The organism is Mycoplasmopsis verecunda, from assembly GCF_033546915.1.
In the GTDB taxonomy this organism is placed as follows: Bacteria; Bacillota_I; Bacilli_A; order Mycoplasmatales; family Metamycoplasmataceae; genus Mycoplasmopsis; species Mycoplasmopsis verecunda.
The window spans coordinates 57,672-173,014 of the sequence record NZ_CP137850.1 but is presented as its reverse complement, the minus strand read 5'-3'; the positions used below and the strand labels follow the sequence as shown (position 1 = coordinate 173,014).

General features: G+C 28.8%; 118 protein-coding genes, 4 tRNA genes, 3 rRNA genes and 2 pseudogenes (2 of these 127 cut by a window edge). 48 read left to right on the top strand and 79 right to left on the bottom strand.

The window, feature by feature from the left end; all coding sequences use genetic code 4:
- The 10 genes from scpB to SAM46_RS00800 form a co-directional block, all read left to right on the top strand.
- A protein-coding gene (scpB, locus tag SAM46_RS00845; protein WP_078746887.1) for an SMC-Scp complex subunit ScpB crosses the window boundary here: on the top strand, positions 1 to 546 show its 3' portion. It extends 27 nt beyond the left edge of the window; the window shows 546 of its 573 coding nt (coding positions 28-573); its start codon lies off the left edge, out of view; its stop codon occupies positions 544 to 546.
- 56 nt (positions 547 to 602) lie between these two features.
- A complete protein-coding gene (locus SAM46_RS00840) occupies positions 603 to 1,478 on the top strand; it encodes an RluA family pseudouridine synthase (RefSeq protein ID WP_078746888.1) in 876 nt (291 codons plus the stop codon).
- An 8-nt stretch (positions 1,479 to 1,486) separates the two neighbouring features.
- A complete protein-coding gene (locus SAM46_RS00835) occupies positions 1,487 to 1,789 on the top strand; it encodes an Asp-tRNA(Asn)/Glu-tRNA(Gln) amidotransferase subunit GatC (protein WP_078746889.1) in 303 nt (100 codons plus the stop codon).
- A complete protein-coding gene (locus SAM46_RS00830; RefSeq protein WP_078746890.1) occupies positions 1,789 to 3,114 on the top strand; it encodes an amidase family protein in 1,326 nt (441 codons plus the stop codon). The genes SAM46_RS00835 and SAM46_RS00830 overlap by 1 nt, the downstream gene beginning before the upstream one ends.
- Entirely contained in the window at positions 3,107 to 4,528 is a 1,422-nt protein-coding gene (gatB, locus tag SAM46_RS00825; RefSeq protein ID WP_078746891.1) for an Asp-tRNA(Asn)/Glu-tRNA(Gln) amidotransferase subunit GatB, read from the top strand. Before SAM46_RS00830 ends, gatB begins: the two co-directional genes overlap by 8 nt.
- The gene (locus SAM46_RS00820; RefSeq protein WP_078746892.1) at positions 4,512 to 5,585 is read left to right on the top strand and encodes a YhjD/YihY/BrkB family envelope integrity protein; all 1,074 of its coding nucleotides are present in this window, start codon (positions 4,512 to 4,514) and stop codon (positions 5,583 to 5,585) included. The genes gatB and SAM46_RS00820 overlap by 17 nt, the downstream gene beginning before the upstream one ends.
- Positions 5,586 to 6,028: 443 nt before the next feature.
- Positions 6,029 to 6,532, top strand: a complete 504-nt coding sequence (locus SAM46_RS00815) for an MAG0490 family ComEA-like DNA-binding protein (protein WP_404824649.1) — start codon at positions 6,029 to 6,031, stop codon at positions 6,530 to 6,532.
- Positions 6,533 to 6,714: 182 nt separating this feature from the next.
- A complete protein-coding gene (locus SAM46_RS00810; protein ID WP_159442401.1) occupies positions 6,715 to 7,851 on the top strand; it encodes a ComEC/Rec2 family competence protein in 1,137 nt (378 codons plus the stop codon).
- Positions 7,852 to 7,858: 7 nt separating this feature from the next.
- A complete protein-coding gene (gene holA, locus SAM46_RS00805; RefSeq protein WP_078746895.1) occupies positions 7,859 to 8,797 on the top strand; it encodes a DNA polymerase III subunit delta in 939 nt (312 codons plus the stop codon).
- 52 nt (positions 8,798 to 8,849) lie between these two features.
- Positions 8,850 to 9,998, top strand: coding sequence for a hypothetical protein (locus SAM46_RS00800; protein WP_078746896.1), 1,149 nt, complete (start codon positions 8,850 to 8,852; stop codon positions 9,996 to 9,998).
- A 16-nt stretch (positions 9,999 to 10,014) separates the two neighbouring features.
- Here the strand turns inward: SAM46_RS00800 and SAM46_RS00795 are convergent, their stop codons facing one another.
- Positions 10,015 to 10,944: a nucleotidyltransferase gene (locus SAM46_RS00795; protein ID WP_404824653.1), complete on the bottom strand. Its 930-nt coding sequence runs from the start codon at positions 10,942 to 10,944 to the stop codon at positions 10,015 to 10,017.
- A gap of 146 nt (positions 10,945 to 11,090) precedes the next feature.
- Between SAM46_RS00795 and rpmF the strand changes: the two genes are divergently transcribed.
- The 4 genes from rpmF to SAM46_RS00775 all read left to right on the top strand — a co-directional run bounded on the left by rpmF (position 11,091) and on the right by SAM46_RS00775 (position 13,757).
- Positions 11,091 to 11,291, top strand: a complete 201-nt coding sequence (gene rpmF, locus SAM46_RS00790; RefSeq protein ID WP_078746898.1) for a 50S ribosomal protein L32 — start codon at positions 11,091 to 11,093, stop codon at positions 11,289 to 11,291.
- A 120-nt stretch (positions 11,292 to 11,411) separates the two neighbouring features.
- Positions 11,412 to 12,011 (top strand): Holliday junction branch migration protein RuvA, encoded by a 600-nt coding sequence (ruvA, locus tag SAM46_RS00785; protein WP_078746899.1) that lies wholly within the window; start codon positions 11,412 to 11,414, stop codon positions 12,009 to 12,011.
- Positions 11,986 to 12,939 carry a Holliday junction branch migration DNA helicase RuvB gene (ruvB, locus tag SAM46_RS00780; protein ID WP_078746900.1) on the top strand — a complete coding sequence of 318 codons (954 nt, stop codon included), beginning with the start codon at positions 11,986 to 11,988 and terminating at the stop codon, positions 12,937 to 12,939. The genes ruvA and ruvB overlap by 26 nt, the downstream gene beginning before the upstream one ends.
- Before the next feature lie 410 nt (positions 12,940 to 13,349).
- Entirely contained in the window at positions 13,350 to 13,757 is a 408-nt protein-coding gene (locus SAM46_RS00775) for a hypothetical protein (RefSeq protein WP_078746902.1), read from the top strand.
- 25 nt (positions 13,758 to 13,782) lie between these two features.
- On the opposite strand, the gene SAM46_RS00770 is transcribed toward SAM46_RS00775, so the two are convergent.
- Positions 13,783 to 14,217: a hypothetical protein gene (locus SAM46_RS00770; RefSeq protein ID WP_078746903.1), complete on the bottom strand. Its 435-nt coding sequence runs from the start codon at positions 14,215 to 14,217 to the stop codon at positions 13,783 to 13,785.
- Positions 14,218 to 14,253: 36 nt separating this feature from the next.
- Between SAM46_RS00770 and SAM46_RS00765 the strand changes: the two genes are divergently transcribed.
- The 8 genes from SAM46_RS00765 to rsmG all read left to right on the top strand — a co-directional run bounded on the left by SAM46_RS00765 (position 14,254) and on the right by rsmG (position 25,331).
- The gene (locus tag SAM46_RS00765) at positions 14,254 to 15,396 is read left to right on the top strand and encodes a hypothetical protein (protein WP_078746904.1); all 1,143 of its coding nucleotides are present in this window, start codon (positions 14,254 to 14,256) and stop codon (positions 15,394 to 15,396) included.
- Between the two features lie 121 nt (positions 15,397 to 15,517).
- A complete protein-coding gene (gene uvrB / locus SAM46_RS00760) occupies positions 15,518 to 17,548 on the top strand; it encodes an excinuclease ABC subunit UvrB (protein WP_078746905.1) in 2,031 nt (676 codons plus the stop codon).
- Complete coding sequence (gene uvrA / locus SAM46_RS00755) at positions 17,541 to 20,384, top strand: excinuclease ABC subunit UvrA (protein ID WP_078746906.1); 2,844 nt, start codon at positions 17,541 to 17,543, stop codon at positions 20,382 to 20,384. Before uvrB ends, uvrA begins: the two co-directional genes overlap by 8 nt.
- A gap of 121 nt (positions 20,385 to 20,505) precedes the next feature.
- Positions 20,506 to 21,447 carry an HPr(Ser) kinase/phosphatase gene (gene hprK / locus SAM46_RS00750; protein WP_078746907.1) on the top strand — a complete coding sequence of 314 codons (942 nt, stop codon included), beginning with the start codon at positions 20,506 to 20,508 and terminating at the stop codon, positions 21,445 to 21,447.
- Complete coding sequence (gene lgt, locus SAM46_RS00745) at positions 21,437 to 22,420, top strand: prolipoprotein diacylglyceryl transferase (protein WP_318635603.1); 984 nt, start codon at positions 21,437 to 21,439, stop codon at positions 22,418 to 22,420. Before hprK ends, lgt begins: the two co-directional genes overlap by 11 nt.
- Positions 22,421 to 22,629: 209 nt before the next feature.
- The gene (locus tag SAM46_RS00740) at positions 22,630 to 23,571 is read left to right on the top strand and encodes an NAD(P)/FAD-dependent oxidoreductase (RefSeq protein WP_078746909.1); all 942 of its coding nucleotides are present in this window, start codon (positions 22,630 to 22,632) and stop codon (positions 23,569 to 23,571) included.
- A gap of 94 nt (positions 23,572 to 23,665) precedes the next feature.
- Positions 23,666 to 24,652 (top strand): ribose-phosphate pyrophosphokinase, encoded by a 987-nt coding sequence (locus SAM46_RS00735; RefSeq protein ID WP_078746910.1) that lies wholly within the window; start codon positions 23,666 to 23,668, stop codon positions 24,650 to 24,652.
- On the top strand, positions 24,642 to 25,331 hold the full coding sequence (rsmG, locus tag SAM46_RS00730) for a 16S rRNA (guanine(527)-N(7))-methyltransferase RsmG (RefSeq protein WP_078746971.1): 690 nt from the start codon (positions 24,642 to 24,644) through the stop codon (positions 25,329 to 25,331). Before SAM46_RS00735 ends, rsmG begins: the two co-directional genes overlap by 11 nt.
- Positions 25,332 to 25,390: 59 nt before the next feature.
- Here rsmG and SAM46_RS00725 read toward each other — a convergent pair whose 3' ends face one another.
- The gene (locus SAM46_RS00725; protein ID WP_235645889.1) at positions 25,391 to 26,536 is read right to left on the bottom strand and encodes a DnaJ C-terminal domain-containing protein; all 1,146 of its coding nucleotides are present in this window, start codon (positions 26,534 to 26,536) and stop codon (positions 25,391 to 25,393) included.
- A gap of 116 nt (positions 26,537 to 26,652) precedes the next feature.
- On the opposite strand from SAM46_RS00725, the gene SAM46_RS00720 reads away from it, so the two are divergent.
- Positions 26,653 to 27,585, top strand: a complete 933-nt coding sequence (locus SAM46_RS00720) for an ABC transporter ATP-binding protein (RefSeq protein ID WP_078746912.1) — start codon at positions 26,653 to 26,655, stop codon at positions 27,583 to 27,585.
- 1 nt (position 27,586) lies between these two features.
- A complete protein-coding gene (locus tag SAM46_RS00715; protein ID WP_078746913.1) occupies positions 27,587 to 28,432 on the top strand; it encodes an ABC transporter permease in 846 nt (281 codons plus the stop codon).
- Positions 28,433 to 28,548: 116 nt separating this feature from the next.
- Here SAM46_RS00715 and SAM46_RS00710 read toward each other — a convergent pair whose 3' ends face one another.
- From SAM46_RS00710 to truB, 6 genes are all read right to left on the bottom strand, one after another.
- On the bottom strand, positions 28,549 to 29,115 hold the full coding sequence (locus SAM46_RS00710) for a hypothetical protein (protein WP_078746914.1): 567 nt from the start codon (positions 29,113 to 29,115) through the stop codon (positions 28,549 to 28,551).
- Positions 29,087 to 30,526, bottom strand: a complete 1,440-nt coding sequence (locus SAM46_RS00705) for a putative cysteine peptidase (RefSeq protein ID WP_318635602.1) — start codon at positions 30,524 to 30,526, stop codon at positions 29,087 to 29,089. Before SAM46_RS00705 ends, SAM46_RS00710 begins: the two co-directional genes overlap by 29 nt.
- Positions 30,527 to 30,797: 271 nt before the next feature.
- Positions 30,798 to 31,064, bottom strand: coding sequence for a 30S ribosomal protein S15 (gene rpsO / locus SAM46_RS00700; protein WP_078746916.1), 267 nt, complete (start codon positions 31,062 to 31,064; stop codon positions 30,798 to 30,800).
- Positions 31,065 to 31,233: 169 nt separating this feature from the next.
- Positions 31,234 to 32,094: an FAD synthase gene (locus tag SAM46_RS00695; RefSeq protein ID WP_078746917.1), complete on the bottom strand. Its 861-nt coding sequence runs from the start codon at positions 32,092 to 32,094 to the stop codon at positions 31,234 to 31,236.
- Positions 32,094 to 32,912: a YcsE-related riboflavin metabolism phosphatase gene (locus SAM46_RS00690; RefSeq protein WP_078746918.1), complete on the bottom strand. Its 819-nt coding sequence runs from the start codon at positions 32,910 to 32,912 to the stop codon at positions 32,094 to 32,096. Before SAM46_RS00690 ends, SAM46_RS00695 begins: the two co-directional genes overlap by 1 nt.
- Positions 32,912 to 33,748 (bottom strand): tRNA pseudouridine(55) synthase TruB, encoded by an 837-nt coding sequence (truB, locus tag SAM46_RS00685; RefSeq protein ID WP_078746919.1) that lies wholly within the window; start codon positions 33,746 to 33,748, stop codon positions 32,912 to 32,914. The genes SAM46_RS00690 and truB overlap by 1 nt, the downstream gene beginning before the upstream one ends.
- Positions 33,749 to 33,825: 77 nt before the next feature.
- Between truB and gmk the strand changes: the two genes are divergently transcribed.
- The 5 genes from gmk to SAM46_RS00660 are packed head-to-tail and all read left to right on the top strand — an operon-like array spanning position 33,826 to position 37,685.
- A complete protein-coding gene (gene gmk / locus SAM46_RS00680) occupies positions 33,826 to 34,431 on the top strand; it encodes a guanylate kinase (RefSeq protein WP_078746920.1) in 606 nt (201 codons plus the stop codon).
- Positions 34,421 to 35,182 (top strand): PP2C family protein-serine/threonine phosphatase, encoded by a 762-nt coding sequence (locus tag SAM46_RS00675; protein ID WP_078746921.1) that lies wholly within the window; start codon positions 34,421 to 34,423, stop codon positions 35,180 to 35,182. Before gmk ends, SAM46_RS00675 begins: the two co-directional genes overlap by 11 nt.
- Positions 35,172 to 36,167, top strand: coding sequence for a serine/threonine protein kinase (locus tag SAM46_RS00670; RefSeq protein WP_318024787.1), 996 nt, complete (start codon positions 35,172 to 35,174; stop codon positions 36,165 to 36,167). Before SAM46_RS00675 ends, SAM46_RS00670 begins: the two co-directional genes overlap by 11 nt.
- Positions 36,167 to 37,015 carry a ribosome small subunit-dependent GTPase A gene (gene rsgA, locus SAM46_RS00665; RefSeq protein WP_078746923.1) on the top strand — a complete coding sequence of 283 codons (849 nt, stop codon included), beginning with the start codon at positions 36,167 to 36,169 and terminating at the stop codon, positions 37,013 to 37,015. The genes SAM46_RS00670 and rsgA overlap by 1 nt, the downstream gene beginning before the upstream one ends.
- Before the next feature lies 1 nt (position 37,016).
- Positions 37,017 to 37,685, top strand: a complete 669-nt coding sequence (locus SAM46_RS00660) for a ribulose-phosphate 3-epimerase (protein ID WP_078746924.1) — start codon at positions 37,017 to 37,019, stop codon at positions 37,683 to 37,685.
- Positions 37,686 to 37,694: 9 nt separating this feature from the next.
- Here SAM46_RS00660 and SAM46_RS00655 read toward each other — a convergent pair whose 3' ends face one another.
- The 55 genes from SAM46_RS00655 to SAM46_RS00385 all read right to left on the bottom strand — a co-directional run bounded on the left by SAM46_RS00655 (position 37,695) and on the right by SAM46_RS00385 (position 81,842).
- Complete coding sequence (locus SAM46_RS00655) at positions 37,695 to 38,855, bottom strand: SLAC1 family transporter (protein WP_078746925.1); 1,161 nt, start codon at positions 38,853 to 38,855, stop codon at positions 37,695 to 37,697.
- 104 nt (positions 38,856 to 38,959) lie between these two features.
- Complete coding sequence (gene tig, locus SAM46_RS00650; protein WP_078746926.1) at positions 38,960 to 40,261, bottom strand: trigger factor; 1,302 nt, start codon at positions 40,259 to 40,261, stop codon at positions 38,960 to 38,962.
- A gap of 71 nt (positions 40,262 to 40,332) precedes the next feature.
- Entirely contained in the window at positions 40,333 to 41,343 is a 1,011-nt protein-coding gene (locus SAM46_RS00645) for an NAD(P)H-dependent glycerol-3-phosphate dehydrogenase (RefSeq protein WP_078746927.1), read from the bottom strand.
- 47 nt (positions 41,344 to 41,390) lie between these two features.
- Positions 41,391 to 41,465, bottom strand: a tRNA-Trp gene (locus SAM46_RS00640).
- 26 nt (positions 41,466 to 41,491) lie between these two features.
- Positions 41,492 to 41,710 (bottom strand): acyl carrier protein, encoded by a 219-nt coding sequence (locus SAM46_RS00635; RefSeq protein WP_078746928.1) that lies wholly within the window; start codon positions 41,708 to 41,710, stop codon positions 41,492 to 41,494.
- Between the two features lie 13 nt (positions 41,711 to 41,723).
- Complete coding sequence (locus SAM46_RS00630; RefSeq protein WP_078746929.1) at positions 41,724 to 42,161, bottom strand: MHO_1590 family protein; 438 nt, start codon at positions 42,159 to 42,161, stop codon at positions 41,724 to 41,726.
- On the bottom strand, positions 42,133 to 43,386 hold the full coding sequence (locus tag SAM46_RS00625; RefSeq protein ID WP_078746930.1) for an MHO_1580 family protein: 1,254 nt from the start codon (positions 43,384 to 43,386) through the stop codon (positions 42,133 to 42,135). Before SAM46_RS00625 ends, SAM46_RS00630 begins: the two co-directional genes overlap by 29 nt.
- Positions 43,379 to 43,897 (bottom strand): MG284/MPN403 family protein, encoded by a 519-nt coding sequence (locus tag SAM46_RS00620; protein ID WP_078746931.1) that lies wholly within the window; start codon positions 43,895 to 43,897, stop codon positions 43,379 to 43,381. Before SAM46_RS00620 ends, SAM46_RS00625 begins: the two co-directional genes overlap by 8 nt.
- Before the next feature lie 207 nt (positions 43,898 to 44,104).
- Complete coding sequence (proS, locus tag SAM46_RS00615) at positions 44,105 to 45,553, bottom strand: proline--tRNA ligase (protein WP_078746932.1); 1,449 nt, start codon at positions 45,551 to 45,553, stop codon at positions 44,105 to 44,107.
- Positions 45,554 to 45,632: 79 nt separating this feature from the next.
- A tRNA-Gln gene (locus tag SAM46_RS00610) sits at positions 45,633 to 45,707 on the bottom strand.
- A gap of 5 nt (positions 45,708 to 45,712) precedes the next feature.
- Positions 45,713 to 45,796, bottom strand: a tRNA-Tyr gene (locus SAM46_RS00605).
- A gap of 61 nt (positions 45,797 to 45,857) precedes the next feature.
- On the bottom strand, positions 45,858 to 46,481 hold the full coding sequence (gene upp, locus SAM46_RS00600) for a uracil phosphoribosyltransferase (RefSeq protein WP_078746933.1): 624 nt from the start codon (positions 46,479 to 46,481) through the stop codon (positions 45,858 to 45,860).
- Positions 46,482 to 46,569: 88 nt separating this feature from the next.
- Positions 46,570 to 47,010, bottom strand: coding sequence for a 50S ribosomal protein L15 (gene rplO / locus SAM46_RS00595; protein WP_078746934.1), 441 nt, complete (start codon positions 47,008 to 47,010; stop codon positions 46,570 to 46,572).
- A 3-nt stretch (positions 47,011 to 47,013) separates the two neighbouring features.
- Positions 47,014 to 47,652: a 30S ribosomal protein S5 gene (rpsE, locus tag SAM46_RS00590; RefSeq protein ID WP_078746935.1), complete on the bottom strand. Its 639-nt coding sequence runs from the start codon at positions 47,650 to 47,652 to the stop codon at positions 47,014 to 47,016.
- Positions 47,652 to 48,002 carry a 50S ribosomal protein L18 gene (gene rplR / locus SAM46_RS00585; protein ID WP_078746936.1) on the bottom strand — a complete coding sequence of 117 codons (351 nt, stop codon included), beginning with the start codon at positions 48,000 to 48,002 and terminating at the stop codon, positions 47,652 to 47,654. The genes rpsE and rplR overlap by 1 nt, the downstream gene beginning before the upstream one ends.
- 24 nt (positions 48,003 to 48,026) lie before the next feature.
- The gene (gene rplF, locus SAM46_RS00580; RefSeq protein WP_078746937.1) at positions 48,027 to 48,566 is read right to left on the bottom strand and encodes a 50S ribosomal protein L6; all 540 of its coding nucleotides are present in this window, start codon (positions 48,564 to 48,566) and stop codon (positions 48,027 to 48,029) included.
- A gap of 12 nt (positions 48,567 to 48,578) precedes the next feature.
- On the bottom strand, positions 48,579 to 48,974 hold the full coding sequence (rpsH, locus tag SAM46_RS00575; protein ID WP_078746938.1) for a 30S ribosomal protein S8: 396 nt from the start codon (positions 48,972 to 48,974) through the stop codon (positions 48,579 to 48,581).
- A 2-nt stretch (positions 48,975 to 48,976) separates the two neighbouring features.
- Positions 48,977 to 49,162: a type Z 30S ribosomal protein S14 gene (locus tag SAM46_RS00570; RefSeq protein WP_078746939.1), complete on the bottom strand. Its 186-nt coding sequence runs from the start codon at positions 49,160 to 49,162 to the stop codon at positions 48,977 to 48,979.
- A complete protein-coding gene (gene rplE, locus SAM46_RS00565; RefSeq protein ID WP_078746940.1) occupies positions 49,162 to 49,707 on the bottom strand; it encodes a 50S ribosomal protein L5 in 546 nt (181 codons plus the stop codon). The genes SAM46_RS00570 and rplE overlap by 1 nt, the downstream gene beginning before the upstream one ends.
- A 1-nt stretch (position 49,708) precedes the next feature.
- On the bottom strand, positions 49,709 to 50,041 hold the full coding sequence (gene rplX / locus SAM46_RS00560; protein ID WP_078746941.1) for a 50S ribosomal protein L24: 333 nt from the start codon (positions 50,039 to 50,041) through the stop codon (positions 49,709 to 49,711).
- A 17-nt stretch (positions 50,042 to 50,058) separates the two neighbouring features.
- Entirely contained in the window at positions 50,059 to 50,424 is a 366-nt protein-coding gene (gene rplN / locus SAM46_RS00555; RefSeq protein WP_078746942.1) for a 50S ribosomal protein L14, read from the bottom strand.
- A 1-nt stretch (position 50,425) separates the two neighbouring features.
- A complete protein-coding gene (gene rpsQ, locus SAM46_RS00550) occupies positions 50,426 to 50,701 on the bottom strand; it encodes a 30S ribosomal protein S17 (RefSeq protein ID WP_078746943.1) in 276 nt (91 codons plus the stop codon).
- Positions 50,702 to 50,703: 2 nt separating this feature from the next.
- Positions 50,704 to 50,895, bottom strand: a complete 192-nt coding sequence (gene rpmC, locus SAM46_RS00545) for a 50S ribosomal protein L29 (protein WP_078746944.1) — start codon at positions 50,893 to 50,895, stop codon at positions 50,704 to 50,706.
- Positions 50,895 to 51,317, bottom strand: a complete 423-nt coding sequence (rplP, locus tag SAM46_RS00540; protein ID WP_078746945.1) for a 50S ribosomal protein L16 — start codon at positions 51,315 to 51,317, stop codon at positions 50,895 to 50,897. The genes rpmC and rplP overlap by 1 nt, the downstream gene beginning before the upstream one ends.
- Positions 51,317 to 51,967 carry a 30S ribosomal protein S3 gene (rpsC, locus tag SAM46_RS00535; protein WP_078746946.1) on the bottom strand — a complete coding sequence of 217 codons (651 nt, stop codon included), beginning with the start codon at positions 51,965 to 51,967 and terminating at the stop codon, positions 51,317 to 51,319. Before rpsC ends, rplP begins: the two co-directional genes overlap by 1 nt.
- Position 51,968: 1 nt before the next feature.
- On the bottom strand, positions 51,969 to 52,310 hold the full coding sequence (gene rplV, locus SAM46_RS00530) for a 50S ribosomal protein L22 (protein WP_078746947.1): 342 nt from the start codon (positions 52,308 to 52,310) through the stop codon (positions 51,969 to 51,971).
- Entirely contained in the window at positions 52,310 to 52,588 is a 279-nt protein-coding gene (gene rpsS, locus SAM46_RS00525; protein ID WP_078746948.1) for a 30S ribosomal protein S19, read from the bottom strand. Before rpsS ends, rplV begins: the two co-directional genes overlap by 1 nt.
- Complete coding sequence (rplB, locus tag SAM46_RS00520) at positions 52,588 to 53,433, bottom strand: 50S ribosomal protein L2 (protein WP_078746949.1); 846 nt, start codon at positions 53,431 to 53,433, stop codon at positions 52,588 to 52,590. Before rplB ends, rpsS begins: the two co-directional genes overlap by 1 nt.
- Before the next feature lie 117 nt (positions 53,434 to 53,550).
- Entirely contained in the window at positions 53,551 to 54,024 is a 474-nt protein-coding gene (gene rplW / locus SAM46_RS00515; RefSeq protein ID WP_078746950.1) for a 50S ribosomal protein L23, read from the bottom strand.
- Positions 54,024 to 54,731 carry a 50S ribosomal protein L4 gene (gene rplD / locus SAM46_RS00510; protein ID WP_078746951.1) on the bottom strand — a complete coding sequence of 236 codons (708 nt, stop codon included), beginning with the start codon at positions 54,729 to 54,731 and terminating at the stop codon, positions 54,024 to 54,026. Before rplD ends, rplW begins: the two co-directional genes overlap by 1 nt.
- A 2-nt stretch (positions 54,732 to 54,733) precedes the next feature.
- Positions 54,734 to 55,525 carry a 50S ribosomal protein L3 gene (gene rplC, locus SAM46_RS00505; RefSeq protein WP_078746952.1) on the bottom strand — a complete coding sequence of 264 codons (792 nt, stop codon included), beginning with the start codon at positions 55,523 to 55,525 and terminating at the stop codon, positions 54,734 to 54,736.
- 25 nt (positions 55,526 to 55,550) lie between these two features.
- Entirely contained in the window at positions 55,551 to 55,859 is a 309-nt protein-coding gene (rpsJ, locus tag SAM46_RS00500; protein WP_078746953.1) for a 30S ribosomal protein S10, read from the bottom strand.
- Between the two features lie 204 nt (positions 55,860 to 56,063).
- Entirely contained in the window at positions 56,064 to 56,405 is a 342-nt protein-coding gene (locus tag SAM46_RS00495; protein WP_078746954.1) for a thioredoxin family protein, read from the bottom strand.
- A 26-nt stretch (positions 56,406 to 56,431) separates the two neighbouring features.
- Positions 56,432 to 58,084, bottom strand: a complete 1,653-nt coding sequence (locus SAM46_RS00490; RefSeq protein WP_078746955.1) for a ribonuclease J — start codon at positions 58,082 to 58,084, stop codon at positions 56,432 to 56,434.
- An 8-nt stretch (positions 58,085 to 58,092) separates the two neighbouring features.
- Complete coding sequence (locus SAM46_RS00485) at positions 58,093 to 58,416, bottom strand: hypothetical protein (protein ID WP_318635601.1); 324 nt, start codon at positions 58,414 to 58,416, stop codon at positions 58,093 to 58,095.
- Between the two features lie 236 nt (positions 58,417 to 58,652).
- Positions 58,653 to 60,086, bottom strand: a complete 1,434-nt coding sequence (pyk, locus tag SAM46_RS00480; protein WP_078746957.1) for a pyruvate kinase — start codon at positions 60,084 to 60,086, stop codon at positions 58,653 to 58,655.
- A gap of 171 nt (positions 60,087 to 60,257) precedes the next feature.
- On the bottom strand, positions 60,258 to 61,169 hold the full coding sequence (locus SAM46_RS00475) for an MAG1430 family protein (protein WP_078746958.1): 912 nt from the start codon (positions 61,167 to 61,169) through the stop codon (positions 60,258 to 60,260).
- A complete protein-coding gene (yihA, locus tag SAM46_RS00470; RefSeq protein ID WP_078746959.1) occupies positions 61,162 to 61,749 on the bottom strand; it encodes a ribosome biogenesis GTP-binding protein YihA/YsxC in 588 nt (195 codons plus the stop codon). Before yihA ends, SAM46_RS00475 begins: the two co-directional genes overlap by 8 nt.
- Complete coding sequence (gene coaD / locus SAM46_RS00465; protein ID WP_078746960.1) at positions 61,742 to 62,176, bottom strand: pantetheine-phosphate adenylyltransferase; 435 nt, start codon at positions 62,174 to 62,176, stop codon at positions 61,742 to 61,744. Before coaD ends, yihA begins: the two co-directional genes overlap by 8 nt.
- Complete coding sequence (locus tag SAM46_RS00460; RefSeq protein WP_078746961.1) at positions 62,166 to 63,359, bottom strand: acetate/propionate family kinase; 1,194 nt, start codon at positions 63,357 to 63,359, stop codon at positions 62,166 to 62,168. Before SAM46_RS00460 ends, coaD begins: the two co-directional genes overlap by 11 nt.
- A gap of 179 nt (positions 63,360 to 63,538) precedes the next feature.
- Complete coding sequence (rplQ, locus tag SAM46_RS00455; protein WP_078746962.1) at positions 63,539 to 63,901, bottom strand: 50S ribosomal protein L17; 363 nt, start codon at positions 63,899 to 63,901, stop codon at positions 63,539 to 63,541.
- Position 63,902: 1 nt separating this feature from the next.
- Entirely contained in the window at positions 63,903 to 64,913 is a 1,011-nt protein-coding gene (locus SAM46_RS00450; RefSeq protein WP_078746963.1) for a DNA-directed RNA polymerase subunit alpha, read from the bottom strand.
- A 24-nt stretch (positions 64,914 to 64,937) separates the two neighbouring features.
- On the bottom strand, positions 64,938 to 65,327 hold the full coding sequence (rpsK, locus tag SAM46_RS00445) for a 30S ribosomal protein S11 (protein ID WP_078746964.1): 390 nt from the start codon (positions 65,325 to 65,327) through the stop codon (positions 64,938 to 64,940).
- Positions 65,328 to 65,329: 2 nt separating this feature from the next.
- Positions 65,330 to 65,698 (bottom strand): 30S ribosomal protein S13, encoded by a 369-nt coding sequence (gene rpsM / locus SAM46_RS00440; RefSeq protein WP_078746965.1) that lies wholly within the window; start codon positions 65,696 to 65,698, stop codon positions 65,330 to 65,332.
- Positions 65,699 to 65,711: 13 nt separating this feature from the next.
- Positions 65,712 to 65,825, bottom strand: a complete 114-nt coding sequence (gene rpmJ, locus SAM46_RS00435; protein ID WP_078746966.1) for a 50S ribosomal protein L36 — start codon at positions 65,823 to 65,825, stop codon at positions 65,712 to 65,714.
- A 12-nt stretch (positions 65,826 to 65,837) separates the two neighbouring features.
- Positions 65,838 to 66,053, bottom strand: coding sequence for a translation initiation factor IF-1 (gene infA / locus SAM46_RS00430; protein ID WP_078746967.1), 216 nt, complete (start codon positions 66,051 to 66,053; stop codon positions 65,838 to 65,840).
- Complete coding sequence (gene map, locus SAM46_RS00425) at positions 66,054 to 66,800, bottom strand: type I methionyl aminopeptidase (RefSeq protein WP_078746968.1); 747 nt, start codon at positions 66,798 to 66,800, stop codon at positions 66,054 to 66,056.
- 28 nt (positions 66,801 to 66,828) lie between these two features.
- Positions 66,829 to 67,494 carry an adenylate kinase family protein gene (locus SAM46_RS00420; protein WP_078746969.1) on the bottom strand — a complete coding sequence of 222 codons (666 nt, stop codon included), beginning with the start codon at positions 67,492 to 67,494 and terminating at the stop codon, positions 66,829 to 66,831.
- On the bottom strand, positions 67,488 to 68,915 hold the full coding sequence (secY, locus tag SAM46_RS00415) for a preprotein translocase subunit SecY (protein ID WP_404824652.1): 1,428 nt from the start codon (positions 68,913 to 68,915) through the stop codon (positions 67,488 to 67,490). The genes SAM46_RS00420 and secY overlap by 7 nt, the downstream gene beginning before the upstream one ends.
- Positions 68,916 to 69,022: 107 nt before the next feature.
- A 23S ribosomal RNA gene (locus SAM46_RS00410) occupies positions 69,023 to 71,901 on the bottom strand.
- Between the two features lie 261 nt (positions 71,902 to 72,162).
- A 16S ribosomal RNA gene (locus tag SAM46_RS00405) occupies positions 72,163 to 73,667 on the bottom strand.
- A gap of 205 nt (positions 73,668 to 73,872) precedes the next feature.
- Positions 73,873 to 74,856 carry a recombinase RecA gene (recA, locus tag SAM46_RS00400; protein ID WP_078747170.1) on the bottom strand — a complete coding sequence of 328 codons (984 nt, stop codon included), beginning with the start codon at positions 74,854 to 74,856 and terminating at the stop codon, positions 73,873 to 73,875.
- Positions 74,857 to 74,967: 111 nt separating this feature from the next.
- On the bottom strand, positions 74,968 to 76,155 hold the full coding sequence (tuf, locus tag SAM46_RS00395) for an elongation factor Tu (protein WP_078747171.1): 1,188 nt from the start codon (positions 76,153 to 76,155) through the stop codon (positions 74,968 to 74,970).
- Positions 76,156 to 76,346: 191 nt separating this feature from the next.
- On the bottom strand, positions 76,347 to 80,744 hold the full coding sequence (locus tag SAM46_RS00390) for a PolC-type DNA polymerase III (RefSeq protein WP_078747172.1): 4,398 nt from the start codon (positions 80,742 to 80,744) through the stop codon (positions 76,347 to 76,349).
- 21 nt (positions 80,745 to 80,765) lie between these two features.
- Complete coding sequence (locus SAM46_RS00385; protein WP_078747173.1) at positions 80,766 to 81,842, bottom strand: phosphatidate cytidylyltransferase; 1,077 nt, start codon at positions 81,840 to 81,842, stop codon at positions 80,766 to 80,768.
- Positions 81,843 to 82,032: 190 nt separating this feature from the next.
- On the opposite strand from SAM46_RS00385, the gene SAM46_RS00380 reads away from it, so the two are divergent.
- The gene (locus SAM46_RS00380) at positions 82,033 to 82,779 is read left to right on the top strand and encodes a phosphotransferase family protein (protein WP_078747174.1); all 747 of its coding nucleotides are present in this window, start codon (positions 82,033 to 82,035) and stop codon (positions 82,777 to 82,779) included.
- Between the two features lie 117 nt (positions 82,780 to 82,896).
- Here SAM46_RS00380 and tyrS read toward each other — a convergent pair whose 3' ends face one another.
- Complete coding sequence (gene tyrS / locus SAM46_RS00375) at positions 82,897 to 84,135, bottom strand: tyrosine--tRNA ligase (protein ID WP_078747186.1); 1,239 nt, start codon at positions 84,133 to 84,135, stop codon at positions 82,897 to 82,899.
- A 1-nt stretch (position 84,136) separates the two neighbouring features.
- Entirely contained in the window at positions 84,137 to 84,715 is a 579-nt protein-coding gene (tapR, locus tag SAM46_RS00370; protein WP_078747175.1) for a TyrS-associated PheT N-terminal domain-related protein TapR, read from the bottom strand.
- Between the two features lie 47 nt (positions 84,716 to 84,762).
- Between tapR and SAM46_RS00365 the strand changes: the two genes are divergently transcribed.
- From SAM46_RS00365 to tsaD, 4 genes are read left to right on the top strand one after another with little or no spacing between them, the layout of a single operon-like run.
- Positions 84,763 to 85,617, top strand: coding sequence for a DegV family protein (locus tag SAM46_RS00365; RefSeq protein WP_078747176.1), 855 nt, complete (start codon positions 84,763 to 84,765; stop codon positions 85,615 to 85,617).
- On the top strand, positions 85,617 to 86,012 hold the full coding sequence (gene tsaE, locus SAM46_RS00360; protein WP_078747177.1) for a tRNA (adenosine(37)-N6)-threonylcarbamoyltransferase complex ATPase subunit type 1 TsaE: 396 nt from the start codon (positions 85,617 to 85,619) through the stop codon (positions 86,010 to 86,012). The genes SAM46_RS00365 and tsaE overlap by 1 nt, the downstream gene beginning before the upstream one ends.
- Positions 86,013 to 86,570 (top strand): tRNA (adenosine(37)-N6)-threonylcarbamoyltransferase complex dimerization subunit type 1 TsaB, encoded by a 558-nt coding sequence (tsaB, locus tag SAM46_RS00355; protein ID WP_078747178.1) that lies wholly within the window; start codon positions 86,013 to 86,015, stop codon positions 86,568 to 86,570.
- Positions 86,570 to 87,514, top strand: a complete 945-nt coding sequence (tsaD, locus tag SAM46_RS00350) for a tRNA (adenosine(37)-N6)-threonylcarbamoyltransferase complex transferase subunit TsaD (protein ID WP_078747179.1) — start codon at positions 86,570 to 86,572, stop codon at positions 87,512 to 87,514. The genes tsaB and tsaD overlap by 1 nt, the downstream gene beginning before the upstream one ends.
- 11 nt (positions 87,515 to 87,525) lie before the next feature.
- On the opposite strand, the gene SAM46_RS00345 is transcribed toward tsaD, so the two are convergent.
- Both SAM46_RS00345 and SAM46_RS00340 read right to left on the bottom strand, forming a co-directional pair.
- A complete protein-coding gene (locus SAM46_RS00345) occupies positions 87,526 to 88,035 on the bottom strand; it encodes a hypothetical protein (RefSeq protein WP_078747180.1) in 510 nt (169 codons plus the stop codon).
- An 84-nt stretch (positions 88,036 to 88,119) separates the two neighbouring features.
- Positions 88,120 to 88,647, bottom strand: coding sequence for a hypothetical protein (locus SAM46_RS00340; protein WP_078747181.1), 528 nt, complete (start codon positions 88,645 to 88,647; stop codon positions 88,120 to 88,122).
- A 39-nt stretch (positions 88,648 to 88,686) separates the two neighbouring features.
- Here SAM46_RS00340 and SAM46_RS00335 point away from each other — a divergent pair, with 39 nt between their 5' ends.
- The 5 genes and pseudogenes from SAM46_RS00335 to SAM46_RS00320 all read left to right on the top strand — a co-directional run bounded on the left by SAM46_RS00335 (position 88,687) and on the right by SAM46_RS00320 (position 92,405).
- Positions 88,687 to 89,301 (top strand): ribonuclease HII, encoded by a 615-nt coding sequence (locus tag SAM46_RS00335; RefSeq protein ID WP_078747182.1) that lies wholly within the window; start codon positions 88,687 to 88,689, stop codon positions 89,299 to 89,301.
- Between the two features lie 67 nt (positions 89,302 to 89,368).
- Positions 89,369 to 90,169 carry an energy-coupling factor transporter ATPase gene (locus tag SAM46_RS00330; RefSeq protein ID WP_078747183.1) on the top strand — a complete coding sequence of 267 codons (801 nt, stop codon included), beginning with the start codon at positions 89,369 to 89,371 and terminating at the stop codon, positions 90,167 to 90,169.
- Positions 90,160 to 90,564 (top strand): annotated as a pseudogene (locus SAM46_RS03665) (ATP-binding cassette domain-containing protein); the annotation flags it as partial. The gene SAM46_RS00330 and the pseudogene SAM46_RS03665, both read left to right, overlap by 10 nt.
- Positions 90,565 to 90,771: 207 nt before the next feature.
- Positions 90,772 to 91,392, top strand: a pseudogene (locus SAM46_RS03660) (ATP-binding cassette domain-containing protein); the annotation flags it as partial.
- Positions 91,392 to 92,405: an energy-coupling factor transporter transmembrane component T family protein gene (locus tag SAM46_RS00320; RefSeq protein ID WP_078747184.1), complete on the top strand. Its 1,014-nt coding sequence runs from the start codon at positions 91,392 to 91,394 to the stop codon at positions 92,403 to 92,405. The pseudogene SAM46_RS03660 and the gene SAM46_RS00320, both read left to right, overlap by 1 nt.
- Positions 92,406 to 92,444: 39 nt before the next feature.
- Here the strand turns inward: SAM46_RS00320 and SAM46_RS00315 are convergent, their stop codons facing one another.
- Positions 92,445 to 93,713 (bottom strand): endonuclease, encoded by a 1,269-nt coding sequence (locus SAM46_RS00315; RefSeq protein WP_318635600.1) that lies wholly within the window; start codon positions 93,711 to 93,713, stop codon positions 92,445 to 92,447.
- Positions 93,714 to 94,027: 314 nt separating this feature from the next.
- Between SAM46_RS00315 and rpsP the strand changes: the two genes are divergently transcribed.
- Genes rpsP through rplS form a run of 3 tightly spaced genes read left to right on the top strand, consistent with a single transcriptional unit; the run spans position 94,028 to position 95,308 of the window.
- On the top strand, positions 94,028 to 94,276 hold the full coding sequence (gene rpsP / locus SAM46_RS00310) for a 30S ribosomal protein S16 (protein WP_078747295.1): 249 nt from the start codon (positions 94,028 to 94,030) through the stop codon (positions 94,274 to 94,276).
- Positions 94,276 to 94,959: a tRNA (guanosine(37)-N1)-methyltransferase TrmD gene (gene trmD / locus SAM46_RS00305; RefSeq protein WP_078747296.1), complete on the top strand. Its 684-nt coding sequence runs from the start codon at positions 94,276 to 94,278 to the stop codon at positions 94,957 to 94,959. Before rpsP ends, trmD begins: the two co-directional genes overlap by 1 nt.
- Positions 94,949 to 95,308, top strand: a complete 360-nt coding sequence (gene rplS / locus SAM46_RS00300; protein ID WP_078747297.1) for a 50S ribosomal protein L19 — start codon at positions 94,949 to 94,951, stop codon at positions 95,306 to 95,308. Before trmD ends, rplS begins: the two co-directional genes overlap by 11 nt.
- A 63-nt stretch (positions 95,309 to 95,371) precedes the next feature.
- Here rplS and SAM46_RS00295 read toward each other — a convergent pair whose 3' ends face one another.
- On the bottom strand, positions 95,372 to 97,450 hold the full coding sequence (locus SAM46_RS00295; protein ID WP_078747299.1) for an MIP family Ig-specific serine endopeptidase: 2,079 nt from the start codon (positions 97,448 to 97,450) through the stop codon (positions 95,372 to 95,374).
- A 361-nt stretch (positions 97,451 to 97,811) separates the two neighbouring features.
- Between SAM46_RS00295 and SAM46_RS03655 the strand changes: the two genes are divergently transcribed.
- Positions 97,812 to 98,027, top strand: a complete 216-nt coding sequence (locus SAM46_RS03655; protein WP_078747300.1) for an IS3 family transposase — start codon at positions 97,812 to 97,814, stop codon at positions 98,025 to 98,027.
- Between the two features lie 189 nt (positions 98,028 to 98,216).
- Here the strand turns inward: SAM46_RS03655 and ligA are convergent, their stop codons facing one another.
- The gene (gene ligA / locus SAM46_RS00285) at positions 98,217 to 100,403 is read right to left on the bottom strand and encodes an NAD-dependent DNA ligase LigA (protein WP_078747302.1); all 2,187 of its coding nucleotides are present in this window, start codon (positions 100,401 to 100,403) and stop codon (positions 98,217 to 98,219) included.
- A gap of 137 nt (positions 100,404 to 100,540) precedes the next feature.
- Here ligA and SAM46_RS00280 point away from each other — a divergent pair, with 137 nt between their 5' ends.
- The 5 genes from SAM46_RS00280 (at position 100,541) to SAM46_RS00260 (ending at position 104,763) form a co-directional block, all read left to right on the top strand.
- Entirely contained in the window at positions 100,541 to 101,818 is a 1,278-nt protein-coding gene (locus SAM46_RS00280; protein ID WP_078747303.1) for a DNA cytosine methyltransferase, read from the top strand.
- The gene (locus tag SAM46_RS00275; protein ID WP_143826138.1) at positions 101,805 to 102,584 is read left to right on the top strand and encodes a PDDEXK family nuclease; all 780 of its coding nucleotides are present in this window, start codon (positions 101,805 to 101,807) and stop codon (positions 102,582 to 102,584) included. The genes SAM46_RS00280 and SAM46_RS00275 overlap by 14 nt, the downstream gene beginning before the upstream one ends.
- 113 nt (positions 102,585 to 102,697) lie before the next feature.
- Positions 102,698 to 103,846, top strand: coding sequence for a trigger factor-related chaperone (locus SAM46_RS00270; protein WP_078747306.1), 1,149 nt, complete (start codon positions 102,698 to 102,700; stop codon positions 103,844 to 103,846).
- Positions 103,847 to 104,220: 374 nt separating this feature from the next.
- Positions 104,221 to 104,326 (top strand): 5S ribosomal RNA (gene rrf / locus SAM46_RS00265).
- 131 nt (positions 104,327 to 104,457) lie between these two features.
- On the top strand, positions 104,458 to 104,763 hold the full coding sequence (locus tag SAM46_RS00260; RefSeq protein ID WP_078747308.1) for a thioredoxin family protein: 306 nt from the start codon (positions 104,458 to 104,460) through the stop codon (positions 104,761 to 104,763).
- Between the two features lie 34 nt (positions 104,764 to 104,797).
- Here SAM46_RS00260 and SAM46_RS00255 read toward each other — a convergent pair whose 3' ends face one another.
- From SAM46_RS00255 to SAM46_RS00220, 8 genes are all read right to left on the bottom strand, one after another.
- On the bottom strand, positions 104,798 to 106,303 hold the full coding sequence (locus tag SAM46_RS00255; RefSeq protein ID WP_318635599.1) for a restriction endonuclease subunit S: 1,506 nt from the start codon (positions 106,301 to 106,303) through the stop codon (positions 104,798 to 104,800).
- Positions 106,303 to 107,772, bottom strand: a complete 1,470-nt coding sequence (locus tag SAM46_RS00250) for a class I SAM-dependent DNA methyltransferase (protein ID WP_078747243.1) — start codon at positions 107,770 to 107,772, stop codon at positions 106,303 to 106,305. The genes SAM46_RS00255 and SAM46_RS00250 overlap by 1 nt, the downstream gene beginning before the upstream one ends.
- Before the next feature lie 14 nt (positions 107,773 to 107,786).
- On the bottom strand, positions 107,787 to 110,126 hold the full coding sequence (gene hsdR, locus SAM46_RS00245; protein ID WP_078747242.1) for an EcoAI/FtnUII family type I restriction enzme subunit R: 2,340 nt from the start codon (positions 110,124 to 110,126) through the stop codon (positions 107,787 to 107,789).
- 235 nt (positions 110,127 to 110,361) lie between these two features.
- A tRNA-Thr gene (locus SAM46_RS00240) sits at positions 110,362 to 110,437 on the bottom strand.
- Positions 110,438 to 110,486: 49 nt separating this feature from the next.
- On the bottom strand, positions 110,487 to 111,347 hold the full coding sequence (locus tag SAM46_RS00235) for a 3'-5' exonuclease (RefSeq protein ID WP_078747241.1): 861 nt from the start codon (positions 111,345 to 111,347) through the stop codon (positions 110,487 to 110,489).
- The gene (gene ffh, locus SAM46_RS00230; RefSeq protein WP_078747240.1) at positions 111,348 to 112,706 is read right to left on the bottom strand and encodes a signal recognition particle protein; all 1,359 of its coding nucleotides are present in this window, start codon (positions 112,704 to 112,706) and stop codon (positions 111,348 to 111,350) included.
- Positions 112,707 to 112,763: 57 nt separating this feature from the next.
- Positions 112,764 to 114,842 carry a variable surface lipoprotein gene (locus tag SAM46_RS00225; RefSeq protein ID WP_078747239.1) on the bottom strand — a complete coding sequence of 693 codons (2,079 nt, stop codon included), beginning with the start codon at positions 114,840 to 114,842 and terminating at the stop codon, positions 112,764 to 112,766.
- A gap of 182 nt (positions 114,843 to 115,024) precedes the next feature.
- Positions 115,025 to 115,343, bottom strand: the end of a protein-coding gene (locus SAM46_RS00220; RefSeq protein WP_318635598.1) for a hypothetical protein. The gene runs 1,640 nt beyond the window's last position; 319 of the gene's 1,959 nt are visible here — the last part of the coding sequence; its start codon lies off the right edge, out of view — the gene reads right to left on this strand; the stop codon is at positions 115,025 to 115,027.

The window sequence follows — 115,343 nt, the reverse complement described above, 5'->3', positions numbered from 1 at the left end:
TTATACATTCAAGGAGATGATGGTTTAACACTTGAGCAAGTAAAAGATATATTCTCGCTAGCAACAATGGCTGAAGCGAAAAAAGTTATGGCTGATTTTCACAAAGAATTCAATGACCAAGAGCGTGGTTTAAAAGTCGTTAATTTTAACGAAGTATATAAACTAGCAACTAGAGAAACTTTTAAAGATTATATTTCTAAAATGGTTTCTATTGTTAAAAAGCAACGTTTATCAAATGCAGCCATAGAAGTAGCAGGAATTATAGCTTATAAACAACCTATAACACGTAGTCAAATTGCTCAAATTCGAGGAGTAGCCTCTGATCAAGTTGTTAACACCCTACTTGTAAAAGGTGTAATTGAAGAAGTAGGAATTTCTCCAACACCTGGTAATCCTGTTTTATACGGAGTAACAAATAAGTTTTATGATCACTTTAAACTTACAAGTATGCGTGATTTACCTAAATTAAACGAATTCAACTATGTAGAGGGTGTCGAAAACGAAAATAGCGATTTTGATTTATTTTCATCACAACGTGAAGAATAAATTGGCTGAGCCAATTTTTCTTTATAAATAATTTATAATATAAAAATAGGAGTTATATGCTAGAAATTAAAGCAACCAAAAACGATAGTGGTCGTACATTATTTAAATTAGTAACTAAATATTGTTCATCACTGCCATTAAGCAGAATAGAAAAAATCTTTCGAAAAAATGATATTAAGGTAAATAACATTAGAAAAGTACCTAAAAATTATTTAGTTAAAGAAAATGATAATATTCAAATTTATGGAATTTTAGAAAGTGAAGCAAATTTCAAGATTGATTCAGTTCAAAAAATTGCTCAGCAATTTAAAATTCTATATGAAGATGATAATTTACTAATTATTGATAAACCAATCGGTATAGAAGTACATGGTGCAGATAATAGTATTGATAATCAAGTTCTTTCATATTTGAATTTTCAAGCTCAAGATAGTTTTAAACCATCACATATAGGTAGATTAGATAAAGATACAAGTGGGATTATGTTATATGGAAAAAATCATTTCACTGTTTCACAATTAAATGAAAAATCAGATAGCTTAATAAAAAAATATATATTTTGAAGCAATATTAACTTAGATAAATATTCTGAAAAATCACCTTTAAAAGTATCTGTATACATGCTTAAAGATGAAGTAAATAAACGTATGAAAGTTTCACCTAAACAATTACCTAACAGCAAGAATTCTATTACATTATTCTATATGGAAGATGGTAAAAAAATAGCCCAATTATTAACAGGTAGAAAACATCAAATACGTGCAACATTAAAATATTTAGGTTATCCAATTGCGGGTGATAAAAAATACCATGGAACCAATAGCAAAAGACTATACTTGCATTCATATAGTATTAAATTTAAAAATTTAATGGGTGAATTGAAATATTTAAACAATTTAGAAATTATTTCATTACCTAATTTTAAGAAATAGGAGTTTAGATGAAAACAATAGAGAAAGATAAGCTTATTGATATAGTTCAATCGTTAATGCTTCGTCCCGATGAAGATGTACTGGATAAAATACTTAATTCATGACAAGAAATTCAAGATGAACTACAAAAACTAAATAAATTTGATTTAAGTAATATATCTCCAATGGAAAGAATTAATGAACAACTTCATATTGATTTATTAAGAGAAGATGTAGAAGATAATTCATATTCTATAACTCAGTCAGATATATTAAAAAATGCTCCAGCAACCGATGGTGATTTTGTAGCTATAACAAAGGTGGTAGATTAATGCGAACATTTAAACAAAAAGGTAATTATGAATTTGCTTACAACGAAATCGCTAACGATAACAATAATGCAGTAGCTTATTTATATCCTAAATCATTTTATGAAACTAAAAATAAAACCCTAGATAATGTTGTTATTACTATTAAAGACGTTTTCGCTACAAAAGATGCACCCACAAGAGCTTCAAGTTTAATTTTAGAAGGATTTTTGCCTTCATATAATGCAACATCAGTCCAAAAGTTACTCGATGCAAATGTTAGAGTTGTTGCTAAAGTAAATAATGACGAACTTGCTCTTGGCGGAACAGGAACTTTTAGCTCATATGGATTGATTACTAACCCAAAGGACTCATCACGTTATGTTGGAGGTTCTTCTTCTGGGTCTGCCGCTACTATGAGTGCAAATATTGGCTTTGCATTAGGTAGTGATACAGGTGATAGTGTAAGATTGCCGGCTTCTTTTAATGGATTAGTTGGATTTAAGCCTTCTTACGGAGCTATTAGTAGATATGGTATGTTTGCTTATTCTTCTTCATTGGACACAGTTGCTTTCTTCACGCATAATGTTAATGATGCAATTATAGCTGCACAAGTTATGTATGGTGTGGATAATAAAGACATGACATCAGTTCCAGTTGATATTCATCAACCTGAAAAACAAAAACCTAAAAAAGTAGGATATTTGGATTTTTCTCAATTTCTAAAACCATATATGCAGGATTCAATGAATCAATTTATTAAAAAAATGCTACTTGAAGGTATTGAAGTTGAAACAATAACTCCTGATTTAGATATTTTAAACACAATTAATATTGTTTATCGTGTTATTAGTTTCTCGGAAGCTAGCTCAAATTTAGCTAATTTAACGGGTGTGGGATTTGGCAATCGTGTTGAAGCTAATTCATGAGAAGAAATTATGCTAAATACCAGATCGCAAAAGTTTGGTAAAATGGTGCAAGAACGCCTTGCATTAGGAAGTTATTTCTTATATACTGAAAATCAAGAAGAGATATTTGTTAAGGCACAAAAAATGCGTAGAGTTATTAAAGAATATATGCAATCACTACATGATAAATATGATTGCTTAATACTGCCTGCATATTCTGGAATAGCTCCTAAATTTAGTGATGATACAACATCAAATGGGATTATGAATTTTATACTTACTGGAGCTAATTTAACGGGTAATCCTTCTATAACAATTCCATTAGATACATATGAAAATATGCCTTATAGTTTTGCTTTAGAAACTTCATTATATAATGATGAAAAATTATTAGGATATGCGGAATATTTAGAAGAGTTAAGAGGTAAAATCAATGGATAATTTTGAAGTAATTATTGGTATTGAAATCCATGTTGAGTTAAAAACAAAAACCAAAATGTTTTCTCCTGCAGGAATTGATTTTAATGCTCAGCCAAATACAAAAGCTAACCAAATTGATTTGGCATATCCTGGAACTTTACCGCAAGTTAATAAACAAGCTGTTAAATTTGGTGTTGCTTTAGCTAAAGCATTTAATATGAAAATTGATGATGAATTACATTTTGATAGAAAAAATTATTTTTACCCTGACTTACCAAAGGGATATCAAATTACACAATTCTATAGACCAATTGGTAAAAACGGAAAGTTAGAAATTCCGACAAGTTCTGGAGATAAAATTATTGACATTGAGCGGATTCACTTAGAAGAAGATACCGCAAGACAGCATCATGATGATACGGGTACAAAACTAGACTATAATAGAGCAGGAATTCCATTAATTGAAATTGTTACATATCCAGTTATCCGCACAGCTGAACAGGCTGCAAATTATGTGGATATGGTTAAGAAAACTGTTTTAGCTTTAGAAATTTCTGAAGGTAAATTAGAACAAGGTTCTTTAAGAGCCGATATTAATATTTCACTTAGACCTGTTGGAGTTGATACATTTGGTACAAAAGTAGAAATAAAGAATATGAACTCAACTTCTAACATTAAAAAAGCTATAGAATATGAGATAAAATTACAAAGAGAAAAATTATTTAAAGGTGAAGAAATATTACAACAAACTAAAAGATTTGATGATAGCACAAATCAGACTGTTGTAATGCGTACTAAAACCGGGACAACCGATTATAAATATTTTGCTGACCCTAATATCCCTATTATTAAGCTATCTAAAGAATTTATCGATAGTGTTACTATAAATGAATTACCAAAAGAAAAATTATTAAGATATCAAAGTTATGGTATACAAAATATTTATGTTCAAAGTTTAATTGATGATTATGAATTAAGTAAATACTTTGATTCAATTTCTTATCCTGATAAAGATAAATTATCAAAAGTTTTCTTTGCCGAAATTGTTTCTTTATCAAATTCAAAAGGTATACATCCTACAGAATTAAATATTAAACCAGAACATATTTCTCAAGCATTAAATTTACTTGAAAAAGAAATTATTTCAGGTAAATCACTTAAAAAACTTATTCCTTTATTATCAAATTACAATGGTGAATTAGAACCATTATTAGAACAACATAATTTAAAACAAATTACTGATGTTAATCTAATTAAAAATTACATTAATGCAATTATCGAGAAAAATAAAGATATGCTATTAGAATACCCTTCTCGTCCTGAAAGAGTAATTAAATTTATTTTAGGTGCATTAATGAAAGAAACTGGTGGTCAAGTTAGTCCAGTATTATCTAATCAAATAGTGGTTGATACATTAAATGAAATGACAAAATAAAAATGTTAATTTTTACACAAAATTAACTAAAAGCAGATATAAAAATCGTGATATTAAGAAATTCGCACACCAAAACTTAATTCTTCCTGATCGATTCGCTATCTTTTTAGTTATTTATGAATTTCTGATAAAAAGAGTTTTAATAACATTTTTTGCAAAACTTTTACTCAGAGCTAAGAACGAAAGTGAAAATCGCAAAAGAATTAAGGTTGTTGATAATGTATATAACAATTTCACGAGTAAAGAATATAACTTCATTTGACTTTCCAGTGCGTTCTATTTACTTATTTCCTTTGTACCAGTTATTTATATAGTTTATATATTAAATTTATTCGCAAGTAATATTCCTTGATTTTATGATTTTGTTGGTAAGGATTTTGGTGCTGAATTTTCATCCAGAACTCTTGGTAGATTTTTACCTGGTTCACAATCATATTTATTAAATATAATTAATGATCCAACAGCTACATTTAGCATTAAAGCCATACTTCCTAACTTACTTTTATTCTTGTCTTCATTATATATTTCGAGTACAGGATACGGTAAATTAGTTGCATCATCTAATTATATTTATGAACATTATAAAATGGGTACATATTGAGGAAATAAAATAAAAGGACTATTTCTAGTCCTTATGGTTTCAGTGCTATTTTGAGCATTTGCTACTGCCGATATAATTATCGAGAAAAAAATTAATCATTCAGCCGATTATTGATTAAACATTGTGATTTATTTCATTATTACAACTTTATTTATTTTAAGCTTGTTATTAATGTTATTTAAATTAATCCCATCATTTAAATTAAATTTTAAAAGTATTTATAAAGGAGCAATTTTATCCTCAACGCCGATTATTTTATTAGTATTGCTATTCAACACTTTAAATCAATATTTTAATTATGATAAGTTTGGCGGTGTGGTTGGTTTCTTCTTTACAATTGCTTTCTTTATCAACTGATTTGTTTATTTTATGTTTCTTGGCATTACATTTAATAATGCTTATTATAAAAACTATATTAGTACTAGAACCATTAACAAAAAGCAATGAATATTTTAAAAAATTATTAATACTGTTTACAATTTTAGAAACAGTATTTTTTTATTTTTTTATCCAATAATAATAAAAATACCTTAAAAATAGGCATAAATAATAATCGCCAAAATTTTTAAATAAGTAAAAATAGTGTAATATATATGTGGGACATGAGAATGTCCTGTATACTGCTTAAATAGTAAACTATTTATTATTTTGTACTAAGTTATTGTGCTTAAATTTTATTTTAAGCAAATCATTTATATATACATATTTATTTTTTATTTTACAACTTGTTTTTTATTTCTTATATATCTTAATATATTTTATAAATTCTTACACATCCAGTATTTTATTTTTATACATATAATATACAAAAGGCTCTAGAAATAGAGTCTTTTTTAATACTCCTTTGTAGGTTTTTCCTTTTGAAGTTCATTATTATGCTTTTTATATATATGTAATGTATGTTGAAAAATAAGATCATTTTTTATATATTAGGTGGGTGTATTTCTTGTTCCATAGCTGGGTTTATTTTTTCTCAAAAACTTTTGAATGATACTGTTGATAAAAATTCATCTAATGACGAAAATAGAATCTATACATACAAGCTATATGGTAATGTGTTACATAATAAAATCGAATCAACAACACCACTTTCATACAGAGAATTATTTTATTTGGCACAAGTTAGAAGTGGCTCAAACTTAGAAAACTTTAAACTAGATGAATATGCAGATGACCAGAATTCAATTTATATACCAAGATATGAAGTCGCGCTTTATTGAAATGAAATTAAATCAGCACAGGATTTTGTATCCTTTGGAATTGATAAAAAATATGCCAAAATTCTATATTCTTACTACTTAAAAAATAAGGGTAATCATGTGACATGAAATGATATTGAATCTATAAAAGGTATTGGGCAGAAAACATTCCTAAAGTTAAAAAACTTTTTAATTTTAGAATAATGTGGCTAAATTGTTTCTTAGTTATCTCTTTATTTAGTTTAATGATATACAGCAATGATGTACTATACTTAATCCCCATAATGCTATTAAGTGTCTATATTTGTTTAATTAACATAAAGTTTCTATGATTGTTATGATTAATATTGTTTATTTATTTTTTATTTACATACTTACACCATTTTATGTCAACAGATATATGATATGAAGGAAAAGAAATTAATGGAAAATTCACAGTCATAGATATAAAACCTAAAAGTATATATTTACAAGATATTTTTCAAAGAAGAATTGTTTTATGAAAAAGCGAAATTAATGAGGAACTTACTTTATATCAAAAAATAGATGTCCAAGGACATTTAAGAGCTTTGAAATACTTAAATAATAAATATTATTTATCTCATAATATTCATTATGCTATAACACCTATTAATTTAAATGTGTTAAATAGCAGTTGAAATTTTAGAAATATCTTTTTTACATTTTATACAAGTAATTATAATGGTGAATATAATAATATGATTATTCCATTAATTTTTGGTTTTTCTAATGGTACAAATTCAGAATTATTTGATAGTTTAAAAGAAATGGGGACGGTTCATTTAATTATTGTAAGTGGATTACACTTTACAACTGTATATGGATTAATAAGAGCTATAACATATAAGTTTGATAAAAAATATATATTGTGTACTATTTTGATAACAATCTATTTCTTCTTTGTAAAAAGTTCAATTTCCGTTTTTAGAGCTTATTTCTTTTTGTTAGGAAAACAGATTATTTCGCATCGAAAGTTAAAAAATAAAATTTCAATGTATCAAATATTATTTTGAATCTCAACACTATATTTATTAATATATCCAGCCGCAACTTTATCACTAGGTTATTGGTTATCATACATATTAACATATTCAATTGTTATATACAACAATAAAGTAGATCAAAGTGATTACGGTAAGAAATTATCAGTCTGGCAAAAACTGTGAAAGATATTATCATTATTTACTTTTGCATGACTTATATCATCAGGAATAATAATTCTTAATTATCAAAAAGTTAGTTTACTGAGTTTCGCTTATATTCTTGTGCTTACCCCAATATTTGAATTTCTTATTATTTTCTTTATATTATTTTTTCCTTTTTACTTCATTGTATTACCTGTTTCGAACACAATATATAAACTAATATTTTTATTACACAGTATTAATCTAACTTATGATATTATCTACAATAAATGATGAAACTTAATTTATGTAATTGACTACTTGATAGTTGTAAAATATTCTCTAAATTATAAGTTTTTACCATTAAGAAAAGTATAATTAAACTATGATATTAATTACAGGTAATAACGAATATGCCGTTAAAAAGCAAGTAGATATATATAAAGCTAAATACGATGATGATTTTGTATATCAATTAGATCAAAACACAAGCGATTTCATTGAAACGTTAGAAAATATTTTAAATTCACAATCTTTATTTCAAGCAAATAAATTAATTGTAATCGATAATAATAAATTTTATAAAGATAAAGCAATACTAAAAAAATACAAAATCGATATTGAAACAATATGTCAATGATTAAATGAGTCAAAATATGAAATTATTTTGATCTTAAATGAGATGCAAACTGCTGAAAAAAACTTCTTAAAATTATTAAAAATTACTCAAAAATTTGATTTCAATACATACTCAGAGAAAGACTTAGATAATTGAGTATTGCACCAAGCGAAATCATATGGTTTGAACATAAAATATAATGATATGTTGCATTTATCATCAAAACTTCCTAAGAATCAAAATATTATTGATAATGAATTACAAAAGCTTTCCTTACTAGGTGAACCAATTAATTCAGAATTAATTGATTCATTTATACCTCAATATCCAATTGATGATCCATTTTATTTCTCGAATTCATTATCTAATAATAATCTTTATGATATTTATAAAAAATATAAGTTATTACTTGAGCAAGGCGAAGATATCAATAAATTAATTTATATGATTACAAACACAATTATTTTGATTAATAGATACTATAAATATCGTAAGGTAATTTTAAATAGAAGTGATTTAGCAAATAAACTAAATATTACCGAAAAGCGTCTATATGTAGTTGAAAAAATAGCAAGAAATTATCAAGAGCAAAACATTAATATCATGATTAATGAATTAGCTGCATTAGATGAACAAATTAAATTCATGGGGGTAAGTTCAAATGATTTATTCGAAACGTTCTTGGCTAAAAACTTCGGAAAATAACCCTAATTCTTTTATATTTCTTGACAGCAAAATCTTGCGAAATAACGATTTAATGATTTCTGTAAAATATTACGAAAGCATCTTAAAAAAATTAGAAGAAGTTAAAGCATTTAATTATAAAATAACAATTATTATTCCAGATTTATATTATTTCTATAACTATCATTTAATGTTGCTTGATGAAGAAAATGAGAATCTTGCTAAGAAAAGAATTAAAAATCTTCATCTTTTTCTTCAAAGGGCTTCAAAACTAAATGCAAATTTTCATTTTACACTTGATTTTCATAATATTGCTTCTTTTTCAGATGTTTTATCAAGAATTGATATAGAAAATTTAGAAGAAAAAACTGATCTTAATAATAACACTTCTATTAAGTATAACGACTTATTATATACACAAGTAATCAAAATCAAAAAAGATGCCGATAACGAACTATATCAACATATTGAAAAAATTTATCGTAAATTAAATTCATATATTCCGGTTGATGGATTTATGATTAAAAATCTAGCAGACTTTTGTTTGAATAAACAAAATCAGGTTCAAAAAGATGATTATGTGTTTTTAAATGAAACTTTTTATTTAATACAAAAAAACTTGAATATTAATATTAGTTTATACGAAAAGCTGAATGCTAATGCTTTATTTTTGAAAAAACATCTATCTAAAATTAATATATTTACTAAAGTACTAATTAACCCAGAATTTAGCAAAATTATTAAAAATATTGAGAAGTTATTATCAAAAAAACTTTGCCTGGTTTTTGATCCTAATAAATTCCTTGCTAATGAAACCGGTTCATTTTCGTATAAAGACATTCAAATGAGAATAATTCTAGAAATATTAGCTATTTCATCTCCTAATTTTGCTTATTATTATGCTTATAAAATAGATATTGAACAATGAAAAACTACATTCTTTGATTACTTATTATTACAAGAAAATATTAATAACTATTTTATATCTACTTTATACAAACGAAATGATATATTAAAATATAGTACTAATAGTCAAGAATCAGTAAATATACACACTATAGGTATTTTTAATGTCTTATATAATAAGATAACTATAGGACAAAATCAATTCAAATTTACTTTTAGATATCAAACTATTCACAATCAATTAAGTTTATTTAATAAATTTAAAAAACATGCTAAACCTTATGAAATAAAATGAATTAAAGTAAACGAAAAGTAGAGAATAATGATCTCTACTATTTTTTAATTCTTAATAAAACATTTAAATAACAACGTTGTATACGACTTCGGGTATATCTTTTTGATACACAAGCTTCAATAAAATCAACATAATTATTATTCAATAAAACTTGTTTTTTGAATAAGTTTTCTATTCCTTCATCAATCAACTTAAATTGAGCTATTTTCTTTGCTGTTGTTCTTTTTACATATGAAGCAAATTTAGCATATGTATAAGCTATATCTCTTTTTTTATTGTATTTTATCTTCATTGGGCTGTATTGAGATATATCTTGATTTTGTTTTAACATTTCTCTGAGTTTTGTTGCACTAGCGAATTCATCTAAAACATCATTACTATGGAATGCAATCGTTCTTTGAATTGATATCGGTGTAATATTAAAATCATTATCAATAATTGTTTTGATATATTCCAATCCCAGAATATCATTAGGCATTTGAATATCTTCATTAAGTAGTTCTTTAATAGCTAAATTACTTGCTTTTGGAAAGCTATTTGCACCTTTTTTCATATATTGACGAATTAATTTATGATATAGCTCATTATTTTCTTTTATTGTTCTAGCTATTTTTACAAATAATTCAACATTATTTGTCTCTGAGCCAAATACTAAATAATCAATTTTATGTTTGTTTAATAAATTAACTCCTGCTTGAGCGAAAATGTGAGCAGCTTGAATTACATCCTTATCATTTAATTTAATTACTTTATTTACACCATAGGCTTTTGCTATCTTTTTACGTTGATAATAACTTGCACAAGTTATTTCACCTCTTTGAGTGTATTTATTTGACATAGCAACAATAATATAAGCATTAGGTATATGCTTTTTGATTCAATTAATTTGATAAATATGTCCATTATGAAAAGGATTATATTCAGCAATAATTCCAACTACTTTTTTCTTATATTTTTTCACAAATAAATTATAATTAAGTTAAATTTTTAAAGTATGATATTTTTGAAAAAAATAACTAGTTTTTTATTTATTAAAATATTTTTATTTTTTAATTTTTATATTATAATAAATTAGCTTATTAATTAAACACATATACTTCAAAGGGGGTAAAAATGGCTATTGTTCCAAAACGTAAAACATCTAAACAACGTAAACACAAAAGAAACAGTCACTCAGCTTTAGATACACCTAACCTTGTTTCATGCACTAACTGCAGCAAGAAAATTGAGCAACATGTTTTATGTAAATTTTGTGGATTTTACAAGGGTAAAAAAATTGAAGGCTATGTTGCACTTAATGATAGAAACAACTAATAATTGTTTTTATGTTCACAAATAATAATCACAAGCACTGGAAAAAGTGCTTTTTTTTATTTTTTAAGTTCTTTTTATCACTTTTACAATATATAAATTGAGGGATTGTTGAAAGGTAATATGAAATTATATATTATAGGTGAAATAGTTTATAAAAACAAAAACAATGTGATATTAGAATCTCATGGGGAGGGCTACTTATTAAATGTTGCTGAAGAATCACGATATGAAGTTGGGCAAAAAATAAAAATGTATCTATATGAACATCGTACTGAATATAGTGAATGTACATATGGATTCAAAGATTTTAAAGAAAGACTTTTATTCATTGATTTATTATCAATTGAAAAAATTGGTCCAAAAATTGCAATGACAATTCTTGATAAAGGATGAGAATATATAGCTAGATTAATAGCTGATGATAAATATCAAGAATTATCTACAATTCAATTTGTAACAGAAAAAATGGCTAATATTATTTGTGTTCAATTATCAGATAAATGAGCCAAAATAATTAATAATGCTGATAATAAGCGAGCCGAGAAATCACAAATGCGTGATGAGTTAAATCGAACATTACAACAATTAGGATTTCAAAAATCTCAAATAGATCTCGCTATGAAAAAAGTTCGCCCAAAAGATAAATTAGATGACATGATTGAAGAAAGCATTAAAATCATAGCAAACGAGACTCATGAATTATCTAGACTTGAGGCCTAATAAATTTAATGAATTTATAGGTCAACATAAATTAGTTAAAACACTTCAAGCTATGATGCGAAGTGCTAAAATACAAAATAAAGTTCTTGATCATATATTATTATATGGTGCACCCGGAATGGGAAAAACTACATTAGCTTCTTTAATCGCAAAAGAAAATCAATCCCGTATTCATTATATACAAGGAGCTAATATAGAAAAGAAATCTGATTTAATCAGCGTTTTATCTATAATTAATGAAAATGATGTTATTTTTATAGATGAAATACATAGCATTAACAAAAATGTTGTAGAACTGCTTTATAGTGCAATGGAAGATTTTGTTTTTGATTTAATTATTGGTGTAGATGGTAATTCTAGAGCAATCAGAATGCATATTAAACCATTTACTTTAATAGCTGCTACTACTAAATTAAATGAATTAACTCAACCATTAAAAGACCGTTTTGGTTTTATTGGAAGAATCGTTAATTACACTAATGAAGATATTTTCAAAATATTAAATATTTCTAGAAATAAATTAAACATAGATGTTAATGATGAAATATTAAATATAATTGCTTCTTACTCAAGAAGTACTCCTAGATTAGCTAATCACTTACTTGAAAGAGTTAATGATTTCTCTCTAGCTCATAATGATGGAAAAATTACCCAACGAATAGTAAAGAAAACCTTTAAATATCTAGATTTGTATGAATACGGATTAACTAAAGATCATATTGAATATCTAGAAATTTTAAAAGATGGCTTCGAAGAAAAATACGTGTCTCTAGATACCATTTCTGGCTTAGTGATGCATAATAAGGAAACTATTGTTAATGAAATAGAACCATCTTTATTACTATATCGATTAGTGGAAAAAACATCAAAAGGAAGGAGAATAACTTCAGAAGGAATAGATTATTTAATTAGACAAAATTTAGCTTAAAAGGATTCTGCTATCAGAGTTCTTTTTTTATTTTGATTTTATAATAGCTTTCAGAAAAGGACCTTATTATAATATTTTAACGACCACATTTATCGATTAAAACTTCCTAACAAAATGAATGAAACTATTGGAGACGAGTTTATTAAAGCACATAAAATTACAGTTGAAAAATAACAACACCCTATTTAAGAGTGTTGAGAGTGGTAAGAAGTTCCTTCCGTGTGTTTTCTAAGTCATTGATTTTGGTTTTATTTTTCTTAAATTGTTTTAGTATGAAATATATAGCAACTGAGTAGGAAGAGCAAACAAGTAGTGTGATTAGTAGCCAGAATGCTAACGCACCCAGATTTTCAACTGTATATTCCTTCATCAAACACCTGATCTACCCGCTAGAGTATGGGGATGCTAGTGTGGATGGTTTCTACTTGTGTAATTCATTTAGTGGAACATATAATGGAGCTAGTGATATACTCAAGATTACTTATAATCTCTCAAGTTCGCTACAAGCTGATACTATTCTCAATTATTATGACAGTCAAGCATTTAGAGATAGCCCGCTTTATAAGAGAGAGCAATTACAGTCAAAATATCAAGATTTAACAACTTCGACAAATTTTGATGCAATAGACACAAAAACAACATTTATAGAATGTTCTTATGACTTTTATATAAAAAATAACAATTTAAAACTTCCATATGCTTTAGCACACCAAACACAAAACAACTTCACACTAAACAAAGACTTATTACTTAATAAAAACAATGTAAAGATAAGAGAAACATTTAAAACAGCATTTAAAATTAATCTCAATGATTAGTGCAACATATAAAAAAAACACCCCTTTAAAGAGTGTTTAGCAATTGAAATAATTCAGCTCGTGATTTATTAAGTTCATAAATTTTGTTTTGATTACTTTTAAATTGTTTATAAGCAAAGTAAATAACTCCGCAATAGCTTCCATTAACGATTAAAGTGATAAGAAGTCAAAAAGCAAGATTACCAGGGATAACTATTAAATCTTTAGCAACTTTAAAAGTAGCAGGGATGTTAAATTTATCACTAACTCAAACATAGATTTCAGTGTCAAATGCTAACTTGTTATGCTCTGTAGGTATCAACATAGAAATAAAGCACAGTAGCATTATAAGAATAGAAACACCACTAAAAGCAATTAAAGGAAGTCAAATAAAGTTATTTTTCTTTTCTATGGTTTCTCGTTGAATTCTTAATTGTTTAATTTTGTTATTAATTGTATTTTTATCTAATAATTGTTCCATATAAAAATTATACAGTATATAAAAAGGTAGGTATATATGAAAAAATATGCTTCTTTAAAAAATTACGAAGACTTTAAAGCAATTACACCAGAGCAAGACAAAACTCATCCATGAGTGAGAGAACTTTTTAACTGAATGTTTTCTAAAGATTATAATATTCCAAGACGTAGCACAGCACAAATACCACAGGATGCGAAATTAGAGTTTTTCAAGGAAGAGAATTACAAAAAAATCAAGTTTTACAATAACACACTTGAAAGTGGTTTTTGAGACTTTATCACTTACTACACCACAGATTTTAAAACACTTTACAATGGAGAAAAAGCTAAAAGTACAAAAAGCAAGGTGTTTTTCAAATTATCAAGCATTCTGCTTAATTCACTTATTACACCAAGTTCAACACTGCTAAAAGCAATAACAGAAAAATCACTAGAACAACTCAAGCAACAAAAAGAAGTATTTAAGTTATATATTGAGTATAAAAAAGCAGAAAATATCAAGCTCTCACACTACGATCATATTAAAGATGTTTTCATTCAGTGGAGAACTCTACCTTTAGATAATAAAAAAATTAATGAGTTAAGAGTGGTATATAACAATTTTATCTCCACTACTGAGAACCATATCTTACCAGTTTCTCGTTCTGTGCTTTTAACTGGAGGTGATGATAATTTAGACATATTACCTACACCACTTAAAGTTATTTTAACTAAACAAAATTATATTGTGATACTGGATGATAAAGGAAACATTTCAAAACTTAATGATTTTATTGATGACAAAGATTTTAAGCAAGTTCATAAAATTTTTAGCTTTAATCTATGAGATTTAGATTTTGACAACAAGTACATAAAGATATCAAAAGACTTAAAAACTAAATTGGAACTTTTACAGAAAGAAAAGCAGTACAAAATTAAGGAACAAAAACGACTTAAGGAACAAGAAGCTAACATATTACAATTAAGTAATTCAGTCAAATATTTTGAATATTTTGACACCACAACAAGACAAACTATAAAACTTAATAAAAATGAAGCAAAAGAAAAAGTTCAACAAGACATAAATCAGATAACTACAGATATACAAAACATAGAGCAAAGAATAGAAGAAATTAGAAACAGTCAAACAGATGATGATAACACCGATACCAGAGTCAAACCACCACATTATAGAATATAAATGTTCTTAATCGCTATTAATATTAAACTGATAAAAATATTCATTTCAAGGTTTATTTGTGCTAAATTCTATATTTTTGCCATTTTGATAAACAAGCAAAAAGATTATAATTTAAAAACTTATGGGAATATTTAAATTACATGCAAATTATCAACCAGCTGGTGACCAACCGAAAGCAATTGAACAGCTAGTTAATGGAATAAAAAATAATGTTAGAGAACAAGTTCTTCAAGGTGTAACTGGTTCAGGAAAAACCTTTACGATTGCTAATGTTATAAAGGAATTTGATCGTCCAGTAATTGTATTGTCTCACACAAAAACTCTAGCTTCTCAACTTTATAGTGAGCTAAAAAGTTTCTTTCCAGAGAATGCTGTGGAATACTTTATTTCTTATTTTGACTATTATCGTCCAGAAGCTTACAAACCAGATACAGATGTTTATATTGATAAGGATTCAAAAACAAATGAACAAATAGAAATCCTTCGTTTAAGTTCTATTAATTCGCTACTTACAAGAAAAGATGTAATAGTGGTAGCTAGTGTTAGTGCTATTTATGGTGCTTTAAATCCTGAAGTTTATAAAGATTCATTTTTTAGATTTTATATCCATCAACCAATTTCGGTTAAAGAATTTATTAATAAATTAATTCAAATTAAATATGACAGAAATGATACTGTGCAAGAAGTTGGTGAATTCACTGCAAAAGGTGATGTAATTTTCGTTCGCCCTGCTGACGATGAAGAAAAAACAGTTAGAATCAGTTTCTTTGGAGACGAAATCGAAGAAATAGCTGTTGTTGACCCATTAACAAAAGAAATAATTAGAAAAGATAATATTTATGTTTTATCACCTGGAAATGCATATGCTACAGAAAACTCAATATATGATGTAATTATTCCTAAAATTAAAGATGAATTAGATAAAAGAATCGCTTATTTTAAAAAAGAACATAAGATAGTTCTAGCTGATAGAATAAACCAAAGAGTTAAGAATGATATTGATGAAATGCAAGAATTTGGTATTTGCAAAGGAATTGAAAACTATTCAATGTATCTTGATGGACGTGATTTTGGGCAAAGACCTTACACAATACTAGATTATTTCCCTAAAGATTCTTTAATGTTTCTTGATGAATCTCATAAATTAATTCCACAAGTTGACGGTATGTATAAAGGAGATAGAAAAAGAAAAGAAAATTTAGTTAATTATGGATATAGATTACCTTCTGCACTCGAAAATCGTCCGTTAGTTTTCAAAGAATTTGAGCAAGAATTTGATTTCTTCAAGATATATATATCAGCAACTCCTAGACAATATGAATTAAATAAATCTGAAGATAATATCACTAAATTATTTGTTCGTCCAACTGGTTTAGTTGACCCAGAAATCATAATAAAACCAACAAAACATCAAATAGAAGATATTTATGATACACTAATCAAACAACGAGAAAGTGATTCAAGAAGTATTATTTTAACTTGATCTAAGAAACAAGCTGAACATTTATCTGCATATCTACAAGAAAAAGGGATTAAATCAGCTTATTTACATTATGGTTTAAATACTTTTCAACGTAATGAAATTTTAAGAAAACTCCGTAAAGGAACTTACGAAGTTGTTGTTGCTATCAACCTTTTACGTGAAGGAATGGATATACCTGAAGTTTCCAAAGTAATTGTTATAGATGCAGATAAAGAAGGATTTATGCGTAATGCTGAAAGTTTAATCCAAATTACAGGAAGAGCCGCAAGAAATGTGAATGGTCAAGCAATTTTTTATGCTGATAAAATAACTCCTGCTATGCAACAATGTATTGATGATAATAATGAAAAAAGACAATTACAACTAGATTATAATAAGAAACATAATATAACCCCTAAAACAATTATTAAACCTATTCCAGAACCAATTCAAGGGCACGATATATCTAATGCAATTGAAGCAATTATGGCTAAAACACAAAACAAACAAAAACCAGATAAAAAAGAAAATGAAAAAGTTATTTCTGAAATCAGAAGACAAATGGAAGAAGCAGCTAAAATGTTTGACTATGAAAGAGCTATACAATTAAGAGATATATTACTTGAACTACAATCAGATTTCACGTATAAACCTGAAACAGAGATAGAGGAAGGAGAAGAAGATGAATAAAGAAGATAAATTAATTATTCAAGGAGCTAGAGAAAATAACTTAAAAAATGTTAATTTAACGATTCCTAAAAATAAATTAATTGTATTCACTGGACTAAGCGGTAGTGGAAAAAGTTCTCTAGCTTTTAACACTATTTATGAAGAAGGGCGTCGTAGATATGTAGATTCATTATCTTCATATGCTCGTATGTTTTTAGGTGGTACTAAAAAGCCTGATGTTGATAAAATTGAAGGATTATCTCCTTCTATTTCTATTGAACAAAAAACAACACATAATAATCCACGTTCTACTGTTGGCACAGTAACAGAAATATATGATTACTTTAGATTACTTTTTGCTCGTATAGGGAAACCTTTTTGTCCAAATCATAATATTGAAATTTCTTCTCAAACTTCAAAAGATATTTTAAATTCTATTTGTGAATTACCTGAAAATTCTAAATTAATTATATATGCTCCTTTAGTTGAAGGTGAAAAAGGTACACATCAAAATCTCTTTGATAAACTGCGTAAAGAAGGATTTATGCGTGTTAAAGTTGATGGTGATATTTTAATGCTAGATGATAATATTCAACTAAACAAAAACAATAAACATAATATTGATTTAGTAATAGACCGTGTTGTTCTAAATGAAAGTAATTACAATAGAATTGCAGAAGCCCTTGATATAGCAACAAATCATTCTGGTGGTCTAATTAAAGTTGAAGATGTAGAGAATAATAAAATATACACATATTCAAAAACTCACTCATGTATATATAAAGACTTTAACATGCCTAAAATAGAAACTAGATTATTCTCTTTTAATGCACCATATGGAATGTGTGATAACTGTAAAGGACTTGGAGTTGAATTTAAAGCTGATTTTGATGCTATTGTTCCTGAACCTTGAAGAACAATTAATCAAGGTGGAATTAAATATTTTGAAAATACTGTTAATACTACAAATTTGGAATGACAAGAATTTGATCAATTATTAATTCATTATGGTATAGATAAAAACACTCCTATCGATGAGCTAACCGAAGAAGAAAGAAATATCATTAAATACGGTTCAGATCAACCCATTGCTTATGCTTTAAAATCATCTTCGAATAATGTTATTCGTAGAGATAAAGAAATTGATGGTATAGTAACTAAAATTGAAAAATTATACTACGAAACTTCTTCAGACCGTCGTAGAGATTATTTAAATAAATACATGGGCTCTTTTGCGTGTTCAATATGTAATGGTTCAAGATTAAATCAATCCGCTTTGGCTGTTAAAATTGATAGCAAAAATATTTATCAATACACATTGCTTTCTGTAGAAGATTGTTTAGATGCTATTATTGAATTAGTTACAAAATTAAATGAACAAGACAAGCAAATATCGAATTTAATTACTAAGGAATTAATAGATCGTTTAACATTCCTTAAAAATGTTGGTTTAGATTATTTAACTCTGAATCGTAATGCTGAAACTTTAAGCGGTGGTGAGGCTCAAAGAATTAGATTGGCTACTCAAATCGGTTCTAATTTAACAGGAGTATTGTATGTACTTGATGAACCTTCTATTGGTCTTCATCAAAAAGATAATTTAAAATTAATAGATACATTAAAGAAAATGGTTGAAATAGGAAATACTCTTATTGTTGTTGAACATGATGAAGATACAATGTATTCTGCTGATTATATTGTAGATATTGGCCCAGAAGCTGGAATACATGGTGGCCAAGTTATAGCTCAAGGTTCTCTAGATGATATTATTGCTAACCCTATATCAATAACTGGTAAATATTTATCTCATGAATGGAAAATTGATATTCCTACATATCGTAGGGCTGGAAATAAAAAATCAATAACTATAAAAGGAGCTAGAGAAAATAATTTAAAAAACATTGATGTAACTATTCCGCTTGGGATGCTTGTAGGAATTACTGGTGTTTCTGGTTCAGGTAAAAGTACATTGATAAATGAAATATTTGTTCGTGGGATACAACATGCATTAGGACTAAGTGATGCATTAAATAGTAAAAGAGCTAAATTTAGTTCTATTCAAGGATTAAATAATATTGATAAGGTAATCGCTGTTAATCAATCTCCAATCGGAAGAACACCGCGTTCTAATCCTGCTACATATACTGGTGTATTTGATGATATTAGAGATATTTTTGGTTCTATTGAAGAATCTAGAGCTAGGGGATATACTAAATCTCGCTTTAGTTTTAATGTACCTGGTGGAAGATGTGAAAAATGCAGTGGAGATGGTTTTCTTAAAATTGAAATGCATTTTTTACCTGATGTTTATGTACCTTGTGATCAATGTGATGGTAAAAGATATAATCGTGAAACATTAGAAATTAAATACCATAATAGAGACATTTCACAAGTTTTAGAAATGTCTGTTGAAGAAGCACTAAACTTCTTCGATCACAAAACTAAGATTGTAGAGAAATTACAAATTCTAAGTGATGTTGGATTGGGTTATATTCAACTTGGCCAAATGTCCACAACTTTAAGTGGTGGTGAGGCACAAAGAGTTAAATTAGCTACATATTTACAAAAGAAACCTACTGGAAAAACTGTTTATGTCCTTGATGAACCCACTACAGGTTTACATACACATGATGTCAAAAAATTAATTGCAATATTAAATAGAATAGTTAATGAAGGCGATACTGTAGTTGTTATAGAACATAATTTAGATGTTATCAAATCATGTGACTACATAATAGATCTAGGGCCAGATGGTGGAATACATGGTGGTCAAGTTGTAGCTAGCGGAACTCCTGAACAAGTTGCACAAAATCCAAAAAGTTATACTGGACAATTTTTAAACAAAATATTAAATTAATTACATTTATATAAAAATTTGATTTAATACATATTTTTAACAAGTTAATAAAAAAGTGATTATCTTATTAAAAATAAGATAATATCTTTTATAATTTAATAAATTTATATTAAGGAAGCTTATGAGTAAAGATAAGAAGAAAATGAATGTTAAAAAAATCATCGATTTCTTTGACTTAAACATTGTTAATAGTAAAGATATCGATCTTGATTATAATGATATTTATCAACCAGCAATTAAACGTGTCGGGCTTGAATTGGCAGAACAATTTGAAAACGATCGTATTTCAAAAAATGTTATAGCTTGAGGAACAGCTGAATCTATTTGATTTTCACTTGTTGGTAAGAAAAAGGCTTATGAGTCCCTTGAATGAGTTTTTTCTCGTAAGCCACCGATAGTAATATTATCAAAGGGATTTAATAAACCAGCTATCAATTGAGTAATTGATGTAGCTAATAAATATAGAATTCCTATTGCATTAGTTAGAATGTCAACCTCTTATATTTCGACAAATATTGGTTCATATTTGAACAATTATTTTGGAGAAGTTACACAAGTACACGGAACCCTTGTTTTAATTGGTGGAACCGGGGTATTAATCACCGGGGATTCAGGAATCGGAAAATCCGAAGCAGCATTGCAATTAGTACAACAAGGAAGTGTTTTAATATCTGATGATGCTGTTTTAATTAAGGATAATGGAAATATCTTTATCGGTTCATCACCTGCCATTACTCGTAATTTCTTAGAAATTCGTGGAATCGGTTTAGTAGATGTTACTCAACTATATGGAATTTCATCAGTTGCAAAATCTTCTGTTATTGATTTAGTAATAGAACTAGTAAGACAAGAAGAAAAAACTGACTTTGATCGTTTAGGAACCGAATACCTAGAATATCCTATATTTGGTAGATCTATTAAAAAAATGCAAATTCCAATTAAAGAAGGTGGTTCAGCAGCTTCTTTAATCAAAGCTGCCGTTAACACATTTTTAGCACGTAATGCGGGTATGAATGTTGTTGACACAATATATGAAAGATCGTTAAAGGAGAATGATGAATAATTTACCTTCATTTTTACCTGATACCGCTATACCTGAAGGACAACCAACAATTTTATTTAATATTGGTGGATATGAAATGCACCTATATTCATTAATGTTAATGTTTGGTTTTCTATTCTCTATACTTACAGTATTTTTTTTCTGAATGAAAGAAAAATGAGATTTAAATATCTTGTTTGTTGTTATTATCATAACAGTTCCTTCAGGGATTATAGGTGGTCGTTTAGGTTTTATAATAGAACGTTTAATTTATAGTCCAGCAAATCCATTTCCTAACTCGCATTGATATGCAATTTGGGAAGGTGGATTAAGTATACAAGGTGGTGTTATTCTTGCTGCTTTACTTGATACAGCTTATCTATATACAAGACGTCAATATGTCGATTTAAGAAAATGTTTTAGTTACATTTTACCAGCTGTTTTAGTCGGACAATTTGTTGGTCGTTTTGGTAACTATGCTAACCACGAAGTCTATGGACGTATTGATTGAAGTGGAAGCAGTGTTCTATCACTAGGTGAAACTTTTGCAAGAAATATGTATATATCTGATGATACAACTGCTGCTCTTGGACTAACAGGTGCATATAGATATCCATTATTCCTTTACGAAGGTTTAGCAAACTTAATTGGTTATATAGTTATTTGTTGAATAATAAATTACTTTGGTTTATTAAAACCAGGAACATCTGGTGGATTATATCTATTATGATATGGTGTAACTCGTGCTGCAATGGAGCCACTTAGAGAAGAATCATATGGTCTGTATTCATATGTTGCAATTATTTTCATTGTGCTTGGGGTTAGTTGAATTCTTTATTTCCAATTCTTCTGTAGTGTTAAATACATTAGAACACTAGAAAAATACAGATTCACATATCAATACAAAGAACCAGAACAATATCAAAATTATGTTTATAGATCAAGTTTAAAACACTTATTAGCTTGATTCAAAACTAAAGAAATAAAAGCATAATTTGCATTCTTATGAATGCATTTTTTATGACTAATTTTACCCACGAATATTGATTAAATATTAAAATGTTAAATTTTTTATAAAAATTTAGTTAAATTTTAACTTTTTAATTATTTAAACATTAATTAATTATCTTTTACTATGATATAAAACTCAAATTACTATATAATAATTACACATATTTTATTCAATAATTAAAAGGAGTATATATGAATGAACAAACGAACTTTGACTTAATTATAATTGGTGGAGGGCCAGCAGGATTAAATGCTGCTCTTTATGCTTCAAGAGCAAATTTATCTGTTGCTTTTGTTGAGAAAGGCACACCTGGTGGAAAACTATCAGCTACAAGTAAAATAGAAAATTGAATTGGCACAGAGATAATTGAAGGATGGCAATTAGCTCAAGACTTCTTTAAACATGCTGAAAAATATGGAGCAAAATATTTATATGGAAATGTAGTTGAAGTTAGAAATATTTCAGATACAGAAAAAGAAATATATTTATCAAGCGGAACTGTCTTAAAGGCAAAGGCTGTTTTAATAGCCACTGGAATGAAGAATAGAATACCAACATTTATTAAAAACATTGAAAAATTTATTCAAAGAGGTGGAGTAAGTTTTTGTGCTATTTGTGATGGTCCTTTATTCGGAAAAAATCCTACATTAGTATTAGGAGATGGTAATTCGGCTGTCGAAGAATCAGCATATCTTTCAAGTATAGCTTCTGAAGTACATTTAGTAATTCGTGGTGATGATTTTAAGGCAGAAAGAAGACTAGTACAAGATTTATATAAATTACCTAATGTAAAAATTTATCGTATGTCTCAAATAGTTGAACTAAAAGGAGAAGATAGATTAGAAAGTGCAATTATAAAAGATGCTGATGGTAATGAAACAGAAATTAAAGTTTCATCATTTTTCCCTTATATAGGAATGGAATCAACAGCTTGATTCCTACAAGATTTAGGTATTTTAAATGATAAAGGGTTTATTATAACAGATGAAAACATGGAAACTTCTGTGCCGGGTATTTTTGCAGCCGGAGATATAAGAGTTAAAGAGATTCGCCAAATTGTTACAGCGGCTTCTGATGGTGCAATTGCTGCAAAAAGAATAGTCGATCTTGTTAATACTGAAGGAAATGATTAGTGGCTTATGCTACTTTTTTATTACTTTTATTATTTAAAAATATAACAAGAAAAAAACTGTAAAATTTAGGTAATTAAAAATTGAAGAGGTTTAAATGAATAAGAGAGAAACAGTAATTTTTGGGATGAAAAATGCTCAAAAATTAGCACAAAAAATTTCTGAAATTGTGGGTATTCCACTTTCAGAAATTAATCGTACAGTTTATGCTGATGGCGAAGTTATGATTGGAGCAGCTGATACCGTCAGAGATAAAGATGTTTTTATTATTGCAAGTACATGTCGTCCAGTAAATGATAATATAATGGAATTATTATTATTTATTGACTCATTAAAAAGAGCAAGTGCACGCACAATAAATGTATGCTTAAGTTATTACGGATATGCACGTCAAGATCGTAAAGCTAGCGGTAGACAACCAATTGGTGCTAAATTAGTTGCTGACTTATTGCAAAAAGCTGGCGCAACTAAATTAACATGTGTAGATTTACACAATCCATCAATTCAAGGTTTTTTCGATATTCCTGTTGATGATTTACGTGGTCAATATCCACTAGCTGTTGCACTTAAAAAACTTAACACTAATTTTACCGTTGTTTCCCCTGATCACGGTGGAACAGTACGCGCTCGTAAATTAGCTGAATTAATAGCTGATACAGTTAAAATTTGTATTATTGATAAACGTCGTACAGGTGTTAATCAAACCGAAGTTATGGGTATAATCGGATCAATTGAAGATAGAAATGCTGTTATTGTTGATGATATTATCGATACCGGTGGAACAATTATTAAAGCAGCAGACACTTTAAAACAACATGGTGCTAAAAGAATAATAGTAATGGCAACTCATGGTATTTTTACTAAAGGCTTTGATGTATTTGAAAATAATCCAAATATTGAAAAGGTTATTGTTACAGATAGCATTGATAATCATGAATTGTTAGACAAATATAAAAAACTCGAAATCGTTTCACTTGGTGATTTTCTAGGTAGAGTTATTAATGCAACATTAGAAGGTAGCTCAATTACTAGTGTTTATCAGCAAATGAAAGAAGAAATTAAACAATATGGAAATGAAAAATAAAGAATTAGTTAAGCAATATTGTAAAAAAAATGGATATGATTTTTCTTTATTTGAAGCATATGTAAATTTAATAGAGGAAAAAAATAAAGTTATGAATTTAACCGGTTTTACTGGCGATCGTTTATGAGAAGAAGGTATTTTAGAATCACTTTATTTCATGGACTTTATTACTTGTGATTTGTCAGACGGTGAAATACTAGATATTGGTGCTGGTGCTGGTTTTCCATCAATTCCGTATATACTAACTCAACCATCTAATCATATTACTATTTACGAACCTATTGGAAAAAGAGTTAATTTTCTTAATGAAGTCATTTTAAAATTAAATCTTAAAGATTATGTGACTGTGGTTCAAACAAGAAGTGAAGATATAAGTGAAAAAAATAAATTTGACTTAGTTACAGCAAGAGCTGTTGCTGATATCCGTTCTTTACTAATGTCATCATTTCATTTAGTAAAAGTCAAAGGTAAAATGTCACTAATCAAAGGTTCTAAATATCAAGAAGAAATAAATCAAGCTTCAGATATTTTACAGAAACTCGATTATTCTTTAGAAGTTTTTTCATTACCAGGTAATGAGAAACTAACAAAAGATAATTTTGTTGTAGAAATCACAAAATACAGATCTACCCCAAAAGAATTTCCTTTTGCATGAAAAGATATCAAGAAGACTAAATAACTAATTAAAAAAAGAAAAATACACTATACCCATATTGATGGCTCTATAGTGTATTTTAATTATCCAATATTTACTTTATTAACAAATTTTTCATTTGTATTATCTTTAACTGTTGAAAGTGTTTCAACAATATGTTTTCTGTCTTTTCGATCAAAATCCGGAATAATGATTCTTAAGTTTAATCTTAAATCACCTTGCATACCTTTGTATTTAACACCTTTTTGTGGTACTTTAATAACTTTAGAATCTAGATATGATTTTTTCATCGCAATCGAAACATCACCTCATGGAGTAGGAACTTTAACAGTGTTTTCCATCATTATATCAACAAATGAAACTGGGAAATCTAATTCTATATCAAGCCCATCTCTTCTAAAATATGGATGATCCATTACTATTACATTAATCAACATATCTCCAGGCTCGCCACCATTATGACCTGGTGCACCATATCCTGCTAATTTTAATGTTAAACCACTGTGAGCTCCTTCAGGAACTTTTAAAGTCACTGTCTTTTTAACTTTAATATATTTTTCACCACGACATTTTGAACATTTTGTTTTAACAATTTTACCTGTTCCACCACATTTTTCACATGGGGATTGGACCATTTGTTGTCCAAAAAACGAATTAACATATTCCGTTTTATAACCTTGTCCTTTACACTCATTACATGCGATAACATCATTTGGATTTTCTGCTCCAGTACCATTACAGTAAAGACATAATTCTCATTTATCTAACTCTTGTTTAATTGTTGTACCATGTATAGCATCCATGAACGAAATACTTAAAGTAGATTTATAATCACGGCCTCTTGATTTCATGCTTGCGCCGTTTGAAGCTTTTCTACTTCTGCTTCCACCAGAAAATCCACCAAAAATATTTTCAAAAATATCTTCGAAACCACCAAAGCCTTCAAATCCACCACGTTGCTGATATTGCCCATTATAGTTAGCACCAGCCCCAGCAAAACCACGGCCATTAGCTGCATCAGCACCATAATTGTCGTATATTTTTCTTTTTTCGGGATCAGAAAGAATTCCATATGCTTCATTTAATTCTTTCATTTTTTCATCACTGGTTCCATCTTTTAACTTGTCTGGGTGATATTTCATTGCAAGTTTTCTATAAGCTGTTTTTATTTCTTTTTCTGTAGCTGTTTTAGCTACTCCTAAAACTTCATAATAATCTTTTTTACTCATAATGTTTATAATTTTAGCATATTTTTATGTTATTTGCTAATATTTTATATTTTAATAACTGCTATAATATTTAAAATATAATTTTAAATATAAACATCGATATAAAAGGAGATAAGATGGGTGAAAAATATTCTTTAGAAATAGACAATTTGTCTAAGTCATTTAAGAACATAAAAGCACTGAATGATTTGTCTTTCAAAGTCAAAAAAGGAGAATTGTTCGGTTTTTTGGGCCTTAATGGTGCTGGCAAAACGACAACATTAAGTATCATTCTTGGAATTGTAAAAAAAAATTCTGGAAAAATAAAAGTTGATGGCATTGATTTAGATACTAAACAAGCAAAAAATATTAACAACAAAATTGGAATTGTTTTTCAAGAATCAATATTAGATGAGAAATTATCTGTATATGATAATTTAATGTCTCGTGCTGCAATGTATAAGAAATTTTTCAAAGATATAACAACAAAAGAATTAGTTGATGATGTAATTAATGATTTTCAATTACATGATTTATTAAAAAAATCTTATGGTTCACTTTCAGGTGGGCAAAGAAGAAGAGTGGATATAGCTAGAGCTCTTGTTCATAAGCCGGAAATTTTATTCTTAGATGAACCTACTACTGGCTTGGACCCTAATTCACGTGAACTAGTTTGAAATATTTTGAGAAAAATCCAAACTGAAAAAGGATTAACAATTTTATTAACAACTCACTATATGGAAGAAGCTAACTGATGTAATTATGCTATCATACTACAAAAAGGACATAAATTAGCAGAAGGTACACCAGCTGAATTAAAAAATCAATATTCTAAAACTAAAATATTTGTGTATCAAGAGCCTAATTCAGTTCTTGAAGATTTATTTACAACACATAATGCTAGCTTTAAATATGCTGACCGCAGATATTTTGTTGAATTCAACACATATAAAGAAGCTCAAGATTTTGTAAATAAATTCGGGCCAATTTTACAAGATTATGAATTAATCAAAGGTACCATGGATGATGTATTTCTAACAGTAACAAAACAAGAAAGTGTAGGCAGATAATATGTATCAATTAAATTGATTAATTAAAAGAAATTTAATAATGTTTTTCAAAGATCCTAGAAAAATATTTATGACTTTTCTTTCTCCTATTATTACAGTTGTTGCTTTTGTTTTGTTTGGTAGATATTTATTCTCATCACAAGTTACTAATATTACTAATGTAGAAATACAAAAACAATATGTAGATGGTTCAATGCTTACTGGATTGCTTTCATTATCTACAATTACTACAGCTCTTTCATTATGTGTCTTTATTGTGCAAGATGCAGAAAAGAAAATATTTAATGACTTAGCTATAACTCCAATTAGACCAGCACTAATTCGTTTTAGTTATTTAATTGTAAATGTCATTCTAAATGTATTAATTTGTGTAGTTCTATACATATTATTTGTATTCTATATGCTAGGAAATGGAACCATACAGTTGCTTGATGCAAGAAGAGGATTCTTAATTTTGGGAATAGTTATTTTAGGAGCTGTGTTAAACTCAACATTATTTACATTCTTATTTAGCTTTATAAAAAGTGTGGCAGTATATTCTAGTTTAATAGGAATGCTATCATCAATAGTTGGTTTCTTAATTGGAGCTTTTGTTCCACTAGCTCTGTTTCCAGATTGACTAAAAGGATTTGCTTCTGTTCTACCAGGAACTCAAGTTACTAATTTATTAAGATTTTACACATTTGAATCTATTATAGATATTAGCAAAGCTCAAGGCCTAATTAATATCACATTAGCTAATTATAATGTGCAATGATATGTATCAATGGCTTATGTTTCAGTATTTATTGTAATATCATTAGTATTTGCTTATTTATTTAGATTTAATGCTAAAAAAGGAAGATAATACTTTAATACACCATATCTATGTATATGGTGTTTTGTTTTTATATTATTAAGAAAAAGCAACTGTTAATAACAGTCACTCTTACAGAATTTTTTTGATTATTTCTCTTTTATTTTCTATTTCATCTTATTTTTGTTGAGAATATCAAATAATAGGATTAATAAATAGTAGATTAATAACACAATAGAGAAAACTAATTGTGGTATTTGCGGTTCTTTTCAATATACTTGATATCAAGAAAGAGTATTCATTGTGATAGCATAAACGAAATACATTATAAATGTGAACAATGAGATAATTAATATAGTTAATTCTTTTCATTTTTCTTCATAAGAGATATTTAATTTCTTAATGTAGAATAAAGGAAACAATGAATAATATCACTTATTGTTTATCATTAGGCAAAATACTTCAATGCCATATAATAATCAACCAACAATTAAATATGAAGAAAAACCCCTTTCTCAATAATCCATAGTTCATCCATCTCAATCATTCATTACTACAAAATGGTTATTATTTAAAATAATTTTGTGTGATCCAACAATTCTTAAAGGATCTATTTTTATCTTTTGCTGAATTACAATAAGAGAAATAAATCCGGTTAAAATTAATGCAATAATTATTACATTTAAAATTATTAAAAAACATTTTTTATTTTTTGTTGTAAAGTGTGTTGTCATAAACCATTACCTCCTCTATATATTTTCAATCATAGTGTTTACCTTTATATAGAAAATACTTACCATGTTGTGCTTTGCTCTCATCATAATTTTGCGGTATTATTGTAAAGAATGAATAGTTTCCTGCTCACAATTGGTAATTAATTAAACATGCATTTGTCTCCCTATTGCCTCATAAGTTTGTTATTAAAAATTGATTAGTCTTATTATCATATCCATATACCACAAATGCATGGTCAAAACTCTTATATTTTTTGTCGACATTTACTGTTGTCATTATAACAGGTAAATGTCTTTTTGTTATATATTCCCACACATAATGTGCTGTATATCATCAACTATCACTATAAACTTCTCTATAATATTTTTCAGTGTCTTTTCCTTCAACAAATTTTCTATAAAGCTTATTAAAATTCATTCCAGTATTTGGTATAGAAAAATTGTTGTAATTCTTATTATTTAACTTATGTAAGTTATATACAAGAGTTTTTCTTTCATCATCTGAACTTGCATTATCATTAAATTTATTTCATCTATAAATAGGAGAACTATAATAAGGTTCATTGCTATTATGCAATTCATAAGTGAAATATTTATTAAACTCTTCATTGCTAAACAATTTTCCAGGATGTTTGAATATTTCGTTATATAACAATAGATTTGCTAAAGCATTATAACAACATCATCCACTCGAAATTCTTTTATTAAAATATTCATCTGCTCTATCATCATCATATCCCATTCTGCTGAAATTATCTCTTGTTAATCATCATCAACTATGTGGAGTAATATGACTGACATTTGGCTGCGATATAAAAAGTTTCTCATTACCATAGTGGACACTAGCATTAATTTCAGTGTATGGATTTCTTTTGTCAACAATTAAAGATTTATCATTATTAAATTTTAGTTTTAATTCTTCTTCTCTGTTTTGATACTCTTGCTCTTTGAAAAATGAGTCTTTTTCTAAATATAACCTAATATAATCATCCTTTATATCATTATATTTAACAATTTCTTTAGATTCTATTTGTTGATAATCAGTGCCATTTATTTTTATAAATAAACCTTGTATAGGTATATAAAATAAATTATTATTATCCTTATATTCTGAAATATCTATTCATTTTGTTTCTAAGCTCATTAATGTAGAAATATCAACTATTGAATAAATATTATTAAATGCAATTAGTAAAACTTTTCTATCATTTAAGTCTTTTATAATTTTAGTAAATACTACATTGTGTACATTACCATCTAATCTTTCAATTCTTGCAAGTTCTGTTTTTATTAAGAACTCATTTTGATATTCTTCTTTTTCAATTTTATTTTGATAAGTCATAGATGGAGCAATTGTAATCGGAGTAATTCCTAACATCAATGACAATATTTTAAAAATTTTTTTATTCATATTTTCACTTGTTTTCCTTTCTAATTAATAAATGAATTATAGTCTTATATCAATGATGTTTTCATTTTCTCGAAATGTTTCACATTTATTGAAAAACTTAACTATTTACAATTTTAAATTTCAAATTGTGACTTATTTTTGTATTTTGTGGAAATGTATAGAATTTTTTATTTTGATTTTAAAATATAAATATTGATTTTTCATTCTTTTTCGGTTTATGTCATATAAAAAAGCACCAAGTAAAACTTGATGCATTGAATCATAAAATATATTATTTACGAATGTTGAGAGCTTCAATAACTTTGTTGTATTCTTCAAAGTTGTTTTCTCTTAAGTGTTTTAATAAAACTTTACGTTGAGCTATTTTAGCTAAAAATCCTCTTTTTGAGTGATTGTCTTTAGGGTTATTTAAGAAGTGAGGTTTTAATAACTCAATATCTTCTGTTAAAATAGCGATTTGAACCGCTGTGTTACCTGTATCTTTAGGATTTTTTCCGAATTGTTTAACTAATTCTGCTTTTCTTTCTTTTGAAACCATAATATTTTCTCCTTTTATTATGTTTTAAACCTAGCTAATATATTCATAAAAACCAAGTCTAAAATTTATGTTTATAGTTTTAGATATTATATAAGATTAAAATGAAATCGAAGTAAATTCATAATAATCTTTAGTTCTTAAAAATAGAGAAATTTAAATTTTTAAATAATTACTTCTTATTTTCTATTATTTTTCTTGCAAAATAATCTTGAGCCCTTTGCATATCTTCATCATTTATATAATCATCATAATTTGAGATAATAGTTCTAATTTTAGACACAACTTCAACTACAACTCTAGTATTCATAACTGTATCATTAATTTCGTATTTAATTAGTTTTAATGTTCTTACTCCAGAAAGAGAAATATGCATTACACCATAATAAACGAATTCGCCTATGTGAAATAATGCACAATATGTTGCACTTTGGATTTTGCATAAATTATCTATTGTTTTAATTATATTTGGCTCATTTAGTATGCCTGAGAAAGCATAATTAAACACTAATAGTGAATTGATAAAATTAATATCTCCAAACTCTAAACTTTCTTTTAATTTCGATGTTGAAATTTTTGAATTTATATCTTGCAATAAGTCTACTTGTTGAATTTTAAATTTTGAATAATATTCTTCATTATCAAAGTCTTCTAATGTAAATGAAGCATTATTTCCAAATCTAAAGTCACTTCCTGCTATAAAGTTTACATAATGATTTTGAGCTAAAGCTAGTAAAAAATCTTCTCCTGATAAATGCTTAATTCGATTAAAATCTAACTGAACGATTGCATCAAAAGGCAATCTAGCTAACTGCTCATATTTAGCATAATTATCAGTAAAAATTTTTTTCTTAAACTTAGGCATACCTTTTTCAGCATTAAAACATACTAATATAATTCTGCCACCATTGCTTTGCGCTTCCTTTAATAATTGATAATGCCCTAAATGGAATGATTCAAATGACCCTAATATGAAATTATCATTTTCCATTGTTATAAAATCATCTAAATCATAAATTATTAATTCGTTCATTAAATTAATTTCAATTCCTTTAATTTTAAATAAGCTCCATCATATTCACAATCTAAAGCTATATCGTTAGCTACTGATTTAATTCATTCATTAGCTCTTTCCATAGCAACACCATAATATGCATCTCTTAACATTTCATAATCATTGCTACTGTCCCCGAAAGCAATTAAGTTTTCATTCATCTTATAACCGAGTTTTTCACATAGGATATTTAATGTGTGACTTTTTGATACATTTTTAGGTCCAATAAATATTCCTCTAGACCATTTTGCTGATATTTCCATATTTAAATTATTATTTTCGATAAATTCTTTAATTTCTTTTGATATTTCATCAGAATTATCAACATTTAAAGTGATGACATATAAATCATCATTTGATAATTCATTTTCATCAAAGTTATAATAATTGGTCATAAATGGACGAATAAATCAAGATGAAAGATCCATATTAGGTGTTTTAAATACTTTATCAAAATCGGCTACAGCAACTGCATTAACTTTATCTTTAAATTCATTATAAATTTTGATAACTTCATCTTTTTTTAATGTATTTTTATACACAAATTCTTTTTTATTATTATCAAAAATAAAAGCACCATTAGCTCCAATAAAATAATCTACTGGATCTAGTTGATCAAGAAAGTCTCCTATTGTTGCGAATTCTCTTGCTGATGAAATAACAGTTGTAATTCCATTTAGTTTTAATAATGGAAATATTTTTCTTGTATTCATTGAAAATTGAGTTGTCCCATTAGGCAAAATTGTTCCATCTACATCAAATGCTGCAATTTTAATTAAATCTTTTAATTGTTTCATTATACCCTTTCCAAAGCAACTTTTTTTGGTTGAAATATATTATCCTTAATTTCACCAATTGCACATATTAAATTATTTGCTGGATTTATTAGTAAATACATGCCATTGTCGTTTTTACAATAAAATGCATTTCCATTTTGTATATATTTCTTATCTTGTATAGATAATTCTATTTGTTTTAAATTTATTAATTCTTCAACTGGTATTAATTCATAATCATTTGGCTGTAAGTTTCCTAGAGAAATTTTACCAACTTGTATGCGTTTTAACTCGCTCATTACACAATGGATATTAAGATATTTAGCCGTATCTACTAATAACGAACGGATATATGTCCCTTCTGATACTGAAATTAAAAATTTGGCTTCCTGCTTATCATAATCGAAGTTTAATATTTCATATTTATGAATATTAATACTTTGTTCTTTTAATATTACTTGTTCATCATTACGTGCATACTCATAAGCTTTTTTACCACTGATTTTTTTTGCACTCCAAATAGGAGGTAACTGTGACGTAGTTGTTTTCATATATTTGACAGCATTAATTAATTGTTCTAATGATATTTTTTCTTCATTATGAAAAATTAATTCACTATCAGTATCATAAGTTTCACTTGAATAATGCAATTTAGCCTTCGCAATATATGTCTTTGATTTATTATCAATATATTGTAATAATTTTGTTTCAAAATCAGTTGCAACAATCATTAATCCTTCAGCTAGAGGATCTAAAATACCAATGTGTCCTATTTTTGAAGCTTTTAATTCTCTTTGCAATGAACGGACTGTCTTGTTTGCATACACACCAGTGGGTTTATTAAATTTATAAAACATAGTATTTATATTTTAATATAAATATTAAAATAAATATAAGAATATAAAAATAAATTAATGATATAATAACCTTAATTATGGATACAAAAAAGAGCCCTATTATTATTTTTACCGGACCTAGTGGTGTTGGTAAAGGAACTGTAGAAAGATTGCTTTTTGAATACGATGAGTTAAACTTATCGCTATCTTGTTCTGCGACTACTAGACTTCCTAGAGAAGGAGAGCTTGACGGTATCCATTACCACTTTATTGATGTTGATACATTTAGAGATAAAATTAAAAGTCGTAAATTTATCGAATTTTCATATCACTTATCTAATTACTATGGAACATTATACTCAGAATTAGATAAAATTCACAATAAGCATAAAGTGCCTATGTTAGAAATTGAAACCAATGGTGCTAAGCAAATTATTAAAAAGTTTTCTAGCGATTCAAAAGAAGCAGAAAAATATAATTTAATAACTATTTTCCTTGCCCCGCCATCTGTCCAAGATTTAAAAGACAGAATACTAAAACGTGGTTCAGAAAACAACGAAACATTAAAACAAAGATTGAAGAAAGCCGAAGAAGAAATAGCTGACTCACAAATCTTCAAATACAAGATTATTAACGATGTACCTGAAAGAGCAGCAGAAGAAATTCGTGCCATCCTTCATAAGGAGCTAGGTATTGAAAATTAATTATTACTTAGAATCATTGCAAGGAATTAGACCAAAAAATGATGATAGAGCAAGTGTTTTTCAAAATGAAAAAGCTACACTTGCTATTTTGTGTGACGGAATCGGTGGACATTCATATGGAGATGTAGCTGCACAAACTGTTATCGATATATTTAATACTGAGTTTTACAATAACTTTCATGTATCAAATAACATAACTGCTAAGCAATGAATATTTTTAACATTTGATAAAGCTAAATCTGCATTGAAATCAATTTCATCAGCACATTCTGAAAAAAGCTCTATGGGAACAACTGCTGTAGGGTGTTTAATTTTGCATAATACAAAAAATATCTTAGTATTTAATTCAGGTGATAGCCGTTGTTATGTTGCTAAAAGCGATAAGTTAGTTCAAGTAACAATTGATCATAATGTAGAAAATCAACTTATTCTTGAAGGAGAAGATGTTGAAAAATACAATCCTGAAATGAGAAAATATTTAACTAGTGCTGTTTTACCTAATTACAATACACTGATTGAATTATTTGAAATATCGCCAAAAGGTTTTGATAATATAAATAAAATTTTATTAACTTCTGATGGAGTGCATGGATTTATGTCTAAAGACGAGTTAGAATATTATGTATTGCAAGACAAAGCATTATCGCTAATTGGAAAACAAATTTTAGATGAAGCTATTGTGTCTGAATCAACAGATAATATGACTCTTGTTTTATTACAAATAACAAATGGAGGAAATGATGTCAAATAATTTTTCAGTTCCTTCTAGCTCCAAAATTCACAATAAATACATTATTAAAACTATTTTAGGTAGTGGTGGAATGGGGACTGTTTTTTTAGTAACACCTAAAAATAATACCAATATCAAATATGCATTAAAATTTATGTCTAATGTATATGATAAAGTTGCTTATCAACGTTTTAAAGAGGAAGCTACACTTTTAGGAAAAGTTAAATCAAAACATATACCTAAGTTAATTGACTATTACGGTGATAATGTTGAACAATATTATGTTATGGAATATATTTCAGGAAATACTTTATATAACATAATTAGAGCTAATGGTTCACTTAATGTAAAAAAAGCTAAGACTTATATCAATAAAATAGCTGAAGGAATTGGTGAACTACATAATAATGGGGTTATCCATAGAGATATAAAAAGTCAAAATATAATTATTGATGATGCTCATAATGTAAAAATAATTGATCTTGGAATTAGTTTAACACCTGAATCCCAAAGATTAACAAAAGTTAATGCAGTTATTTGCAGTCCTTATTATGCTGCACCTGAATATACAATTAAAGGAGCAGAAATAACAAAAGCTGTTGATATATATGCTCTAGGAGTCGTTCTATTTGAAATGCTAACCGGACAATATCCTTTTGAAGGTGCAAGAGATCAAGACACGATTATGATGCATTATAAAAATCAATTTCCATCCCCAAAGGAATTCGTTGATTTACCACAAGCTATGTGTAATGTTGTTATAAAAGCTACAGCAAAGCACCCTGAAGATAGATATCAAAATGTTTACGAATTTCAACAAGATTTAAAAACTTGTTTAAGTCCTGAAAGAATATATGAACAACCATTAAATCCTAAATCTCTAAAGAAAAAGAGAAAAATTTCTGACATTGTAAATTCTAATGCTTTCTTAATAACTTCACTTTCATTTATTGTTATATTAATAATTAGCATCTCATTAACTCTAGTTTTATTGGAGTACTTATAATGCAATATAAAGTTTTAAAAAGTGTATCAGGAATTTACACTGTAAGAAATGAAAATAACGAAACATTAGAGATACCAGCATCAGGTAAACTAAGATATTTAGAACAATCACCAATAGTTGGGGATAATGTAATAGTGGAAAATGGAGTTATAGTCAATATATTACCTAGAGAAAACTTCTTCATTAGACCAAAGGTAGCTAATATAGATCAAATGATTGTTTTTATGTCAATAGAAAAACCAAAATTCCAATCCTTCTTAGTTGACAAATATTTTGCAATTATCGAGAGTAAAAACATTGAACCAGTATTATTTATCACAAAAAGTGATTTAAATCCAGAAGAAGCTAATCAAATTGCCTCATTATATCGTGGAATGAAATATCATGTCGAATTAATTGATAATGTATCAGGATATAACCATAATCATTTAATAGATATTTTCACTGGAAAATATTCTGTTTTTATGGGACAAAGCGGAGTAGGTAAAACTACTACTATAAATGCACTCGGTAACCATTCATTTTCTACACAAGAAATATCAAAAGCCCTTGGACGTGGTAAACATACAACAAGAGTTGTATCAATAATTGATTTCAATGGTGGATATTTAATTGATACACCAGGATTTTCATCTTTAACATTAGATTTAAGTAAAGAACAATTATCCAAAAGTTTTAAAATATTTAGAGAATTATCTAAAAGTTGTAAATTTAGAAATTGCTTACATTATAATGAGAATATAGATAATTGTGCTATAAAGCAAAATATTGGTACAAAGCTTATACCACAAATAAGATATAATAACTATATTAAATTATTAGATGAATTATCAAAAGGAGAAAGATAATATGAAAAAATATGTTACACCAAGCTTGTTAAATGTTGATGTAGACAAAAGACTAGATATGGCAAATACATTAGTAAATAACGGTATAAAATGAATACACTATGATGTTATGGACGGTAAATTTGTTCCTAATACAGCTATTCAAATTGAAGAAATTGCTAATATTTCAGAAAACGGTATTCCTCATATCAAGGATGCACACTTAATGGTAATCAACCCATATGAATATGTGTCATTAGTTAAAGATATAGTGGATATAATTACTTTCCATTACGAAGCAATCGAAGATGATTTAGAGAAATTTGATGAATTTTTAACTAAAAACTATCATGATTTAAAAATAGGATTAGCTATTAAACCAAATACATCTGTTGATGCTATTAAACCATTTTTAGATAGATTAGCTTTAGTTTTAGTGATGTCAGTTGAACCTGGAGCGGGCGGTCAAAAATTCATGCCAATTGCACTTGATAAAATTGCACAATTAAAACATCTAAGAGATGATAACAGCTATGATTACTTAATTCAAGTTGATGGTGGAATCAATGCAACAACAGGCCCTGAATGCTTTAATGTAGGTGCTGATGCTTGTGTGGCGGGAACATATATTGTTGTTGAGCCAACAAAAGAAAGAATTAATACTGTGCTTGGTAAATTCGCAGAGAAATAAAAATGCAGCTTATGCTGCTTTTTTTCTAAAAATAGGCTGAGTTTTATCAGGAAATCAAATTTTTCTCATAATAATACCATATTTAATATTACAAAATATAACGAGTGCAAGAGAAGTAAGGAATAAGAATACACCAATTACTATAAGTGTTCAATATGCTCCCTCAAATGAATATGAGTCTATAGTTTTTAAGAAGAAATATTCTGCAAACTTAATAGTTCCAGTTGCTGAAACAGCTGCAGGGAAGGTTAATGAAGTTCAAGTCATTGAATATTTTTTCATCATTAATGATTTAACTAAAATAGCATAATATAATCCTACCGAAATTGCTCCGAAACAAAATAGGATAATTGAGATAACTTGATAAAACACGGCATTATTAAATACAGTCATGTTTAAACCTAAGTCATTTCTATGTGGATTAAATGATACAAGAAATCCCACAGCCATCATATTTGCTGGTGATGCAAATATAGCCATAGATGGAATATTTTCCTCTTTAGCATGAGGTTTAAATAAAAACTTAAAGTAAACAAAAGGATACATTATTATGAATATTGCAAATCCTACAAATCATACAATTTGTCAATAATATAATGGTAAAACATCACCTAAATTATCTGAATATGCAGCTGAAATAGCTAATCCTACTAATGGAACAAATCATGAAGCATAAGCCTCACCTTTAAATGTTTCCTTCTTAAACAGAACAATTTTAAGAAAGAAACCTAAATAAATAAATTGACATGTAACTGCTATAAAAACAATTATACTTGGAGCTATTAAAAGATTATATCGTAGTTCCTTGTCAGCAATAAATGTTGTAAAGATTCATCCAAATGAATTACCTAATAGACAGAAACAAAGAAATAATACACCTATCATTCCTGCGACATGAGGTATTTTCATTTCATGATATATAGTTCTAGGCTCCAAACTATATCTTATACATGTTAAAGATATATAAAATAAACAAATTGTTATACATAATATTTGCAATGCCAACTGGAATCAACGTAAATCTACTCCATATTCTATTCATCTTACTACAGAGCTATATTGAAAGTGATCTAAAATAAATATTCCTGTTGTTGCAATACCCATAGTTCCTAGGGCAACTCCGTTGACTCCAAGTGGTGTTTTAAGTAATTTTTCCTTTAAGTTTTTCATAGCGCTATTTTAATACTTTTTTGTATTACATATCACAAAAAAATTTATTTTTATGCTTATAGATAAGGTATAAAAAAATAGTGCTAATTGCACTATTAATAAAATTATTTTACAATTTCATTAAAATCTTTTTCTAATTTTTCAGCTAGTTCTGGGTTGATATCACTTAAAATTAATGACATTCTTAATGATGAAATAACAAATTCATGAGCTGATTCGCTTGAGAATCCAAATGATACAAATTTTTGTGTAAAATCATCTATTTGTTCAGCAGAAGCATTAACATGATATTTTTCAACTAAGTATCTATAAGCTTCAGCTTTTGTAACTTGTTCTAATGCTTGTTTTTTGAATTCAGCTTCTAAATCTTTTTCTGTAGATTTAATTAATTGTAAATATTCTTGTTTTTTAATTCCGTATTGTTTTAATGAGTTTTCAAATTCTTTTTTGCTATTTTCAACATGTGCTGTTAAGAATGATTCGTGAATTACTGGTTTAGCTTTTGCAATAATTTGTTTAACTAGTTCTTCGTAGAATGAAACATTATTTTCAATAAATTTTCTTACTCTTATATTTCCTTTTAATACACTTTCTAAAGACTTCATATCTTTAACTTGTGGATCTTGGAAAATATTTACATTTTCATCTGTTAGTTTAAATAATTTTGCTCTTTTGAATGAATTGATTTTAACTTGGAATACTGCTTTTTTGTCTCTGTATTCTTTAACAAAATAATCAGATGGGAATGTTACTTCTACATCACCTTCATAGCCTTTTTTCTTACCTACTAATTGATCTTCGAATCCTGGAATAAACGTTTTAGAACCTAATTTTAAATTATATCCTTTAGCTTCTCCACCTTCAAAAGGTTCATTATCTATAAATCCTTTAAAATCAATATTTACTGTATCACCTAATTGAGTTTCTACATCATCTTCTTCAACTACAACTTCAGTTGACATATTTTCTTCTAATTCTTTAATAGTTGCTTGCACATCGCTTTTAGCAACTTTAACAGGTGTATATTTCACTTTTAAATCTTTAACATCAACATCGAAATTTGGCATTAAAACGAATTTATAGTCAAGAACTAAACCATCATCATTTAAATCATATGATAATAATGGTTGAGAATTAACTTTAATTTCATTTTTAACTGCATATTCGATAACTTCATTAAAGTGTTTATTGCTGAAATGTTTAACAGTCTCAGATAAAATCACTTCTGGGTTTAAATGTGCTTTAGCTTTTTCAATTGGTGCTTTGCCAGGTCTGTACCCTTTTACTTTAACTTTTTTTGCTAATTCATTAGAAACTTGTTCTAATCTTTTTTGAAATTCAGAAGCATCAACTTTAACAGTAACAACTATTTGTGCTTTATCTTTTTCTTCTGTATGTTTAATCATTATTTCTCCTATAAAAGTGTTATTAAATTAATATTTATATTTTACATTGTTTTACATTTTTAACAATGTTTTTATAATGGTTTAGCTTTAAGGAAATCTATAATTTCATATTGCGGTTTTCCCTCAAATAAAATACTAATAATATTTGATAAAAAAGGTGTATTTTTAATATTATAATCCTTAATTATTTTAGATAAGGTTTTTGCTGTATCATATCCTTCTATAGTCAATTGTTGTTCATTTAAAGCTTTTTTTACACCATCAGAGGCAATCTTAGCTCCAAACGAAAAATTACGACTTGTCGGTGATGAACAAGTTAAAAAGATATCTCCAAATGAGGAAAAGTTGTATCCTATTGTGTTTTCTCCTTTTGGATACATAGCTTTATATACATTAAATATTTCCCCAGTTCCCATTGTCAATAAACCTGCATGTGAGTTTTGACCAGGATATAAAACTGATGTGATACCTAATCCTATTGCTAGAACATTTTTTAATGCTGAAAATAATTCAGCTCCTCTTATTTCATTAAATGGTTTAACATAGAAATGTTCATTATTGAAATATGAAGCAATTTCTTCATTAAATTTCAAATTTGCTCCCACCACATTTACCATTGTTAATTTTCCTTGGAAAACTTCAATTGCGAATGAAGGTCCCATTAAGGAAGCGAAATTTGATATATTTTTTCCATAATTTTCATTAATATACTGTGAAAAAAATTGCTTTGTCTTGGGTTCTAATCCTTTTGATAAATTTAGTAAATTGATTTTTCTTTCACCTAATTTAGATGATACTTGTGACATTAATTTTTCAACAGCAACTGAAGGAACCGCTAATATCGCTGTATTAATAGAGTCTAAGAAATAATCTAAATTATTTGTTGCAGAGATTAAATCAGGATTACTAAATTTAGTAGTTCCAAAATATTTAGAATTATATCCTCTATTTATATCTAATATTTCTTCTTCAGAGATACCATACATTATTACTTTATGATTATTTTCTATTAATATATTTGCAAGTGCTGAGCCAAAAGCACCAGTTCCTAAAACACCAAATTTAATTTCTTTTTCTTTCATATGTTTATTAATTTTACTTTATTATTTAGAAAAAAGGAATAAAAAAATGGCAGGAGTAGCAGGATTCGAACCCACAACACACGGGGTTGAAGCCCGTTGTTCTACCGTTGAACTATACTCCTAGCGCATTAGAATTATACTATAAAACTTAATTAGAAAAAATAGAAATTATATCCTTTACAGTCTTGATCTCGGCTAATTGTTCATCAGAGAGTTCAACACCAAATTTAGCTTCTGCTTCAAATACAAGTTCAGCTAAATCTAAAGAATCAATTCCTATTTCCTTGATGTTATCATCCAAAGAAATATTCTTCTTTTTTGATAACTTTTTAAGTTCTAATAAAATTATTTCTTTTCTATTATCCATAGAAATATTATAACTAATCAAGCAATATTTCAAATATTTTTTCATCTTTTTGACTATAATCATCACTTATATACATAACACGTAAAGTGGCATGTTGCTGCGAAAGTATGTCATAGTCAAAATAAAATTTTCCATTACTAGATTTTAGTCTTCTAACAAGATCTTTTACAATCTCATTAATTAAATTTTGATCTATATATTTGTTATTAAATCTATCCTTATTTACAAATTTTTGAAAATATCTATCTTCTAAAATCGGAATAAATGAAGAAACTGGTATTGTATCTATATCTTTAATTAAGTTATCCCTAATATTTCGATTATTATTCTGTTTTTTAGTTTGTACAAAATTATAGATATAATAACAACCAACTCCACTAGCAATACTAAAACCAATTATAAGAGCTATTATAATAATATATTTAATTCTTATATTTTCGTTTATTTTCATCTTCAATTATTAAATAATCATTGATATTAAAAGAATTCGTAAATAAGTTTACATAATCTGATTTTAGATTAATAACATATCTATATTTATTATTTAAATTTTTTTGGTTTGAAACTACTATAATCTTTAATTTCTTTGTGTAATTATCTTCAAATAATCTAGTTCCAATAGATTTAAATTTTTTTATTATGTCAATATCGAAATATTTAGATGAAATAGAATATATCGTGTTAAATTCACCATCAAAACTGAAAGGAATTTTTAGTGAATAACTTGATTGAGGAGAGGCAACTTTTCTTATTTTTTTGTCTATTTCATCTGTAAGTAGCAATTCATTTATTAAGCCTTTAAAATAAATTCCTGAATTATTATTTGATAATAATTGATTATTGTTATCATTCATAATAGTCTTTAATGATATTTTGTCTGTAAGAAAGTCATTTAATATAATATTATTAAATGTAAGCGGAATATATTCGTTAAACAAAATCTCATTTGGGAATTTTAATTTTTTCTTATCATTATATTCATAGCCCTCAACTACTTGTGATAAGGGTTTCCTATTATTGATATCTGCAATTTTTATAATAACATTATGATAAAGCAATTCTTTTCAATATGTTTTTGAACTTTCGAAATTAAATTGATAGGAATATGGTATACGTAATTTAATTGAATTTGATATAGGAGCTATCTGTATTTTATCCTTTGAATCTGGAGCAAATATAATTTGATACTCTTTTATTAATTTTCTTTCGTCTGTGAATACACCTTTAGGTAATGAAAATTGTATTATTAAGCTATTTAATTTCGAGAACTCTATTCCTAAAGTAGAAAATGGTATTCTTGTAATGTATTTTTTCACAAACAACTTATCTGCTCTAAATGTATAAATTTCTTTTAAATTAGCAAAGATTGATACTTCAACCGCCAGTTTTTTCTGAGCTAATTTATTTACAATTAAATTGTATCCATTAAATAGATTTATACCAGTATCTAGTATATGTTCATGTGGTAAAAGATCTTTATTCTTTCAATCATATAATCCATCTTCAAATCCAACGGAAATATCAGTCATGCCATTTGTTGCTATCCTATCAACATTAATAGCAAATTTTGCTTTAAAATTATTGAAATCATTACTATTTGCTAATGTATTAACTTTAACTTTTCTCTCATTGACTATATAATTATCATTTTGATTAATAAAGTCAACATTAATCATCGCTTGTTTGCAATAAGTATCTACCGAATTCCATAATCGCTATTTGCTTTTTTTTATAAAATGTAGTTTTTGAAAAGTATTTTTTATATCAATACTTATCATTTGATGTTTCGGTATCTAAAAAGATTTTATGAATTAATCAAGCATTTTCTTTACTCATTATAGATAAGATGTAATTAAAAACACTTGGCGGGTTCTTGCAATAAACTTCTAATTCTTCAATTTCTTTTTTTATTCTTAAATCTCTACTGTTAATATATTGTATTCAGAGAAAAGTAAGTTTCATTTTATTTTTCATATTATTTATTTTTTTCACTTCCACCATATTTTTTATAATGGAAGTTATTGTGTCATATAAAAATTTTGTATTAATCATATTAATTTTATATAACTGTTGTAGTTTTTCGATATCCCTATCCTCGGCTAATTCTTGGAAAAGGTCAATATCTGTTTTTATGTCGTCGTCATTAGTTAATGACATATCTTTTATATTTTTCTTATTCTTCTCCATCTGTTTTCTCTAGTTGCCCTCCTCAATATAAATATAAAATTTTATAAAAATGAACTTTTTTTAATCAAATTTACTGAATTTTCCTAATTTTGAAAAGTTTTTATTGCAAAAATTGCATATTTAAGGTAATTTTTTCTTATTCCGTATTGAAAAAAATTCATAATTATTAAAAAATGGCATTACTGCCATTTCTAAAATCATAATTATTTAATATGCTTTCGCAAAAATTACATATCTATTAGTTTCACCATCGCACTCTTGATTGATACATTTAGCATTTTTACTTGGTTTATTTAATGACATCGGCACACATCTGGCGGTAGCTCCTGTCTCTTCTTTTATTCTTTTTTCTGCTTCTGCACCACAGCAAAATGGAGCAACAACAAATTTATTATTTAATATTCCTTCTTTAAAATCTTGATAATTATCTACATAAATACGGTTACGAATAAGTCTGTGTTCTGCTTGTTCATATAAATTATCATGTATTTCTGACAGTAATTTTCCAACTTGAGATTTTACTTTACTAATTGGTATTTGAATTTTTTCAAGTGTATCACGACGAACAATTGTAACCGAATCATTTTGCACATCTTTTGGTCCCACTTCAATTCTTAATGGAACACCTTGTATTTCTGAATTAGAAGCTTTATAACCAGGATTTTTATCAGAATCATCTAGTCTTACACGATATTTTCTACCTAATAATTTAGTCAAATCTTTTGATACTTGAGAAACCTTGGGTTCCTTATTTGCAAACAATTCTAAAACATCTATTTGAATTGGAGCTACATAAGGTGGTATTATAATTCCTCTATTATCACCATGAGTCATTATAATAGCCCCTATTAATCTTGTAGTAACACCTCAAGAAGTTTGATAAGCATACTCAAATTCATTATCTTCATTTCTAAAAACTATATCAAATGGCTTAGAAAAGTTTTGAGCTAAATAATGGCTAGTACCCGCTTGTAGAGCTTGTCCGTCTTTCATCATTGCTTCTATAGTTCATGTTGTACATGCACCAGCAAATTTCTCATTTGGAGTTTTCTTACCAATTATAGTAGGTATAGCAAGATATTTTTTTAAGAATTTGGCATATAGTTTAATCATTTCTTTAGTTAATGAACGTGCCTCTTTTGGATCCGAATGCACTGTATGTCCTTCTTGTCATAAGAATTCACGAGATCTTAAAAATGGACGTGTTGTTTTTTCTCATCTGACCACATTAACTCACTGATTATAAATTAAAGGTAAATCCTTATATGAATTAATTGAGTTTTTATATAAATGGGCAAACAGTACTTCAGATGTTGGTCTAACATACAATTTTTCATCTAATTTTTTATTTCCTACCATTGTTACAGTTGCGAGTTCTGGATTAAAACCATCAATGTGTTCTTTTTCTTTATTGAATAAAGATTCAGGAATTAATAATGGTAAATTAACATTTTGTACACCTTTTTCGTTAAATGCATCATTAAGTCCTGATTGAATTAACTGTCAAATTCCGAATGCATTAGGTAACAAAATCATAGTGCCTTTAGCAGGACCATACATCATTAATTTTCCATTTTGCACAACATCAGTATATCACTGAGCAAAATCTTGCTCAAGTGGTGTTATTTTTTCTAATTTTCTGTCTACATTATTCATAATTAGCTATATTATAAAACAAAACCTTTATTTTTTATCTATTTTTTGTATAAAAAAACACCTTTTTAAAAAGGTGATATGGCTGCCCCAGTTAGATTCGAACTAACGCATCGCGGAACCAAAACCCGCTGCCTTACCGCTTGGCTATGGGGCAATAAATGGTGGGGGGAGAGGGATTCGAACCCCCGAATCCTAAGAAAGTGGGTTACAGCCACCCGCATTTGGCCGCTTTGCTATCCCCCCATTTAAGTTGCTAATATATTATATAACAACTTTTAATAAATCTGTAAATTTTTTTTATTTTTTACTTAGTGCCGAAAATACGGTCTCCAGCATCGCCTAGTCCAGGAACTATATAATTATTTTCATTTAAATGTTTATCTTTTGAAGCTAGAAATATATCAACTTTGGGATGGTTTTTTTGTATTGTATTTATCCCCTCTTGTACACCAACCAAAGAAACTAATGTTATATCATTAAATCCTAAACTTTCTAACTTGTTTATTGCATTAGAAGCAGATGCACCAGTTGCTAACATAGGATCAACTACTATTATTTTTGAATCTTTTGATACATTAGGGATTTTAAAAAAATATTCTGTAACAGTCAATGTTTCTTCATTTCTATACATTCCAATGTGTCCAACTCTAGCTTCTGGTATTAAATCTAAAATACCTTCAACCATCCCTAAACCAGCTCTTAGAATAGGAATAATAACTATTTCTTTATCAAATTTATACCCTTCATATTCTATATTTAGAGGAGTTATTCCGCTTGTTTTTATGCATTTATAATCTCGCATTATTTCATAAACCATTAATGAAGCTATTTCATTTAAGTTATTTCTGAATTCCTTATGAGAAGTATGCTTATCTCTCATTTTACTTAATTTTATATTAATTAATGGGTGATTAAATACCGTTACCATTATTACCTCGCTAAATTTCTTTTTATTATACATTTAATTATTAAATTGCTATATAAAAAACCAAGCTTTCGCTTGGCTGAAATGATTATTATAATTCGTGAATTGTTCCACCAACTTTTTGGAAAGCTTCTTTAGCAGAAGCTGATGCTTTATGAACATAGATTGTTAATTTTTTGTTTAGTTCACCGTTACCTAATAATTTAACAGGCATTTGTCTTTTGATTAAATTTGAGTCAAATAATGTTTCTAAAGTAATAGTATCACCGTCGTTAAATTTTGCTTCTAAATCAGAAAGATTAATAACTTGATATTCAACATGGTTAACGTTTCTAAATCCACGTTTACCTATTCTACGGAATCAAGGAGTTTGTCCCCCTTCGAATCCTAGTCTGTGACCTTTACGTTTGTTTTGACCTGATTGTCCTTTACCAGCTTGTTTACCTTTACCGGCAGCATGTCCTCTACCTTTACGGTGTTTTTCTGGTCTTGAACCTTCAGCAAATTGTAAATTATTTAATTTAATAGCCATATTTTATTGAAAATCCTTTACTTGTTTATCTCTGATTTCAGCAATTTCTTCAACAGTTCTTAAGTTTTGTAATGCTTTTACAGTAGCTTTAACAACGTTTGCTTTTGAACGTGAACCATATGTTTTAGTAACGATATCTGTGTATCCTGCTAATTCAACAACAGCACGCACTGTTCCTGAAGCAATAAGTCCTTTTCCTTTTGGAGCAGGTTTAAGTAATACACGTGAAGCTAAGAATTTAGCTTTAATTTCGTGTGGTACAGTTCCGTTAACAACTGGAACTGATACAAGGTTGTTTTGTGCATCTTTAATAGCTTTTTTAATAGCATCTGGAACTTCGTTAGCCTTACCGTGTCCAAATCCTACTAAACCTTTTTTATTTCCAACAACAACAAAGGCTGAGAAACTAAATCTTCTTCCACCTTTAACAACTTTTGTAACACGAGCGATATCTACAACTTTTTCACTAAATTCTGATTCAAATTTTTGAGCACGCGGTCTTCTGTTTCCACCGTTGTTACGACGTGGACGTTGTTCTGATGAACCTTCTTGAGCTTTTCTTGGAGCTCTTGGAGCTCTTTTAGCTACAACTTCTTTTGTTCCGGCAACTTCTGTTGCTTTAACTTCTTTTTTGTTTTCCATTAGAATTTAACTCCTTGTTCTCTAACTGCATCAGCAAAAGCTTTTACTCTACCATGGTATAAATATCCACCACGGTCAAATACTACTTCAGTAATACCCATTTTAACCATTTGTTGTCCCATTGTAGCACCTAATTTAGCTGCTGATTCAATGTTACCTGCATAAACACCTTTTTGTAATGTTGTTGCTGAAAGTAATGTAACACCTTTAGTGTCATCTATTACTTGTGCATAGAAGTTTTGGTGTGACTTGAATATATTTAAACGTGGTTTTGTAGCTGTTCCACTAATGTGTTGACGTAAACGAACATGTTTAACTTTTCTAGCTTCGTTTCTTGATTTTGCTTTCATAATTTTAACCTCACAACTTCTTTATTATTTAGAAGCTGTTTTCCCTTCTTTACGTCTAAGTTTTTCACCTTTGTAAGCAATTCCTTTACCTGAGTATACACTTGGTTTTCTAATTGCTCTAACTACTGCTGCAAATTGTCCAACAACTTCTTTATCATTTCCGAAAATAGAAATTTCTGTTGGTTTAGCAACAGTTACTTTTAATTCAGCAGGTATTTTTTTAGTAACTGGGTGTGAATATCCGGCATTAACAACGATTTCATTTCCTCTAAGTTCAGCTTTGTAACCAACCCCTTTAATTTCAAGGTCGATTTGGAATCCTTCTGAAACACCTTTAATCATGTTTGCGATTAAGGCATTTGTTGTTCCGTGTAATTGTTTGGTGTGTTTTTCTTCATTTGCACGAAGAGTTGTAACTTGGTTATTTTCTACATTTACAGTAATTAATGGACTAAATTCTCTAACAAGAGTTCCGTGTTTACCAGAAACAGTAACTTTGCTTCCTTCAACAGTAATAGTTGTTCCAGCAGGAACATTTATAACACGATTTCCAACACGAGACATGTTATTTACCTATTATCAAATGTAAGCGATAATTTCACCACCTACATTTTCCTCTCTAGCTTGTTTTCCTGTCATAAGTCCTTTTGATGTAGAAATAATTACTGTTCCGAAACCTGAGATAACATTAGGAATTTCTTCCACAGTTGCATAAACTCTAAGTCCTGGTTTTGATACTCTTTTGAAATCAACGATAGCTGATTTATTTTTCTTGTATTTTAATGTAACAACGATGTTTTTGTTAACACCTTCGCCTTCAACAGTGTATGATGCAATGTACCCTTCATTTAAAATAAGCTTAACAATAGCTTCTTTTTGTTTTGAGTATGGAATTGTAACTGTTTTATGTTTTCTAGCATTAGCATTCTTAACACGAACAACTAAATCTGCAATTGGATCTGTAATAAACATAATTATCAACTCGCTTTCTTCATACCTGGAATCTTACCTTCGTGAGCAAGATTTCTAAAACAGATACGACATACTTTATATTTTCTTAATACTGAGTGTGGACGTCCACATAATTCACAACGTGTGTAAGCACGTGTTGAGAATTTAGGGTGACGTTTTGCTTTCTCGATTAATGCTTTTCTTGCCATTATTTAGCTCCTTTTTTATCAAATGGTACACCAATTGATTCAAGTAATGTTCTTGCTTCTGCATCAGTTTTGGCACTTGTTACAATAATAACGTCAAGTCCTTTAATTCTACGAATCTTGTCAAATTCAATTTCTGGGAAAATGATTTCTTCTTTGATTCCTAGGTTATAGTTACCTCTTCCGTCAAATGCTTTAGGATTTGCACCACGGAAATCACGAATACGAGGCATTGCTACATTGATTAATTTATCTAAGAAATCTCACATTCTGTCTCTACGTAGTGTAACTTTACCACCCATAGGCATACCTTCACGTAATTTTCATGAAGCGTTTGATTTCTTAGCTTTTGTTTGAAATGGTTTTTGTGATGAAATTAATGTTAATTCATTAAGAACTTCTTCGATTGCTTTTGAATTATTGATTTCTTTTCCAGCAGTCATGTTTAACACAACTTTTTCGATTCTAGGAACTTCCATTGATGATTTGTAATTGTATTTTTCTTTTAAAGCAGGAACTGCTTTTTCTAAATAAACATTTTTAAGCATATTAGATTTCCTTTCCTGTCTTTCTTGCTACTCTTACTTTTTTTCCTTTAGCATCAACTTTGTATCCTAATTTTGATGTAACACTTGGTTTGTCTTTTGTTGCTTTTTTAACTAATAATTGCACATTTGAAACATGAATTGGAGCTTCTTTTTCAACAATAGCACCATCTTGGTTTTGTTGTGAAGGTTTGTTGTGTTTTTTAATGATGTTTAATCCTTTAACGATAACTTTGTTTTCTTTGTGTAATACTTTTTCAATTGTTCCTGTTTGACCTTTTTCTTTACCAGCAATAACGATTACTTCGTCATTTTTTCTAAGTTTAATTTTGTTCATTATAACTTCCTTAAATCCTATAATACTTCAGGTGCAAGTGAAACAATTTTAGGGAATTTTTCACGTAATTCACGAGCAACTGGTCCGAATACACGTGTTCCACGTGGTGTTAAATCTTCCTTAAGTAATACAACAGCATTATCATCAAAACGAATGTATGATCCGTTATCACGGTGAATACCGTATGATGAACGAACTACAACAGCTTTAACAACTTGACCTTCTTTAACCATTCCGTTTGGAATAGCTTTTTTAACTGAACATACAATAATGTCACCAATGTTTGCTACTTTTTTCTTAGATCCACCTAAAATACGGATAACTCCGATTTCTTTAGCACCTGAGTTATCAGCAACATTTGCTCTTGATAATTCTTGTAACATATTAGTTTTGTCCTTCGATAGCAGCTTGTTTAACTTCAACTAGTCTGAAACGTTTTGTTGCTGAAAGTGGTCTTGTTTCCATAATTAAAACGATATCTCCTAATTGGGCTACTTGATTTTCATCATGTACAGCAAATCTTTTTGTTGATTTGTAACGTTTTGAGTATAATGGGTGTTTTTTGTATGTATCAACTGCAACAATAATTGTTTTAGCTGATTTACCAGCAGAAACAACTGTACCAACTAGTGTTTTTCTTGTGTTTCTTGTATTATTCATAATTATTTAGCTCCTTTTTCATTTAAAGCTGTATAAACTTGTGCAATTGTTTTTCTAATAGCAGCGATTTTATGTGTTTCTTTTAAGTCACCTGTTGCATTTCTGTATCTTAAAGTAAATAATTCTGCTTTAAGTTGAGAAAGTAATGTTTGTAGTTCTTCAACTGATTTTTCTTTAATTTCTTTGTAAAGCATTATTTATCTCCTTCTTCTCTTTTAACAATTCTTCATTTAACAGGTAATTTGTGACCAGCTAGTCTTAAAGCGTCACGTGCAACTTCTTCAGAAACTCCGCCAACTTCAAACATCATTGTGTCAACTTTAACTGCTGTATATCATAATTCTGGTGTACCTTTACCTGAACCCATACGAACTCCGATAGGTTTAGATGTTTTAGCAAAGTGTGGGAAAATACGGATGATAACTTGTCCTTCACGACCCATTCTACGTGTTGCAGCAATACGAGCAGATTCGATTTGACGAGCTGTTACTCAAGCTGATGTTGTAGCTTGAAGTCCAAATTCACCAAATGCTACTGTATTTCCTTTTGTAGCTCTACGTTTGTCGTGTTTTACAAGGAATGGTTTTCTGTATTTAGTTCTTTTTGGTTGAAGCATTATTTATCTCCTTCCAAAATTTCACCTAATGATACTCACACCTTAACACCGATAGCACCATATGTTGTTCTAGCTGTAGCTGTAGCATAGTCAACATTTTGTCTTAATGTATGTAATTTCATTTCCCCTTCAGAATATCCTTCTGTACGGGCCATATCAACACCGTTTAAACGACCACTAACTGCAGTCTTAATTCCTTTTGCTCCAGCACGCATTGCATTTCTAATAGCAATTTTTTGTGCTGAACGGAAGCTTTCACGATTTTCTAATTTTGTAGCAATCATTTCTGCTAATAATTTAGCATTTAAATCAGGGTTTTTGAGTTCAACTACTTGAATATTTAAGTTTAAACTCTTGTTTTTTAAGTGTTTTTGTAATTTTAATGTAAGTTCTTGAATATTTTTACCTTCTGTTCCAAGAACTGCGGCTGGTTTAGCTGTGTGAAGAATTACTGTAACTTTATTATCTTTGTTACGTTTTACTTCAACTTTTCCGATTTGGTATTGACGAACTAATTTATCAAAGAATTTGTAGATTTTAGCATCTTCAACTAAATATGAACCAAAATTGTTTTTATCTGCAAATCATGTTGAGTTGTGTGCTTTTGTAACACCGTAACGGAAACCATTTGGATTAACTTTTTGACCCATATTAATCTCTCTCCTCTAATACTATTGATAAATTTGATGTACGTTTTAAAATTGAGTAAGCACGACCTTGACTTCTTGGTTGGAATCTTTTAAGAGTTGGACCTTCATTAACATAAACTTCTTTAACATATAATTTAGTTGCATCCATACCATGGTTATGTGTAGCGTTTGCAACTGCAGATTCTAATAACTTGATGAAAATAGGAGCTGATTTTTTATTTACGTGATGTAGAAGTCCTAATGCTTCAGTAACATCTTTTCCTCTGAAAAGATTTGCTACTAATTTAGCTTTAGAAACACTAACTCTTTGTAATTTAATGTGAGCTTTTGCTTGTTGAGCCATTATTTCTTCTTACCTTTATCAGCACCGTGACCTGAGAATGTTCTTGTAGGTGCAAATTCTCCTAATTTATGTCCTACCATATCATCTGTTACATAAACTTCGATAAATTGTTTTCCATTATGCACAGCAAATGTTAAACCTACGAAGCTTGGGAAAATTGTAGAACGTCTTGATCAAGTTTTAATTGGTTTTTTAGGTGCTTTACCTTCAACGATAGCATCTACTTTTTTAAGTAAGTGTTCGTCAGCAAATGGACCTTTTTTAAGACTACGTGCCATTATTTAGAATCCTTTCTTCTTCTGATTATAAGTTTATTTGAAGATTTCTTAGTTTTTCTTGTCTTAACTCCAAGAGCTTTCTTACCTCAAGGTGTAAGAGGAGCTTTACGTCCAACAGGTTGCTTACCTTCCCCTCCACCATGTGGGTGGTCTACTGGGTTCATAACTGATCCACGTACTGTTGGTCTAATACCTTTATGTCTGTTGATTCCAGCTTTACCAACATTAACAAGTAAGTGTTCTTCGTTTCCTACAACACCTACTGTTGCACGACAACGTGATAAAATACGACGTGTTTCACCTGATTTTAATCTTAACACTACATATTTACCATCTTCGTCTTTACCTAAGATTTGTGCTGATGTTCCTGCTGAACGAGCAATAACACCACCACCTCCAGGTTGCATTTCAATATTGTGTACAAATGTACCTTCAGGAATGTTTGCTAGTGGTAATGTATTTCCCACCATAATATCTGCTTGTGGTCCTGATACCACAACTTGTCCTAATTTAATACCTTTAGGAGCTAGGATATATCTTTTTTCACCATCTGCATATGCTAATAAACAAATGTTTGCTGATCTGTTTGGATCATATTCAATTGTTTTAACGATTGCAGGGATGTTATCTTTATTACGTTTAAAGTCTACTAATCTGTAAAATCTTTTAACACGCCCTCCATGATGTCTTACAGTAATCTTACCTTGGTTGTTACGACCAGCGTGATTTTTTAAATTCACTAAAAGTGATTTTTCTGGTGCATGACCTGATAAGTTTTGTCTGTAGTCAAGAGAAGACATGTTTCTACGACCATTTGTCGTTGGCTTATAATGTTTAATCGCCATTGTGTCTTTTCTCCTTATTGCTTAAAAATAGTTGGGGGTCTTTCTTTTAAGCAAGTTTTGTTTACCCCATAATTATTATTTAAATTAAATTGTTATGCGAAAGTTCATCGGAGATTATTATTCTCCACCAACTTTACGTTTTGTAGTAGGTTTTTTAGCAACTGTTTTTGTTGCTTTTGTAGCTGTAGATTTTTTAGCAGCTAATTTAGCAGCAGCTTTCTTTTCTACATCTGCACTTTTTGCAGCTTTTTGTGCTTTAACTTCTTCTTTAACTTTAGCTTCTTCAGCAGCTAATTTTGCTTCTTCTTCATCAGCTGGTAAGTAGTTTAATTGTGAACCTGGTTTTAAAGTAACCATAGCTTTTTTGTAACGATTTGTAAATCCGTGGAAACGACCAACGTTTTTAGCTTTTTTATCAACCTTAATTGTTCTAACTGTATCAACTTCTACATTGAAAATTGTTTCGATAGCTTCAGCAATTTGGTGTTTATTAGCATTGTAAGCTACTTTGAAAGTATAAACTCCATTAGCTCTTTGGATGTCTGATTTTTCTGTTAAAACTGGTGCAATAATAACTCTTGTTAATTCCATTATTTAACTTTCCCTTCTAATAGCTTTAAGCTTTCATTAGAAATAACCATAACATCAGCTCCGATTAATCTTTCAACTGTTAATGAGTTAGCTTTTGATAAAACAACGTTTGGTAAATTTCTAGCTGATTTGTAAACTGTTTCGCTTTCTGTTACAACTAAAACATTTTTTACTTCGCTTAATTTTAATTCAGCAAGTTTGTTAGCCATAGCTTTTGTTGAGATAGATTCTAAAGCAAGATCATCAGCAATAACAGCATTATCTTTTGCTAATAATGTTAAAGCTGAAATAAATGCAGCTAATTTAACTTTCTTATTAACTTTTAATGAGTAATTTCTGTTAGCTGTTGGTCCAAATGCTCTACCACCACCAACGAATACTGGTGTACGTAATGAGCTTGTTCTTGCACGCCCTGTTCCTTTTTGTCTTCAAGGTTTTTTACCTGAACCAGAAACTTCAGCACGTGATTTAACTTTGTGTGTTCCTTGTCTTCTTGAAGCTCTTTCTGAAAGAATAGAGTCAAAAATAGCTTGTTCATAAATTTTTTCACTTGCAAATAATTTTGCAGGTAAATCAGCTTTGAATTGTGCTTTCTTAGAAGCATTTTTATCTTTAACAACTGTTACTTTTGCTGATTTTGGAGCAGTAGCTTTTTTAGCAGCTGGTTTAGTTGTCTTTGTAGTTGATTTTTTAACTGTTTCAGCCATAACTATTTATCTCCTTTTTCTTCAGCTTCAGCTATTAATGCTGATAATTCTGTTGAGTTCATTCCAACTGTAACTTCAATGTTGTATTTTTTAGCTTTTTCGATTAATTCATTCATTAACATAACTTCTTGAATATCAACAAGTTTAACACCTTCACGATTTGGAAGACCTTTAACTGCTTGTTTAACTACTACGAATGATTTTTTAGGTCCTGGAATTGAACCTTTAATTAAAATTAAATTGTTAGTAACATCAACCTTAACGATTTCTAAGTTTTGAACTGTTGTTTTCACATTTCCAAGGTGTCCAGGCATTGTCATACCTTTGTAAACTCTGTTACCTGAAATATCTCCAAGTGATCCTGTTTGTCTAACAGGTTGAGATCCTCCACCTCCACCGTGTGATTTAGGTCCAATACTTTGGTTGTGTCTCTTAATTGCTCCAGCGAATCCTTTACCTTTTGATGTTCCTGTAACATCTACTAATTCACCGGCTGTGAAAATGTCAGCTTTGATTTCACTTCCAAGTTCATAACCTGACATATCACGAACTTCTTTAACGAAGCGCTTAGGTGTTGTATTTGCATTTTTAAAGTGACCTAATTCAGGTTTGTTTACACGGTTTGCTTTTTTATCAAATACAGCAAGTTGTGTAGCTACATAACCATTTTTGTCAGCTGTTAAAACTTTAGATACAACATTTGGTTGTACTTCTATTACAGTAACTGGGACACTTTGACCAGATTCTGTAAAAATTTGAGTCATACCAACTTTACGTCCTAAGATTCCTTTCATTCTGTCTCCTTAAATGGGTATTAAATTATTTTACTTTAACTTGAATATCCACACCAGCTGGTAATTCAAGTCTATTTAATTTATCTTGTGTTTCAGCAGAAGGATTGGTAATTACAACTAATCTTTGGTGTGTTCTGCTTTCAAATTGTTCACGAGATTTTTTGTTAACGTGAACTGATCTTAAAATAGTAACTTCATCTCTTTTTGTAGGAAGAGGAATTGGCCCACTAACTTTTTCAGCACCAGCTGATTTAGCTACTGTATAAATTTTCTTAGCAGCTTGTTCAACTAATGAGTGGTCAAATCCTTTAACCTTGATATTTAGTTTACTCATGTGTTGTCTCCTTTTGTTCTTTTGAACAATAGCTCCTTTTAAAAAACCTAACTCGTCCTCAACAACATTTAATATTGGCAAGTTAGCAACCTTTAAAAATCATCGCTATAGTTGCTTTTTTATTATAGTGTAAAAAACAAAAAACGGAAAGAGATTTTCCGCTTTTTTCAATTAACAACTGCTCTCGGTGTATCGAGGTGTTTTTTATGATAATTTTTTGCTAATTCAGCTACTTAAAATTTGAGTTGGAATGTATTCATAACCACGTTCAATAATCTCATTTCCTTGTAATAATATCATTGTTGGAACACGTAATACTTTCCATTTATTATCAGGATCTCTAAATAATTCAGCTTCTTCTGCATCTACATTAATAAATGTAATACCTTTATTATTTTTGTATTCTTCAGCAATTGATTCAACAATTGGTCTCATCATTTTGCAATCACCACATCATGTGGTTGTGAAATTTAGAAAGATTAAATGATTGTTAGGGTTCGCATCAATTACTTTTTTAGCATCTTCTCATTTCATTTCTTGAAACATAATATCTCCTATATTTTTTAGCAGTATTAAATGGTTGTTAGTGTTAAAGCAACCATTGGATCTTTATCTTTTAATTTAAATATCTTCTTGCGGATTGTTTTTCTTAATTTTTCATTTACTTCACGCATTGTTGTAAATGATTTTGTTTTTAAAACATCAACTATTAAATCTTTAATTAATCCATTAGTTTCTTCAATTTCGCTTTCATCAATTACACCAATGTAATTAATATGTAGTTGTCCAATAATTTTTTTAGTTTTTGGTGAATATAAACCATTTATCACAATGACACCTTCGCGTCCTAATGCTTCTCTTTCAGCTATAACCTCTGGTGAAATATCACCAACACCAAAACCATCAATTATAGTACTTCCTACTTCTTTTATTTTACCATTATGACTAAATAATTTATCATCTTGGAAATGTGCTATTTTTCCATTTAATAAGATGATCGGATCTACTTTTTGTTTTTTATTTAATTCTTCAACAATAAACTCACTTGAGCCAACTAAATAACGATATAAGCCTTGAGTCGGGATAAAATATGATGGTTTTAATGCTTTGATTAAATTCAATAAATCATCTTTAGTTGGGCGAATGTAGAAGTACTCACTATCAAGTATTTCGTGTAAATTAGGAGCTATTTTAGCTATCATATCCATGACTTCAGCATATTGAGATTCAAGTCCATTTACAGGTGGAGCCATCATCACTATGGTATCATCTGAGTTTAATTTTAAATAAACATCTTTACCATTTGCTATTCTATCAAAACGATTATATAAACGTTCTGTAGCTGCTGTTATCAAAATTACAGGATCATCGTATTTTGAAAGCATTTTGTAATCAACTACTTCAGGTAACTGCAATTTATCACCGAATTTAGATATTAAATATAATAAATCTGCATATGTTTTACCATATGGAATTATTGGTCTTTTGTGTTTAATAGCTAAATCAATAACTTGTTGTAAAGAAACCATTTCTTCGCCATAAGCTCCAATAATAATTCTTTTATTATTATGTGTCTTTTTAAAAGCTTCTTCAAGTTTTGGATTTGCTTTATATTTATCTATTGCTCTTCCGTTTGTATAACTACGACCAGCATCGCTGATTAATCCTATTATTTTATTTTTTGAGAAATAGTTAGCTAAAGCATTAAAAAATGTTTTACCATAAATACCTAAATCACCTTCAACATAATTAAACATAAATATATAATCTCCGGCTTTTGTTGAGAAGTTAAATCCAGTATTTCCAGGCATTGATCCTGTTAAATTAAATGGAGTAATTTCAACTGAACCAATTTTTGTTTTTCCTCTTAAAGTGACTACTTTAAAACTTTTTTGATCAATACCATATTTTGAAATTCTTTCTAATACCATTACTTTATTAAATGCTGATGTATATATAGTTAAATTAGGAATTTTCATTAATAGTCATGGTAAAGCTGAAAATGATTCATTTTTAATATCTGTTATAAAAATACCTTTAATCTTATCTTTATGTTTAATTAAATAGTCAAAATTTGGTATTAATGTATCAACACCATTATTTGCATCAATCGGAACTTTTACACCTGCATTTATTACATAAATATCATTATTATGTTCAAATACATAACAGTTTTTTCCGTTTTCATCTTGCCCGCCTAGAGCAAATATATTTACATTATCCATCATGCCTCCTAGATTATAATTTCTATTTGATTTTGTAAATCACAAATAACCTCTTGGTTATTTTTGGAAGCGATTTTTATCGCTTTATTTATATCATTCAGAATAATTATTTCATCAATATATATGATTGAATTTACTTCATCATATCACAATCCTATTTCGCAATTATAATTCCTTACAATTTCATTGATGATGATTAATAAAGCATCAGTTTCATCTAGAGAAATATTTTGCAATTTTATTTTCTTTTTATAAATATTTTTTATAGCAACAATAAAGCCACTTGTTATATGCTTATTTACTTCAGAATAGATAGTAAAACCATTATACAATTTAATGTAATCTATTATATCTTGATTACAAAGTAATATTGGTTTTGAGTTGATAAAATTATTAATCCTAATACAAATATTTTTATCAACCAGTTTATTATTATCCTGACTAAGCTTAATCATTTTTATACTAAAATTATTATGTGATTGATATAAAAATAAATAATTTATTATTAGCTAAATTATACAATAAAGCAACAAAAAATATTCGTCTTATTGACGAATATTTAATTATATTATTTAACAACGTGTTCTGTAATAACATCGTTTTCAACAACTAAGAATTGGTCACCTTTTTGAATTCCATATGGCTCTAATGCTGTAACAGCATTTTCGTGATCTTTCTTAATTAATGGGAATAAAGCTTCTGAATCAACAGATGTTCAAACACTTGAGTATGATCCAAATGCATTTACTAATAACGGGTTGTTAACTACACCAATAATTGTAGAATTTGGTCTAAATTTAGCAACTTCTTTTAATAATGATCCAGTTCTAGATAATGTAACAACAAATTTGTATTTTCCATCTTTTGTTTTTTCAGCTATTTTATATGCGATTTGTGAACGTTTGTTTGATTGATCTGAGTTAGCTCAAACTTTTTCAAGTTGAATGTCGTAGTAGTTTCTTGAGTAGAATTCTTTTTCAGCTCTTTTTGAAATAGCAGCCATTGTTTTAACAGCTTCAAGTGGGAATAATCCATTTGCACTTTCACCTGATAACATTGTTGAGTCAGCTCCTAATTCAACAGCATAGTAAACGTCAGTAACTTCAGCACGTGTTGGGTGTGGTGAGTTTTCCATTGAATCTAACATTTGTGTAGCAACAATAACTGGTTTTCCTGCTTCACGACATTTTCTAATCATCATTTTTTCATAGTAAGGAACATCGTAGTAAGGAATTTCTAATCCTAAATCTCCACGAGCAACCATAATACCATCTGATGCCTCGATAATTTCATCAATGTTTACACAACCTAAGTGTGATTCAATTTTTGAGAAAATTTGAATGTGGCTTCCACCATTTTCATCTAATAATTTTCTTAATTCTTTAACATTACGAGCTGAGTTAACGAATGATGCAGCTACATAGTTAATTCCATTGTTGATACCGAAAATAACATCGTTAATATCTTTTTCAGCTAAAAATGGTAATGAGAAGTCAACACCAGGTAAGTTAACACGTTTATTTGTCTTTAATTTGTGTGTGTTTTCTGCTTTAACTTTTACATAGCCTTTTCCAACTTCTGTAACAACTGTAGATAATTTACCATCGTCGATTAAAACTTGGTTTCCTACAGCTAAATCTTGAGCCATGTCATAAGCTACTGAAATTTCTGTTGCTGTACCTTCTAATGATTGGTATTTGTCACTTGTTGTGTGAATTAATACTTCTGTACCTGATTGTACAACTTGAGCACCATCTTTCATTTTTCCAATACGAATTTCAGGCCCTTTAGTATCTAACATAAGTGAAACTGGAACTCTAAGTTCTTGAGAAACTCTTTTTCCTAATTTAAATTTGTTTAATTGTTCTTCATGTGAACCGTGGCTAAAGTTAGCTCTAATTGTTGTAACACCATTTTCCACAAGTGAAAGTAACATATCGTAATTATCACTTGAAGGACCAATAGTAGCTACTAATTTAGTTCTTTTATCAGTAATTTTCATAATACTCCTATAATTTTTTATATATGTATTTTACCACTTATCGACGTATATTATAAAATTTATTTATTAGTCAAAAAATAATTATAATCCTATTTTTTAGTGCTAAAAATAAAAAATCTACCAGTGTGGGCTGATAGATAGATTGATTTTAAAGTAGATTTTTGTTATATATTATTTAGCTTCTTTTGAAAAGTTATATTCTATTTGTTTATTAGTTATCGGAGCATTTTGATTAAAATAATCTTGTTTTGCTGTTAAATCATTATCTGTTGCCACCAATACTTTTCATCCATATCTATATTGAATAGTAAATTTATCTGATGAATTTGAATCAAAGATAAGTGCTAATGAGCTGTAGTCTAATGCCGTTACATTCGCCAATGAAATATCAAAGTATTTTTTAAATCAATCTTGAACTTTGCTTGGTTCTGTGTCTCTTTCTTTATTAATTGTTTCATATGCTTGCTTTAAATCTTGTATATTTGCAAAATCTTTAAATGCAGTTTCATTTGGAGCAATATCAATTGTATTACTTGTTGCATATGGATTATTAGTTGGGAAAGTATCAAAACCGTTCAATGTATAAATTTCAGTAATGTTGTCCCCGAGTGTAGAATCTAATTCCTTCATACTTTTTGTAACTGGGTAAACAACTTTTAGAAATAATGTTCCATTTAAATCATTAGCATATGATGTCATTTCTATCGATGATATGTCAACACTGTCAAATAAAGCTTGCAATGGTTTTGAACCATTATATAAAAAGAATTTTTTATCAAATTTTGGATTTTGAATATCTTCAGTTGTTAATAATTTTTTATTTATTAATTCTCTTTTTCAATTACTGCTGCTTCAGTTAGTTATTTCATCAAAACTCAAGTTTCTTGTTGCATATGTTGAAGCTAAAGTTTTATTTTTATTACTTAAAGCGGCTGTATTTTGTAATTTATAATTCTTTAATTCTTTTGCACCTAATTTACTGTGGTGTTGTTGTGAAATAGCAACAGACACTCCTATTATTCCGCCTATTGTAGCAGTTCCTATAACTCCATAAGTGATTAATATTTTAGTTATTTTATTCATTATGCTCTCCTGATAATGTTTCATTTATATCTAGAATTAAGTCATTAATCCCTGTTTTTGTTTCACTAGATACTAAGAAATATTGAAAAGGTCCATAAATTTCCCTAGATTTCTTGATATCTTGTACTAATTTATGTTTATCTTTTTGTTTTAGTTTATCAGCTTTAGTATAAACCAATTTGAAATCAACTCCGACTCTTAATAGAAATTCAATTGGTTCAATATCGGTTTTGGTAATTCCGTGTCTTGAATCAATTAAGAGATAAACACATTTTAAATTATTACGGTTAATAATGTATTCATCTATCATTTTGTTCATTTCTACTAATTGAGCATTCGAAACTCTAGCATATCCATATCCTGGTAAATCAACAAATACTGCACCAAAATCATTTTGGAAGAAATTTAATAATTGAGTTCTTCCAGGAGTTTTAGACACTTTAGCTAGTTTTTTATTAGATACAATAGCATTTATTAATGAACTTTTTCCAACATTCGAGCGGCCTCAAAAAGCCACCTCATTATATGGGTGTTCATATCAATTCTCTTTATTTGAAGCTGACTTAATAAATTTAAACATTATTGATTTTTTCCTTATGTCTGATTAATCTTGATTCATAATTAATATCTTCACAATTAGGAAGAATTAAAACAGTTTCTAGTTCATGATTTAATGATTTATTACCACAAGCTAACTCTAACTCATAGTTGTAATCGTTATTATTTCTTGCGCTGCGAACAAGTCATTTTATATTTAAGTCCTTACATAAATCCGCAGTCATTTTATTATTATTTTTTAATACTTTTATAACATTATTATCTTTATAAAATTCTTGTAAAGCCAAATAATTATTTTCAATTTGTTGCTTATTATCCTTATCAGGATTTCAAGTTACAACAATATATAACTCATCAAAAAGTTTGAGAGCTTTTTGTACAATCACTTCATGTCCTTTATGGAAAGGATCAAAAGAGCCAGCATATAAAGCAATTTTTTTATTCTGCATAAACTTTTAATGCATTTCTTGCAATAACTAATTCTTCATTAGTTCTAATTACAAATACTTTAACTTCACTATCTGGTGCTGAAATTAATTGGTATTCATCAAAACTACTTGTGTTTGCTTGATGATCAATTTTAATATTCTTAAAGAATAATTTATCAGCAACCATTTGTCTAATTAAAGCAACGTTTTCCCCAATTCCGGCTGTAAATACAATAGCATCAGGATTTCCACCGATTTTGTTTGCATATAATGCTGTGTAATCAGCAATTTTTTGTGCATATAATTCTAAAGCAAAAGCTGCATCTTCGTTTCCTGCATTAGCAGCTGCTGTAATATCACGCATATCGCTTGATACTGTTGATACACCTAATAAACCACTTTGTTTATTTAATAAACTTGTAAATTCTTGTATCCCCATTCCTGTTTGATGACATACAAATTCATGAATTGATGGGTCAATATCGCCTGAACGTGTTCCCATCATAATTCCTGCAAGTGGTGTTAGTCCCATGGATGTATCAAAAGATTTTGAATCTTTAATTGCACATAAACTTCCGCCATTTCCTAGGTGTAAGTTAACAAATGTTACTTTATCTTTTCCTAAAATTTGTGAAAGTTTCTCTGTAATGTATTCATGTGAAATCCCATGTGCTCCATAACGTTTAATTTTGTATTCTTCTGTTAAGTATTTTGGAATAGCATATGTTGAATTAACTTTATTAATTGTTGTATGGAATGCTGTATCAAAATCAGCAGATAATTTTGCATGTGGAAATACTTTTCTAAATCCAAGGATTGATTGTACAGCTCCTGGATTATGCAATGGTGCATACATTGAACATTCATCAATTAAAGCAATTTCTTTATCAGTAATTTTTGTAGTTGAATTAAAGTAATTTCCACCTTGCACAATTCTAAAACCGATATTTGATATTTCGTCAGGATTAGAAATTAGATTAATTTTTTGCATTAATTTATATAATTCTTCAACAGCAACTTCATGTGTAGGCATAGCAACTGTTACTTCGTATTTTTCTCCCTTGAATTTAATTGAAATATTTCCTTCTGGAAGTGTTATTCTTTCAGCAATACCGCTAGCAATTAATTCTAAAGTTTCTTTATCAAATAAACTTAACTTAATTGAACTACTTCCGGCGTTAATAACTAAGACTTTTTGATTCATTATTTCTCCTTTTGTCTCTATTATATTGAGTATTTAGTATATTAAACCTAGTTTTTTAGGTAATTATTTTTTAATACATTAATTATACCAATTATTCATATTTTAGCACTTTTATAAATATAAAAATACTCATCTTATTATCCGATGAGTATTAATTGCGTGTAATTAAATAACAAATATTAAACTAATTCAATAATTGCCATACGTGTTGAATCACCTTGACGACGAGGTAATTTAATTATTCTTGTGTATCCACCGTTTCTTTCGGCATATTTAGGTGCAATATCGTCAAATAAGTATTTTTGCACTTCTTTACCGTCTTTTGTAAGAATTGGACGTAAATATGCAGCAACAGCACGTCTGTTAGCTAAAGTAGGGTTTTTAGCTTTTTGAATCATTCTTTCTGCGTGTCTTCTTACTTCTTTTGCTCTTGTTAAAGTTGTTACTATTCTTCCGTTAACATATAATTCGCTCACTAATGAACGCATTACACCATTTCTTCATTTTGTATCACGTGAATAAATTTGTGTAGGATTTGCCATATTATTCGTCTCCTTCTTTTAATTCGTAACCATATTCTTTAAGTTTGTCAATGATTTCTTGAATTGATTTTTTACCTAAGTTCTTTGTTTGTTCAAGTTGATTCAATGTAAGTTCTTTAATTTGAGATAACTTAGTTTTTCTAATTCTCTTTAATGCATTAGCTGAACGAACTGATAATCCCATTTGAGAAATATCTAAATCGTCTTCTTCTTTTTCTTCCACTTTAGGTTGTTCCACTTCGAAGATATCTAATTTCATATCTTCAACAGCTCCAATAACTTGAAACATTCCCATTAAAATTTCTGATGCATTTTTAATAGCATCTTTAGCTTTAACTGTTCCATCTGTATGAATTGTAAAATCTAATTTTTCTTCTAATTTTGAAGATGATGAATTCAATTCTGATACAGTATATGAAACTTTTTCAATTGGTGAAAAATTAGAATCAATAGCAATAAATCTTGCTTTTTTGATTTCTGTTAAAGCAGCTAATTCAGGTTCTCTTTTTACAATATAAGGTTTGTTTTCTTCAAAAGACATAAACCCACGACCTGCACGTAAATATAATTCTAATTTAAGTGCATGTTCGCTTTGAACTGTTGCTAAATAGATGTTGTGGTCTAATACATTAACACTTGGATTATTAACAGCTTTTAATGATCTAGCTGTTACAGGTCCAACTGCTTCAGATGATAATGTAACTTTAATAATTTCATTATCTTGAACTTGACTTGGATCATATGTGAATCTAACTTTTCTTAGGTTCATAATTAAACTTGGTACATCTTCAACTACATCTTTAATAGTTTGGAATTCATGCTCAACACCTTCAATTCTAACACAGAATGGTGCTAAAGATGTAATACTTGAAAGTAATGTACGTCTTAAAGCAACTCCTAAAGTGTTAGCATATCCTCTTTCTAAACCTTGTAAAGAAAAAGTTGTTTCATATTCACTAGTTTCTCTAATTTGTGGTTTTTCTAAATAATTTGGTTTTTTAAATTTTTCCATTTTGTACCTTTCTGTATGTTACGATTATTTCTTCATACGTTCACGTTTTAAAATACGTTTAGGAGGTCTTGTTCCGTTGTGTGGAACTGGTGTAACATCTTTAATTTCAGTAACTGTAATACCACTTACTTCGATTTGTTTTCTTGCAGCATCTTTACCTGCTCCAAGACCTTTTAATTCAACTTTAACTGTTTTAATTCCGTGTTCTTTTGCAGCTTCGGCAGCGGCTTGAGCAGCTAAACCAACAGCATATGGAGTTTTCTTTTTTGTACCTTTGTAACCAATCGCACCTGCTGATGATCAAGCAATAACATTACCATTTTCATCTGCAAATGTAACGATTGTATTTTGGTTTGTTGAGTGGATGTGTGCAACACCACTAGTAATGTTCTTTTTCTTTGTTTTACGTGCCATGATTATTTACCTTTCTTTCCAGCAACTGTTTTTCTAGGTCCTTTACGTGTACGAGCATTTTTCTTAGTGCTTTGTCCACGAACAGGTAATCCTTTACGGTGTCTCATTCCACGGTAGCATTTAATTTCCATTAAACGTTTGATGTTTAAACTTACTTCTCTACGTAAGTCACCTTCAGTTGTGTATTCTTTTGCTACTTCACGAATTCTTGATAATTCTTCTTCAGATAAATCTTTAACACGAGCATCTTCGCTAATGTTTGCTTTAGTACAAATTTCTTTAGCTAAAGATTGACCAATTCCGTAAATGTATGTTAATGAAATAACAACACGCTTATTGTTAGGAATTTCTACGTTTAAAATTCTAGCCATTTAATTTCCTTTCTTATCCTTGTCTTTGTTTGTGTTTTGGTTGTTCACAAATTACACGGATAATTCCTTTACGTTTGATAATTTTACAGTCTTTACACATTTTTTTAACACTTGCTCTAACTTTCATTAGTTCTCCTTATTATTTGTGTCTGTAAGTAATACGCCCTTGAGTTAAATCGTAAGGGCTTACTTCTACATCAACAGCATCACCTGGTAAAATTCTGATGTGATTTACTCTCATTTTACCTGAGATGTGTGCTTTAATTACTACGCCATTTTCTAATTCAACAGAATAATCATCTGCTGAGTATGCTTCTTTAACAACGCCTGTTATTTTAATAGCATCTTTCGCCAATTAAATTCCTTTCGTAAGAATGATACCTTTACCATTCTTTATCAATACGGTATGTTCGTAATGTGAATTATTACTATGATCAGCGCTAACTACAGTTCACCCGTCTTTTAAAGTTTTAATTCTTGGGCACTGCGTAATCATTGGTTCGATACAAATTACCATTCCATCTTTTAGTAATGGTCCTGTACCTTTTTTACCATCATTTGGAACATATGGATCTTCATGTAATTTCTTACCGATTCCGTGTCCACAAAATTCTGATGGTGTATAGTATCCATGTTCTTTTATATATTTTCCAATAGCATATGAAATATCTCCGACACGCGCACCTTTTTTAATTGCTCTAAATCCAGCATAAAAAGCTTCACGAGCTACATCAATAAGTTTTTGATCATTATCAGATATTTTGCCAACACCTTTTGTAAAGGCACTGTCACTATTGTATCCTTCTCAAATGCAACCTAAATCAATACTAACTAGATCACCTTCTTTGAGAACGTAATTTCCTGGAATACCATGAATCAATTGTTCGTTTACAGATATACATGCTGTAGCAGGAAAGCCATATAAACCTTTAAATGCAGGTTTGGCCCCTCTTTTAATTATTTCTTTAAAAGCCAATTGATCAATATCTTTTAAAGAAACACCTGGTCTTACAAAGTCTCAAATAACTTGTTTAACTTCTGCCAAGATTTGACATGATTTTGAAATCTTTTCGATTTCTTCAGGATTTTTAATGGTAATCATACAAAATCCTTTCTACTAATTAAAGTTTTTATATTTTATCATTTTTTTCTATTAATTTAAGTACTTTATCAGCAACTAAATCAGGTCTTTGAGATGCATCAATTACATTTAATTCACCTAATTTTGAGTAGTAATCTAATAAAGGCTTTGTTTGTTCTTCATATAAATCTAATCTTTTTGCAATTCTATCTTCAGTGTCATCTTGTCTTTGTACTAATTCTGTAGAACAAATATCGCACTTAATATTATCTTTTGAAGGCTTAAATTTTATATGATAACTTTCACCACATTGTGGGCAAGTTCTTCTTCCGCTTAAACGTTCAAGAATAATTGATTTATCAACTTCTAATTCCACAACTATAAATTTAAATTCTTTTAATGTTTTTAAATATTCTGCTTGGGCTATTGTACGTGGGAATCCATCTAATATAAAATATTTATTTTTACTTTGTAATTCTTCTAATGCATTTTTTACTATTGCATTTGTTATTTCATCAGGAACATATCCACCTGTTGTAACAATACTTTGGACTTTCATTCCTAATTCTGTTTTCTTTTCGATTTCTTTTCTAAATATATTACCAGTTGAGACATGAATTAAATTACTTTTACTTGCTAGTAATGAAGCAACTGTTCCCTTACCTGCTCCAGGCTGTCCCATAAATATAATATTTGTTTTGATATTGTTTATCATAATAGTCCTTCGACACTTTCTGCTTGATAATTTGATTCGATGTTTTTAATTGATTCTCTTTTAGCTTTTGCTAATCTATATGATTTTCTTCTTGCTTGCAATTGACTAACTGTTTCTAATGAAACACTTACTAAAATCATTAATCCGGTTCCACCAAATGATATTACACTTGGTAATATACCAGCCATAATTTCAACAAATTGCATTCCACCTAATATTAATAAGTAAATTGATGAAAAGACACTTAATCTAAATACTATGCCAATTAAATAATCTTGAGTTTCTTCTCCTGGTCTAACCCCAGGTATAAATGTTGAATTCTTAGCGAAATCTTCTGCAATCTTATCAACTTTAGATTGTTGAATCCCCATTACTAAAGAAAAGGCAAAAATAATTACTAATAATAATGTAAATCCAATCGGTTGAGTAAATTGTAGATTATGGTCTATTCATTGTTTAGAAGCATTATCTGCAGGTAAAATATTAGCTATCATTGTTGGGAATGATAATACCATCATAGCAAAAATGATAGGCATAATTCCACCAGGATTTAATTTAATAGGTAATTTACCCATATCCTTTTTACTCTTAGAACGACCAGCTCCTATTTGTTGAATTGGAATATGTCTTTCAGCTGCATAAACAATTGCAATAATCATAATAATTACAAGATATACAACAATGTATGTAGTGAAATTCACAATTCCAACTAATGAACTAGATAACTTAGATGGGTCTAATCCAATATAGTGGAAAAAGGCTTCTTTAAATTGGAAAGGTAATCTAGCAGCTATACCTGTGAAAATGATTAAACTTGTTCCATTCCCAACACCCTTGTTAGTAATTTGCTCTGATATAAATAATGCAAATAATGATGTAGCTGTCAATATCATAGGCAAGATAAAATATACCATTGCATTTTCAGATATATTTACTTTTGATAAGTCAAGATAAATAAATGGATTATCACCTGCTGTTAACGTTTTTAGCAAGAATACAGCTTGTGGATATGCTATAGCTAAGGTAAGAAATCTTGTTATAACATTTATTTTTCTTCTACCTTGTGGCCCACTTTGACTCAACTTATGAATCGGAGGGAATATTTTTGATTGGAGAATCATCATTATAAGAGAAGCATTAATGAAAGGGCTTATTCCAAGTGCGAATAATGAGAATTGTCTTAAGCCACCTCCACCAATTAAATTCAGTGTATTTAAGAATGAATTATTTCCTAATTGGTTAATATCTTTTACTTTTACAAATGGTACTGTTATTGTTGTTCCCATTATATAAACAATCAAAAGGAGCGAAGTAAAAATAACCTTTTTGGTTAGCTCTTTTGTGCTTCAAAAATTAACTCAATTATTCTTAAATTTGTATATTAAAGTTCGCAAAATTACCCCTCTTTTATTACAGCGTAATTATATATTATTTTAGAAAATAAAAAAACGCGAAATCGCGTTTATATTCTTTAAAAACTGAATAGTAATAGCAATGTTAATAATTCATTAAAATGTCTGAATACATAACTTTTAAACCTATCAATTTATTAGTAATGGTCAGCTGAATGTATTACTACACTTACACTTCCATCCTATCAACCTCGTAGTCTACAAGGAATTTCAAGGGAATACTTATCTCTGAGGAGGCTTCCCACTTAGATGCTTTCAGCGGTTATCCCTTCCGTACTTAGCTACCCAGCTATGCTCCTGGCGGAACAACTGGAACACCAGCGGTACGTCCACTCCGGTCCTCTCGTACTAAGAGCAGCTCTCATCAATATTCCAACGCCCACATCAGATAGGGACCGAACTGTCTCACGACGTTCTGAACCCAGCTCGCGTACCGCTTTAATTGGCGAACAGCCAAACCCTTGGAACCGACTCCAGCTCCAGGATGCGATGAGCCGACATCGAGGTGCCAAACCTTGCCGTCGATGTGATCTCTTGGGCAAGATAAGCCTGTTATCCCCAGGGTAACTTTTATCCGTTGAGCGACTGCCGTTCCATGACGTACAGCCGGATCACTAAGTCCTGCTTTCGCACCTGCTCGACTTGTAGGTCTCGCAGTCAAGCACACTTCTACCTTTGCGCTCTACATACGGTTTCTGACCGTATTGAGTGTACCTTTGAACGCCTCCGTTACCTTTTAGGAGGCAACCGCCCCAGTCAAACTACCCACCACGCACTGTCCCCCTACCGGATTACGGTAGCAGGTTAGAACTCAACATACCAAGGGTGGTATTTCAAGGTCGACTAATCTAGAACTGGCGTCCTAGCCTCATTGTCTCCCACCTATCCTACACGTGTAGGCCAAGTTTCAATACCAAGTTGTAGTAAAGCTCCACTGGGTCTTTTCGTCTTGATGCAGGTACCCAGCGTTTTCACTGGACCATAATTTCACCGAGTCCAATGTTGAGACAGTTGAGAGATTATTGCGCCTTTGTGCAGGTCAGTATTTAGCCGACAAGGAATTTCGCTACCTTAGGACCGTTATAGTTACGGCCGCCGTTCACCCGGGCTTCACTTCAATGCTTCGCATAGCTAACAAATCCGCTTAACCTTCGGGCACTGGGCAGGCTTCACCCCCTATACTTCATCTTACGATTTAGCAGAGAGCTGTGTTTTTGATAAACAGTTGCCCCTCACAATTTACTGTGGCCGACAAATGTTGGCACCCCTTCTCGCAAACTTACGGGGTTAATTTGCAGAGTTCCTTAACATTGGTTTTCTCGCTCGCCTTAGAATACTCATCTTGGGAACGTGTGTCCGTTCTCGGTACAGGCACCTTTTGTTTTATAACGCTTAGAAGCTTTTCTTGGAAGTATGAAATCACACAATTCACTACAAGTAGCTATACATTATGACTCCCAGTTATAGAATCCGCATTTAACTAGATTCACCAGTAATCACTTATCCCTAAATCCAATAATAGGTAGTGTTATCCTTCTTCGTCACTCCATCACTTACGCAGGTGGTACAGGAATATTAACCTGTTGTCCATGGGATACGCTTTTCAGCCTTTCCTTAGGTTCATGACTAACCCTGGGTGGACAAACCTTCCCAGGAAACCTTTCCCAATAGGCGTTGAGGATTCTCACCTCAAATCGTTACTCATACCGGCATTCTCACTTCTTAATGCTCCACCAGTCCTCACGGTCTGACTTCGCCGCATTAAGAACGCTCCTCTAACGTACTAAATGTACCCGTAGCTTCGGTATTGTGTTTTACTCCCATTACATTATTGGCGCAAGATTCTTGACTAGTGAGCTATTACGCACTCTTTAAAGGATGGCTGCTTCTAAGCCAACCTCCTAGTTGTTTATGAAATCTCACAACCTTTCTGACTTAACACGATTTTGGGACCTTAGCTGACGATCTGGGTTGTTGCCCTCGCGAGCCGGGACGTTAGCACCCCGGTTCCAACTGCATGATAATACACAATGATATTCGGAGTTTGATTATAGTCAGTACCGCTAGACGCGGCCATTCCATATTCAGTGCTCTACCATCAAAGTTTAACATCACACGCTAGCCCTAAAGCTATTTCGAGGAGAACCAGCTATCTCCAAGTTCGATTGGAATTTCTCCGCTATTCACAAGTCATCCGGGCACTTTTCAGCGTACTACGGTTCGGCCCTCCACTTGGGATTAACCAAGCTTCAGCCTGCTCATGAATAGATCACATGGTTTGGGTATATATCAACATACTAGACGCCCTATTAAGACTCGATTTCTCTGCGGCTCCGCTTTTCTGCTTAACCTCGCATGTTAACATAACTCGCCAGTCCATACTGCAAGATGTACGCCATCACCCATTAACGGGCTCTGACTAATTGTAAGTAAGTGGTTTCAGATTCTATTTCACTCCCCTCCCGGGGTTCTTTCACCTTTCCCTCACGGTACTAGTTCACTATCGGTGTCTGATTAGTATTTAGCCTTACCGGATGGTCCCAGGCAGATTCAGACAGGGTTTCGCGTGCCCCGCCTTACTCAGGATACTATCAAAAGTCTTTGCTATTTCGCTTACGGGAGTATCACCCTCTGTGCTTAGTTTTCCCAAACTATTCTGCTATAACAAAGATTTGTAACTTTATGTAGATAGTCCTACAACCCCAGTTTAAAAAACTGGTTTGGGCTCTTTCACGTTCGCTCGCCGCTACTGATGAAATCATTTTTATTTTCTTTTCCTGTTGCTACTAAGATGTTTCAGTTCACAACGTGTCTCGCAAATGGAACTATTTTATTCATTCCATAGCAACTAGACATTACTCTAGTTAGGTTTCCCCATTCGGAAATCCCCGTTTTGGTGCTTATATCCAGCTCCACGAGGCTTATCGCAGGTAATCACGTCCTTCATCGACTTTCAGACCCAAGGCATCCACCACAAACTCTTACTTATTTAAAAGTTGTAACAATATTTTCCTATTGTTGTTGATGTATTCAAAGACATTTTAACGAATTATTATTTCTAATAATTTCTCGGTATCACAAAACAAATTGACTAATTTATTTTTTGATGTCGTTGTTATATTAATATCTTTACTATTCAGTTTTCAAAGAACATAAGAGAGAAAGTTCTCTCAAAACTAGATATATAATGACAGCTTATTATAATAAGGTAAATTGTAAATAAGTAACAAATAAATTGTTATTTTGTACTCCGTAGAAAGGAGGTAATCCATCCCCACGTTCTCGTAGGGATACCTTGTTACGACTTCACCCCAGTCACCAGTCCTGCCTTAGGCAGTTGTCTCCGTAGTTGACTAAACCGACTTCGGGCGTCACCAGCTCCCATGGTGTGACGGGCGGTGTGTACAAGACCCGAGAACGTATTCACCGTAGCGTAGCTAATTCTACGATTACTAGCGATTCCGACTTCATGTAGTCGAGTTGCAGACTACAATCCGAACTGAGAAAGGTTTTTGAGATTTGCTCCATGTCGCCATATTGCTTCTCTTTGTACCTTCCATTGTAGCACGTGTGTTGCCCCACTCGTAAGAGGCATGATGATTTGACGTCGTCCCCACCTTCCTCCCAGTTACCCGGGCAGTCTCCTTAAGGTATTTAATTAAGGATAAGGGTTGCGCTCGTTGCAGGACTTAACCGAACATCTCACGACACGAGCTGACGACAACCATGCACCATCTGTCATTCTGTTAACCTCCACTATATCTCTATAGCTTTGCAGAAGATGTCAAGAGTGGGTAAGGTTCTACGCGTATCTTCAAATTAAACCACATGCTCCACCGCTTGTGCAAGTCCCGTCAATTCCTTTAAGTTTCACTCTTGCGAGCATACTACTCAGGCGGATGATTTAATGCGTTAGCTGCGCCAATGGTTCCCATCAGCTAATCATCATCGTTTACGGCGTGGACTACCAGGGTATCTAATCCTGTTTGCTCCCCACGCTTTCGTCTCTCAGTGTCAATATGTGCCCAGTTAACTGCCTTCGCCAAGTTGATGTTCTTCCTTATATCTACGCATTTCACCGCTTCACAAGGAATTCCGTTAACCTCTACACAATTCTAGTTTGCCAGTATCCAACGCGATTTGGGGTTGAGCCCCAAGTTTTGACGCCAGACTTAACAAACAACCTACAGACGCTTTACGCCCAATAATTCCGGATAACGCTTGCAACCTATGTATTACCGCGGCTGCTGGCACATAGTTAGCCGTTGCTTTCTGATTTAGTACTGTCAAGATAATAGCATTTCCTCTACTATTTTTTCATCCTAAATAACAGCAGTTTACAACCCGAAGGCCTTCATCCTGCACGCTGTGTCGCTCCATCAGACTTTCGTCCATTGTGGAAAATTCCCTACTGCTGCCTCCCGTAGGAGTCTGGCCGTATCTCAGTCCCAGTGTGACAGATTAGTCTCTCAACCCCGTTAAACATCATAGCCTTGGTGAGCCATTACCTCACCAACTAGCTAATGTTCCGCACCCCGATCTTTTAGTGGAGCTTGAATGCTCCTTTTATATAAGGAAGATGCCTTCCTTATAAGTATCCGGTATTAGCGATAATTTCTCATCGTTGTCCCAATCTAAAAGGTACGTTAAGTACGTGTTACTCACCCATTCGCCGCTAAGTTCCGAAGAACTCCGCTCGACATGCATGTATTAGGCACACAGCCAGCGTTCATCCTGAGCCAGGATCAAACTCTCGAAAAAATTGACTGTCATGTACATTGTATATATCTAGTTTTCAAAGAACTTTAGCACAGCTGTTTAGCTGTTAAGTGATATTATTATATAACAGAAAGTCAAAACTCATAATAAAAATATCAACTTTTTTTATTTTCTTTTTTATTGATTTTTAAAAAGATTAGCTAACTAATAATACCAAAAAATCGCGATTGCGATTCTTTTTATCCTACTAAAATGAATTTAAAATTTCTTGATGCATTTCGATGTTTGAAAATATTATATTCCGCATATTTTTCTTTCCTTGTGCAATATTTTCTCCTTTGTAGCTAAATCAAGCTCCTTTCTTTTCTAACACACCTTTTTCAACGCCTATTTCTACTAATTCACCATATTTATCCAGTCCAGTTGAGAAATATAATTCTGATTGACCTGTTTTATATGGTATTGATAATTTATTTTTAACTACTTTAAATTTTATTTCATTACCTACTATATCTTTACCTTCAGTTATAGGTGAACCCTTTCTCACTTCAATTCTTATGCTTGAATAAAATTTTAAAGCACGGCCACCAGGAGTTGTTTCAGGACTCCCAAAAATAACACCAACCTTTTCTCTTATTTGATTAATAAATATTATTGTTGTCTTATTCTTATTTAGGTTTCCAGTAATTTTTCTTAATCCTTTGGACATAAGTCTAGCTTGAGCACCTATTTGTAAATCAGTCATTTCGCCATTTAATTCCGCCTCAGGTACTAATGCAGCAACACTATCAACAACAATTAAATCCACATTACCTGTTTTTGCTAAAATATCTACAATTTCTAATCCTTGTTCACCTGAATTAGGTTGTGACAAAATTAATTTGCTAACATCTACACCAATTTTCGATGCATATTCTGAATCAATTGAATGTTCAGCATCTATAAAGGCTGCAATTCCACCAGATTTTTGCACTTCTGCTATTGCGCTTAAGGCTAATGATGTTTTTCCAGAACTTTCAGGTCCATATATTTCAATGATTTTTCCTTTCGGCAATCCATTAATACCTAATAATTTATCTAATATATAGCTTCCACTATGAAAAGTGTCAACAGATATATAAGGTATATCACCTAGTAGCATTATTGATTCTTCACCTAATTTTTTTGTTATTTCTTTTAAAGTATCTTTTATAACTTGTTGGGTATTTTCTTTATTTTTTTCTTCGTTCATTTTTTCCTTTCTACTTCGCTATTAATATATGTTTTTATTTTTTTGCACTATATCTGGAAAAAAACAAAAAAAGTACACACATATGTGCATACTTTGTATATTCAGTAATTATTATTTAATAATTTTTGTAACTGAACCAGCTCCTACTGTACGTCCACCTTCACGGATTGAGAATTTTGTTCCTTCTTCAACAGCGATAGGTGCAATTAATTTAACTTTTAAGTTAACGTTTTCACCAGGCATAACCATTTCACGTCCTGGTTCAAATTCAATACCACCTGTTACGTCTGTTGTACGGAAGTAGAATTGTGGTTTATAGTTTTTAAAGAATGGTGTGTGACGTCCACCTTCTTCTTTTTTAAGTACATAGATAGCAGCTTCGAATTCTGTGTGAGGAACGATTGAACCTGGTTTTGCAAGAACTTGTCCACGTTCAACATCTTCACGGTTAATTCCACGAAGTAATAATCCAGCGTTGTCCCCTGCTTGAGCTTCTTTAAGGTTTTTACGGAACATTTCAATTCCTGTAACAACTGTTTTCTTAGTAGGTTTTAATCCAACGATTTCAACTTCATCGTTTAATTTAAGTGTTCCACGTTCTACACGACCTGTAGCAACTGTTCCACGTCCTGTAATTGTAAATACGTCTTCAACTGCCATTAAGAATGGTTTGTCGAATTCTTTAACTGGTGTTTCAATGTATGAATCAACAGCGTTCATAAGTTCCATAACTTTATCTTCGTATTTAGCATCACCTTCAAGAGCTTTTAAAGCTGAACCACGGATAATTGGAGCATTGTCTCCGTCAAATCCGTATTCTGAAAGAAGTGAACGAATTTCCATTTCTACTAATTCGATCATTTCTTCTTCACCTTCTAACATATCGCATTTGTTTAAGAAAACAACGATACGAGGAACACCAACTTGTTTAGATAAAAGAATGTGTTCACGTGTTTGAGGCATAGGTCCATCTGTTGCAGCAACAACTAAGATAGCACCATCCATTTGAGCAGCCCCTGTAATCATGTTTTTAACGTAGTCAGCGTGACCAGGACAGTCAACGTGTGCGTAGTGACGGTTTTCTGTTTGGTATTCGATGTGTGAAGTATTAATTGTAATTCCACGTGCTCTTTCTTCTGGAGCATTATCGATAGAAGCATAGTCACGAGCTTCTGATAAACCTTTTTTAGCTAAAACTGTAGCAATAGCAGCAGTTAAAGTTGTTTTACCGTGGTCAACGTGTCCGATTGTACCAACGTTTACGTGTTCTTTTGAACGATCAAAATCTAATTTTGCCATAAAATTTGTATCCTTTCTATTTATATTATTAATTAGATATTATTTTATTAAATATTTGTTTTAGCGCTAAAACCAACCTGAAGTCTGGCCTTCCATCCAGAACCTGTCCGTTTATTATTAGCAATGTAATTTTATCAAATTTTTATTTTTTTAATAAAAATGTATTTTTTTATTAAATTTATGTTTAGTACTTAAAATAACTTCATTTGGTTTGTTTCGTTTAAATAATCTAATATTCCTAACTCATCATTTAGATATTTATATAAGGTTATGTTAATACCACTTCGCTTCTTGAAATCTTCTTTTGACATATATTGCTGTTCATTTCTGCCTTCAACAATTTTATTTGCTACAGCTTCTCCAAGCCCACCAATTGCTGAAAATGGTGGTATTAATGTTTTGTGCTCTTTATCCACAACTCATTCAGTAGCTAGCGATCTTTTTAAGTCTATATTGGAAATATTAAATCCTCTTGCATATAATTCACGAGCAATTTCAAGTGTTTGCATTAAGTTTTCATCTTTAACTTTTTTATCTTTTGAGAATTCAATTTCTTTAATCTTTTTATTTATTTTAATTGCTCCATAATCATCTTTTAATGTCTGAATATCAAATTCTTCAACTCTTGTTGTGAAAAATGTTGCATAGTACTCAAGTGGATAATATAGTTTAAATCAAGCAATTCTTCATGCCATTAATACATAGGCAGTAGCGTGCGCTTTAGGGAACATATATTTAATCTTTTTCATTGAATCTATATATCATTCCGGAACATTATCTTTTCTTAATTGTGTGCTTTCTTCTTCAGTTAGTCCCTTACCTTTACGAACTTTTTCCATTATCTTAAATGAATATAACGGATCAACCCCTTTATTAATTAAGTAAACCATAATATCATCACGACAAGATATAACATCTTTTAAGGTAAATCCTTTTTCATTAATAAGACTTTGGGCATTTCCTGTTCACACATCTGTTCCATGCGATAAACCTGATAATGAAATTAAATCAGCAAATGATTCAGCCTTAGCTTCATATAACATCCTACGAACAAAGTTGGTACCAAATTCAGGTAATCCTAATGCGCCTGTTATTTCACCACCTATATCTTTAGGTTCTATATTAAGTGCTTTTGTACTACTAAAAAGAGACATAACAGCTGGGTCTTTTTTAGGAATATCTTTTTTTACATCTAATCCAGTTAGTCTTTCTAGCATTCTGATAGCTGTAGGATCAACATGACCTAAAATATCCAGCTTAAGCACATTATCATGAATAGCATGGAAATCAAAGTGAGTTGTTTTTCAATCTAATGAAATATCATCAGCAGGATAATTAATTGGAGTAAAATCTTCTACATCAAATTCTTTCGGAATAATTATAATTCCTCCAGGGTGTTGACCTGTTGTTCTTTTTACCCCTTCCATTTTCGTGGATAAGAAATCTATATAAGGATTAGAAAACTCAAATCCATATTCTTCTACAGCTTTTCTTACATAACCATATGCCGTTTTACTTTTAATAGTTGATATAGTACCAGCTCTAAAAGTATGTGATTCACCAAATAATCTCTTAATTTCGTTATGTATTTCTCCTTGATAATCTCCTGAGAAGTTTAAATCAATATCAGGAACTTTATCAGCATTAAACCCTAAGAATGTTTCGAACGGAATTGTTTGTCCATCTTTTTCCATAACTATATTACATTTAGGACAAATTTTATCATCTAAGTCAAATCCTGATGTTATACCTTCAACATTAACTAGTTCAAAATTTTTACATTTTGAACAAATATAATGCGGTGGTAATGGGTTTACTTCAGTAATTCCGGCCATTGTTGCAACTAATGAAGAGCCAACACTTCCACGGCTCCCTACTAAATATCCATTATCAAGAGATTTTTTAACAAGTTTATGCGATATTCAATATATAACATCAAATCCATATTGTAATATAGGTGTAATTTCTTTCTTTAATCTTTCTTCAATTAAAGGTGGAAGTATTTCACCATATTTTTCATGAGCTGTTTTATAAACCAATTCATAAAGTTTATCTTTAGAATTATCAAATTTAGGTGTATATAAGTCTTTATGAATAACTTCGATATCATCTTGGACCATATTTGCAATATGATTTGGATTATTTATTACAATATCTTGAATTAATTCATCATTTTTTATGAAGTTGAATGATTCAAGCATTTCATCAGTTGTATAAAAAGCTAAATCAGGCAGCTTGTTCTTTTTAGATTGTGCTTTTTTATAATCAAATAAAAAGTGTGTTGCATTTCCTATCCCTTTTGAATATACAAGGCATTTGAAAACATTTTGGTCTAATTTATCTTGGTATCTAACATCACCAATTGCTACTGGTATTTTATTATTTTGTTGAGCTAATTGTATCATTCTAATAATAGTGTCTTGAACTTCAAATTGTGAAAATTTATCAGGTGATTCAATATAGTGATCTAGAGCATTTATGTGTGGTATTTCAATATAATCAAATTTATCTAGAATATCTTTAATAGCTAAATCTGATGAATAAAACATATAATCCAGGAATCTAGATTTTAATCCACCTGATCCAAATAATAAATTAGGAGACTTAACTAAATCTTCTAGAAATAATTTTGGAGATCCGAAAAATCTATGTGTTAATGATAAAGTAACTAAATTAAATAGTTCTTTTAATCCTTTTTGATTTAACGCTAACACAGTAACTTGAGAAGAACGAGTACGATTATAAATACTATTATCTTGAATTGAATCCAATTCATCAAATCTATTAATTCCTTTTTCATGCAATAAATACATTGCCTTTATTCAAGCTTGAGCCAATACATCCGCATCATAATCAGCACGGTGTGCTACATTAGCATCATATACTACCGATAAATTTGCACAGAAAGCACCTAAATTATGTTCTCTTTTTTCACTAAATAAATATCTAGAAACTATCAATGTATCAATAAAAAAGGTTTTTGGAAGTTCCATATTTTCTTGAATGAATTTTTGATATATAAAATGAGAGTCAAAGTGAGCATTGTGAGCTACACAAATTCTATTATTTATAATTTTATATATCTTTTCAAGCCCCTCATGTAACGAATATCCTTCATTTTCTAGCATTACATCCGTTATATTAGTCAGATTAATTGTAGTTGAAGATAAAGGTTTCTTAGCTTTTATAAAAAATTGGTGTGTTTCTTTAATTTCACCATCAACTACAACCGAAGCTCCAAATTCAATTAATTCTCCATATTGTGCCGATAAGTGAGTAGTTTCAATATCAAGAACAACATATTCTGAGGTTAAAATATTTGGATTTGTATGATCATAATTAAGCAAGAAATTATGGTTTTTATCAATTACATCAAAAGACACACCATAAATTGGCTTAATACCAGCTTTTTTAGCAGAATGATAAAACTCAGGAAATCCTTGAACTCCATTAGAATCAACTAAAGCTACAGCTTTATGTCCATATTTTGACGCAATCTCAATTAAATCTTTTGGATCAAGTAATCCATCCATTGTGCTCATTTTTGACCGAGCAGATAATTCAACTCTTTTAAAATCAGCATTATCTTGCTTAATATTTCTTGGGTTATCAATTTTAATAAAAGAGTGCGCCTTGATAATTTTGTTTAATGGCCCTTCGCCACGATATGAATATGGGTTTGCTACAGTACCATATACTTCTACATAATCATTAATTGTCGGGATATATTCTGGAACATTGTTGTTATTGACAAAATAAGATATTTCAAGTGCATCATAATAATTCGAAATGTAAAATTTATAAATTTTAAATTCAGGTCTTTCTATTATATCTTGTTTATAAACTATTCCACTTGTCATAACAGGTATATCAATTACTTCTGGAGCTAGTGAATTGATATATTCGATAGAGACTGTAGAGTAATTTTTACTTGATTTACGATAGTGTCTATTTGAATTATATTTTTTATCAGACACTTTTCTTTCAAAGCCAGTTTGTTGTTGCGAATAATTATCATCTAATTCAGTGTAAATTTGACAAGATTTAGCATATTGATTTCGAATATCTTGTTCAGGAGTTCAATCACAAGCATCAATGTATTTCGGAAGAAGCATAAAGTTTTTAAACCCAAAACTTCTCATTGTGCTAGATAAAACTGCAGATTGCATTTCTAAATCTCTCATTTGGTCTTTATCGCTAAAGAGAAATTCTCATGATTTATTTGAAGCATTATATTCTAGTGAATTAAACATTTTTAAATGTCTACATAAAATAGTTTGGCATAGTTTATCACTTATATCTAACATTCCTAAAATATAATTTTTGATTTCAAGATTGCTTAAATCAAAATCAATATAGTCAAACTCAATTCAAAATTTTTCTTTTTTACAAATTAATAAAAGTTGCTTAAAATCTTCTCAAGCCGGAATAGAGGATTTTAAATATACCTTTTGATACTTGATTTGATTATTCTCATCTCTTTTAAACTCAAGTTTCTCGACATCAAAAATCGCATCTTTTAAGGATGATAAAAAACTTAGGCCTAAATAGTCCATAAGTTTTTGAAATCCTGAATCAGAATATTTCATAACACCTCCAGAATATTATTTTTAAAGAACTGAAAAAGCACCTAAAATTCCAAAAAATACAAATACAAATGAAATGGAATCTATTCTATCTAACACACCACCATGTTCTTTTAAAATGTTTGAAAAATCTTTTATTTCATTTCTTCTCTTTACAAGTGAGAAATATAAATCGCCAAATAATGCTATAACTGGTGCTACAAATAAAAATACTAATAAAAATGGGAAAAATCTTGAACTAATATTATTTAGCACTCCTGCTACTGAGTTAGCACTTTGTCCTCTGATTCCTCAAACTATGTATATATAAAGTATAGTAGCTATAAATGAAACTACATAACCTACAAAAGCACCTTCTCATGTTTTCTTAGGGCTTATAGCAGGAGCTAATTTAGCTTTTATAAATTTATGACCAAGGAATTTTCCGCCAAAATATCCACCCATATCATATGATGATGCTATAACTATCATTAATAAAATTAATTCAATTCCATAAGGTTGTGTCATTAATACAACAAACATCTTGATAAATATGGTTACTATTAAAGAAATAAATCATAGTGAAAATGTTTTATATATTAATCCAGTCATATTTAAGTTCTTAATTACAATTAATCTAATTAAGAAAAATATTAAAACTATAATTAAAGATGTCAATGGTGTTCAAAAATCAAACACATATGCAGTTAGCAAGTATCCAAAATATGTAGCTCCACTTAAATCTTTAGGATTATCTATTCTATTAATATTCAATTCGAATTGGCCAACTTTACCATGCCCAAATAACACATTAGTAAACATATCAGGGCCTAGCATTAAAGAACCCACAAAAAATATAGTTAAAATAATGGAAGGTACTAACATATGACTATAAGCTTTAGAAAGCTCATAAAAAATTCATCCAGATATTAAACCTAGTAAGAGTACAGAAGTTATTCTAAGAACTCAAAATCCAGCATTTGAAAAATTAGCATATAAATCACTTCTGAATGAAAAACTCATTATCACAAGTAAAGCGATTAAAATAACAACTAGCACTATAGCTGGTATAAATCTATTTAAATAAAAATTCTTTTTTTCATCTTTTTGTATTTTTTGCATATTGTTATTATATTAAAATATTAAAGCTATATACCTATAATGCATATTATTACATTATTAAAAATAAGCATTATTCATTATTTTCTATGAAAATAATGAATTTCTATGTGTTATAAAACTATTAGCATAAGCTAAAATAATTATTGATATACTATTAATATAAAAAATAAGTTAAATATGGAGTGTATAAATGAAAAGAAAAATAGAAATCGGACATACAAATATTAGTTATCAAACTGACCAAACAATGCTACAAACTAAGGTTTATAATAAATTTAATCACAAGATTGACTATGAACAACTAGCTCAATTTGATTTTGTTCCAAGACTTATTAAAGATACTCAAGACGAAATTGAGTGAGAATGAATTAAAACTCAGCCACTTGTGTTTAATGAAGATACTTTAAAGCAAATTGCACGCAATTTTAAAACATTGCATGATTCTAGTGTTCAGTTTCCTAAAACCAATGTGGCGTCTAGAGTTAAGGAATATCGCAAAATACTTAAAGATAGAAATATTAAAATTGATGTAATAGATGAATATTACAAAAGAATTAATCTAATTTTAAAAAATTCAGAATCCAATCGTCCATTACATAACGATCTGTATTTGGATAATATTTTACTTTCAACTGAAGGAAAAATATATTTTGTAGATTGAGAATATGCAACTATGGGCGATAAACATTTCGATCTTGCTTACTTTATTTGTGGCGCTTTTTTAACACCTAAACAAGAAAAAATATTTTTAGATGAATACGATTCATACTGAGAAGAATATCTAATTCAACAAAAGATTTTGGTATATTACTTAACAATACTATGGGATAATGCTCAAGAAGTTAAACCTTTTGATGATTCATTCTGTATTCAAAGAGTAAAAGAAGTTGTTAAAGAGTATGAATACAAAAAGAAAAATAGACTTTTTAGACAATAAATAAGTCTAATTAATATAAGGTTCACACAATGTGAACTTTTATTTTATTTATTAATTTATGAACTCTGAATAATCGAAAAAGAAAAGATGGAACCTATATGAACCATCTAATCTAATTTAATTATCTTGCGCTTTAACTAAGTAAATATTCTTTTTACCAATATGTAATAAAGCATATTTGCCTTCTCAAATATCAGATGTAAATACACTATCTTCATCCATTGGGTATAAATTTACTTTTAAAGCTTTATTTTGAATAAATTCCTTAGCTTCACGTTTAGATTTTAAAACACCTAAGTTAATTAATTGAGAAACTAAATTTTCATTTGATTTAAGTTGTATTGTATTTAATACATCTTGAAGCTTAGCAATTTCTTCAGTTTGTATTGAAGATAAATCTAAATCCTTGCTAAATAAAATTGTTGAAGCTAAATGTGCTTTCTTTGCTTCTTCTTCATTATGCACTTGCTTAATTACATTAAAAGCAAGAGCTTTTTGTGCAATTCTTTTTGAAGCATCTTGATTATGTAATTTAATAATTTCATCAATTTCATTTTTATCTAGGAATGTTAATCAATTTAATAATTTAGATATTTCACTATCTGGTTGATTTAAAAGGAATTGATACATAACATATGGCTTTGTTTTTTCAGGATCTAATCATAATGATCCGCCACCTGTAGATTTACCAAATTTATTTCCATTTGCATCTGTTAATAAGTTAGCAGTAATAGCTACTGCATTATGGTCATTACCAAATACTGTTGAAATCATATCTAAACCAGTTGTAATATTTCCTCACTGATCTGAACCGCCAAATTGCACTTTTACATTTTTATTTTTATATAGTTGTAGAAAGTCTCATCCTTGAATTAATTGATATGAAAACTCTGTAAAACTTAATCCTTTTTCGATTCTTGTAGCAACTGAATCTTTAGCCAACATATATGAAACATTAACCAATTTCCCTACGTCTCTTAAGAAAACTAAAATATTCATATGTTTATAGAAGTCATAATTATCGATAACTTCTAAACCATATTTTTCAAGTTGTGATTTAATTTTTGATTTGTTTAATTGTAATGTTTCATTATCTAATAGCTGTCTTTCAGCATCTTTAAATGATGGATCCCCAATCATTCCAGTAGCCCCACCTAAAACAGCATACACTTTATAACCATATTGTTTAAATCTCAATAAATTAGCAATTTGTATATAGTTCCCTAAATGTAAACTAGTTGCGGTTGGATCAAAACCACAATATACCGCATCACCCGATGTTAAATTATTGAATTTACTTTCATTAGAAATTTGTTTTAATATTCCACGTTGTCTTAAATCTTCAATTACAGTCATTTTATAAAACAAAATCCTTTCCTATTTCATTTTCAGTTCCAAAAATTAACCCATCTTTATCTATTCCTAATGTTCTATATCCAGTAAGCATTCCTTCTGATTTAACTCCCAACATTTCTCCTGATAAAATATCAGTTCCAGCAAATGTTGTAGCTCCGGGTAATGCTAAAACAACCACTTTTCCTTCGTGTGAATCTAATGTATTAGTTACAATTTGAATAGTTTTTTCATCATTAATTAAAACTTCAAGAACAAATAATCTTTCGCTTTTTGGATGAGCACTTCTAGTTTTTATTAAGCCATAAATAAATTTTGGTTCATTACTAATTTTTAATCCAGCTTTTGAAGCTGCAATTTCAATTTTATTGATTGATTCAAAATTTAATGTTCCAAATTTAGAATCATTACTAATTAAATATTTGTTATTATCTAATACATTTATACTTGAAATATTATTGTCTTTATCAACAAAAAAGACTAAATCATCAACAGTAATTTTATTGTCTTTTTTTACTCTAGAATCAACAAAAATAACAGAGGTATTTTTAAAAAACTTATCTAAATTATTGAATAATATCATAGCAATATTATAACCTTTAATTAACTAATTTATAATATAATTGAAATATGAAAAATATTGCCATAGTAGTAGATTCATCATGTGGGCTGACTAAAGAACAAGCTCACAAATTAGGATGACATTATTTACCCTTAAAAATTGAATTAGATGACAAAATTTATAATGACGGGGATAATTTAAAAAGTAATGAACTTTTTAAATATTTCTCATTGGATACAAAACAATATAAAACAGCCTGTACACCTATTGGTGTTATTGAAGATATGGTTGAAGAATTATCAAAAACACATGATTATGTTGTAGTTTTCCCAATTTCTCAACATTTATCTTCACAATACCAAAACATTAAAGGGCTTGAATCTTTATATCCTAAATTAAGAGTTTTTAATTCTGAATACATTGCTATATTATTAACATTCCAAGTATTTAGATTCTTAGAATTTGTAAATAATCAAAATATGAGTGTAGAGGAAGCTTTATTACATGCTGAAAAATGAGATGATAACTTAATAGTTTCACTTGTGCCTAAATATAATGATTATTTAGTTAAAGGTGGTAGATTATCTCCTTCAGCAGCAACAATTGCTAAATTATTAAAAATAGTTCCTGTAATTAGTTTTTATAAAGGTAAACTTGAAAAAGAAGGAAAAGGTCGCATTTTTACTAAAACTATAATAAACAAAATAGATGAACGTTTACTTGATAATGATTCAGACTTATTAATTCTACAAAATGACTGTTCTGAATTTAACCAATTTGTTGATCATGTAAAAAGTAATTATCCTAATAATGTTTATACAAGCTCCTTACCAAATTGTATTTCAATTCATACAGGACCTGAAGCTATTGTTATTATCAAACTTGGTCGTAAGCTTGCACAGAAAGAAATCGAAGTATTATAATGATGCAGAAAATTATTTGTAATAACTTACAAGATTTAGATAAATTTATTACTGCTAACTTAAAGTTATTTCAAGATAAAAAAATATTGCTTCTTAACGGCGATTTAGGAGCTGGTAAAACAACTTTTGTTAAATTACTAGCTAAGCAATTAGGAATTAAAAACAATATTACATCTCCAAGTTTTTCTTATATGAAGGATTATTCAGGACTAATTCATATGGATTTATATAATTACAAAGGCGATATTGAAGAATTTGAAGATTATTTTGATGACAATATTGTAGCTATTGAATGAGCTAATTTAAAGAAACATCAATTTGATAAGTATGTAGAAATAAATGCATATATTGATCGTGATTTACATCATGTTTTTGAGATTACGGAGGTTAAATAAATGAATGTTTATTTAGATACCTCAAGTGAAGATTTTGTTTTAGTCTTATTTAATCAAGAATTTCAAGTTCTTGATTTTATTCTACTTGAGGGTTACAAAAAGAAGGTAGAATTAATAACTAATGAATTTGCTAAAATATTACAAAGAAATAACTTGCAAATTAAAGATTTAACAGGACTTTACACAAATATTGGCCCTGGTTTTTTCACTGGAGTAAGAAGCTCATTGGTATTTTTTAGAACACTAGCTTTATTAAACAAAATTGATCTATATATCACAACTACACTGGATATTTTACATCTACAACATAGCGACAAAGTTCTTTTCACTGATGCTCAAGGTCATAAACTTTACCAATATAATTTTGAGCAATTTAATGGTTCAAATTACAAAAATGTTATTTCTGTAGTTGATAAAACTAATCAAGAAGTAGTGGGAATTAATTTCAAATCAATGATTCAAAATTTTACTCAATATAAAGACCTATTTATATTCAAAGAACCTATGAATATTGAAGTTTTATACATTAAGCAACCTCAAATAGGGGGTACTAAATAATGAGAATTCTTGGTATCGAAACATCACATGATGATACATCTATAGCAGTATTACAAGATGGTAAAGTTCTTGATATGTGAACCATTTCACAAATAGATATTTTTAAAAAATTTGGCGGAACTATTCCTGAAGTTTCATCACGTGAACATGTAAAAAATATAGCTATTATTCAATTATTATTACAAGAAAAATACGACTTAAATACTGTTGATTATGTCGCTTATACAAAAGAACCTGGATTAATAGGAACTCTTCAAGTTGGATACTTATTTGCATCAGCAATTGCACAAAGCATTCAAAAACCACTTATTCCAGTAAATCACTTAATTGGTCACTTTCTTTCTTCAACTTTAACTGAAGAAATTAAATTTCCGGCATTATGTTTACTAGTTTCAGGGGGACATACTCAACTTATTTATTCAACCTCTCCAACTCATACTGAAATAATAGGAGAAACTCTGGATGATGCTGTAGGAGAAGCTTTTGATAAAGTATCTTCTCGTCTAGGCTTAGGTTTCCCTGGTGGACCTTTAATCGATAAATTAAGTCAAGATTATAAAAGCGAACTGATTTCATTTACAAAACCACATACAGAACACGAATTAGACTTTTCATTTTCTGGTCTTAAAACTCAAGTACTAAACCGCGTTAATAAAGCTAAAATGAAAAATCAACAAATTGATCTAATTCAAGTAGCTGTTTCCTTCCAAGAAACTGCTGTTGAATATCTAATAGAGAAAACTAAATTAGCTTTAGAAAAATATGATGTTAAAACTCTTGTTTTAGGTGGTGGAGTTTCAGCTAATAAATTATTAAGATCTAGATTTATTCATCTACATCCTAATACAATTATTCCTTCATTAAAATATGCAACTGATAATGGTGCAATGATAGCTCAAGCTGCATATTTACAATTATTAGAGACAGAAAAAAATAGCAAGTAATTGCTATTTTTCTATTCTTCAATTAAATCAATTGCACTCAATAATTTTGCTTGTGTTTTTCCTTGCATTACTAGGATAATAATTCATAGAATAAATCCAGAAAAAATAGCTATTAAAGAAATGGTAAATAATGATTTCAATTCAGATGAGTAAGCATCTAATTTAAATACTTCGGCTTGTGGTAATTCTGCATTTGTTAATTTTTTATAAATAGCTGTATTGTATTCTCTATTAATTAAATTAATTGCTAATACAGCTTTAATCGAAAATACTAAAAATATAATTCCACTAATTAAAGTAAATAATGCAAATACAATACCAGTTATAGCTACACCAATATTTGTTACTTCTTTTTGTGTTTTAGATGTTGTTTCCGTTACTTCTTTAATAGAAGATGTAATAGATACACCATATGTAACATATGTAATTGACATAAATACCATTAGGCACACAGCGGCAACAACTGCTATTATTGTATTGAATTTGTATTTAGCAAACAAGTAAGTAAATTTTGTTTTCATTCGTTCTCCTTATATATAGTAATTTTACTATATTAAAGACTTAAAAGTAAAAAATGAATAAAATTGCTATAAATTTTCACAATTCTATGCATCTTTTTCAGAAACTAATTCCGCTGTTAACTTGCCATGTCTAGGACAAGTTAATCTATCGTGTTCTTCAGTAAATTGCACATAATAAACATATGGGTTATATGTTCTGGTATATTCATCAGCATTCATAAATTTTAATTTTACTAGTGGAACATTATAAATTTCCCTTTTACTAGGATCTGAATCCAAACGAAAAACTGGATAAGATTCTATTTCTCCACTTAATAAAATGTTCGATTTTATTAATTTCTTTTCTTCTTCTGAAAAGAAATTTAATACATTTTTGTAATTTCTATTTAATATTTCTTCTTGTTCTTCTTTATCTTTTAACATGAACATTATATCTGTCTCAAGTTCATCATATAAAACTTCTTTAAATATATCTTCACTGAAAAGATCTTTTTGTTTTTTGGCATATAAATTAAGAAATGTTTGATAAGGCATTAAATCTTGTACCAAGCCAAAAACATATGTATATGTCTCATTACATTCTGAGCAGTGAGCTTTAACTATTGATCCCATAAACCTCCATATTAATAATTATAGATTATAATTATTAATATGTTAGATTTTGAAAACAAATATTGAGATAAATATCCTTTAATTGCGGGTGTTGATGAAGTCGGAAGAGGATGCTTAGCAGGTGAATTAGTAGTTGCGTGTGTAATACTTCCAAAAAACTACCAAAATCCAAAAATTAAAGATTCCAAGAAGATTTCTGAAAAGAATCGCGAGTTATTATATGAACAAATAATAAAAGATGCATTATATTATTCAATTGAAATCCGTACTTTAGATCAAATAAATAATTCTAATCCAAAAGCTGAATCTAAATTAGGGATGAAATTAGCTATTGAAAAATTACCTATTAAGCCTGATTTAGTGATAACTGACTTTGAAAAAGTTGATACAGATATTGAACAAATTAATCTTGTTAAAGGTGATAATATTTCAATCAATGTAGCTGCAGCTAGTATTCTAGCTAAGGTTACTCGTGATCGTATGTTGATTCAATATGCAAAAGAATATTCACAATATGGTTTTGAACAAAATAAAGGTTATGGTACAAAAATTCATTTAGAGGCTTTATCTAAATATGGAATAACACCTATTCATAGAATTAAATATAAACCTGTAGCACAAATCATAAATAATTTAAGTACTAAAAGAAAATAATGTAGAAATTTATAAAAAAAATAAAATACCACTTAAAAATGGTATTTTTTAATAAAATTTAATCATAATGATTAAAGCAGAAAATATAACATTTAGATATAGAGAAAATGATATAAACCCGGCATTAAAAAATGTCTCTTTCACTATCGAAAAAGGGCAATATGTTGCAATACTAGGGCATAATGGTTCTGGTAAAAGTACGTTATCAAAACTTTTAGTTGCATTATTGAAACCACAAGAAGGTTCTCTAAGTATTGATGGTATTGTTTATAGTAAAGAAAACTTATCCCAAATCAGAAGAAAAATTGGGATTATTTTTCAAAACCCTGATAACCAATTTGTTGGTTCTTCAGTTGAAGATGATATAGCATTCGGACTGGAAAATAGATGTATACCACATGATGATATGAAACCATTAATTTTACAATATGCTCAAAAAGTAGATATGATGGATTATTTAGAAAGGGAACCAGAAAGCCTTTCTGGTGGCCAAAAACAACGTGTTGCTATTGCATCTGTTTTGGCGCTAAATCCTGATGTTGTTATTTTTGACGAAGTTACTTCAATGCTTGATCCTAAAGGTAAATCTAGCGTATTACAAATAATTAAAGAAATCCAAGAATCTAAAGAAAAAACCTTAATTTCTATAACCCATGATATGGATGAAGCTATTCTTGCTGATAAATGTTTAGTATTTGCTGGTGGCGAATTAATTGCTTCAGGTTCACCAAAAGATATATTGAAAAATAAAGAAATCATTGATATAGCTAAAATTGAATCCCCATTTATTTACCGTATCAGTGAAAGAATAAATGGTATTAATCCAACATATAATGAAAAGGAGTTAATTAAACAATTATGCAAATAAAAATTAAAGATATATCGCATACATTTAGTCCAAAAACTCCTTGAGAATTTACTGCTTTAAGAAATGTATCTTGTGAAATTAATGATGGCGAATATATAGGAATCATTGGATCAACCGGATCTGGAAAAACCACCTTCATTGAACATTTGAATCAACTTTTAAATCCTAGTACTGGTGAAATTGTTTGAGATTTCTATGATGATGTAAAAATAACTAAAAAATATTTATTATCAAAATTACAAAATGATTTACAACAACAAGGACTTGAATTAAATTCAAAAGAATACAAAAAGCAATATAAAATTGGAAAAAAACAAATTACCGCAACTATTAAATCAAGTAATAAAAGAATTAAACTATTAAATAAATCGCTGAAGAAAAAAGTTTCTGATGCTGTAGAACAATTTAAAAAAGACTTCACAAAATCAAGAAAAAATGCATATGAAAATCAAATTCAATTTAAACATGCTTTAATCACCGAAACTAATTTATTTAAGTTAAACTTCATTCAACAAAGTGAAGAGGGTAAAGAAATTCACAGACTTAAATACATACAAGATAATATTATTTTTACTAAAAAAGGTAAGGGAAAAGTATTCAATAAAGACCCAAAACAACTAAGAAAACATGTCGGTATTGTTTTTCAGTTTGCTGAATACCAATTATTTAAAGCTACAATTCAAGAAGATATTGCTTTTGGTCCAATGGCTTTTGGTGTTGCAAAAGAAACCGCATATCAATTAGCACAAGAATCTTTAACTTTAGTCGGTCTTGGTCCAGAATATTTAGACAGAAGTCCGTTTGAATTGAGTGGTGGTCAAAAGCGTCGTGTTGCTATTGCTGGAATTTTAGCGATGCAACCTGATTTCCTTGTTGTCGATGAGCCAACCGCAGGTTTAGATCCTGTCGGAGTAAATGAAATTTTGGAAATTTTAAATAATTTAAATAAACAAGGTAAAACAATTATCAATGTTACACATGATTTAGATAATATCTTGAAATATGCAAAAAGAATTATTCTTTTTAAAAAAGGAAAAATAGTTCGTGATGATGAACCATATGATGTATTAAATGATGTTGAATTCTTAAAAGAAAACAATCTTCAACCACCGCATTTATTAGCTTTCGCTAATAAATTAAGAGCTAAAGGTATACCTGTACCCAAAATATTATCTGAAGATGATTTAGTTAATTTCTTAAATTCATACAAGGGGGGTAACTAATGAAAAGTGTTTTCGGACGTTATATCCCTGGAAAAGGTTTCTTATATAATCTTGATCCTAGAATTAAATTATTAACAGTTATTCTTTATATTGTAATGGTATTTATGGTTTCATACTTTATTGATTTAATTATCTTATTAATACCATTAGTTGTTGTGTATATAACCACAAACAAAAGAGTAAAACCATTATTTAAATTAATGTGATTACCATTCTTTATTTCCTTTATCATTTTCTTTGTGAATATTTACACAATTACAAATGAAACTGTGTACAAAGATGTCGCATCAATGTATGAATCCAAAAATCCACTGGGTAAAACTTGATTAGTTTATATGTATGATCCTAAATATACCTTTTGAAAATGAGCAACTTCTTCTAATACTTTTGAAATAAAAATCCCAATGTATGATAGTGCAGGAAAATTTATTGGTATTAGTTCTGAATTAAGTAAATTAAATATTCAATATGGTATTTCCTTGGATTCTATTAATAGAACATTATCTCTATTCTTTAGAATTTACATAATGATTTTAACAACTGCATTATTAACAAATACTACTCGTCCTATTTTATTAACTAAATCAATTGAAGATATTTTATTACCATTAAAATTAATATTTGTCCCTACACATGTTATTGCTATGATAATATCAATTGCTTTACGTTTTATTCCTACTTTAATCGATGAAGCTAATAGAATTATGAAAGCTCAATCATCTCGTGGTGTTGACTTTAAGCATGGTAATTTAAAAGAAAAAATTAATGCTTTCTCTACATTGATAATTCCATTATTTGTTTCATCTTTTGCTAGAGCAGAAGATTTATCTAACTCAATGGAAACTCGTGGATATGATCCATATTCTCAAAGAACTAAATATAGAAAAATTAAACCAACTTGAGTTGATTTAATCGTATCTATATTCTTACTATCATTGTTAGCATTTTTAATTGTCAATATGGTATATCCACAATATTTACCATCATGATATTTAGTAACTGCTGTTTTATAAAAAATCAACCTTTCATTGGGTTGATCTTTTTATTTCTAATTATTTTTGCTCTGTAATCGGAATTGCATTAACTAAAACACCAAGGTTTTTAAATGGTTTAGGGTTTTGTCCAAATAAATTATCAGCTAAATTTGGATAATCAATAAATGGATTACGCATTTGCTCCATTCTTGCTATTTCATTATTTCTTGTAACATCCCATGGATCAACTTGATCTTTTATATTTCAATTAAGGTAGGTATTTAAATAATGAGGTAAAAGTTTAAAAACTGTTTTATCGACATATATAGAATTTGCATAATCAATATCAAGGTCTCTATAAGTAACCATAAAATATAAATAAGCTCTGGCTATATCACCTTTAAATGCATCAAGCGGTTCCATAGCAATTTTACCTATGCTGTTTTTTCCTAAATAACTGCCTTGCTTAAACTTATTATTTGAATCCTTTTCTACAACATCATCGTGTGGGTAATTTCCTCTTATTTTATTTACATAAATATCTGTCGGGAATACAAATTGTGCATCATTACGAGTGGTATTTGTTTTTTGTTCAGCCTTTGTAGTAAATCAAGATTGAGGAATAACATGTTCCCTGTTCATTCCTTCACCTTCTTTGTCTTTATAATGCTTAGGTGTTTCATAATGTGAGAAAGTATAAGGGTCGCTGCCATTTGGATTTTCTGAATAAATATCGAGCATTGAGTTATCTTTTTCAAAATATTTATCTTTAAAAGCATCTGAACTATTGTATATAGTCTTTAAGTAATTATATCCAGCTTGACCGTGTTTTACACCAACTAAATTTCTTTTTTGTATATTTAATAAAGCATCTAATAGTTCTAAACCTGATTTGCCATCAGCTTCAGCATAGTAATCATTAGATTTATCATATTGATATTTAAATTTAGCTTTAGCTTCTTTTGGTATAACAATGTTTGTTAAATCATTTGTTATTGGTTTTGCTGGTGTATTTGCTGGTGTATTTGCTGGTGTATTTGCTGGTGTATTTGCTGGTGTATTTGCTGGTGTATTTGCTGGTGTATTTGCTGGTGTATTTGCTGGTGTATTTGCTGGTGTATTTGCTGGTGTATTTGCTGGTGTATTTGCTGGTGTATTTGCTGGTGTATTTGCTGGTGTATTTGCTGGTGTATTTGCTGGTGTATTTGCTGGTGTATTTGCTGGTGTATTTGTGGTTGTAGAGTTGCTTTCATTTTGTTTAGTATCTTGACATGATACAGCAATTATTGGAGCAGAAATTATTGATAATCCAGTAAAAGAAAGTAAAATAGTTTTAGTTTTTTTCATATTTTTCTCCTTGTTTTCTTATATTATTTTAAATTTTACTACAAAATTATGCGCCATATTTCATCGCAAAATAGAATATGAAAATTTTTTAATCATTTCCACATTTGTTCTAATTAATCTAATTTTAAGGTGCATTTCTTTTGATACAAATGATCGCTTTTAAAATATAAGCTAATTATTTCATAAGATTTTTTGGTATTTTCCAGCAAAAATATCCTTATAAAAAATATTTCAAAATCACAAACTTTCTACTATAATATATGCATATTTAAACAGCTGTCAAGCACTATTGCTTGACACCAAAAGGAGGACAAATGGTTAAAATTAGATTAAAAAGAATGGGAGACAAATTCAGACCAGTTTATAAAATTGTCGCTGCTGACTCAAGAGCTCCACGTGATGGTAAATTTATCGAAGCTTTAGGACACTACAACCCTAAAACAAAAGAATTTGTTTTAGATAAAGAATTAACTTCTAAATGAATTAAACAAGGTGCTAAACCAACCGTTACTGTAGCTAACTTATTTAGAGCTCACAATTTAACTTTAGAACTTAAAAAATAATGAAAATTAATTTTCTTACATTATTTCCTAATTACTTTGAACCTTTTATTAACGAAAGTATAGTTAAAAGAGCTAAAGAAAAAGAACTAGTTGATTTTTCTGTAGTAGATTTTAGAAACTTCAGTAAAGATAAGCATCGCAAAGTTGATGATGAAATATATGGTGGAGGTCACGGTTTATTACTTCAAGTAGAGCCAATTGATTTAGCACTTGATTCATTACCTAACCGCGGTGGTTATAAAGTTCTTGTTTCTCCGCAAGGAAAAACATTTACTCAAGAAATAGCACAAGAATTATCGCAATATGATCAAATTACTTTTATCTCAGGTAGATATGAAGGATTTGATGAGCGTGTAGTCGAATTAGTTGATATCGAATTATCAATTGGTGATTATGTACTAACAGGTGGAGAATTACCTTCGATGGTAATGGCTGATAGTATTATTCGCTTAATTCCTGGTGTTATAAAGGAAGAATCGCATGTATTTGATTCATTTCAAGGTATAGGACTACTTGATTACCCACAATATACTAGACCTAGAGAATATAAAGGAATGAAAGTTCCGGAAGTTCTATTTAATGGTGATCATAAGAAAATTAAAGAATGAAAGCAGCAGGCACAATGAGAAAAAACTCTTAAAAATCGGCCTGACATTATCGAAAGGATAAAACATGAGAAATAAATTATTAGAGTTAGTTGAAAAGTCACAATTACGTTCAGACTTACCAGAATTCAAAACAGGAGATAACGTTAAAGTTCACGTTCGTATTCGTGAAGGTGAAAAAGAACGTATCCAAATTTTTGAAGGTTTAGTAATCAGCAAAAAAGAATCAGGAACAAGAGAATCATTCACAGTTAGAAAAGATTCATACGGAATCGGCGTTGAAAGAACATTCCTTGTTAACTCACCTTTAATTGCTCACATCGAAGTAGTTCGTTCAAACAAAGTTCGTAGAAAAAGATTATTCTACATGAGAGACCGTAAAGGTAAATCAGCTCGTCTTAAAGAAATCAAAAGAAATAATAATTAATCAATTTGCCCAATACAATAACCCTCTGGGTTATTTTTTTAAACAAAAAAGAGCCTTTGCTCTTTACTTGTTAAATCCTTCCGGAAACATAGCTGTTTTATCATTTCCTTTACCATCAAATCCATTTGGATAAAATAGTTTTAAATTATTCTTGAATGATCTAGTTTGATGTGGGAATCCTGTTGAATCAATTAAGTTATATCCATAAATAATAGTATTATTTAAAGCTTGTACATCACCAACTTGTAATAGTGGAGCAAAAGTTCCAGAGGACATGTTATTGCCAAAAGTTGCATTTGCATTAACACCATTATAAATTCCAACTATTTGTCCAAAATCATTATAAACTGCTGAACCACTAGCTCCATAGTATAATGATGAAAACTTACTAGTATAGTTAAATCCATAAAAATCAGCAAATGGTTTGTTTCATAATTCTGAATATATTTGAATATTACCAGTTTCAATATTTGAATTTACATCATTTGTTGGATAATCAAATAACTGATTATTAGCAATTCCGTTTGCAGTTCCTAATCTTCTATTATATTCTAACAATACTTCATCAGAATTACGTTGAGTTGGATTATTTTGCATCCAATATGTTGATTTATTATTATTCATTGGGTAGCCAGCAATGTAAACATTTTGAGCATTTGATAAACCAAATTCATTTGTTCGGTTATTTTGAGCTAGATTTCTTCCTTTAGATAAATAATCTAATGTTGGCAGGAAATTATTATTAGATGCAGTGTAATTAGGTAATAAACTTGTTCCTTTAATTCTTGTTACATATGAATCAACTGCATTAATAGCTTGCTTAATTCATGTTTTTAAAGTTTCATCAGCTTTAGTTAAATCAACATCTAATTCTAATATTCCAAAATCAGTATAGAAAGGAATTTTATTAGGATTTTGCGAAATAAATTTCTCTATTTTATCTCTAGTATCTTGATCTACATTTAATGTTTTTAAATCTTGTTGTTTTTGTTGCTTGTATTGTTGTCATTTTTCATTAATAATATCTTTAAATTGGTTATATACAACATCATCCATGTAATCAACAGCCGCAAAGACTATTTTTGGATTACTAAATGCATTAGTGTATTGAGTGCTATTGTATGGAGAATATGCAGTACTGGTGTATTTTTGATTATTAGCATAATATTTTACACTACCACCATTTTGTTGTATAAATTTATCTCATTCATTATTTTTTATTGAACCAAATGATGAAGGCATATTGCTTTTTCCTATAGCAAAACCACCTGGAACACTACCACTAGGATCATTGTAATTTAATAAAATATCAATATTTGTGTCATTTGTGTTAGCATAATTACCTATAACATGTAAATTTGTTGCTATGAATAATTTATAGTGATTATTGTCTTGCTTATAATAATCTAATACCCAGCCTGTACCTTGGCCCACCAATAAACTATTTTCATCATTTTTGTTTAATAATGTTCCAGGTCTAATAGAAAATGTTCTATTTCAAATTTCTTGATATAAAAGATTGCTATCGACTTTATTATATTTAGAAACATAATTTGGATACTGGTTATTTTGTAATATTTGATCCTTTATGTTAAAAGGCGGAAATGCAGGGGGTAAATGTGTTGGGGGTTGTGGATTAACAGGAGGTTTTGGTTTTGGATTTGGTTGTATAACTGGCGGATTTGGACTAGGTAAAGGTATAGGTTTTGGAACAGGTATAATATCCCCTACTTTTCTTAAATCATTTATAGTAAAATCTTTTTGTGTATTTACTTTATTTCTAAATTTTTTATTATAAATTGCTAGCTTAACAATTAATCTTCCTGTCTTATCATAAGCAAATAAACCAAGCTTAGTATCATTATACGTTCCACTGGTTTCTATATCATAAACATTACGATCTATCCCATCAATTACCAAATCATTTTCTTTGATTTGTGAAGGAAATGTTGCGAGTCTATCAACAGAAGTTTTTAATGTTACTTGTATTGTAGATAGTACTTGTTGCAAATCTTTTTTTGCATTATTTATATCAATTTCTTTTTGTCTTTCACTTGCGTTTGTTATACAAGATACAGCACTAATTACAAGCAAAGAAAATGCTGTAGTAATAAATATACTTTTAATTAACTTGTTTTTCATAATAAAATTATACAAAATTTGACTTATTCATTTGTTAAAAACACTCCATCAATGCGATGAAGTGCAAATAAAATTAATTAATTTTTATCCTAATTATTATTCGAATTTACTTGGTATTTTTTTAGTTCATGGCACAAAGGTTTCGATTTGTCATTTAAGTAAATTAAATGGATATTTTTCTCCCATGATGTGATAAATATACGAGAGAAAAACATTGTTAAAATCATGTTTATTCATCCCATTTCATTTAGCTAAAGAGTAAATAAAAATTAAACCCGTTCAAAATTATTGGACTCTTTAGAGTTCAATTTTTTATTGAGGTGAATATGAAACAATTAACAAAAATAATGTAATTATTTCAATGAGCAGAGTAGGAAATTCTTTAGACAACAGAGAGATAGAATACTTTTTCAGCATTTTTAAATCAGAATTTCTATACAAAATTAACATTAAGGAATTAACTTATGATGAATTTGTTCTTAGAGCAAATTACTTTATAAACTGATATAATAATTCACGAATTCAATCTGTCTTAGATTGAAAAACACCAAGCGATGCTTGATGTCTTAATTTTTAAAATTAGTCCATTTTTTTTCGAACAGGTTTAACAAATAAAACTTTATATATAAATATATTAAAATTATCAATATCATTTTCTGATAAAAACAATATTTTAAACACAATTAAATACTTTTAGCAAATTATCTATTTCATTGCTAATGTTACTGTTGCTTTGCAAAAGCAAAGATATTAATGTGAGATTTTTTTATTTTCATTTTTGCTCTAGAGCTTTTCTATCAATCATTTCAAAGAATTCATCTTCTGAAATTATTTTAGTTCCTAATTCATTGGCTTTTTGTAATTTTGTATCGCCAACATTTTGGCCATAAACAAGATAATTTGTTTTTTTAGTTACAGCTTTATGAACAATACCAGAATTATCTTCTATTATCTTTCACATTTCTTCACGTGAAATTGCCATTTTACCTGTAACCGCAAAACTTAATCCTTTTAATAATTCTGTTTGAGTGTTTTTTTCTTCTTTTATATATTTCAATTCTTGTTCTAATAACTCTAATTGTTTTTTATTATTATCATCACTTAAATATATTTTTAATGATTCAATTATTTCAGGACCAATTGTATTAATTTCTAATAGTGTCTCTAAATTTAAATTAATCAATTCTGTTAAATTATTTATTTCATTAGCAATCAATTTAGCAACTTCAAGACCAATATTTTTAATTCCAAGTCCATATATTACTTTATATAATTCCACATTTCTGCTAATTTCAATGGATTCAAGAATCTTGTCAACTTTTTTACTTTCAAGTAATCCAGTTTCATTTGATTTTGGATTCATTAAAAGAGTTTGAATCATTTCTTCTCTTTTGTTCTTAAGATTAAATATCGAAATAAAATCTGTAATAATACCAGCATCAAATAAAGCTTCAATTATTTTATCTCCAAGAGTCATTATATTTAAAGCTTTTCTGGATACAAAATGGATTAGTTTTTTTACATACTTAGATTGGCATTCTTCATTTTCGCAAAATTGATCTACAATACCTTGGATTTCAACTAATTGCGAATTACATGCTGGACAATATAATACTTTAGGAAATACTCCAAGAGTATTTTTTTGTTTCATATCTATTATTTTAGGAATGATTTCACCTGATTTAATAACAACTACTTGATCGCCAATATTAAGATTTAAATTCTTAATAAAATCATAATTATGTAATGTAGCTTTTTTTACCATTGTTTGATTTAATTCAACAGCATCTTGAAACTCTGCTACATAAGTTATTTTCCCAGTTCTTCCAACAGTTGTTTCAATTTTAGACACTATCGGATAGGCTTCTTCTGTTTTATATTTATAAGCTATAGCATATTTTGGAAATTTAGCTGTTTTTCCTAATAAATCTCAATATTGTAATTGATTTAGTTTAATAACAAATCCATCACAATCATATTGAAATTTATCTTTATAATTTTCAAACTCATTTATTCTATTAATAATATTTGCACTTGCATTTTCCACATATCCATATTCATGTGTTGGAAGTCCTAATTCTTTTATAAAATCAAGTATCTTATTTTGATGGTATATATTATGTTCAAGTGGATTAACAATATCATACATTAAAACTCTTAAATCTCTTTGAATAAGCAGTTTTGAAGATTTCTGTCTTAAGGTCCCTGAAGCCATATTACGGGTATTGGCAAATTGCTGTAATTTAGGCATTGATATTTTTTTGTTTTGATCACTATTTTGTAATTTTTCATAATATTGATTAACTTTAGCTTCATATTCAGCTTCTAATTGAGCATTTGTTTCAATTAATTTATCTTTAGTTACATATATTTCGCCACGGATTTCTATATCTTTTTCATAAGGAATGTTTTTTGGGATACTGCGAATTAATATTGCATTTTTTGTAACATCTTCTCCTACTTTTCCATCGCCTCTAGTTACAGCTCTTATTAATTTTCCATTTTGATAGATTAATGAAATCGATAATCCATCAATTTTTGGTTCTAAATTAAATTCAATATCACTACGGTTAATTTCTGACTTAATATCTGCAACAAATTTTTCAATTTCTTCAAAATTGTAAGCTTTTGCTAATGATAACATTGGTTTTTGATGAGTATATTTTTCAAATTCTATACTAGGGACACCACCTATTTTAGTAGTTGGTGAATCAGGTTGAATTGCATTAGGGTATTTGATTTCTAGTTCTTCTAATTCCCTGAGTAATTGATCATATATATAGTCTTCTACAATCGGATTATCTAAATTGTAATACGCATTATTTAACTCATTTAAGTATTTCGTTAATTCTATAATTCTAGCTTTAGCTAAATCACTTTTAGTTGTTTTTTTAGGTTTATTTGATTCTGTGTCTTTTTGTGAATTCTTCGTTTTTTTATCTTGTTTTTCCATATTAAATTAATTATATATATTATTTAAAATACAGTATTAAAACATACCTAGTTTTTATTTAAATGTTATTTTTACTATCTTAAAATTATGTTAAAAATTTATTTATAATTATTAAAAACAAAAATCGAAAGGGAGCTATGAATAAAAATAAATACAAAACAATTTCTTTATTTTCTGGTGCAGGGGGAATGGATTTAGGTTTTATAAATTCAGGATTTGAAATTGTGTGAGCAAATGATTTTAATTTGGATGCTGTAGAAACATATAAATATAATATTAGTGACCATATTGTCCTTGGAGATATAACGAAAATTCCGAGCGATAAGATTGCAGAGAATATAGATGACATAGATCTTGTTTTAGGTGGCTTCCCTTGTCAAGGTTTTTCAATCGCTAATTCAAAGAGGAACATGAGTGATTCAAGAAATTTCTTATATTTGGAAATGCTTCGAGTTATCAAGGATAAACAACCGAAGTTTTTTGTTGCCGAAAATGTTAAAGGGCTCACTAATATTTGTTCTGGTAATGTATTTAAAATGATAATATCGGATTTTGAAAAACTAGGTTATAAAGTTGATTGGAAATTGTTGAATGCTGCTGATTATGGTGTGCCACAACAACGTGAAAGAGTAATTATCATTGGAAATAGACTAGGATTGAAAAATCCTTTCCCAGAGCAAACACATGCAGATCTATATCCTGGCGAAAATAATTATGATATCTTAGATGCAAAATACACAAATTCTAATCTGTTACCATATACAACAGTTGAAGAAACTATCGGATTTCTTAAGGATATTCCAATAGCAAATCATTATATTGATCAGGTTGTAAAATTAGATAATCGTACTACAATTCACAATCATATAGCTAATACAAGTGTAAAAGACAAATTCATGGGAAGAAAGCATGAAATAAATCAGGCAGATATATGCGATTACTTGAGATATTGACGCGATAAATCTGGATGAAAAACTTCTGAAGTTGATAAGCATTTTGGGTATAAACACACTGCAGGACATTGATTCAGAAAAGATAATAACTCTGGTTCTATACCTAAACCATCAGATTGATGAGAATTAAAGAAAATTTTTGGCTTTGATAATAAATACGATAAGCAAGTTACTGAATTTGTTGAAAAACCTATTCGTTTTGAACAGTCCTTAAGAATAACTAATTGAAACAGACCAAGTGACACAATAACAGCAACAAGTCCAGAAATACATATTAATAAAGAACGCAGATTATCAGCTAGAGAATGTGCTTTAATTCAAACATTCCCTTTAGATTTTATTTTCAAGGGTAATTTATCTTCTCAATATAGACAAATAGGTAATGCGGTTCCCGTTATTTTAGCTCAAAAAGTGGCTGGCGGAATAAAAGAAATATTGGATGAATACTATGATAAAAAGTAACGATAAAGACTTATTAATAGAAATAGAAAAACTAGAACTAAGATATTTAAATAAATATTATTATTTCCTAAAATTTGTACAAGATGAAATGTTTATAGGATTTAAAACAAAAGAAAAGATACGAGACGATTGATTTGGATTATATGGTTCAGAAGACGGAAAAGGAATTAGCGACTTTGCAGTAGGTGCAGAAAGAATTGTTTATTCACTTATGAATAGCAAGGCTATTGGACAGCCTAATTCAGCACCTGTTGGTTCTGATATGTTTTTTGAAGTAGAAGACGCTTTTATTCATATCGATATGAAAACTGTACAAACACATAATTTAAACGATTTTCGTTCAAGTATATTTATAGGTAAGAATCAAAATTCTTATAAAGGTTTTATAAATATAAAGAATGGATTTGAAAAACGAGAATATGTACCAGCTTTACCTACATTTTATAATAAAGGGAAAAACGAAGAAAAAATTTGCTTATCATATTTCCTAACAATACTATATGATAGAGATAATTTGGATATTTTAGTAATCACATTAATCAGTATGCCCAACGGAGAATTAGAATCATACTATAAAGAAAGAGTTTTATGTCCAGGAAAAAACCCAGATAAAGCTAGACTTAATCTTGCTAATGTGAATAAGTTTGAGCTTTTAGAAGGTGAACCATCAAGAATTAAAGTTATTTATTTTAATGAAAAAATGGATAATAAACTTAAGTTACAATTAGCTCTTTATTATAATATTTACAAAAATCAAATTAATTAATTTGCACTCAAACGAGTGTAATATTTTTTTAAGCAAGTAGCCTTGGTATTTGCTAAATATAGCTATATTTTATTTTTAATAATATATAATTATTAAATACGAAAAGAGGAAATATGAAATTCGAAACAAAACACATAGAATTACCAAAAGAAGATTGACTAAAAGCACAAAACGATGCTTTACAATTCCTAGAAAGAAATAAACAACAAGGGCAAAAAATCGAACAAAAACTTATTATTGAAACAGCATTTAATAATCTAGTTGAGTTTTACAGAAATAGAGAAATGTCTGTAAATAATAATACACAAGAAGACAAAATTTATTTCTTACCGATTGTTTCAAATGAAAAATACAATATTGATGAAGTAAGCTTTGATTTTAAAACATATTATCAAGATAATTTAAAAAACTTTGAAATTGACATTAATCCAAATATTAAATTTGAAATTCCTTCTGATTTTGAATCAAGTGTTAAATTATTTACTGAAAACTTTATGAAAAGTTATAGATTTAGAATACCAAGCAGTAAAGATGCAGTTGAAAGTGGAGATAATGTAGAATTTAGAATATGACCAGTTGGCGATGAAACAAAAGCTGAAAAATTTACAGCTATTGCAAATATTTCAGCAGAAAATCCTATCGAAAAAATTCTTGTAGGTATGAAACCGCACGAGACAAGAAGTGTAGAAGCTTATGGTATGAAATATGAATTGGAATTAATATTAATTTTTTCATTCCAAGAGATGCCCATTAACGAGCTAAATGTTCATTTATTAAATATACCTACAATTAAAACTCTTAAAGATGTAGAATCACATATTCATGATGTAACATTAGAACAAACTGTAAATGATTCTTTATTCTCTTATGGAGAAAAAGTTATGACTTCAATATTAGAAAAGAATAAAGGCAAATTTCAATTACCAGATGATTTAATTCAAAATGATTTGAAAGCATTTGAATTTTCTCCTGAATTCAAGGGGGATAAAGTACAATTAGTTTCTTCAACTATTGAAAATTACTTCTGAACAATTCTTGTTATGAAACAATACAATTTTGGAATTAACCAAGAAGATATTGATTCAGAATATCAAAAATTATCAAATATCTTACCGCAAGAAGAAATGCAAAAACTTACTGGTCAAAGACTTTCAAATATTGTTCTATTTAAGAAACTTGCTATTAGATATTTAGAAAAATATCAAACTGAAGACTTCAACAAATATGAAAAATATTTCAAAAGTTATCTAACAAACGAATAGAAATATATTTATTTAAAGACAATGATTGCTTATAAAGCTATAAAGCGTCATTGTTTTTTTATCAAGTTTAAATAAAATCTTTTTTTTTGAAATTAACACATTATATGAGAATGTGATGGTGTAACTAAAGTTTTATATCCAAAAAATATTTCCGAATATAAAAATAGTCTTCAACACGATTATGAGGTATCTTTGTTATTGGTAATACCTTCAGTTAATGGTATTACTTAATTTATTAATACTTTCTTTTATTAATTCGCTTTTGTCAAAATACATTACAATTTATTTATTAATTTATTAAAAATGGATTACCAATAATTTTTAAAAAATATTTAAAAATTATTTGGTGAATATTTAATTGGTGTTATAATATTTCCAGTGGTTATAGCAAAGGGGATCACCTGATTCCATTCCGAACTCAGTAGTTAAGCCCTTTAGCGCCGACGATAGCAGAGATGTGAAAATAGGGAGCCGCTGTTTTTTTATGCCTTTTTTATATACTTTAAAACTAAAAAGTTAATTTTTTGATAAAAAATCAACAAAAAATAAACTTTTTTAAAAAATAGATATATAATATATATGAAATTAATGTATATATAAAGGGGGAAATTATGTTATACGAATCAGATAAAGAACAATTCGAAACAGCTTTAAGCAAAAAACCAGAATTATTACTAGAAGTTTTTTATGCTTCATGATGTGGACCATGTAGAATGTACAAAGGTTCTCTAGATGAACTTGTTGAAAAACACAATGTAGATGTTTACAGAATCAACATCGATGACAACAGAGCATACGCAACAGAAGCAATGGTTGCTTCTATTCCATACACTCGTGTTTACAGAGATGGAAAACTTGTTTCTACATTTTTAGGTTACAAACCATACGGTGAATTAAAAGAAATTCTAGGATTATAATTCAAAAAATAAGCAAGCTTAATACTTGCTTATTTTATTTTAACTTTTCGATAAGTGGTATTAACTCATTTAATTTATCCACTATTCTTTGTTGTTCTTCAAGTGGCGGAAGGGGAAGTAGAAGTTTAGATATACTTTTAAGAGGAATTGTTTTATTTCCTACACCTACTGTATATAATTTGCCTTGCAACCTTAAAAAAGGTGATGATAATACTAAATTAATGTATTTGTTGCTAATTAACTCTTTATTTAGTTTTATTAATGCTAAACTAACGAATAATCCATATTTTTCATTATTATGAACAATAGTTGAAACACCTATAGTTCCACATTTTCCATAAAGAATATCACCCTTTTTAGGTATCTTTTGCTCTGTAAATAGTGAATTAAATTCATTTTCTGAAATATATTTGCTGAATTTGTCATCGAGAATACCATCATTAATATTCTTGACTGAAATGAATTTAACTCCTTCTTTAATATAATTAGGTTTTTGATGAACACCATCAGTTATTGAATTAGCAACAGTTTCTAATCTCACCCAAGTTCAACATTTAGGTATCTCATAAGGTATTTGATCAGTAATATCAGTTATCTTACCACTTACTTCCTCATATCATTTATTATCTTGTTTATAAATATGGTAATTATTTTTAGAAGCTTTAATTTCTTTTTTATCAATTAATTCTTGTTTTTGTTTTGCTATTTGTTCTAATAAAACATTAACATCTGTATCAGTATCTAACTGATTAGTTAGTTTTCCGCTAGTAGCATAATTAAGAATTGATTTTTTAAGATGAGTTGATATTAAATCATCTAAACCTTTTAATTCATTATATAACTGTGAATATTTATCAACTAAAGGAAGAAGTTTTTCTAGTTTAGATACTATTCTTTGTTGTTCTTCAAGTGGTGGAAGGGGGAATAGTAATTTATTTAATAAACTCCAGTGTCTAGAATAACCACGATCTTTTATCTTGTTTGCAAAAAGAGTTAATGCATAAAATAAAAACTTTGAATTCACAAATGATCTTACTATTTTTAAACCATCACCTACTACAATATAGTCGAAATCTATATACTTGATATTTCTAGTATGGTCACCAAAAATAATAACTGGATGTTGTTTTTGTAAACATTCATCATTATCGAGATATCCATCAATTAATTTATTTCCTTGAGAAACACAAGGATATTTACCTTGGTTTTTTAGACCTGAATTTTTGGTTTTTACAAATGGTAGAGTTTTAGATATTGTTGACAATCTCACCCAAGTTCAACATTTAGGTATCTCATAAGGTATTTGATCAGTAATATCAGTTATCTTACCACTTACTTCCTCATATCATTTATTATCTTGTTTATAAATATGGTAATTATTTTTAGAAGCTTTAATTTCTTTTTTATCAATTAATTCTTGTTTTTGTTTTGCTATTTGTTCTAATAAAACATTAACATCTGTATCAGTATCTAACTGATTAGTTAACTTCCCGCAAGTAGCATAATTAAGAATTGATTTTTTAAGTTGATCAGGTGTCATTATTTAACCTCTAAATCAATTTCTAAAATATTTGATATTTCATTTAATACTTGATTAATTTCTTCATTAATTTCATTTCTTTGATTTAAATATTGATTAATTAATTCATTAGGTAAAAGAATTTCTTCTTCAATATGTGGAACACCACATTGGTCCAAATTATAATCAAGTTCTTTTAGCTCTTTAGTGCTAAATTTTTTAGCTTTATAATTTCCATCATCATCTAAGATATTATGTTTACTTTGTAATCACTCATGAACTTCTTTAAAGTGTCTTAATTCAATTGGTTTAGTTTTAGAAAAATGCTTGTAACCTTTTGGCATATCCATTCTATAAAATCACACTTCACCTTTTGATGGTGTATTATCAAAGAATAAGATATTAGTTGCTATTGATGTATATGGAGCAAAAACTGAACCTGGTAAACGAATAATGGTATGAAGGTTAAATTCGCTTAATAACTTTTTCTTTAAATTTGTTTTTGCATTATCCGCTCCAAATAAAAAACCATCAGGTAAAATAACAGCTGCTCTACCATTTTTCTTAAGCCGATGCATAATTAGACCAATAAATAAATCAGCTGTTTCACTTCCTCTTATTTCGCTAGGAAAATTAATTTGAATTTCTTTTCTTTCACTTCCTCCATAAGGTGGATTCATTAAAATTACATCAAATTTTTCATCAGATGTATATTCTCTTACATTTCTTTCTAATGAATTCCCATGGATTATATTTGGAGTATCAACATCATGCAATAATAAATTAGTTATAGCTAATAAATGTGGAAAAGGTTTTTTCTCAACACCATAAAAATTCTTTAGATATTCTCTATCTGATGCTTTAGAAACTTTCTTATCTAAGTATTTTATACTTGAAGTTAAAAATCCACCAGTACCACAAGCAAAATCAGCTATTTTTTCATTTAATTTCGGATCAATGACTTCTACAATAAAATCAGTTAATGCTCTTGGTGTATAAAATTCACCAGCATTACCTGCTCCTTGTATATCTTTAAGAATTGATTCATAAATATCACCAAATGTATGACGATCATTTTTTGTATCTAATTCTAATTCATCAATAATGTCAATTGCTCTTCTTAGTGCAACTCCATCTTTCATATAGTTATTTGCATCAGCAAAAACATCCACTACAATTCTTTTCTTAATCGCATCTTCTTCTTTGATTTCTAAATTTTTTAATGTAGGAAATAATTTATTGTTAACAAAATCTATTAAATTATCTCCTGTCATATCACTTTTAGCTCAATTTCTTCATCTATATTGTTCTGGAATTATTGACTTATAATCGCTTTCTAAAATCTCTCAAGTATTTTCTTCTTTCGCATCATAAACTTTAAGAAATAACATTCAAACTATTTGCTCAATTCTTTGTGCATCACCACTGATACCAGCATCAGTTCGCATAGTGTTTTGCATTTTTTTTACAAAATTCGAGTTGCTACTCATATTATCACCACCTTTTAAAGAATTAATTTCAACATATTATTAATTAATTCATTATATTTATCTCTACCACCAATAATATTTATTATTTTTTTCATACCACCATAATTAGATAATGGCTCTAATTCAAGTGTTTGTAACGAAATTAAGTCATTTATTCCATTAGCTTGATACTTATCTAATAACAATGAAACAATTTCTTTTTGAATATCATTTAAATCATTATATACAGAAGATGATTTAATAATTCTTACATTACTACTTAATGTAGTTGGTATTTTATTGTATGCTATTATTCTTAACACATCAAAGTCTTCAATATTGTCCTTAATATTTTTATAATCTCTTAATACATCAATTTTAATCTCATTATCTTTCAAAATTTGAGGTACAAAATTTGATTTTTCGATTATATCTAATGATAAAAAAGCTTCATTAAAATCATTTATAGTTGGAAACTGCTTTAATATTTTTTCTTGAGCTATTTCTACAAATTTATCACTAGTTAAGTTAAAATCTTCACCTAATTTTAAAATGTTTTTATTTATTACTGAAACTTTTTCCCCAGTAACTACATTTTTGATTCTTGGAATATTTCTAAATGCAGAAGCAGTTTTTAACATTTCACTTATTTGCTCAGGTTTTCCCTTATAAATTACATTTGGTAAAGCAAAGAAATCATCATTTTTAAGCATATCAGTTGATTTACCAAAATCCATAATGACAAAATGTGTTTTATCTTTAAATTGTTGTCTATCCTCTTCTTTATAAATACGAACTCTGGTTCCTCTACCAATAATTTGTTTTAATTTAATATCAGATTTAATTTGCGTATCTAAAACAATAAATTTAACTGTTTGTGTATCCACACCAGTTGTTAAAAGCTCAGCCGTTGTTGCGATTACAGGATATTTAGAATAAGGACTACAAAAGTTTTCAAGTTGAGCTTTGCCTTCATCATCATTAGCAGTAATTCTTACTATATAACTTTTACCCAATGATGTAGCTTTTGACATTTCTTCTTGATTTAATTTAATTAATTCATTTTTTATATCAAGAGCATGTTCATCATTTTTGCAAAATACTATTGTTTTTGCATACGGATCTGTAGATTGTAAATATTTTGTTATTTCTCTTGCTACTGTTTTGTTTCTTTCTTTATATTTATATGAACGATTAATTTCTGATTCAGTTGGAGCTTTTAAGATTAAAATACCATTATCATCTTTCATACCTACTGTTTGTGCCGCATTTTCTACATCATCCATATCAATTTGAAATATGGTATATGTAGCTAAATAACCATCATCAATTCCTTCTTTTAATGAATATACATAAACTGGTTCACCGAAATACATAGCATTAGAAACATCATCACTTTCTTTAGGTGTTGCTGTTAATCCTATGTGAGTGGCAGTGTTAAAATAATCTAATATTTTTCTTCACTCTGAATTTTCGTTTGAAGATCCTCTATGACATTCATCAATGATTATGTAATCAAAGAAATCTGGTTTGTAATTTAATAAAGGGTTCTTTTCTGAAGTAGGAGCTAATTGATGATAAAGTGAAACATATATTTCAGCCGCTTTATCATATTTATTATTTTTGTCAGCACCAATTCTGATTATTTTATTATTAAAAGATGAAAATTCATTACAAGTTTGTGAAGCTAATGCCTCTCTATCGCATAAAAATAATATTTTTGAATTTGGTTTATTTTTATTTAATGCTTCTATTATTTTTTTAGCTACAAAAGTTTTTCCAGTACCTGTTGCCATAACAAGTAAAATACGTTTTTGTTTATTGGCAATAGCGTTTAGCACTTTATTAATTGCTATTTTTTGATAATATCTAGGTTTTTTACCATTATTTTCAATTCTTCCCTTGTAATTTATAAATTCAAGGTTTTCAGCTTTTATATCTTTTCTATATTTAAGAAACATTTCAGTTAATTCGTCTTGAGATGGAAAATCTTTTAATTCGAATTCTCTTTCACTATATTTTGTTCCATCAAAAATTATTTCATAAAATGTTCGACCATTAGTCGAATAGCAAATTGGAACATCAAGTTTTTTAGCATACTCTTTTGCTTGTGCTATGCCTTCTCCTACATGGAATTTATATGCTTTTGCTTCTATAACAGCAATTATTTGTCCTTGTTTAGATTTTAAAACATAGTCTGCTTTTTTAGAATTAACTCTTATAGGTTCATTATCTGTGGTTTGAATTCTTCCTAATGATATAGGATATTCCATTTGTATATATTCTTTTCATCCACGAGTTGGAGACTCTAAAATAGGATTAATAAATTTTCTTTTTGTGTCTTCTTCTGATAATGATAAATATTCTGGTTTCATATAGCCTCACTAATATTAATTAAATTTTACTTTATTTATTTTTATTTAAATAAAAATAAACAGCACCCATATTTCAAGACTATTACAATAATAAGATTATTCATAATTCTAAATCATCTTTAATCATTAACAAAGTGATAAAGAAAAAAGCAACTTTATCACAAGTTACTTTTCTTATAAAATCTCTAAAAATTAAAGGCAATAAAAATTTTTATCAAATATCATTTTTATTATATGGTGCCGACAACTGGACTCGAACCAGCGACCCCTTCCTTACCATGGAAGTGCTCTACCTGCTGAGCTATGACGGCATATATAAGCTGCATTAATATTTTATCAAACTAGCTTATATTTAGGTATTTATTTTAATATTTTTTGTTCTTTCAAAAATGTTAAAAATGTATCAAATGAAATAATGATTTTATTTAAAGATTTAGCTTTTTTGTATTTAGTAGTTGGAGCATTATTCATCTGACCAACTACTAAATAAGAAGTAGATAAAATAACATTATTTTGCACAATTCCACCATTTTGTTTTATTACTTGAATAATACTTTCCCTTGAATAAGGCATATCACCAGTAAGCACAATATTGAATTGTGCTAATTTATCTGATTTTTCATTTAATGAAATAAGTTTTGGTTTATTTTCAAATGTATAAGGCTTATCAAAATGGTAAGAATATTGTTCCTTAGACTTTGTTGATTTTATATTACCTAATTCTTGGTAAACCATTCAAGTACATAAAACATCTTGCATCGCTCTGTGATTTTGCTCTTCAGAATATTCTATTCCAAAATAAGAACAAACATTGCCTAATTTATTTCTACTTAGAGACAATTTCTCTCTAGCTAGAGCTAAAGTATCAATAGCTTCATTTGTTATTTCTTTACCAATTGAAATAATAGAATGATAATTTAAAAATGGTAAATCAAAACTTTTGATATTATGTCCGATTAATGTGAAGTCTTGAATGAAATTGTTAAATTCATTCATTACTTGTTCAATATTAGGTTGATTAAGCAACATATCTGAAGTAATATGTGTTTTTCTACTTATAAATTCAGGTAATTCACCTTTAATAGATACTAAAGTAGAAAATTGATCAACTATTTTTCCGTCTATTACTTTAATAGCTGATATTTCTGTTATTTCATTTTCTTTTGGATTTAATCCTGTTGTTTCAATATCTAAAACAATAAATTTATTTTCTTTATTCAATTAGAATAATCCGCCCATTCCACCGAAACCGCCAAATCCTCCAGTTTTCTTGAAGTTATTTGCCATTTCTGTCATTTTTTTGCTCATCATTTCAAATTCATTTAATAATTTATTATATTCTTGGGCACTTCTTCCACTACCTTTTAAGATTCTTTCTTTTCTTGAAGCTTGTTTTAATAATTTAGGATTTTTTCTTTCTTTTTTAGTCATTGATGACATCAAGATTTGATATAGTTGCATTTTTTCTTCAGCTTTTTCAATTTCAGCTTCATCTATTTTTCCAGCAATGTTTCCCGGTAACATTTTAAGAATTTTAGAAAACTTACCTAATTGTTTCATTTGTTTAATTTGTTCCATTAAGTCATCTAAAGTAAAGTTTCCAGAAAAAATTCTTTCTACCATATTTTTAGCTTTATCTTCATCAATGTTTTCAGATGCATGCTCAATTAGCGTCATAACATCACCCATTCCAAGAATTCTTTCTGCCATTCTTTGTGGGTGGAAAAGTTCTAGATTAGAAGTTTTTTCTCCAGTACCAATAAATCTAATCGGAATATTAAGTACTTGTCTTAAGCTTAAAGCAGCTCCACCACGAGCATCTGAATCTAATTTAGTAATAATAACACCTGTAAGCTTTAATTTTTCGTGGAATGTAGAAGCTACATTGATAATGTCTTGTCCGCTAAGTGCATCTGCTACAAAGAAAATTTCATCTGGATGTGCTATTTTTTTGATATTAGCTAATTCATCCATTAATTTTTCATCAATTGCTAATCTACCAGCAGTATCAATTATGATTAAATCATTTTTATTTTCTTGAGCTTGTTTTAAAGCATTTTGAACAATTTCCTCAGCAGGAACATTAACACCTTGTTCAAAATAATCAACTTGAATACCTTTAGCTAAAGTAACTAATTGGTCAACGGCAGCTGGACGATAAATATCAGCAGCCACTACTAAAGGATTAGAAATATGTTTTTTCTTTCTTAAGTAGTAAGCTAATTTAGCTGTAGCTGTAGTTTTACCTGAACCTTGTAATCCACACATCATGACAATATATGGTTTCTTTTCAATCTTGACTTCTTTTGTTTCTTTTCCAAGTACATTGATTAATTCATCTCTGAAAATTTTAATCATTGATTGTGAAGGATTTAATCTCCCAATAATTCTTCCTTCTTCTAAAGCTTTTGCTTTTACATTATTAACAAATTCCTTAACGACTCTTAAGTTAACATCAGCTTCTAATAAAGCCATTTTAACTTCACGAGTTACTTCTTGAATATCTTCTTCATTTAAGGTAGTTTTCTTAGCCATTTTAGCTAAGCTTTTTTGCATTCTTTTTTCTAAAAAATCTAACATAAAACTATTATACAATAAGGTAAGAAAAATATGGATTTTGTGTCCATATTTTCTATCTTAATTTTCAGTACTTGATACAGGTTCTGGTTCCATATTAGTTGTAACATGTGGTTCAAGTTGTTCTTCTATTAATTTAATACTAAATTTATATGTATTAGCTGATAAAACATTTTTTGGTTTTTTACTTGTTCCTTGATTTTCTCCTAGATAAAAACTTCCAGTAATAATTTTGTTTTCTTTATCATATTGAACTTTAACAAATTTGCTAAATGAATTTTTAAAAATAGGATTGTTTGCAGGAACTAGTCTATATTTCTTGTGGTCTTTGAATAAATCAGCAAAACTTGCAATTCTAACACTTTCTACAGCACTATTTTTAGGTATATTTGATTCAACTACATTACTTTTAATTTCAACTTGTGGTGAATATTTACCATATGCTTTCCCTCCTGGAAGTAATGTTTCTTCTATATTTTGAATATCTTCTGCTGATAATTCAACCTCAACATTTAATTTTGGAGCAATTGTTTTCATAAATTCATCTAATGCACCTGATTCAGCTGTTGGTTTTGGTTTTTCTATTGGTGTACTTTCGCTTGCATCAAATTTAAAGCCAGAAAACATTAAAGTAATAATTCCGGTTTGCTGTTCTTGTGGTACAGTTGCTCCAATAGCACTTTTTAGAAGTAATCAGTTTACAATTTCTCCTTCTTTTAATGTTGGCATACTTAATTGAACTTTTACTTCTAAAACATTACTATTTTCAGGCATAACAGGATTTCTTTTAATAGTTACACTTTGTACTGTTGGATTTATTTCTTTGAATCATTCATCATTTATTGCTAATTCATAATCACCACTTTTTGTAGGTAATTTTTCTGCAGTAACTTTAAGAGCTTCTTGCATTATTTCTTTAGTTAATTCTTTTCCAGTTACTTCGTTTAAAGCAGTTTTTTTAGTTGCTTGTAGAATTTTCTCTGTATCAAATCCTAATACATGATCTGTTGCAAATAATGTTCTATATGCTGCTGGTGCTATTTTTATTTTAGGTAAATTACTTAATTTAATTAAATCTTCTTCTTTTACTTTTGCTGCTTGAGTTTCATCATTTAAATTAATATTTAATTCATTTATTCCCTTATACATCACATAATCACTATCACTTAATCCAGCAGGATATACGTAAGGTAAAATTGATGCTGTTCCTTTTAAAACATCTCAATCTCAAATAACATATGTTGCTTTAACTAAGTCGTTATTAGTTTTTAAGCTTAAATATTTTTCTAATACATCAGCTTTGTATTCACCATTCAAATATTTAGCAGCATTAGATGTATAATCACTATCTGTTTCTTTTTCAATAAATACAGTGTTTTTATCAGCTTGTGCTAAAGTATTTGAAACTTGTATATCTTTTAATACATTAGTAAAGATTTCTTTAATTTTTGCTTCTGTTAGCATTCCATCAACAATATATTCTTCACTAAATTCTTTGTTAACTTCAGGGTATTGTATTTGACTTGCAACAAATGTTACAGTTACTTTGCCTTTTCCTTCTTTAATTAAATCATTAGCAGCATTTTTATCTTGTTCACTAGCTGTGTTAGAATTAATAACATCTTTTAGATTTGCTACAGTAATTGATTTCAATGTAACCTTGTTGTATTGATCGCTCGTTTCAAAAGTAGCTGGTTGTACCATTTCTTTTGTTAATAATTGTGGATAAATTCTATCCTTATATTGAGTTTGTAATACAACTTGTAATTCTTTTAAATATGTATCTTTAAATCTTTCAGGTGTTAATGCAAGCAATGTACTTCTAGCTTGAATTAAATTTGTCATATTAGTAATAAAAGCACTTGTATCTTCAATACTTTTATCAACTTTTTCTTTTATAATATCTTGCTTGTTGATTAATTCATTATTAGCAGTAATTTTGCTATTAATTACAGCTTTATATGCTTCTACATCATTAGCACTTTGTAATAATTGTGTTAATTCAGTATTTTTATTCTCTAGTTGTTTTTTAGCTTCCGCTAATTGCTTGGCTGAATTATCACATGATGCAGCTATTGTAGGTACAATTGCTACAATAACACTACTTAATCCAAAAATTAATTTACTTTTTAACTTCATATTTCTCCTTGATATTTCACTTTAATTATATTTTTTTCTCGGCTGGATATCATGCTGTTCCACAAATTAGCAAAATATAATAATTTTTAATATTTAATTATTTCAATATTGATTTTTACTAATTCATTGTGGAAATCACTTTCCTAAAATAATTAAAAAATGCGGAATAAATCCGCACATTTCTAATTTTCTTGTAAAACTAATTTAATAGTTCCTTTGTATGATTTATCTGATAATTTGTATTCAGGTTCTCTTCTAGTACCAACATTTTGTGCTAGTTTTGCTTCATATGAAATTGTTTTTGTTTCTTTATTATATTTAACACTGAAATATTTAGATAAAAGTGTTCTACCCTTTCATTGATATATTGTTCTCTTAACTGGGACAAGTGTATAATCGGTTTCTCCTAATAATGTTGCAAAATTATATAGCGAAACTTTTTCAACATCATTATTTTTAGGAATGCTTGTGGTTGCTTGGTTTTTTGATATTTCAATTTGA